At 28.5% G+C, this 115,343-nt stretch carries 107 protein-coding genes, 1 tRNA gene and 1 other annotated feature (1 of these 109 running past the window's edge); of the genes, 88 read left to right on the top strand and 20 right to left on the bottom strand.

Translation table 11 applies throughout. The features are described from left to right. The first annotated feature begins 1 nt into the window (after window position 1). Window positions 2–77: transfer RNA gene (locus QP548_RS11950), tRNA-Thr, on the top strand. A gap of 91 nt (window positions 78–168) precedes the next feature. Here QP548_RS11950 and QP548_RS11955 read toward each other — a convergent pair. Next, window positions 169–1,164 carry an ATP-binding protein gene (locus QP548_RS11955; protein ID WP_061429373.1) on the bottom strand — a complete coding sequence of 332 codons (996 nt, stop codon included), beginning with the start codon at window positions 1,162–1,164 and terminating at the stop codon, window positions 169–171. Next, the gene (locus tag QP548_RS11960) at window positions 1,161–2,162 is read right to left on the bottom strand and encodes a DnaD domain protein (RefSeq protein ID WP_003456897.1); all 1,002 of its coding nucleotides are present in this window, start codon (window positions 2,160–2,162) and stop codon (window positions 1,161–1,163) included. The genes QP548_RS11955 and QP548_RS11960 overlap by 4 nt, the downstream gene beginning before the upstream one ends. 230 nt (window positions 2,163–2,392) lie before the next feature. Between QP548_RS11960 and QP548_RS11965 the strand changes: the two genes are divergently transcribed. Next, window positions 2,393–3,445: a M23 family metallopeptidase gene (locus tag QP548_RS11965; RefSeq protein WP_061429372.1), complete on the top strand. Its 1,053-nt coding sequence runs from the start codon at window positions 2,393–2,395 to the stop codon at window positions 3,443–3,445. 2 nt (window positions 3,446–3,447) lie between these two features. Here the strand turns inward: QP548_RS11965 and QP548_RS11970 are convergent, their stop codons facing one another. From QP548_RS11970 to QP548_RS11985, 4 genes are all read right to left on the bottom strand, one after another. Further along, window positions 3,448–4,644 (bottom strand): S8 family serine peptidase, encoded by a 1,197-nt coding sequence (locus tag QP548_RS11970; RefSeq protein ID WP_061429371.1) that lies wholly within the window; start codon window positions 4,642–4,644, stop codon window positions 3,448–3,450. Window positions 4,645–4,710: 66 nt separating this feature from the next. Further along, window positions 4,711–5,142, bottom strand: coding sequence for a DMT family transporter (locus QP548_RS11975; protein WP_061429370.1), 432 nt, complete (start codon window positions 5,140–5,142; stop codon window positions 4,711–4,713). A 55-nt stretch (window positions 5,143–5,197) separates the two neighbouring features. Beyond that, window positions 5,198–5,677, bottom strand: coding sequence for a dUTP diphosphatase (locus QP548_RS11980; RefSeq protein ID WP_061429369.1), 480 nt, complete (start codon window positions 5,675–5,677; stop codon window positions 5,198–5,200). 196 nt (window positions 5,678–5,873) lie between these two features. Further along, a complete protein-coding gene (locus QP548_RS11985; RefSeq protein WP_061429368.1) occupies window positions 5,874–6,419 on the bottom strand; it encodes a 2'-5' RNA ligase family protein in 546 nt (181 codons plus the stop codon). 339 nt (window positions 6,420–6,758) lie between these two features. Here QP548_RS11985 and QP548_RS11990 point away from each other — a divergent pair, with 339 nt between their 5' ends. The 18 genes from QP548_RS11990 (at window position 6,759) to QP548_RS12075 (ending at window position 24,011) form a co-directional block, all read left to right on the top strand. Continuing rightward, window positions 6,759–8,012, top strand: a complete 1,254-nt coding sequence (locus QP548_RS11990; RefSeq protein ID WP_061429367.1) for a UDP-N-acetylglucosamine 1-carboxyvinyltransferase — start codon at window positions 6,759–6,761, stop codon at window positions 8,010–8,012. A 22-nt stretch (window positions 8,013–8,034) separates the two neighbouring features. Beyond that, window positions 8,035–8,826, top strand: coding sequence for an MBL fold metallo-hydrolase (locus QP548_RS11995; RefSeq protein WP_025649077.1), 792 nt, complete (start codon window positions 8,035–8,037; stop codon window positions 8,824–8,826). A gap of 15 nt (window positions 8,827–8,841) precedes the next feature. Continuing rightward, window positions 8,842–9,396: a GerMN domain-containing protein gene (locus tag QP548_RS12000; protein ID WP_061429366.1), complete on the top strand. Its 555-nt coding sequence runs from the start codon at window positions 8,842–8,844 to the stop codon at window positions 9,394–9,396. A gap of 143 nt (window positions 9,397–9,539) precedes the next feature. Beyond that, window positions 9,540–10,040, top strand: coding sequence for an SEC-C metal-binding domain-containing protein (locus QP548_RS12005; RefSeq protein ID WP_003456869.1), 501 nt, complete (start codon window positions 9,540–9,542; stop codon window positions 10,038–10,040). Window positions 10,041–10,146: 106 nt separating this feature from the next. Next, window positions 10,147–10,788, top strand: a complete 642-nt coding sequence (locus QP548_RS12010) for a lactate utilization protein (RefSeq protein WP_003479386.1) — start codon at window positions 10,147–10,149, stop codon at window positions 10,786–10,788. A gap of 228 nt (window positions 10,789–11,016) precedes the next feature. Further along, a complete protein-coding gene (locus QP548_RS12015; protein ID WP_003469883.1) occupies window positions 11,017–11,388 on the top strand; it encodes an HsmA family protein in 372 nt (123 codons plus the stop codon). 247 nt (window positions 11,389–11,635) lie between these two features. After that, window positions 11,636–12,115, top strand: coding sequence for a 23S rRNA (pseudouridine(1915)-N(3))-methyltransferase RlmH (rlmH, locus tag QP548_RS12020; protein ID WP_003456814.1), 480 nt, complete (start codon window positions 11,636–11,638; stop codon window positions 12,113–12,115). Window positions 12,116–12,850: 735 nt separating this feature from the next. Next, window positions 12,851–14,077 carry a tetracycline efflux MFS transporter TetA(P) gene (gene tetA(P), locus QP548_RS12025; RefSeq protein WP_004455690.1) on the top strand — a complete coding sequence of 409 codons (1,227 nt, stop codon included), beginning with the start codon at window positions 12,851–12,853 and terminating at the stop codon, window positions 14,075–14,077. A 229-nt stretch (window positions 14,078–14,306) separates the two neighbouring features. Then, complete coding sequence (locus QP548_RS12030) at window positions 14,307–14,636, top strand: hypothetical protein (protein ID WP_004455704.1); 330 nt, start codon at window positions 14,307–14,309, stop codon at window positions 14,634–14,636. 17 nt (window positions 14,637–14,653) lie between these two features. After that, window positions 14,654–14,956, top strand: coding sequence for a hypothetical protein (locus QP548_RS12035; protein WP_004455733.1), 303 nt, complete (start codon window positions 14,654–14,656; stop codon window positions 14,954–14,956). 57 nt (window positions 14,957–15,013) lie between these two features. Continuing rightward, the gene (locus QP548_RS12040) at window positions 15,014–15,319 is read left to right on the top strand and encodes a DUF960 family protein (protein ID WP_055227689.1); all 306 of its coding nucleotides are present in this window, start codon (window positions 15,014–15,016) and stop codon (window positions 15,317–15,319) included. An 11-nt stretch (window positions 15,320–15,330) separates the two neighbouring features. After that, the gene (locus QP548_RS12045; protein ID WP_061429365.1) at window positions 15,331–15,687 is read left to right on the top strand and encodes a hypothetical protein; all 357 of its coding nucleotides are present in this window, start codon (window positions 15,331–15,333) and stop codon (window positions 15,685–15,687) included. Between the two features lie 942 nt (window positions 15,688–16,629). Continuing rightward, window positions 16,630–16,914, top strand: a complete 285-nt coding sequence (locus tag QP548_RS12050; RefSeq protein WP_061416052.1) for a Mor transcription activator family protein — start codon at window positions 16,630–16,632, stop codon at window positions 16,912–16,914. Between the two features lie 3 nt (window positions 16,915–16,917). Beyond that, window positions 16,918–17,376, top strand: coding sequence for an NINE protein (locus tag QP548_RS12055; protein ID WP_003466824.1), 459 nt, complete (start codon window positions 16,918–16,920; stop codon window positions 17,374–17,376). 598 nt (window positions 17,377–17,974) lie between these two features. Continuing rightward, a complete protein-coding gene (locus QP548_RS12060) occupies window positions 17,975–20,455 on the top strand; it encodes a hypothetical protein (protein WP_139312305.1) in 2,481 nt (826 codons plus the stop codon). A 282-nt stretch (window positions 20,456–20,737) separates the two neighbouring features. Then, on the top strand, window positions 20,738–21,136 hold the full coding sequence (locus QP548_RS12065) for a hypothetical protein (protein WP_061429364.1): 399 nt from the start codon (window positions 20,738–20,740) through the stop codon (window positions 21,134–21,136). Window positions 21,137–21,289: 153 nt separating this feature from the next. Continuing rightward, window positions 21,290–22,987, top strand: coding sequence for a recombinase family protein (locus tag QP548_RS12070; protein WP_061429363.1), 1,698 nt, complete (start codon window positions 21,290–21,292; stop codon window positions 22,985–22,987). A gap of 79 nt (window positions 22,988–23,066) precedes the next feature. Continuing rightward, a complete protein-coding gene (locus tag QP548_RS12075; RefSeq protein ID WP_061416044.1) occupies window positions 23,067–24,011 on the top strand; it encodes a hypothetical protein in 945 nt (314 codons plus the stop codon). A gap of 120 nt (window positions 24,012–24,131) precedes the next feature. Here QP548_RS12075 and QP548_RS12080 read toward each other — a convergent pair whose 3' ends face one another. After that, window positions 24,132–25,553 carry a hypothetical protein gene (locus QP548_RS12080; protein ID WP_061429362.1) on the bottom strand — a complete coding sequence of 474 codons (1,422 nt, stop codon included), beginning with the start codon at window positions 25,551–25,553 and terminating at the stop codon, window positions 24,132–24,134. Window positions 25,554–25,744: 191 nt separating this feature from the next. Between QP548_RS12080 and QP548_RS12085 the strand changes: the two genes are divergently transcribed. The 17 genes from QP548_RS12085 (at window position 25,745) to QP548_RS12165 (ending at window position 41,932) form a co-directional block, all read left to right on the top strand. Continuing rightward, window positions 25,745–28,882 (top strand): Alw26I/Eco31I/Esp3I family type II restriction adenine-specific DNA-methyltransferase, encoded by a 3,138-nt coding sequence (locus QP548_RS12085; RefSeq protein WP_075807980.1) that lies wholly within the window; start codon window positions 25,745–25,747, stop codon window positions 28,880–28,882. Window positions 28,883–28,939: 57 nt separating this feature from the next. Next, window positions 28,940–29,254 carry a hypothetical protein gene (locus QP548_RS12090; protein ID WP_061429361.1) on the top strand — a complete coding sequence of 105 codons (315 nt, stop codon included), beginning with the start codon at window positions 28,940–28,942 and terminating at the stop codon, window positions 29,252–29,254. A 67-nt stretch (window positions 29,255–29,321) separates the two neighbouring features. Beyond that, window positions 29,322–29,660 (top strand): hypothetical protein, encoded by a 339-nt coding sequence (locus QP548_RS12095; protein ID WP_061429360.1) that lies wholly within the window; start codon window positions 29,322–29,324, stop codon window positions 29,658–29,660. A 12-nt stretch (window positions 29,661–29,672) separates the two neighbouring features. Beyond that, the gene (locus QP548_RS12100; RefSeq protein ID WP_061429359.1) at window positions 29,673–29,972 is read left to right on the top strand and encodes a hypothetical protein; all 300 of its coding nucleotides are present in this window, start codon (window positions 29,673–29,675) and stop codon (window positions 29,970–29,972) included. Window positions 29,973–30,028: 56 nt separating this feature from the next. Next, window positions 30,029–30,334: a DUF960 family protein gene (locus QP548_RS12105; RefSeq protein ID WP_284905422.1), complete on the top strand. Its 306-nt coding sequence runs from the start codon at window positions 30,029–30,031 to the stop codon at window positions 30,332–30,334. Window positions 30,335–30,345: 11 nt separating this feature from the next. Further along, the gene (locus tag QP548_RS12110; protein ID WP_061429358.1) at window positions 30,346–30,702 is read left to right on the top strand and encodes a hypothetical protein; all 357 of its coding nucleotides are present in this window, start codon (window positions 30,346–30,348) and stop codon (window positions 30,700–30,702) included. Window positions 30,703–31,388: 686 nt separating this feature from the next. Continuing rightward, window positions 31,389–31,652 (top strand): Mor transcription activator family protein, encoded by a 264-nt coding sequence (locus QP548_RS12115; protein ID WP_061429357.1) that lies wholly within the window; start codon window positions 31,389–31,391, stop codon window positions 31,650–31,652. 27 nt (window positions 31,653–31,679) lie between these two features. Then, entirely contained in the window at window positions 31,680–31,982 is a 303-nt protein-coding gene (locus QP548_RS12120; protein WP_061429356.1) for a hypothetical protein, read from the top strand. 25 nt (window positions 31,983–32,007) lie between these two features. Beyond that, complete coding sequence (locus QP548_RS12125) at window positions 32,008–32,868, top strand: hypothetical protein (protein ID WP_061429355.1); 861 nt, start codon at window positions 32,008–32,010, stop codon at window positions 32,866–32,868. 149 nt (window positions 32,869–33,017) lie between these two features. Then, window positions 33,018–34,145 (top strand): hypothetical protein, encoded by a 1,128-nt coding sequence (locus QP548_RS12130; RefSeq protein ID WP_061429354.1) that lies wholly within the window; start codon window positions 33,018–33,020, stop codon window positions 34,143–34,145. A 123-nt stretch (window positions 34,146–34,268) separates the two neighbouring features. After that, a complete protein-coding gene (locus QP548_RS12135) occupies window positions 34,269–36,755 on the top strand; it encodes a hypothetical protein (protein WP_061429353.1) in 2,487 nt (828 codons plus the stop codon). Window positions 36,756–36,982: 227 nt separating this feature from the next. Then, window positions 36,983–37,381, top strand: coding sequence for a hypothetical protein (locus QP548_RS12140; protein WP_061429352.1), 399 nt, complete (start codon window positions 36,983–36,985; stop codon window positions 37,379–37,381). Window positions 37,382–37,534: 153 nt separating this feature from the next. Then, window positions 37,535–39,238 (top strand): recombinase family protein, encoded by a 1,704-nt coding sequence (locus QP548_RS12145; protein ID WP_061429351.1) that lies wholly within the window; start codon window positions 37,535–37,537, stop codon window positions 39,236–39,238. A 128-nt stretch (window positions 39,239–39,366) separates the two neighbouring features. Continuing rightward, window positions 39,367–40,320 carry a hypothetical protein gene (locus QP548_RS12150; RefSeq protein ID WP_061429350.1) on the top strand — a complete coding sequence of 318 codons (954 nt, stop codon included), beginning with the start codon at window positions 39,367–39,369 and terminating at the stop codon, window positions 40,318–40,320. Beyond that, window positions 40,313–40,486, top strand: a complete 174-nt coding sequence (locus QP548_RS12155; protein ID WP_158024731.1) for a hypothetical protein — start codon at window positions 40,313–40,315, stop codon at window positions 40,484–40,486. The genes QP548_RS12150 and QP548_RS12155 overlap by 8 nt, the downstream gene beginning before the upstream one ends. Before the next feature lie 214 nt (window positions 40,487–40,700). Next, on the top strand, window positions 40,701–41,114 hold the full coding sequence (locus QP548_RS12160; protein WP_061429349.1) for a hypothetical protein: 414 nt from the start codon (window positions 40,701–40,703) through the stop codon (window positions 41,112–41,114). Between the two features lie 185 nt (window positions 41,115–41,299). Beyond that, window positions 41,300–41,932: a cysteine hydrolase gene (locus QP548_RS12165; RefSeq protein WP_061429348.1), complete on the top strand. Its 633-nt coding sequence runs from the start codon at window positions 41,300–41,302 to the stop codon at window positions 41,930–41,932. Between the two features lie 126 nt (window positions 41,933–42,058). On the opposite strand, the gene QP548_RS12170 is transcribed toward QP548_RS12165, so the two are convergent. Next, window positions 42,059–42,949: an SDR family oxidoreductase gene (locus QP548_RS12170; RefSeq protein WP_061429347.1), complete on the bottom strand. Its 891-nt coding sequence runs from the start codon at window positions 42,947–42,949 to the stop codon at window positions 42,059–42,061. A 265-nt stretch (window positions 42,950–43,214) separates the two neighbouring features. Here QP548_RS12170 and QP548_RS12175 point away from each other — a divergent pair, with 265 nt between their 5' ends. The 7 genes from QP548_RS12175 to QP548_RS12205 all read left to right on the top strand — a co-directional run bounded on the left by QP548_RS12175 (window position 43,215) and on the right by QP548_RS12205 (window position 52,544). Beyond that, window positions 43,215–43,583, top strand: coding sequence for a phage holin family protein (locus QP548_RS12175; RefSeq protein ID WP_061429346.1), 369 nt, complete (start codon window positions 43,215–43,217; stop codon window positions 43,581–43,583). Window positions 43,584–43,709: 126 nt separating this feature from the next. Continuing rightward, complete coding sequence (locus tag QP548_RS12180; protein ID WP_061429345.1) at window positions 43,710–44,741, top strand: TRM11 family SAM-dependent methyltransferase; 1,032 nt, start codon at window positions 43,710–43,712, stop codon at window positions 44,739–44,741. A gap of 136 nt (window positions 44,742–44,877) precedes the next feature. Then, complete coding sequence (locus QP548_RS12185) at window positions 44,878–45,684, top strand: hypothetical protein (RefSeq protein WP_061429344.1); 807 nt, start codon at window positions 44,878–44,880, stop codon at window positions 45,682–45,684. Window positions 45,685–45,897: 213 nt separating this feature from the next. Next, window positions 45,898–46,236, top strand: a complete 339-nt coding sequence (locus QP548_RS12190; RefSeq protein WP_003456718.1) for a zinc ribbon domain-containing protein YjdM — start codon at window positions 45,898–45,900, stop codon at window positions 46,234–46,236. Between the two features lie 351 nt (window positions 46,237–46,587). Beyond that, window positions 46,588–48,753: a YhgE/Pip domain-containing protein gene (locus QP548_RS12195; protein WP_061429343.1), complete on the top strand. Its 2,166-nt coding sequence runs from the start codon at window positions 46,588–46,590 to the stop codon at window positions 48,751–48,753. A 22-nt stretch (window positions 48,754–48,775) separates the two neighbouring features. Next, a complete protein-coding gene (locus tag QP548_RS12200) occupies window positions 48,776–50,932 on the top strand; it encodes a YhgE/Pip domain-containing protein (RefSeq protein WP_061429342.1) in 2,157 nt (718 codons plus the stop codon). A 127-nt stretch (window positions 50,933–51,059) separates the two neighbouring features. Next, window positions 51,060–52,544, top strand: coding sequence for an N-6 DNA methylase (locus QP548_RS12205; protein WP_061429341.1), 1,485 nt, complete (start codon window positions 51,060–51,062; stop codon window positions 52,542–52,544). A gap of 1 nt (window position 52,545) precedes the next feature. On the opposite strand, the gene msrA is transcribed toward QP548_RS12205, so the two are convergent. Both msrA and QP548_RS12215 read right to left on the bottom strand, forming a co-directional pair. After that, window positions 52,546–53,019 (bottom strand): peptide-methionine (S)-S-oxide reductase MsrA, encoded by a 474-nt coding sequence (gene msrA / locus QP548_RS12210; RefSeq protein WP_061429340.1) that lies wholly within the window; start codon window positions 53,017–53,019, stop codon window positions 52,546–52,548. Window positions 53,020–53,070: 51 nt separating this feature from the next. After that, window positions 53,071–53,658: a sugar O-acetyltransferase gene (locus tag QP548_RS12215; protein WP_081109971.1), complete on the bottom strand. Its 588-nt coding sequence runs from the start codon at window positions 53,656–53,658 to the stop codon at window positions 53,071–53,073. 133 nt (window positions 53,659–53,791) lie between these two features. On the opposite strand from QP548_RS12215, the gene QP548_RS12220 reads away from it, so the two are divergent. Further along, window positions 53,792–54,580 (top strand): staygreen family protein, encoded by a 789-nt coding sequence (locus tag QP548_RS12220; protein WP_061429339.1) that lies wholly within the window; start codon window positions 53,792–53,794, stop codon window positions 54,578–54,580. Between the two features lie 38 nt (window positions 54,581–54,618). Here the strand turns inward: QP548_RS12220 and QP548_RS12225 are convergent, their stop codons facing one another. Then, window positions 54,619–55,968, bottom strand: coding sequence for a YjiH family protein (locus QP548_RS12225; RefSeq protein ID WP_061429338.1), 1,350 nt, complete (start codon window positions 55,966–55,968; stop codon window positions 54,619–54,621). A gap of 304 nt (window positions 55,969–56,272) precedes the next feature. Between QP548_RS12225 and hcp the strand changes: the two genes are divergently transcribed. After that, complete coding sequence (gene hcp, locus QP548_RS12230) at window positions 56,273–57,922, top strand: hydroxylamine reductase (RefSeq protein WP_003456848.1); 1,650 nt, start codon at window positions 56,273–56,275, stop codon at window positions 57,920–57,922. Between the two features lie 89 nt (window positions 57,923–58,011). Here the strand turns inward: hcp and QP548_RS12235 are convergent, their stop codons facing one another. Both QP548_RS12235 and QP548_RS12240 read right to left on the bottom strand, forming a co-directional pair. Further along, window positions 58,012–58,203, bottom strand: coding sequence for a hypothetical protein (locus QP548_RS12235; protein WP_061429337.1), 192 nt, complete (start codon window positions 58,201–58,203; stop codon window positions 58,012–58,014). A gap of 92 nt (window positions 58,204–58,295) precedes the next feature. Then, a complete protein-coding gene (locus tag QP548_RS12240; RefSeq protein WP_061429336.1) occupies window positions 58,296–59,588 on the bottom strand; it encodes an NCS2 family permease in 1,293 nt (430 codons plus the stop codon). Window positions 59,589–59,771: 183 nt separating this feature from the next. Here QP548_RS12240 and QP548_RS12245 point away from each other — a divergent pair, with 183 nt between their 5' ends. From QP548_RS12245 to QP548_RS12275, 7 genes are all read left to right on the top strand, one after another. After that, window positions 59,772–60,545 (top strand): SDR family NAD(P)-dependent oxidoreductase, encoded by a 774-nt coding sequence (locus QP548_RS12245; protein WP_061429335.1) that lies wholly within the window; start codon window positions 59,772–59,774, stop codon window positions 60,543–60,545. A gap of 63 nt (window positions 60,546–60,608) precedes the next feature. Further along, entirely contained in the window at window positions 60,609–61,487 is an 879-nt protein-coding gene (locus tag QP548_RS12250; RefSeq protein ID WP_061429334.1) for an SDR family oxidoreductase, read from the top strand. An 85-nt stretch (window positions 61,488–61,572) separates the two neighbouring features. Then, the gene (gene proB / locus QP548_RS12255; RefSeq protein ID WP_003450599.1) at window positions 61,573–62,382 is read left to right on the top strand and encodes a glutamate 5-kinase; all 810 of its coding nucleotides are present in this window, start codon (window positions 61,573–61,575) and stop codon (window positions 62,380–62,382) included. Between the two features lie 2 nt (window positions 62,383–62,384). After that, entirely contained in the window at window positions 62,385–63,632 is a 1,248-nt protein-coding gene (locus tag QP548_RS12260) for a glutamate-5-semialdehyde dehydrogenase (RefSeq protein WP_061429333.1), read from the top strand. A gap of 99 nt (window positions 63,633–63,731) precedes the next feature. Further along, entirely contained in the window at window positions 63,732–64,043 is a 312-nt protein-coding gene (locus QP548_RS12265; RefSeq protein WP_003462970.1) for a PTS lactose/cellobiose transporter subunit IIA, read from the top strand. A 299-nt stretch (window positions 64,044–64,342) separates the two neighbouring features. Continuing rightward, on the top strand, window positions 64,343–64,960 hold the full coding sequence (locus QP548_RS12270) for a DNA-3-methyladenine glycosylase (RefSeq protein ID WP_061429332.1): 618 nt from the start codon (window positions 64,343–64,345) through the stop codon (window positions 64,958–64,960). Window positions 64,961–65,029: 69 nt separating this feature from the next. Next, a complete protein-coding gene (locus tag QP548_RS12275; RefSeq protein WP_061429331.1) occupies window positions 65,030–66,502 on the top strand; it encodes a 4Fe-4S dicluster domain-containing protein in 1,473 nt (490 codons plus the stop codon). Window positions 66,503–66,751: 249 nt separating this feature from the next. Here the strand turns inward: QP548_RS12275 and QP548_RS12280 are convergent, their stop codons facing one another. After that, window positions 66,752–67,408 (bottom strand): hypothetical protein, encoded by a 657-nt coding sequence (locus tag QP548_RS12280; protein WP_061429330.1) that lies wholly within the window; start codon window positions 67,406–67,408, stop codon window positions 66,752–66,754. 657 nt (window positions 67,409–68,065) lie between these two features. Between QP548_RS12280 and QP548_RS12285 the strand changes: the two genes are divergently transcribed. From QP548_RS12285 to QP548_RS12300, 4 genes are all read left to right on the top strand, one after another. Then, window positions 68,066–69,115, top strand: coding sequence for a carbamoyl phosphate synthase small subunit (locus tag QP548_RS12285; protein ID WP_061429329.1), 1,050 nt, complete (start codon window positions 68,066–68,068; stop codon window positions 69,113–69,115). A 12-nt stretch (window positions 69,116–69,127) separates the two neighbouring features. Then, complete coding sequence (gene carB, locus QP548_RS12290) at window positions 69,128–72,331, top strand: carbamoyl-phosphate synthase large subunit (protein WP_075808046.1); 3,204 nt, start codon at window positions 69,128–69,130, stop codon at window positions 72,329–72,331. A 613-nt stretch (window positions 72,332–72,944) separates the two neighbouring features. Then, the gene (locus tag QP548_RS12295; RefSeq protein ID WP_061429327.1) at window positions 72,945–73,586 is read left to right on the top strand and encodes a VanZ family protein; all 642 of its coding nucleotides are present in this window, start codon (window positions 72,945–72,947) and stop codon (window positions 73,584–73,586) included. 238 nt (window positions 73,587–73,824) lie between these two features. Continuing rightward, a complete protein-coding gene (locus QP548_RS12300; RefSeq protein WP_003450696.1) occupies window positions 73,825–74,109 on the top strand; it encodes a hypothetical protein in 285 nt (94 codons plus the stop codon). 88 nt (window positions 74,110–74,197) lie between these two features. On the opposite strand, the gene QP548_RS12305 is transcribed toward QP548_RS12300, so the two are convergent. After that, the gene (locus tag QP548_RS12305; protein ID WP_061429326.1) at window positions 74,198–76,099 is read right to left on the bottom strand and encodes a glutamine synthetase; all 1,902 of its coding nucleotides are present in this window, start codon (window positions 76,097–76,099) and stop codon (window positions 74,198–74,200) included. Between the two features lie 305 nt (window positions 76,100–76,404). Between QP548_RS12305 and murI the strand changes: the two genes are divergently transcribed. The 9 genes from murI to QP548_RS12350 all read left to right on the top strand — a co-directional run bounded on the left by murI (window position 76,405) and on the right by QP548_RS12350 (window position 86,293). Further along, window positions 76,405–77,187 carry a glutamate racemase gene (murI, locus tag QP548_RS12310; protein WP_061429325.1) on the top strand — a complete coding sequence of 261 codons (783 nt, stop codon included), beginning with the start codon at window positions 76,405–76,407 and terminating at the stop codon, window positions 77,185–77,187. A 235-nt stretch (window positions 77,188–77,422) separates the two neighbouring features. After that, window positions 77,423–77,692: an STAS-like domain-containing protein gene (locus QP548_RS12315; RefSeq protein WP_061429324.1), complete on the top strand. Its 270-nt coding sequence runs from the start codon at window positions 77,423–77,425 to the stop codon at window positions 77,690–77,692. Window positions 77,693–77,923: 231 nt separating this feature from the next. Next, complete coding sequence (locus QP548_RS12320) at window positions 77,924–78,436, top strand: peptidylprolyl isomerase (RefSeq protein WP_003467873.1); 513 nt, start codon at window positions 77,924–77,926, stop codon at window positions 78,434–78,436. A 28-nt stretch (window positions 78,437–78,464) separates the two neighbouring features. After that, a complete protein-coding gene (locus QP548_RS12325) occupies window positions 78,465–78,839 on the top strand; it encodes a DUF3783 domain-containing protein (protein WP_003450690.1) in 375 nt (124 codons plus the stop codon). A 1-nt stretch (window position 78,840) separates the two neighbouring features. Then, window positions 78,841–79,512, top strand: a complete 672-nt coding sequence (locus QP548_RS12330) for an XRE family transcriptional regulator (protein WP_061429323.1) — start codon at window positions 78,841–78,843, stop codon at window positions 79,510–79,512. Between the two features lie 143 nt (window positions 79,513–79,655). Beyond that, complete coding sequence (locus QP548_RS12335) at window positions 79,656–81,392, top strand: S8 family peptidase (RefSeq protein WP_061429322.1); 1,737 nt, start codon at window positions 79,656–79,658, stop codon at window positions 81,390–81,392. A 16-nt stretch (window positions 81,393–81,408) separates the two neighbouring features. Next, window positions 81,409–83,106: a S8 family peptidase gene (locus QP548_RS12340; RefSeq protein WP_061429321.1), complete on the top strand. Its 1,698-nt coding sequence runs from the start codon at window positions 81,409–81,411 to the stop codon at window positions 83,104–83,106. 2 nt (window positions 83,107–83,108) lie between these two features. Beyond that, window positions 83,109–84,857, top strand: coding sequence for a S8 family peptidase (locus tag QP548_RS12345; protein WP_061429320.1), 1,749 nt, complete (start codon window positions 83,109–83,111; stop codon window positions 84,855–84,857). Window positions 84,858–84,976: 119 nt separating this feature from the next. Continuing rightward, window positions 84,977–86,293: a peptidoglycan-binding domain-containing protein gene (locus tag QP548_RS12350; RefSeq protein ID WP_061429319.1), complete on the top strand. Its 1,317-nt coding sequence runs from the start codon at window positions 84,977–84,979 to the stop codon at window positions 86,291–86,293. A 52-nt stretch (window positions 86,294–86,345) separates the two neighbouring features. Here QP548_RS12350 and QP548_RS12355 read toward each other — a convergent pair whose 3' ends face one another. Further along, a complete protein-coding gene (locus QP548_RS12355) occupies window positions 86,346–87,404 on the bottom strand; it encodes a hypothetical protein (RefSeq protein WP_061429318.1) in 1,059 nt (352 codons plus the stop codon). Between the two features lie 158 nt (window positions 87,405–87,562). On the opposite strand from QP548_RS12355, the gene QP548_RS12360 reads away from it, so the two are divergent. From QP548_RS12360 to QP548_RS12405, 10 genes are all read left to right on the top strand, one after another. Next, on the top strand, window positions 87,563–88,648 hold the full coding sequence (locus QP548_RS12360) for a hypothetical protein (protein ID WP_061429317.1): 1,086 nt from the start codon (window positions 87,563–87,565) through the stop codon (window positions 88,646–88,648). 92 nt (window positions 88,649–88,740) lie between these two features. Continuing rightward, window positions 88,741–89,676 carry a TIGR01212 family radical SAM protein gene (locus QP548_RS12365; RefSeq protein WP_061429316.1) on the top strand — a complete coding sequence of 312 codons (936 nt, stop codon included), beginning with the start codon at window positions 88,741–88,743 and terminating at the stop codon, window positions 89,674–89,676. A 26-nt stretch (window positions 89,677–89,702) separates the two neighbouring features. Further along, window positions 89,703–90,446, top strand: coding sequence for a 2-phosphosulfolactate phosphatase family protein (locus QP548_RS12370; RefSeq protein WP_061429315.1), 744 nt, complete (start codon window positions 89,703–89,705; stop codon window positions 90,444–90,446). 258 nt (window positions 90,447–90,704) lie between these two features. Further along, window positions 90,705–91,148 carry a hypothetical protein gene (locus QP548_RS12375; RefSeq protein ID WP_061429314.1) on the top strand — a complete coding sequence of 148 codons (444 nt, stop codon included), beginning with the start codon at window positions 90,705–90,707 and terminating at the stop codon, window positions 91,146–91,148. 266 nt (window positions 91,149–91,414) lie between these two features. Further along, entirely contained in the window at window positions 91,415–92,122 is a 708-nt protein-coding gene (locus QP548_RS12380) for an MIP/aquaporin family protein (RefSeq protein ID WP_061429313.1), read from the top strand. Window positions 92,123–92,163: 41 nt separating this feature from the next. Beyond that, on the top strand, window positions 92,164–92,724 hold the full coding sequence (locus QP548_RS12385) for a glycerol-3-phosphate responsive antiterminator (protein WP_003456768.1): 561 nt from the start codon (window positions 92,164–92,166) through the stop codon (window positions 92,722–92,724). A gap of 19 nt (window positions 92,725–92,743) precedes the next feature. Continuing rightward, window positions 92,744–94,246, top strand: coding sequence for a glycerol kinase GlpK (gene glpK, locus QP548_RS12390; protein ID WP_061429312.1), 1,503 nt, complete (start codon window positions 92,744–92,746; stop codon window positions 94,244–94,246). A gap of 165 nt (window positions 94,247–94,411) precedes the next feature. Further along, window positions 94,412–95,842, top strand: coding sequence for an NAD(P)/FAD-dependent oxidoreductase (locus tag QP548_RS12395; RefSeq protein ID WP_081109970.1), 1,431 nt, complete (start codon window positions 94,412–94,414; stop codon window positions 95,840–95,842). Window positions 95,843–95,854: 12 nt separating this feature from the next. Further along, a complete protein-coding gene (locus QP548_RS12400; protein ID WP_061429311.1) occupies window positions 95,855–97,108 on the top strand; it encodes an FAD-dependent oxidoreductase in 1,254 nt (417 codons plus the stop codon). Between the two features lie 2 nt (window positions 97,109–97,110). Next, window positions 97,111–97,458, top strand: a complete 348-nt coding sequence (locus tag QP548_RS12405) for a DUF1667 domain-containing protein (protein ID WP_003450634.1) — start codon at window positions 97,111–97,113, stop codon at window positions 97,456–97,458. Between the two features lie 363 nt (window positions 97,459–97,821). On the opposite strand, the gene QP548_RS12410 is transcribed toward QP548_RS12405, so the two are convergent. Further along, entirely contained in the window at window positions 97,822–98,997 is a 1,176-nt protein-coding gene (locus tag QP548_RS12410) for a class I SAM-dependent rRNA methyltransferase (RefSeq protein ID WP_003450732.1), read from the bottom strand. Between the two features lie 161 nt (window positions 98,998–99,158). On the opposite strand from QP548_RS12410, the gene QP548_RS12415 reads away from it, so the two are divergent. The 3 genes from QP548_RS12415 (at window position 99,159) to QP548_RS12425 (ending at window position 102,385) form a co-directional block, all read left to right on the top strand. Beyond that, entirely contained in the window at window positions 99,159–99,473 is a 315-nt protein-coding gene (locus QP548_RS12415) for a hypothetical protein (protein WP_061429310.1), read from the top strand. A gap of 211 nt (window positions 99,474–99,684) precedes the next feature. After that, window positions 99,685–101,613, top strand: coding sequence for an ABC-F family ATP-binding cassette domain-containing protein (locus QP548_RS12420; RefSeq protein ID WP_061429309.1), 1,929 nt, complete (start codon window positions 99,685–99,687; stop codon window positions 101,611–101,613). A 163-nt stretch (window positions 101,614–101,776) separates the two neighbouring features. Continuing rightward, window positions 101,777–102,385, top strand: coding sequence for a DUF1643 domain-containing protein (locus QP548_RS12425; protein ID WP_003467949.1), 609 nt, complete (start codon window positions 101,777–101,779; stop codon window positions 102,383–102,385). 166 nt (window positions 102,386–102,551) lie between these two features. On the opposite strand, the gene QP548_RS12430 is transcribed toward QP548_RS12425, so the two are convergent. Continuing rightward, window positions 102,552–102,767, bottom strand: a complete 216-nt coding sequence (locus QP548_RS12430) for a (2Fe-2S)-binding protein (RefSeq protein WP_003456903.1) — start codon at window positions 102,765–102,767, stop codon at window positions 102,552–102,554. A 284-nt stretch (window positions 102,768–103,051) separates the two neighbouring features. Next, window positions 103,052–103,333 (top strand) — a binding site (T-box leader). Between the two features lie 100 nt (window positions 103,334–103,433). On the opposite strand from QP548_RS12430, the gene ileS reads away from it, so the two are divergent. Further along, window positions 103,434–106,553 carry an isoleucine--tRNA ligase gene (ileS, locus tag QP548_RS12435; RefSeq protein ID WP_061429308.1) on the top strand — a complete coding sequence of 1,040 codons (3,120 nt, stop codon included), beginning with the start codon at window positions 103,434–103,436 and terminating at the stop codon, window positions 106,551–106,553. Between the two features lie 44 nt (window positions 106,554–106,597). On the opposite strand, the gene QP548_RS12440 is transcribed toward ileS, so the two are convergent. Beyond that, window positions 106,598–106,927, bottom strand: coding sequence for a rhodanese-like domain-containing protein (locus QP548_RS12440; RefSeq protein ID WP_061429307.1), 330 nt, complete (start codon window positions 106,925–106,927; stop codon window positions 106,598–106,600). Window positions 106,928–107,258: 331 nt separating this feature from the next. Between QP548_RS12440 and QP548_RS12445 the strand changes: the two genes are divergently transcribed. The 5 genes from QP548_RS12445 to QP548_RS12465 all read left to right on the top strand — a co-directional run bounded on the left by QP548_RS12445 (window position 107,259) and on the right by QP548_RS12465 (window position 111,787). Continuing rightward, window positions 107,259–108,257 carry a LacI family DNA-binding transcriptional regulator gene (locus QP548_RS12445; RefSeq protein WP_061429306.1) on the top strand — a complete coding sequence of 333 codons (999 nt, stop codon included), beginning with the start codon at window positions 107,259–107,261 and terminating at the stop codon, window positions 108,255–108,257. A 104-nt stretch (window positions 108,258–108,361) separates the two neighbouring features. Further along, window positions 108,362–108,790: a thioredoxin family protein gene (locus QP548_RS12450; protein WP_003450575.1), complete on the top strand. Its 429-nt coding sequence runs from the start codon at window positions 108,362–108,364 to the stop codon at window positions 108,788–108,790. 3 nt (window positions 108,791–108,793) lie between these two features. Then, entirely contained in the window at window positions 108,794–109,486 is a 693-nt protein-coding gene (locus QP548_RS12455) for a cytochrome c biogenesis CcdA family protein (protein ID WP_061429305.1), read from the top strand. A 112-nt stretch (window positions 109,487–109,598) separates the two neighbouring features. Further along, on the top strand, window positions 109,599–110,231 hold the full coding sequence (locus tag QP548_RS12460; protein WP_061429304.1) for a hypothetical protein: 633 nt from the start codon (window positions 109,599–109,601) through the stop codon (window positions 110,229–110,231). Between the two features lie 188 nt (window positions 110,232–110,419). After that, window positions 110,420–111,787, top strand: coding sequence for an MATE family efflux transporter (locus QP548_RS12465; RefSeq protein ID WP_061429303.1), 1,368 nt, complete (start codon window positions 110,420–110,422; stop codon window positions 111,785–111,787). Between the two features lie 39 nt (window positions 111,788–111,826). On the opposite strand, the gene QP548_RS12470 is transcribed toward QP548_RS12465, so the two are convergent. Continuing rightward, window positions 111,827–112,006 (bottom strand): hypothetical protein, encoded by a 180-nt coding sequence (locus tag QP548_RS12470; RefSeq protein ID WP_003450573.1) that lies wholly within the window; start codon window positions 112,004–112,006, stop codon window positions 111,827–111,829. A gap of 114 nt (window positions 112,007–112,120) precedes the next feature. Between QP548_RS12470 and QP548_RS12475 the strand changes: the two genes are divergently transcribed. From QP548_RS12475 to adhE, 3 genes are all read left to right on the top strand, one after another. Continuing rightward, the gene (locus tag QP548_RS12475) at window positions 112,121–112,699 is read left to right on the top strand and encodes a nucleoside recognition domain-containing protein (protein ID WP_003479332.1); all 579 of its coding nucleotides are present in this window, start codon (window positions 112,121–112,123) and stop codon (window positions 112,697–112,699) included. Window positions 112,700–112,710: 11 nt separating this feature from the next. Beyond that, window positions 112,711–113,229: a spore maturation protein gene (locus QP548_RS12480; RefSeq protein ID WP_003479331.1), complete on the top strand. Its 519-nt coding sequence runs from the start codon at window positions 112,711–112,713 to the stop codon at window positions 113,227–113,229. A gap of 428 nt (window positions 113,230–113,657) precedes the next feature. Then, a protein-coding gene (adhE, locus tag QP548_RS12485) for a bifunctional acetaldehyde-CoA/alcohol dehydrogenase (protein WP_061429302.1) crosses the window boundary here: on the top strand, window positions 113,658–115,343 show its 5' portion. Its footprint extends 912 nt past the window's final position; the window shows 1,686 of its 2,598 coding nt (coding positions 1–1,686); the start codon lies at window positions 113,658–113,660; the stop codon falls past the right edge of the window.

Consider the following 115,343-nt stretch of genomic DNA (forward strand, 5'->3'; position numbering starts at 1 on the left):
TGCTGGTGTGGCTCAATTGGCAGAGCAGCTGACTTGTAATCAGCAGGTTATCGGTTCAAGTCCGATCATCAGCTCCAAAGAACTTCAGTTAAACTGAAGTTTTTTTTTATTCTTTTAGAGAGTAATTCGCCATTTAATTTATTTATGCAAAAAAGTACACCTTATCTTTTAAGTAAGATAAGGTGTATTTTTTCTTTTTTGAAGATTTTTCTTTATTCTTATGTCATCTCCGTAAGTTTTAAATAGAAGAAAGTTTCCTAGCAATCTAGAAGTTATTCTTTCTGCATAAGCTTGCTTCAATTCAGGAAGATTTAAATTTGTAGATATAATCATCTTTTTATTTAATAATATTTTTTTGTTTAGAAGGGTAAATAACTCAGTTGTAGAGAAATCAGTTATTTGTTCTGCGCCTAAGTCATCTATAACAAGTAAGTCACAATTTATAAGCAAATCTTCTAATTCATGATCATTATTAAATCTTATTTCTCTAAGATTTCTAATAAGTTCATCAGATGTTCTATAAACTACAAGAAATCCATTATCTAATAATTCTTTAGCTATGCAATAAGTTAAAAATGTTTTTCCAGTTCCAGGACTACCATAGAAAAGTATATTTTCATTATGCTTATTAAATTTAGGGATATATCCATTAACCATCTTATCAATGATTATTTGCATATTTTCTCTTGGAGAATACTTTTCATTACCATTGTTTAAAGGAGAAAAAACATTTATATCAAATTTTGAAAAATTATTTAGCTTTAAAGCATCAGCCATATGAGAATTCTCATAGTATATATCCACAAGTTTTTTCTTATAACAAATACATTTTTTAGTGCCTATATATCCTGTATCTTTACAAGATGGACAGGTATAATGCATATCCAAATAATCTTTTGGATATCCACTCATAGCAAGAAGTTGATCTTTCTCATCTCTAAGATTTTCAATTTCTTTTTTTAATTTTTCAAAACTTTCTTTTTCATGTTTTCTTAAAGCAAGCATTGAAAGTTTTAAAGAAAGCTTATTTATTTCTCTTTCATACTCAAAAACTTGAGGTAGCTTTTCTTTTAACTCTTTTTGTCTATTAGCTAGATTTGATTTTTCTTTTTGACGGATTTTTTCATACATATCCATCAATTGACTTTTATAACCTTTAATCATTCAATATCCCATCCTAACAATTGTTTTTCTAAGGAATCATAGTCATAATCTCTTTGGGTAAAGTTTGCTTCTCTAGCTGGTTTCTTTTGAATTGGAGCTGAATTATTTTTGTTAAATGGTTTTTTAATACTAGATGTCTTTTTAATATCTTTTTTTGCCACATCATCAAGAGTTTTTATACCATCTTTAAACCATTTGCCTAATATACCATCTATATATTTAAAATCAGCTCTGTTTAAACGTTCAAAGCATATATCGCAAGCCTTAAGTATTAACTCAACAGAGAAGTTATAAGTTAAAAGCCACTTTTCCATCATAGTTTCCTGTGGCTTCATTATTTCAGTATTTTGAATTCCTAAATACTTAAGAATTTTTCTTATTTTAACCCATTTATCTTCTGTTTTAGTTATATAAGCTTGAGCTTCCTCTATTGATTTTATTCCGGCATTATGCCATCCAAGAGCCACTGTCTCTATGTATCTAACATCTTTTTTACCCTTAGATACACAGTACTCTATTAGTATTAATATAAGCTCTGAGGAAAAATTAAGCTCTGTTTGCCAAGAAAGATAAGTTGTCATTTCTTTTGTGGATAAAGGACGACATATAAGCTTTTCTATATCTTTGAGCATATCCTTAGTGTTATTTTCATCAAGGGCTGATAATAAATCAACAGAGTTTTGACTTGATGAATGATTACCTTCTGATAAGTCTAAAAATTCTATTTTAAAGTTATTCATTTTATCTATAGGAACTAGTTTTATAACACCTTCGTCATGCCAATAATTAAGAGCATTCATTATATCTGATTCTAAAAGATTTAAGTTTGTTGCTAAAATTGAAGAGTTAACTCCAGGTTCTCCAGTGAAATTATATTTTAGCAATAATAAATAAACCTTAATAAATTCTCCACGAGCTTTAGGCATGTATTCTTCTAGGAATACATTACTAACAGGAGTAAACTTAGTGGCTGAGTTTTTTAACATAAAAGTACTCAAAAAATAACCACCTTTCTAGATTTATAAATAGTCTAAATTTTAAAATGTATATAAATAAAAAATAGACTATGTTTAATTATATCAAAGTGTCTTTTTTATAACAATAAAGGAGGCTTCTATAAATTGCAAAAAAATATTTTATTTACATGAATAATTTTTTGTTAAGTGGGAAAATTAATTTACGTGTTTAAATTTATACTAAAATTTTTATTAAAAGGAGAATTACCAATATGAGTATTTCAGAGGGTGAGGGGAGAAACTCTATTAAAGCTTTTCTAATTACCTTAATTATTTTATTTTTTACAGTTAAAACTAATGTTTTTGCTAACTCTTTATATCAAAGATGGGGAAGTGAAAAACTTATTTTTGTAAATATGCCTTGTATGGCTAATGTTTATGTGGAGGCTTATGAATTATCTCTAAATAACAAGGTTATAGGATATATAGGAAATCCTGATACAGTTGAAACTGTTTTAAATAAAATAAAACAAACATACATAGATAAGGCTTCTGAAAAGGGAGTTTTAGTTAAAGAAGTAAATTTTGATACAAAAATAGATTTAAAAAAGAATATGATTCAGTCTAAAGATTTAAGTTCAGTAGAGGATATAACTTCAAAAATAATGCTTGCTAATGATATTTTAGAAGAGCCATTACTAGATGTAACTATTGAAGCTGAAATTGATGAAGTGGCATCAATAGAGCCGGCAGTTGAAGTTATAAAATTAGAAGACAAGTATTTAGGAGAAAATACTATTGAAGAAGGAAAATGGGGAGAGAAAAAGGTTAAAAAGAAAGTAACCTTTGTAAATAGAAAAGAATCAGAAAGTGAAATAATATCTGAATCAGTTTTGAAAGAAGCTGAGAGTACAAAAATATATAAGGGAATAAAAAATCCAATTAACTCCAATATGGCATTTTTAGCTCATCCAACTAGAGGGGGAGTTATAACATCTGTCTTTGGAGAAAAGAGTAGAGGAGGTCATAGAGGGGTTGATATAGCTGTGCCTAGTGGAACGCCAATAGGAGCTGCTTGTGATGGTGTAGTAAGTTTTGTTGGATATGACGATATATATGGAAATATGGTTAAGATAAAGCACGATGATAATACAGAAACTCTCTACGCTCATGCTAGTTATATATTAACTGAGCTTGGAAAAGAAGTGAAAAAAGGTGAGACTATTGCCAAAGTTGGTAGTACTGGAAGAAGTACGGGGCCTCACCTACATTTAGAACTTATATATAAGGGTAATCCGATTAATCCTGTAGATTATATAAGTTAGTTTTAAATATTTTCAAGTAAAAAAGATAAATCTATGACTCCTTCTCCAACAGAATCAGAAGGTAGTTCATATTTATTATTAGAAGCTATTTTTAATAAAGAACATAAATCCTTGTAATTTAGTTCTGGCTTGGCCTCTAAAAGTAGTGCACATACTCCAGATATGTAGGCACAGGCTAAGGATGTTCCTTGAAAGACTGTGTAACTACTATCTAATTTATGAGGATATAGTTTTATTCCATTTCTTTCAGAAATATATTTTTTATCTGAGTTTAAGCACATTATATTAGCACAAGCTGCACAAAAATCTGGTTTTTTCACATTAGAATTTCCAGATGAAGAAAATTTAAAAGTTGTTGTTGGTGTCTTTGTAGAATCTATACCACCAACTGTTATACACCAAGGAGATAATGCTAAACCCTGAATAGTGTTATCTCCTTCTATGCTTCCAGAAGGGACAACAGGAATTATATTTTTACTAACTGCTAACTTAAAAAGTTCGTTAAAGTAATCTGATATTTTAATATTATGGCTAGTAAGTTCAAAAGGTAAACATAAAACTCTTATAGGATTATTCTCTTGATTTATAAGAGTTTCAATGGCGAAAAGTATATCCGAAACATAGCCCTTTCCATTAGCATCAAAGGCCTTTATACAAGATATTTTGGTGTTTTCTGCAATTCCTCTAAAAACAAGCTTTGATGAATATCCACTTCCACATATAATTCCACTTAAGGCAGTTCCATGTCCATTATCATCATAAGGATAAGAATAGTTGTTTAATAAATCTAAAAACATATCTATTTTGTTTGTAGGATTTGTTAGATCTTGATGAGGATAGACTCCACTATCAATTAATCCAATAGATACATTCTTGCCAGTAAAATTAAAAGATTTATTGGTGGCAATTCTATTAGCAGTACTTATACTAAGCCCGCAAAGTATAGCATGATCATCAAAAGAAATAAATTCTATCTCAGGATATTCAATTAATCTATTAATAGCTTTTGGTGTAAGAATAGCGCAAATCAAATTTAATGACTTAATTTCTCTTATAACAATACCTTTAAGTTTAGGTATTTTCTTTGTTATATCTTCCATAAATTTTTTGCATTTTATAAGAACTCTATAATTTGTATAATAAGAGCGATTTATATAAATTTTTAGATTGCTATCCAATTTTTGTTTTATTGAAAACATAATAAATACTCCCATATTATTTATTATTTTATAATATATGAATGGGAGTATGATTTTGACAATGTATTAACTTTTCCATTTAAAAATGATAATTCCAATTATCATTAATATGATTCCTAAATAATTGTGGGCAGCAAATCTGATTTTTTCACTATCAAAAAGGGCAAAAGCATCTATTATTCCTGCTGTTAAGAGTTGGGATATTAAGATTATTGATATACCAAAGGTTGGTCCTAAGGTTCCCACAGCAGCCATAACAGTATAGGTTATAACAACACCAATTGCTCCGCCTAGTAGATATATTTTGTTTACAGAACGAAGTTCAGAGTAATTACCGTTTCTTAGCATAAGCATAATAAGCAGTGCTAAAACAAAAGCAGAACCTTGAACTATAGTATTTGTTTCCCAAACACCTATCTTTTCTGAAACTCTTGTGTTAAAAACTCCTTGGATACTCATTGCTGCTCCAGAAATAATTGCTAAAATAATACCAAGCATAATAAATCACCTCAAGCTTAGTATTTCCACAAATAAAAAAATAACTCTCTAAATTTTAGAGAGCTATCTTACAACAATCATTTTTGAAAAAAATTTCTTCTATTTGATTTATTGAAAAACCTAAGCTTATTCCTAAACTTATAAAATCTTCAAATAATGTTTTATAGTGATCAATAGATGGAGATATTATTAAGTCATTTACATCTATAAGTAAAGTTAAAAATTGATCGCTTAAACAATAATCATTTGGTTTAACTATTAATTTCTTTAAGCAAGTATAATTTTTATTTAAGCCTATAGTAAGGATTTGTTTTAAACAATCGATATATTTTTCTAAAACTAATTGTTTTGAAACTTTAGATTTATTGCTATCGTTCCAATAAATAAAACATTTTGTTTCATCAGCTAATTCGCTTATTTTAACTTGAAGCGCTAAGTACATTCTAGTGGTAACTTTATAGTTATTTAAATTACTATCGATAACAAGTTCCTTGTTAAACTTATCTTGTTGAATAAAAAAATTATCTAACTCCATGAGTATATCCCCCTATCTTCTTAAGCAAAAAAATGCTTACTAGTTAATTTTACAGAATCTTTTCACAATTGAAAAGAAGAGAAAACGAATACAGACCTAAAAAGTTACGAAATGTTTAATTTACAATTATTTTAACCTAAGTTAATTGAATATATGTCATATAAATATTAATATAAATAGACACCATATAAATTGTTTAGTAATTTCTTAGATCGTATGATTTTACAGGGATTTCTCTTTTGTTATTTTGAAATCTCCAAAGTTCTATTTTAGAAATTTTTAATATGTTCTTTTGAGAAGATTCTCGTAAGTTAAAAACAGTAGGTTGTGTATTATTCTTTTTATGATTTTCTTTAAAGTTAGGGTTATTTATAGGTATGTATAGAGGAGAGTCAACACGCTCTCTAACATTAAAACCATGTAACTTTAGCATATCATTGAATAATCTATGAATTTTTTTAATATAACCTTTGTTTTCAATTTGTAAGTTTAGAGCTTTATTAGTGCTTTCATTAAACTCAGCACTACCAGTTAACTCTATCCTAAATTTCTTATAAGGTTTGATTAATTTAAGGACCACTTCATCTAGTTTATCTAGATTGGGGTTATCAATTGTTTCAAGAGGAATGTGTAAACTTATATGATTTCTTGGTAATTTGTATTTCCTTAATAAACCTCTTTGAAGTGATTCAAGGGATTTACAAGACTCCTCATCAAACAATGCTACTAAATAATATTTCATAACAAAACCTCTCTTGAATATTAGTTTGTTCCAAATAAATACAAACTTTGTTATAAATTATAACATATAGAATTTTTAAAAAAAATAATAAGAGAGAAATTTCAGAATAAAAAGTATTTTTAGACAATATAAATTGGGTAAATTTTAAAAGTAAACAATAAAAAAAATCTTTAAATATTAGCTTATTATGATATAATGAAAATTATGAGTAATACTTTAAATTTCACGGTTTAGCCAGTTTAAATATGGTTAATCGAAATAAAATTTTTAACTAAACAAGAATAAAAAAGAAGAAAATGGTAATTGTATACATATAAAAAATTAGCAAGGGTGAATTGTATGAATAGATTAATTATAAATGGCGGTAAAGCTTTAAAGGGATCTATAGAAATAAACGGAGCTAAAAATGCTGCCGTAGCTATATTACCGGCAGCTATACTAGCTAGCAAAGGTGAATGTATTATTGATAATGTACCAGATATAGCTGATGTACATTGCTTAGAGAGAATAATTAGATCATTAGGATGTAATGTTGAAAAATTAGATAATAACACATTAAAGATAAATGCTGAAGAAATAAAAACTGTAGAAGCTTGTGGAAATGACGTAAGAAAAATGAGAGCTTCTTATTATTTCATAGGAGCGCTTTTAGCACGTTTTAAAGAGGCTAAAGTTGAACTTCCAGGAGGTTGCCCAATAGGGGTTAGACCTATTGATCAACATATAAAAGGATTTGAAGCACTAGGAGCTAAGGTTTCAATAGAGCATGGTGCTGTAAATATAATGGCAGAAAAATTAATAGGAACAAATATATTCTTTGACGTAGTAAGTGTTGGAGCTACTATAAATCTTATGATTGCGGCAACTTTAGCAGAAGGAACTACAGTGCTAGAGAATGCAGCAAGAGAGCCACATGTAGTAGACGTAGCGAACTTTTTAAATGCTATGGGAGCTAATGTTAAAGGTGCAGGGACGGATGTCATAAGAATCAAAGGTGTTAAGGAATTAAAAGGCTGTAATTATAGTGTTGTACCTGATCAAATAGAAGCAGGGACATTTATGATAGCGGCGGCAGCTACAAGAGGAGACGTAACAATTCAAAATGTTATACCAAAGCACTTAGAGTCAATTTCAGCTAAGCTTTTAGAAATGGGAGCTAAAGTAGAAGAGGGAGACGATAGTGTTAGAGTTTATGTTGATGGAGATTTAAAAGGAGTAAATTTAAAAACTGCTCCATATCCAGGATTCCCTACAGACGTTCAACAACCAATGTGTACTCTACTATCTACAGCTAAAGGTAGAAGTATAATAGTTGAAACTATATGGGAAAATAGACATAAGCATGTAGATGAACTTAAAAAAATGGGAGCTACTATAAAAGTTGAAGGAAGATCAGCTATTATAGATGGTGTAGATAGACTTACAGGGGCTGTTGTTAAGGCTACTGATTTAAGAGCAGGAGCTGCAATGGTTATTGCAGGTTTAATTTCTGATGGAGTTACAGAGATAACAAGTATTGAACATATAGATAGGGGATACCCTCATATAGAAGAAAAATTCAGAATGCTTGGCGCTGATATAATCAGAAAATAAGAATAAAAAATGGGGGAAATATATGATTTTTTGCTCACTATATAGTGGAAGCAGTGGTAATAGCATATTAGTAGGTTCAGAAAAAACTAAAATACTAATTGATGCAGGATTATCAGGTAAGAAAATAATAGATGGCTTACAAGAAGTAGGTCAAAATCCAAATGAGATTGATGGTATTTTCATAACCCATGAGCATAGTGACCATATAAAAGGAGCAGGTATATTATCAAGAAAATTTAATATACCTATATATGCAAATGAGCTTACTTGGAAAGCCATGGAGAAATCCCTAGGAAAAATAAAAGAAGAAAATATAAAAATTATGCCTAAGAGAAGCACCATGAGTTTAAATGATTTAGATATAACATCATTTAATACTCCACATGATTCTGTGGCTTCAACAGGTTATACTATAAAGCACAAGGGAAAAAGTGCAAGTATTGCAACTGATATTGGAACATTTACAGAGGAAATATTAAGAAATATTAGAGAATCTGAAGTTATTTTATTAGAATCAAATCATGATGTACAGATGGTTAAGTTTGGACCATACCCTTATGAGTTAAAAAGAAGAGTGCTTAGTGAGGTTGGACATTTATCTAATGAAGATTGCGGAAAAGCTATCGTTGATATAATGAAGCATGATATGCATAGAAAAATAATATTAGGTCATTTAAGCAATACTAACAATGTGCCAGAATTAGCTGAACAAGCTGTTATTAATGTATTAAATGCACATAAAATTAACATAGGGAAAGATTTAGAGCTTAAGTTAGCAGATAGACATAAACCAAGTAGTTATATAAGTTTTTAAGTAAGGGGAATTTATATGAAAAAAGGGATGATTTTATTAATTCTATCATCTTTTTTGTTAGTTGGATGTGACAGCATAAAGATGGATAAGTTAGCAGCTAACAATAATGAGAGGGTAAAAACAATAGCTAATGATTTAATAGGAGATATTGATTTATCTTTATACTTTGATGGAACTAAGGATGAACAAAATCCTAAAATAGAGCAACAAGAAATACTTGTTGATGGTGATGAAATTTTAGGGCAGTATTTAATACAAGCTCTTATTCAAGGGCCATCTCAAAAGGGAAGTTTAGCTCCTATATTACCTAAGGATACTAAATTATTATCTTTTGATATAAAAGATGATATTGCAATCATAAATTTAAGCAAGGAAGCTATTGTAAATATGAGTGCATCTAAAGAACAGGCAACCTTAGAAGGTATAATAGCTACAATAACCCAAATACCAAGTATTAATAAGATTAATATACTTGTTGATAATCAAATGGTTGATTCATTAGGTGGTAATTTTGACATTAGTAAACCTTTCGGAAAAGAAGATATACCTAATTTAAAGATAAACAATTAGGGAATTTGTAAAAATGTAAACAAATAATTTCATATGTATTAAAAATATATATTTTATATGTTTATTAATTAGTAAAATATTGAAATATATTGTCTAAATTATTATAATTTTGATATAAAGTTGATTAAAAAGGAGAAGGAAGTATGAGTTTATATAAGCAATGGACAGACATGGTTGTAGAATATGTTAAGGTTAAGGGAGAAGCTGCATTCTGGAAAGAATATAGTGATGTAGAAACTAAAATATACAAAGATTTATTAGCTAATCACAAAGAAGTTAAGAAAGCTACAATTGCAGATTTAGCTAAAGAATACGGTACAACAGAAGAGTTTGTAATGGGATTCGTAGATGGAATAAACGATAGTTTAAAAACTCCATATGACTTAGAAAAAGTTGAAAGCAATACAGAATTATCATTTGATATAGACTTTGAAAATTTATACTACAATATGTTAGATGCGAAAGCAGATTACTTATTTAACTTACCTCAATGGGATGCTATATTCTCAGGAGAAAAGAGAAGAGAAATCCAATTCAGATACAGAGATTCAAAAACTGTAAGAAATGAAGAAGTTAAAGTTGGAAGAAATGAACCATGCCCATGTGGAAGTGGAAAGAAATATAAAAAGTGTTGTGGAAAATAATTAATTTTTTAAATAGGTAGACTTAGTCTACCTATTTTTTATGTGCTTTTTTAAGATTTTAATATGATATAATTTAAGTATTAATTATTTTGGGGGAGTTTATATTATGGATAAGAATGTTATGTGGTTAAGAGAATGTAGAATTAATAAAGTTATAAAGGCTTTAGAAGAAAATAATATGAATGGCTATTTAGTAAATTCAAAAGAAGAACTTATAAGTAAGATAGAAGAATTAACTAATAGTGGAGATATAGTAGCTTGCGGAGGCTCTATGTCCTTATTTGAAGCTGGAGTTATAGATCATCTTAGAAGTGGAAGATATGAATTTTTAGATAGATATAAAGAGGGGTTAAAACCTGAAGATATAAAAAAGATATACAGAGGTGCCTTTTCATCAGATGTATATTTCACAAGTACAAATGCAATTACTGAAGAAGGTGAAATATATAATGTTGATGGTAATGGAAACAGAGTAGCAGCAATGCTTTATGGACCAGATAAGGTCATAATTGTAGCAGGATATAATAAAATTGTTGAAAATTTAAGTGAGGCTATACAAAGAAATAGAAGGATTTCAGCTCCTGCTAATGCAAAAAGATTAAATAAGAAAACACCTTGTGCTAAGATAGGAAATTGCATGGATTGTAAGAGTCCAGAAAAGATATGTAGGGAGTATACTTTAATCAGAAGTCAAAGTAATTCAAATAGAATACATGTAATATTCTTAAATGAAGAATTAGGATATTAAAATTTACAAGTAAGGACATGTAAAAATGTTCTTACTTTTTTTATAAATCTGAATCTGATAAAGAATGATAATTTATAAATAATTATTATTAAATGTATTGCTTTGCAATTATTAAATTTTGAAAATTAATAAAGTCTTTTTATTAAGAAATTAATATTACTAAATTGTAAGTAGAATACAATGGTATTATAATATGAACATGGTTCAAATAAAAAGGAGATGAAAGTAATGTCAAAAGAATTAATTATAGCAATAATATTTATGAATTTAGCACTATTATTTTATAGTATAGGTGTTTGGTCTGAAAAGATTCAAAAAACTTTAAAACCATGGCACTTAGCATTTTTCTACTTAGGTCTAATTTGTGATACTACAGGAACTGGAGCTATGGAAAAAATAGCAGGTGGAATAAACTTTAGTTTCCACACAATAACAGGTGGAGCAGCATTAATATTAATGTTAGTACATGCTATCTGGGCAACTGTAGTTTTAGTAAAGAAAGATCAAAATATGATAGCTAAATTCCACAAGTTTAGTATAATTGTTTGGGTAATTTGGTTAATACCATTCTTTACAGGAGCTGCAATGCATATGCTATAAAAGTTTAAAAGACTATGTAAGAATTATATCTTGCATAGTCTTTTTTATATATAAAAATTAATATTTTAGTTTTAAAATATTATGGTATTTTAAAATGATTAAGACTATGTACTAAAAGTTAATAATTTATATTTATATATTTCATTAAATATGAATTATTAATAAGAGGTATAGGATGTTTTATAGTATTACTAAGAGCTTTACTTTATGGTAATATTATTGGTAGTTAAAACTAGGAGGGCGAAAGATGAATATAACAGTTATTTCAGTAGGGAAGCTAAAGGAAAAGTATTTAAAGCAAGCTATAGATGAGTATTCAAAAAGATTAAGTAGATATTGCAAATTAGAAATAATAGAACTTCCTGATGAGAAAACACCAGATAATGCTTCAGAAAAAGAGGAGCTACAAATAAAAGAAAAAGAAGGTAAGTTAATACTTTCAAAAATAAAGGATAATATGCATGTAATTGCTATGGATTTAAAAGGTAATGAAATAACTTCTGAGAAGTTTTCAAAGTATATAGAGAATTGTGGAGTTATGGGGAATTCAAATATTACTTTTGTAATTGGAGGAAGCCTTGGATTATCACAAGAAGTAATAAAAAGAGCTGATTATAAATTATGCTTTTCAAAAATGACATTTCCACATCAATTATTTAGAGTAATGTTATTAGAACAAGTTTATAGAGCATTTAGAATAATGAAGAATGAACCGTACCATAAATAAATGAGGTTTTGGATAGAATTGGATATATAAATGGACGATAGGTGTGCTTTAATTTTTGCAATGAAACTTACAAAAATCTAAAGTTTGAATTTTTGTTGGGTATTTTAATTTTATTTATAGATTCTTCATTTTTCACTACTTGAGAAAATTAGAATTTGTTTTTCAGAATCTGTAGCATTGAAAAAATTTTTAAAATTATATATACTATAATTATACTAAAATATAAGCATAAAAAATATAAATGTAAAGGTGTTGTAAATATGCGCAAAGAGGTAATTTTTAATTAAATTAACTGAATAAGGATTATTTTTAAAAGTATATGAAAAATCTTGAATAACTCAAGGTTTATTTGTGGTAGAATCAATTATTGATAATATTGATATTACCATGTTTATTTGTGTACTCTAAAAATAATTAGTATTATAATGAGCATGTTACATCTTTATTTGCAGGATAGGAAAACCGTGTTCTAAACACGGTATTTTTATGTCTATTTTTGCTATATATAGATATGGTATAAGATTTTAATTTGAATAGCTTAATCATAAGTTATATAATTAAAGTTCTATATTTTATGTTTATATTTAGGTTATATGATTATGAGGCTGTAAGTGAATTATGTTCATTTACAGCTTTTTTTGTTTAAGGAGATTATTTTGATGATTTATATATTTAAATATGAAGATTATGAAAAACAAACAAATTTTTTAAGAAATACTAGGATGGTGATGATTAATGGTTAATAAACTTTCAGCATATAAAACTTATTTATTATTTTCAGCTATTACAGCAATGTGTTTTTCGTTAGTAGCTACAGTTATGATAGTGTATCACATTGAAATAGTTCATTTAAATCCACTTCAGCTTATACTTGTTGGAACTACTTTGGAATTAGCATGCTTTATATTTGAAATTCCTACAGGTATAGTTGCAGATGTGTATAGTCGTAAACTATCTATTGTTATTGGGGGAGTTTTAACAGGAGTGGGATTTATTTTAGAAGGTTCTATTTCTAGTTTTGTTTTCGTACTTGTAGCACAGATTGTATGGGGATTAGGGTCTACTTTTATCAGTGGCTCGCTTGAAGCTTGGATTGCGGAAGAAGAGAAGAATAAAGATTTAGATGAAATTTATATAAAGGGAGCACAAGCAGGGCAGATAGGAGCATTTATTGGAATAGTACTAAGCACTGTAATAGCTAATTTCTCTGTAAGGCTTCCTATTATAGTTAGTGGAGTTTTATTTATAATTCTTGCATTATTTTTATGGTTATATATGCCAGAAAATAATTTTAAACCATCTGCTCCTGGGGATTTAAATACATTCAAAAAGATGGTATATACATTTAAATCTGGTCTTAAATTTGTAAAAAGTAAATCTATAATTATGATTTTACTTGCAGTAACTTTATTTTATGGATTATCAAGTGAAGGTTATGATAGACTTTCTAATGCGCATTTTTTACAAGATACTACACTTCCTAAACTTGGAAACCTTAGTTCAGTGACTTGGTTTGGAATTTTTGGAATTTTAGGAATGATATTGAGCTTCATAGTAATGCATTTTATGGCAAAGAATCTTAAGAATGAGGATAATAGGAAAAATGGAAAACTATTATTATGCATAAATATACTTTATATATCGTCTATGTTGATATTTGCTCTTACAAGAAACTTTAGTTTAATGTTAATAGCTTATTTGGCAACAAATACCTTTAGAATTATAAATGAACCTATATTCAGTGCGTGGTTAAATGGGCATATAGATGATAATTCTAGAGCTACTGTGCTTTCTATAAATGGACAAATGAATTCCTTAGGTCAAATTTTAGGTGGACCGATTATAGGAATCATAGCTACAAATATTTCAGTAAGTATTGGTATAGTATGTACTTCATTATTAGTAGCACCAGTATTAGTGTTATATATTATTTCTATGATAATGGATAAAAAAATATCATGAATATAAGGGATTAAAAATGAAGATAATTTGATTGAACAATACAAGAAGGTTCGTAAATTTTTTGTAGAAATCTTCAAAAACACTTTTAAATTACAATATTAGAATTAGGTTAATTACTGTATTAAAAGATAAATTAAATATATATTATTAACTTAGAAAAACAAACTTTTACTTGTATTTATGTATACAAGTAAAAGTTTTTTACTTTCTTAGAAGGGAGAAATTTATAATGAAAAAGGTTTATTTAAAAAATCAATTAAAAGGATATCCTATAGAAGTAATCAGTAATGTTTTAGACGTCATTAATGTATTAGGTGAAAATTATGGAGCTAATAGAGATATAGAGAAAGATTTAGGAGGATATATAGTTATAGCAGAAAATATCGTTGTTATCGAAATGTTAAAGAAAGATAAGTTACAAGGTTTAATACCAGAATATACTGATATTATTGAATGTAAGGAAGGAGTTAATTGGACTTCTTCCTTATTTTTGCTTTCAAGTGATTATGCAATTGTAGTAGTAACAACAGAAGAACTTTCTAAGTTCCTATTAGAATAAATGGAGGTTAATTTAATGTGAGTAAGAATATAAAAGAGGATAAGATAATCAAGGAAACTAAGTATTGTAAGATAATAAATCAAGGAAAAGTTGGAGATGATGAATATACATATACAATAGAAAAGATATATATCAAGGAACTAAAAAGGAATGAAATAAGATTCTGTGTATATAAATCTACTAGAAGAGGTGATGAGACTTATATTCCAAGAAGTCTTGATGTAACTGAATTAGAGTTAATGGAGTTAATAAAGAAGTCCATTAAAGAGAAAGTATTTTCAGATGAATTCATAGAAATGTTGAAGCAAGAATTAAAATAGCTACTTAATTACAAGAAAAGTAATTAGGTAGCTTTAATTATTTTTAGGAGGATTAAGATGTTTAAGAAAGAGAGCAGATATATAACAAGAGGAGCTAATGAAAAGTTAGATTTAAGATTACAACTTATACTTTGGAGTATGATTGATAAGTTGAATGAAGAGGGAAAGGAATTAGACTACTTACAAGTTTTCAAAGTAAGAAAATGTAAAGAAGGAATTGTAATTGAACATAGTCAAGAAGTTCCAGAGTATAAAGAAAAGTATGTTATAGATTTAGAAAATATAGAGGTTAATGGAAACATAAAAGTTTTCGTAATAGATGATAATGAATACTCAACTATGATGTTAGCAGAAGAATATTAGGAGGTAATAAGATGAAAGAACTAAGTAAAGAAAAGTCTTTTGAGTATAGTTCTAAGGAACTACTTGGAGTAATGAGATTTGATTTCTACGATGGAGGACTTGCTAATCAATGGAATCCTAGAGATTTAATAATTGAGTTAAATGATAAAAAGGAAATAGATTTAAAGAAGTTGCAGAAAGAATTAAACTACATTCAATTTGATTTAATAAAGAGTTTTGATACTGTAGTAAGTTTTTGTAATGGTAGAGGATATGATAATGAAACATTAGTCTATATAGATTTAGAAGTTGCTAAGTATGTAATCAAATTAGTTCCTGTAAGAGATAGTTACTCATATATTTATACATATTTAAAGGAGGTGAGATAGATGGATATTATAACGGTAATAAAAGTAGTTGGTACTATATTAACAGTTGTTGCTACTTCAATAGAAGCGGTAAATAATAAGTAATAATAGTATAGTTGTGATAAATTTTAAAGTATTTTAATAATTAATAATCTAAATAATAATAAGTTTAAATGTAGAAAAGAATAATGATTCAACAAGATAAGTTGAAAAAGCCTTGTGATGATAGAGAGAAATAGGGCAAAAAGCAACAAAAACACATCAGAAAACAGAGATTTTCTAAATTGTGAATAAATGTAGCCATTAGATTAAAAAAGCTCAAAAAAAAGCTAAATAAGTTGTTTTTAACTTGAATAATTAGATAAAAAAGTTGGAGGTCACAAGAAAAATTTTAGTAGATTTTACATTCTAGGAAATCAAGTAGGAAAAGAGCAATAAAAATTGAATGAGTAGAAACTCCTAGAGTGATTAATTCCACTTGAAAATAAGTGTAATTGAGAACATATAATATATGGTAGGTAAATAAATTTCACTTAAAAATAAAAAAATTAAAAAGATAAAACATATAAATAATGGAACTTGTAAAGAGGGAACTCGGAACTCGAAAGGAGTGACGGGGGGATAGGGGGGCTAAAGCCTTAATAAAATAAAAATATATAATCAGAATAGAGAAAAAAAGAATAAAGAATAAATATATACAATTAATAATAATTAAATCATATATATAATACCAATAAATAAAATTAAAAGAGTTAATGTTTCTATATTTCAGGAGCATTAACTCTTTTTATATTAATGATTCAGATAAGTAATATTAATACAATAAATTCAATGTCTATTTTTAGATATTGAATTTATATATATGATTTTACAATAGAAAATCACATATATAATCAACATTACAAAAAATGTAAGTGAGGTTATTATTTATATTATAAATGAAAAGGAGGAGTAAATATATGTATGAGTAAAAAGAGTGAAAATTATAGTGGTATTTATAAAGATATGGTGGAAGTATTGGGAGAGGAGATTACATTAAAGATATATGAGAATTACAGAGGTCAGCAAGTAACTTTTCCAATGAGATTATATTCTAAAAGTTACATATTAGAATACTTAAATAAAAACTATAATGGTAAAAACTTAAAAGAGTTGTCAAGAAAATTAGGATATACGTGTAATTGGCTACAACAAGTTATAAATAAAGAAATAATTAGAGAAAAAAATAAGGAAAAAGTGGAGGTATAAATTATGTATTGTAAAGAATGTGGAAATAAATTTAAGAATGAAAAAGCGGTTGTATGTGTTCATTGTGGAACAAATAAAGGACAAGGTAATAATTACTGTAGTGAATGTGGTACAGAAGTTAAGAATAAAGAAGGAGCAGAAGTATGTTTAAATTGTGGATGTAAATTAAAGAATTCAAAAATAAACATATCTAATAGTTTAAAAGGAAGTAATGGGACAGGTAAACCAATAGGAAATTCTAAAGTAGTAGCTGGTATTTCAGCAATATTGTTAGGAGCTATAGGAATTCATAATTTTTATTTAGGCTATAAAGAAAAAGGATTTATCCAAGTAGCAATATTTTTAATAGCAATAATATTCTTTGAGCCTTTAGTTTTAGTTAATAACGTATGGTCAATAGTAGATGCTGTAAATATTTTTAGAGGAAAAATGAAAACTGCAACAGGTGAGGAATTAGTCTAATTATAAATAAATTTTCACTAGATATTTATTAAATTTTTAATAGATATTTAGTGATTTTTTTTTGTAAAATATGATGTAAGGTGTTTTTTTAGGGGGAATATATCGTTGTTACCGTTATATATAATACGATAACAACGATATTTTTAAGTACAATTAGGAAAAACTAAAAAAATAAAAAAATATTTATGCAAAAAATGAAGTGATTTAAGTATAAATATGCAAATGGAAATAAAATACATAAGAGCAAAAATGGCTATAAACCAAGTGGAATCAATGGGTTGGTTGGAATTTGGTTAAGAGTAAGGAAATCTAGGCTTAAAAAGTTGATTAGGTTTTTATGCCAGGAAGTCTTGGGTTGGAATGCGATGAATGTAACTGAAAAATAGTGAATTAAAATACGTGGAAGCCTTGATATAGCAAAGGTTGAGGGTATTTACATATTAAAAAATATTGGTATAATACAGAATATAAAGTAAATAAAACAAGATAAGCTATGAATAAATATAAATAATAATTCGATTTATTTATAGGAAAAGATAGCAAATTGGTTTATACTATGTATTTTAGTAAACGTTTACAAAGGCTAGGAGGAAGAAGAATGAGTAATAACAACTTAAAATTAAGAGAAGAAGTAATGAAAGGGTTAAATGTTTTAGAAAAGATGGAAAATCCATTAGAGATTAGAATGCTTAAAACAAAAAAGGGAACTAGAAGTGGATACTACATTGATAAGAACAAGCTTTTAAGTGATATTCAGAAATACGATGGTGTAGATAATATTTTTTTCACACTTAATGTTTTTTCATATGATTTAATGGCAAGAGCAAAGGATAAGTTGCTAGATTATGCACAACATACTACATCAGATTCAGATATTATAAGAAGAAAATTACTACTTATTGATATTGACCCATGCAGAGCATCAGGAATTTCATCAACTGATGAAGAACTTGAATATGCTAATAAAATTGCTGATGAAGTTAAGTTGTTTTTAGATGATAATGAATTTCCACAACCAGTTAAAGCGTGTAGTGGAAATGGATATCACTTATTATATAAGTTAGATTTACCTAATACTAAGGAAGTAACTGAAAATATAAAAGTTTTTTTACAAGTGCTAGATAATAAATTCAGTACAGAGAAAGCAAAAGTCGATACTACTAATTATAATCCAGCTAGAATAACCAAGCTTTATGGAACTATTGCTTGTAAAGGCGATAGCATTGAAGGAAGACCACATAGAAGGTCAAGAATTGTAGATGTACCAGAAAAATTTGAAGTAGTAGAGGAAATTTTAATAAATAAGATAGCAGAGCTTATGCCTAAAAAGGGAAATAAAACTAAAGCTAAAAAGCAAAGTAATACTAGCAAAATTCAAAGTAAAATTGACGTTAAAGAATGGCTAGATACGTATGGAATAGATATAGATAGAATAAAAGAGGAGTCAGATAGAACTTGTTATGTATTGAAAAGGTGTCCTTGGAATGAAAATCATACAGATAAATCAGCTTCAATAACTCAATTTCATGAAGGTGGAATAAGTGCTAAGTGCCATCATGATAGCTGTTCACATGAGAGTTGGAAAACTCTTAGAGAACGCTATGAAGGTAAAAAAAGTAGAAATAAAAATCTAAAAGAGGAGAAAAAAAGCCAAGCAGATATAATGATTGAAATGGCAATGAATGAAGAAGATGAGTTTTTTCATGATGAATTAAATGAAAAGTATGTAGCCATAAAGAGAGAAGGAAATCCGTTAGTACTGAAAGTTAATGGACAGGACTATAAATCTTTTTTAGTTAAGCGATTTTTCAAAGAGACTAAAAAAGCTCCATCTAAGGATTCAATTAATCAAGCAGTAAGTGTATTAGAAGCTTTAGCTCAATATGATGGAGAAGAGATTAATGTAGCTAAAAGGTGCACGGAAAGAGACGGAGCTATTTATTATGACCTAGGTGATAAGGAATGGTCATTCATAAAAATTACTAAGGAAGGTTGGAAGCTTGATAATAGTGGACAAATATTATTTACAAGACGTAAGACAATGAAACCACAGGTTTTACCAGAAGAGTATGATGACATATCTATAATTAATAAACATTATAGATTTAAGACAGATGAAGATAAAATTTTACATACTGTTAGTACTGTTACCAAATTTTTAAGTATAGGAAATCCTATAATAGTTTATCATGGCGAAAAGGGAGCATCAAAGACAACTACTATGAGAATGGATAGAAGCATAGTTGACCCATCAGCAAGAGATGTAATATCAATGCCTAAGAGTTCAACAGATTTATCATTAGTTTTACATAATAATTACTTACCATGTTTTGATAACATAGATAGTATTTCAGCAGAAAAGAGTGACATATTATGCACAGCTGCTACAGGGGGAGGGTTTAGTAGAAGAAAGCTTTATACAGATGATGAGGAGAATATATATGAATATAAAGTGCCAGTAATTCTTAATGGAATAAATGTTGTAGCAACAAGACCAGATTTATTAGATAGAAGTTTACTTTTAGGACTTGAAAGAATATCCGAAGATGAAAGAAAGGAAGAAAGTGAAGTATGGGAAGAGTTCAACAGAGATAAACCTAAAATGTTAGGAGCTATATTTAGTACTATATCAAAAGCGTTAACTATTTATCCTAGTGTAAAGTTAAAGAAGCTAGGAAGAATGGCTGACTTTACTAGATGGGGATATGCTATAGCAGAAGCTTGTGGTATTGGTGGAGAAAAGTTTTTAAAAGCCTACCTTAATAACCAACATAAAGCTAATGATGAAGCAGTTAGCTCAAATCCAATTGCAATAGCAATTATTAGATTAATGGAAAATACACATTATTTTGAAGGGTCAGCATCTAAATTACTAGAAATTCTAAACTCCATTGCAGAAGATGAAAAGATTGATATTCAATCAAAACTATGGGCAAAAGAACCTAATGTACTTAGTAGAAGATTAAATGAATTAAAATCTAATCTTCTTATGGAGGGAATAACATTTTCTACAAGCAATACTAGTTTAGGGAGGAAAATTGAAATCCGTAAAAGTCCTAAAGAACTTATTGGTGGATAATCATCAATGGAAGTATCCGATATAGCTAATTTTATACAAGCAGAATCAGAAGTAATTGTTTTTTAATTTATTAATGACATTATCGTGGTTCAATACTTCGATAATGTCGATAATTTCAAGATAAAAGGAGTTAGTAAAATGAATAATATTAATAGTTGCCAAGAAATAATAGATTTAATTTCAGAAATAATAATTAATTATATTACTAGAGAGTGTGTAAAAGAAGAGAATAATTAAAAATATAATGTAAATTAATAAGCATATATGGAGGAGAGATTAGAAATGAATAATATTAAAGTAAAATTTGAATGTGACTCAAGTGAATACATGGAGTTAAGAAATAAAAGTGTATGGGTAGCTGTTCATAATAAGTTAGTTATTATGAAAAATAAAAGAAGTAGAAGAAAAGAAGGATGGATAGAAAAGTTAATTACAGAATTGTATTGTTCAACAGGTATCTACCATGTAAGTTTAAATAGGGAAGACAAAGATAAAATAGTAATTAATTTTTTTGATTTTAACTTAATAGGTTCATATGGGTTTAGTCAAGAGGAATGTTGTAATGACATTGGTAATGTAGGAGAAATGTTAAAAAAAGTAATGAAAAAATTTAGGTTGAAAGATTATATATTCATATATAAATTTGAACCATTAGGAGTTGAGACTGAATTTTTTAATTAGCTGATTTTATATAGATTAATTAACAATGGAAAATATCGAAGTATTGAAATATCGAAATGTAATTACTACGATATTTTCCATAATAAGTTTAGGGTAGTGAAATAGAAAGTTAAGTATATATTATAAGTTTGATTAGATATTAGGAGGAGTTCTATGGGATTTAAGAAATTGGTTAATGATACAAAAATTGAAAAAAGGAGGAAAATAATTGCCATATATTGCCGGGTGAGTACCGATGAACAGGCAGAATTTGGATATAGTATAGATGAACAAAAAAGACTTTTAGAAGAATGGTGTAAAGCTAATGATTACATAATCTATAAATGTTATTCTGATAGAGGAATAAGTGGAAAAAACATAAAAGATAGACCAGCATTAAAAGAACTTTTAAGTGATGCTAAAGCAGGAAAGTTCGATATGGTTATATCTTGGAAGATAAACCGTGTAAGTAGAAAGTTAGAAGATGTTTTAAAGATTGTAAATCTATTAGAGAAAAACAATATAACATTCAAATCTTATTCAGAACCTTTTGAAACAGATACACCAGCAGGAAGAATGCAATTTCAAATGATGGCTTTAATAGGAGAGTTTGAAAGGGGGACTATTGCACAGAATGTTAAGATGGGGATGATTGCAAAGGCAAAATCTGGAAATTGGTGCGGTGGACGAGTCTTAGGATATGACTTAGTACCAAATAACTCACCAGAAGAAGAAAAAAAGGGGAAAAACAAACTAGAAATCAATGAAAAAGAAGCCGAAATAGTAAGGTTTATATTTAATGAATATAGTAAAGGAAAGGGATATAAAGCAATAACTAATAAAATGAATAAATTAGGATATAAAACTAAAAAGGGAAATAACTTTTCAGTAGGAAGTATAAGAGATATACTAACTAATCCAGTATACATAGGAGAAATAAGATATAATGTAAGACAAAATTGGAGTGAGAAAAGAAGAAGGAATATAAATCCTAATCCAATAAGAGTTAAAGGAAAACATGAAGCTATTATAGATAGAGAGCTATGGGATAAAGTTCAATTAATTTTAGAAAGTAAGAAAGGAAAGCCCTCAAGAATATATGATGGAGAATATCCATTAACAGGAATACTAAGATGTCCTAAGTGTGGAGCTGGTATGGTGATTTCTAGGACAACCAATACATTAGCAGATGGTACTAAAAAGAGAATAGCTTATTACTGTTGTGGTAATTGGAAGAATAAAGGAACTTCAGTATGTAATAGTAATACAATAAGAGTAGATAAAGCTAATGAATATGTATTTAAAAAGATTGAAGAATTAGTATCTAATGAAGCAATGATTAAAGCAGTTGTTAAAAATATTAATAAGGAAAGAAAAGATAAAGTTAAACCAGCTAAAAGGTTGTTAAGTGACATAGATAAAGAGCTAGAAAAACTAGACAAAAGAAAACGAAAAATCTTTGAAGCATATGAGGATGACATCATAACTAAAGAAGAGTTTCAAATTAGAAAGGATGAACTAAATGAGAAAATCAGAAATTTAGAAGAAGAAAAGAAGCCTTTGCTAAAAACTATTTCTGAGGAGGTAAGCGAAGAAATACCTTATGAGTTCATTAAAGATATACTTATGAATTTCAGTAAGATATTAAATAGTAGTGTAAGTAGAGAGCAACAGAAAAAGTTACTACATATGATAATATCTGAAATAACAATGAATGAATCAAGAGAAATAGACTCAATAAAACTTAATATAAATGAAAAGCTAGTTGAATATCTAGTAAAAGAAGGAGGAGTACCTATTAAAGGTATTCCTTCTTCTTTTATGTTAATAAATGTTGGAGTAAGAATATTGAATTTAGATATTGTTATATAGAGAGTGATTAACAAGGTATTATATAATACAATTGATATGATATTTTAGAATTAGTTAGTGAGAGTGAGAGGGTAGATACATGGAAATTATTCATGAAAATCATGAAAAAATAGATATAATTAAGGATTTTTGGCTAATTCACCAAAGATTAAGGGAAGATTTTTATCTTTTAAATTCTATAAAGGATATTTTTGATGGATTTATAACTTTAGATTCTAAAGAAAATTGTAATAAGAATAATGTTGCAATGGATGAGTATGTTAAAGCCATAAATACATTAAATGAAAAATATATGAGTATAGAGTATAGATTATCAAATGAAACTACTAATGAATGTTATAGTGAGGTTGCTGTAACTTTAACTTCAAATAAAGATAATATTAAGTTTAACGAAGGTTTTATAGAATTATATGAAATAATAGTAGAAAGTATAAATTTAAGTAGTGAAATTCAAGAGTTAATAGTTGATACGCTTAGGTTTATAGTAATTAAAAGAAGAGAGTTTAATGAAAACTTAATTAAATCTAGCGAATTAAATGATTTTAATTATAGTATTATGATAGATAGAGATAATGTTAAAGAATTACTAAATAGAAGTGTAGATGAAGACAAGATAATAAATTATGAATTTATTAATACAAAAAAAGATTATATGAAAGATTTTAGAAAGCTTGTTAATAAATATGGTAATATAAATTTAGGAATGACTAAAAAAATAATGATAAAAAAAGTCGATAGAACTTATATAATTGATAGGTTAAGAAAACAAGTTCAAAATCAGTATAATTATACAATTCAAATAACAGAAGCTATTTCTTCTAATATAAAAGAAAAAAATTTAGATAGATTAAATAAAAATCTATTCGTTATTAATATTGTAGCTCCTATAATAGGGTTAATTAGCATTTTACCAATAATAAGTAGTATGTACCAAAAATATGGGGTAGAAGAGCTTAGTATTTTAATTATACTTTCTATTTTAATAATAGGACTTTTGTATTGGAAAACATTTAAGAAGAAATAAAAAAAACCGCACTTAATACTGATACGGAGAACCGTACCATAAATAACGGAGGTTTTTACTAAAATAGTATATTATAAAACCCTAGATAATATTTAATACATTGTCTAGGGTTATTTATTTTTAGTATTCGTATTGATAAATTCTATTTTCCACTTCAAATTCATAAGAAGCTTTAAATATATCAGCTTTTATATCAAAAGCTTTATTTAAAAGTATATAAGCATCATTAAATTTTGAAGCATGTATTTCATCAACAACTTTATTTAAGATTGGCATTACAGGGTCAAATATTTCATCATTTTTAATTTTACGATTCTTTTTATCAATATAATTTTCAAGGCTTTCAAATGCTACTCTAATATATCTAGTAACATTATTTTCTTGATTTTTTCCCTTTAATTCTTTAGAATACATATGATTATAATTTCCTGTATGGACATCAAATCCATCAAATGAATAGTCATAGAATGAAAAGTTTAAATTCTTAGATAAAATTTTATCAATTAAGAACTCATCACATCCATTTATGTGAAGATAAGCTAAGCTTGAAAGTATAAAATGTAAATTTTTTCTCATATAATCACTTGCTATCTTAGCTTCATAATCATCATTAATCATAGATTTAAGCTTGTCCCAAAGATGTTTGGAATGCCATGAAACTACTTCATCACCTTTTTCTTCATCTGATATTAACAATTTAACATCATTTAAAGACATTCTATTGTTTTTTATTGATTGCTCTTGAATTGTCATAGGTTGAAAACGTGGTCTATGACAAAAACCTAGTGAAATTGGACCAATGTGGTCTGCACTTACACCATGCTTATTAAATTCTTTCATTAATCTATTTGCAGCTTTCCAATTACCATCAGACCAATTTTCATAAGCTCGTCTATCATCGCCATAACGTTTAAGATTTTCTCTGTGTCTACCTTTATCTGAAGTTCCTCTACAACATCTATTGTAAGAGTGAAAACCATCAGCTCTGTCTGGAGGATTTCCCATAGCTCCTGGACCAAGAAGTTTCTTTTCTTTACCGATGCTTATAATATAGTCTATATAGTTTTCTATTGTAGTTGGAATAGAGTTAGGAACTTTAAAAAACTTAGATAAAACAGAATATCCATCTGTTCCTAAATATCTTACAATTTCAGAAACAACATCGTGTATAGATGAACAATTACTAAAAGCAACAGGAATATCTACTTCCTCATTAAGCTTGTTTGCTATACGTTCATTAATATAGATATAGTCAAGACTCATAATTTTCCCGCAAATTTGACAAGGTTTTTCTTTTAAAGGATGAATTTCATAACATACTTTAGTACGCCAACCTAAATCTTTTGGTATTCCTAATTCTTTGCGTTTATCATCAAGCCATTTAATACGTTGTTGCCCAATAGCACTTTTACCAGAAACAACCCAGCGTAAACTACCATCAGAGTTCCTAGTTAAAGGAAAACCTTTATAATTAGGATGGCTTGCTATAAATTCTTGATATTCAACAAATTCTTTTGACATTTCTTTCGATTCTCTACTCATGATATCCCCCTCTTATTTTGTAGACTATAGTATAGTTTGTCTACATGTTGTAAGAATAATATAACATATATAGTAAATAATAGTCAATAGTTTGTAGACTAAAAATTAGTCTGCAAAAAAATACGTCTCTAAAAAGTTGTCTCGTAACCAAAGCTATGTTATTATAATATAAGAAAATGAGGTGTTTTATTTTGAATATAAATGAATTTGAATTTATAAAAGATATTAATAATATAGATTCTAGAGAAGAAATGTGGAATAAGATTATAGAAATTAGTTCAATTTACGAAAATAAATTAGATAAGATATATAGACGTTCACAAGGTATTTATTATACTAATATTGAATTAGCTAAATATATAATTGATGAAATGTTTAAAATATCTAATAAAAGTAAAAAAGAAATCATAGATAAAGTTTTATTAGAACCATGTGTAGGTATAGGAAGTTTTATATATGCATACTTTAAAAAGATTTTTGAGTTAGGATATTCTAAAAATGAAGTAGAATCTATATTGCAAAATGTATATATTGCAGATATAGATAAAACAGCATTAAAATTATTTAAAGCTATATTTACAAGGTTTATATTTATATATTTTGATATAGAATTATTTGATAGTTATTTTGAGGGGAGGGTTGGGAGTACCTTAGTTTTTGATATAGAGAAGGGAAGCGAGTATATACCTATTGAAGATGTATTTCCAGATGTAATGAAAAATGGAGGGTTTGATGTTATTATAACTAACCCACCATATAAAAATTTGAAAGCAGAAAAAAATAAGTACTTAAAGGATGAGGAAGTAAAAAAAATACAAGAATCTTACAAGAAATTTTCGAAATTTGTAAAGCAACAATTTAATTACGCTAATGAAGGGGTTTTGAATTTATACAAGGTGTTTATAGAAGAAATAGTTTGTAATTACTCTAAAAATGATGCAGAAATAGTTCTGTTGGTTCCCTCTACAATATTAACAGATAAAACCTGTGAAAAACTAAGAACTATGATATTAGAAAATCACTCAATAAAAACAATAAACTTAATTCCTGAAAATAATAAATATTTGGATGCTAAACAGGCTTTATGTACATTATTAATTAAAAAAGGAGAAAAGACTGATAAAATTAAAATTATAAATGAGTTAAATTTAGATAAAAAGGTAATGCATAATATTATTAATTATGAGGATATAAAAAATCCATATACAGGGAACTCTATTTTTGCAGTAAGCCAATCGGAACAAGAAATATTAAGAAAGTTAAGAGAAAATCCAGTTATTAAAGAATTAAATTTTATAAAAAATCTTAGAGGAGAACTAGATGTTACTGCCAATAAAGAATTTATATTAAGTAATGTTACGGATTATAAGTTAATTAGAGGAAGGGATATTTCATATTATAAGTTAAACTCTAAAGAAATAATGGAATTTGTTTCTGATGAATTTATTAAAAATAGTACTAAAGCAAAGTATATAAATGAAGATAGAATAGTTTGTCAACAGGTTGTAAATATTCATAAAGAAAGAAGATTAACTTTTGCACTATGTAAAAAAGGTAACGTTGTAGCTAATTCATGCAATTTTCTATATGTAGAGCAAAATGAGTTTGAAATTGATATATATATATTAATGGGATTAATGAATTCATCTTTAATGAATTGGCTATTTAAGTTAACAAGTTCAAATAATCATGTAAATAACTATGAAATAGATGCATTGCCTATACCTGTAAAATCTCCTTATTTAAAAGAAATAGGCAAGACTGTGCTAAGAATGCTTAATAAAAAAGAGGATTTCTTAATAGAGAAGATTGATAAATTAGTATATAAAGCATTTGATATAAATATTGGAGAAGGTATAGAAAATGAAGATGAGAAAATAAATATAAAAGATGAAACTAAAGCAGTAGATATAAAAAATGTATTAGATGAAAATTTTATTATAAATAATTTATATAAGGATATTAGATATATAATAAAGAATAGTAATTTTACATTAAAGGAATGTAAAGATATTTTTTATAATAAATTAACAATAGAATCATATATACATTCTTCTGGTATTAAGTTGAATAAAGATGATGTAGACATAATAAATGGAATAATAAAAAAATATTCTTATATAGCATCAAATAAAATATTGAATCATACTACCTTCAAATTGAGTGATTTAGATTTAGAAATGATTAAGAATGTACCTCAAGGCGGTAATTGGAAAAACATACCTAGAGAGGTTGTTAATAAATCTCAAAGGTTAGTTAAAATTACTAAAAGTGGAGGAAGAACAACTCTATACGGAAGAATAGATTATTCAAAGCCTTGTTATACTATAACAACTTACTTTAATAGACCTGGTAATGGTACTTATGTACATCCAGAGCAAGAAAGAGTAATTTCAGTAAGAGAAGCTGCAAGAATACAGAGTTTTAGGGATGATTATATATTCGTAGGTAATAAAAGTGAGTTATTAAAGCAAGTTGGAAATGCAGTGCCACCTATATTAGCTTATGAAATAGCAAAGAGTATTCGTAAAAAAGTACGATGTGAAACTTCAGTTGATTTATTCGTTGGAGCAGGTGGAATGAGCGTTGGCTTTAAAGAAGCGGGTATAAAGGCTATAGTTGCAAATGACTTTGAAAAAAGTGCATGTAAAACATTTAAAATAAATAATCCAGAAGTAGAAGTTGTACATGGAGATATTACTGATTTAAGTATTAAAGAAAAAATATATGAGTACACAGTAGACAAAGATGTAGATTTAGTTTGTGGTGGACCACCGTGTCAAGGCTTTTCACATGCAGGAAAAAGATTTATAGATGACCCTAGAAATCAGTTGTTCAAAGACTTTATAGAAGTAGTGGAAAAAATTAAGCCTAAAGTTGTAGTGATGGAAAATGTAGAGGGAATGTTAACATTTATGAAAGGTGAAATATATAATCAAATAATAGAATTATATAACAAGATAGGATATAAAGCTTGTGGTAAAATTATGTTAGCTTCAGAATATGGAGTTCCACAGAAAAGGAAGAGGGTTATAATTATTTGCACTAGAAAAGATTTAAATGTATTTCCAGAAGAGTTATTTCCAAATAAAACCACGGAAAAAATTGAGCTACAAATAACTGCTAAAGATGCAATTTATGATTTAGCAAGTTCGGCTTGTTCAGAAGATGCTACCTATTGTAATACAGATTTAGATAATATAAGTGAATATGCTAAAAAAATGAGAGAATATAAAGTTAAGGATAATAATATAACATTATTAGAGGTTGCTACAACTTCTGAATCAGATGGGTCATTAGATATACCAATACAGTTAAGACTTTTTTAAATTATATTATAAGTATATATTATTATATTGAGATATTTAATAAAGAGGTAGAAAAGTATGAATAAGGAAAAAGAACGACTTTTAATAACTAAATTTCTTCAATGGAATGATAAAAATGGATATTACACAGATGAAAACTGTGATTTAGAAGAACAGCAAAGAATGACTTATGAAGAGGCAGTTAAATATTTCTTTGGTGTGTTAAATGATGATTTTTACTATAACATAGTAGATAATATTTTTGAGTTAACATATGAAGAAGCAATTAATTATGCTAAAGATAATGGATTTTACAATAATACATATGAAAAGTTAATGTTATTAGTAGAGAATGAAAATCCAACAGAAGAATTTTATAGAAGTTTAATTTAACAGGCTATTACCTATATTTTAGATATGGGTAATAGTCTTTTTTACTTTAGAAAGGAGAAAATATTTAATGAAGAAAATTTATTTAAAAAAGCAATTAGAAGAGTTAAGTGATTACCCTGTAGAAGTAATTAAAAGTATTTCTGAAACAATAGATATACTTAATGAAAACTACGGAGGAAACAGAAATGTAGATAAAGATTTAGGAGGATATGTTTTAGTAGTTGAAAGCATAGAAGATGTTAAAGAGCTTAGAAATGGAATGCTGAAAGAAATACTACCAGAATATACAGATGAGATTATATGTAGTGAAGGAGTTAATTATACTTCTTCACTATTTTTACTTTCTAGCGATTTTTCAGTAGTAGTCATAGCTGATGAAGAACTTTCTAAGATACTTTTAGAATAAAGAGGTGATAGTATGCCTAAAAAAGTTGAAGAGAAAATAATAAAAAGTACTAGATATTGTAATCTTCTAAGACAAGCTAGTCTAAAAGATGAAGATTACACATACTGCATAGAAAAGATTTTTGTTAAATCTATGAAAAGAAATGAGATAAGATTTTCAGTCTATAAAGATACTGTAAGAGGTGATGATATCTATGTTCCAAGAAGTTTAGATGTAACTGAACTAGAGTTAATGGAGTTAATAAAGAAGTCAATTAAAGAGAAAGTATTTTCAGATGACTTCATAGAAATGCTAAAGCAAGAATTAAAATAGCTACTTAATTACAAGAAAAGTAATTAGGTAGCTTTATTATTTTTAGGAGGATTAAGATGTTTAAGAAAGAGAGCAGATATATAACGAGAGGAGCTAATGAAAAGTTAGATTTAAGATTACAGCTTATAATTTGGAGTATGATTGATAAATTAAATGAAGAGGGAAATGAGTTAGATTACTTACAAGTTTTTAAGATAAGAAAATGTGAAGAAGGAATTGTAATTGAACATAGTCAAGAAGTTCCAGAGTATAAAGAAAAGTATGTTATAGATTTAGAAAATATAGAGGTTAATGGAAACATAAAAGTTTTCGTTATAGATGATAATGAATACTCAACTATGATGTTAGCAGAAGAATATTAGGAGGTAATAAGATGAAAGAACTAAGTAAAGAAAAGATTTTTGAGTATAGTTCTAAAGAGCTACTAGGAGTAATGCGTTTTGATTTCTACGATGGAGGATTAGCTAATCAATGGAATCCTAGAGATTTAATAATTAAGTTAAATGATAAAAAGGAAATAGATTTAAAGAAGTTGCAGAAAGAATTAAACTACATTCAGTTTGATTTAATAAAGAGTTTTGATACTGTAGTAAGGTTCTGTAATGGTAGAGGATATGATAATGAAACATTAGTATATATAGATTTAGAGATTGCTAAGTATGTAATCAAATTAGTTCCTGTTAGAGATAGTTACTCATATATATATGCATATTTAAAGGGGGTGAAATAGATGGATATTATAACGGTAATAAAAGTAGTTGGTACTATATTAACAGTTGTTGCTACTTCAATAGAAGCAGTAAATAATAAGTGAAAATATAAGATAAGTTAAAAAAGCTATATGATGATAGAGAGAAATGGGGCAAAAAGCAACAAAAACCCATCAGAAAACAGAGATTTTTTAGATAGTGAAGGAAAGTAGCCATTAGATTAAAAAAGCTCAAAAAAGAGCTAAATAAGTTGCTTTTAAATTGAATAAGTAGATAATAGAAAAGTTTTAGGTCACTAATTTTACTTAAAAATAAAAAAATGAAAAAGATAAAACATATAAATAATGGAACTTGGAAAGAGGGAACTCGGAACTCTAAAGGAGTGACGGGGGATAGGGGGGCTAAAGCCTTAATAAAAAAAATAAATAAAAATAAAAAAATATAATCAGAATAGAGAGAAAAAGAGAATAAAAAATAAAAAATAAATAATAAATATATACAATTAATAATAATAATTAAATTATATATAATACCAATAAATAAAATTAAAAGAGTTAATGTTTCTATATTTTAGGAGCATTAACTTTTTTTATATTAAATTTAAAATTAATTTTCAGTAAGTTTTTAATGATTTTTTCAATGAATTATTCGCATGAATAATCATTTTAAAGTAGCTATTATTTTTTATGGGAGGTGAAGTTAATATATGGATATTCAAAAAGAGCATTTTAATGGAGTGTATTCTACTATTTTTGAACATATGGGTGAAAAAGTTACAAGAGAAATACATAGTGTATTTGGAGGTCAACAATTTAATTTTCCTAAGAAATTATACTCTAAAGAATATGTAATTAAATATTTACAAGAAAATTATAATGGTAAAAATGTAAGAAAATTAGCTAAAGAATTAGATTATTCAGAGAGATGGGTTCAATCAATAATAAATAGAAATAATATTAAAATTAGATAAAAATATTGGAATTAGGGAGGTAATTTGATGAATATTTTTGATGCTGGAGGATTAACAGCGTTAATTGCACTTATATTTACATTGATATTAGGAACGGGATTTTTTATTCTAATTAACAATATTTTTGAGATATGGTATTTAGGATTTGGAGCAATGGTTGGTGAGTGGCTTCTATGTTGTGCTGTAGGTGCTTTCATAGTTAATTGGATGAGTGGATTAATTGGAGGGATATTTACAGTATTATGGATTTTGATAAAACTAGCTATAGTTATCGTAGTTTTATTTCTAATAGGTTCTTTTATTTATTCTAAAATTAAAGGTGAGAAATAATTTAATAAAGGGGGGAGCTAATTATATGAATAAGAAAAATAAGTCTATAATAATAGGATTAGTTGTTCTTATACTGTTATTTATAGGAGGAATTATAGGCAAAAGAATCAATGAAGAAAATGCAGTAATAAAGAAAGCCGAAGTAGCTATTAATAATGGTGACTATGATAATGCAAAAGATATATTATATACTGTTGTTGATGGAAATAATAAAAAAATAGATAAATTATGGAATATAGTTGTTAGTTACCAAAAGGCTCAAAGTTTGGGAGTAGACTCTGGATTAAAATATCTTAATGAAATTGATAACAGTTATAAAAAATATGATAGATTAAAAGAGGATGTAGACAATCTAAAAAAAGAATTGTTAAATATTAAAAAAATAAGAAAAGAATTTTTAGTAAAAATAGAAGAGGTTAAAAGCTTAATTGAAAAAGGAGAATATGAACAAGCAGAAGAATTAAGTAAAGAAACATCAGAATGGCAATATATAGAACAAGCAGATAAAAATACTATGTATGACTTACACGTAAAAGCTAGTGAATTGTTATCTAATCAAAGAAAAGATAATTATGCTAAAGAAGAGGCTGAAGGAAAAGAAAAAGAAGCCTTAGAAAAAGAGAAACAAAATAAGTTGAAGATTGAAACAGACGAGAATAACTTTTCAAAAACAGTAGCACAAGAAATGTTAGATAAAATGAATGCTGATAATGGAAATACACGTAATTTCTATGAGCTATCATCAGATTTAAATATAGATGAAACTGGTAAAAAGTATTTTAATGTTGTAGCTAAAGATAAGGATTGGATAAAGTTTGATGATAATACAATATTAGCGAAATATAGATTGTATTCTAATGGAGAGTTAGTAGAAATACAACAATAAAAAAAAGAGGTTCACCCCTCTTTTTTTTACATAAAATATCGTTACAATCGATATTACGGTAGTGATGATATTTTCAATTAAAAAGTTTGAAGAGTTAAGATGGAATGCTATAATCACAGAGTAATTAATTAGAAATGAGGATTTATAAGATGAGTAAAATAGGACATACTGATGATGAAAAAATAGAATGTGTAAATGAATATCTAAATGGTAAGGATAAACACTATCTGGCTGGTAAGTATTCTACATCAATTAGGAGTATTGATAGATGGATATCTAAAGTTAATACTGATGAGATTGAGTTAAGAAAGAGAAGAAGATGTGATTATATTGATTTAAATATACAAGATGAAATTCTTAAAATTTTAAATACTAACCCAATAATAAATGGATTTAAAATATCTCAATGGAATGAAGCAATTACAATTAAATATATAAAAGATAAGTATAATATCAATATTAATAGGCGAATGGCAAAAAATTTAATAGAAGATTCTAAAAAGATTAATGATATAAGCTATGAAGATAGGGTATATAATGAGATAGAAGAGATGGAGAGTTTAGGTTATAACATAGTTTTATTAGATTATATAAAGATAGGTAGAATAGCTTCAAGAGAAGTAGAATGTCTAGAACTTAGAAAATATACAGAAGAGAAGTTAGATGTTAATCTTGTAGTTATAAGAGCTAATAATAATATGTATTTAGATATAATTTTATCGGAAGCAAAAGTTTTAGATAAATCTCCTAGAGTTAACATAAGAGAGCTAAGTAATAAATTTAAAAATAATGATGAGTATGAAAGGATTGTAAATATACGAAAAAAACAGAGAAAAGATATTGTTAATGATAAATATAATATTTTAGATAAAGTATTTAAGGAAGAACGTAATAAGAAAATTGTATTTACAACTAAATGGGATAAAGATATCAAAAGGATATTGGGTAGGAAGAATAATTTTAAATTCTATGTAATTGAGGATGAAGTATATAATGATTTACGACAAAATATTTATAAGGGAGAATATGGAGAAAATATAATATATTATTTTTACAATGAAAATAATACGGGAAGAATTTATAAAAATATTAAAGAGATAAGTCAAACTGTAAAAGGCAAAATAAAAAGATATGTCTTAGATAGTACTGAGGATAATTATAAACTTGAAAATGGAGTTGAATTTGCATGTGAAAAAGATAGTATTATGCAGAAAAATAGAGATAAATTAAGAAAAAAGATTAAAATTTTAAAATCATATTTTATACATAACATTTAAGACAGAGGAGTTTCTCCGCTGTCTTTTATTTTGAAATTAATTCCATTGAGATGAGAAAAGGGAACTATCACTTTATAATAATTCTTGTAGCGAGGAGCAAAAAAAGATTAGGAGGATATGTGGATGAACAAGAATTATAAAGAATTTAAACAAGAATGTACTAAAGCAATAAAGGTTTTAGGAGCTGATAAGAGAGTAGTTGAAACAAGAATTATTAAGACTAAAAAAGGAACAGTAAGTGGTTACTACGATGATAGTGAAAAGCTTCTAAGAGATATTTTTAAATATGATGGAGTTAATAATATCTTCTTTACATTAAATAAATTCTCAGAGGATTTACTTGCAAGAGGAAAAGATAGGTTAATAGAGTATGCAAGTCATACAACATCAGATTCGGAAATTACAAGAAGAGAATTCTTATTAATAGATATAGACCCTGTAAGACCAGCAGGGGTATCTTCAACAGATGAAGAACTAAAATCATCAGAAGTAGTATTAAGAGAGGTAGTAAGCTACCTAAGAAGTGAAGGATTTCCTAAACCCGTAATCGCTTGTAGTGGTAATGGATATCATGCTTTATATAAATTAGATTTACCTAATACTAAAGAAGTAACTCAACTAATTAAGGATTTTCTTTATGCTTTAGATGAAAAGTTTAGTGATGATAAAGCACAAGTAGATAAAACAACATACAATCCAGCAAGAATAACTAAGATGTATGGAACAATAGCTTGTAAAGGAGATAGTACTGAAACTAGACCTCATAGGAGGTCAAAAATAGTACAATCTCCAGATAAACTTGAAGTAGTCAAGGAAGATTTATTAAAGAAAGTAGCAGACCTGTACATTAATAAAAAGAATATTGATAAGAATGTAAAAAATGTACATATTAAATCAAAAAGTAAAGGAGATATAAAGATTGAGGAGTGGTTAACAGATAATGGATTAGATGTTTTTAAGGTTAAAGAGGAGAGTGATAGAACTGTATATGTACTTGATACATGTCCATGGAACTCTAACCATACAGATAAATCAGCTTCAATAACACAATTTAATAATGGAGCTATTAGTGCTAAATGTCATCATGATAGTTGTTCACATGAAAATTGGAGTTCTCTAAAAAAGCTTTATGAGCCTAAGTTATCGAAAAATAAATCAGAATATTCTGATAATAATAAAGGAGAATCTAAAAAAAGTTATGCAGACATAGTAATTGAACAAGCATTAAATTATGGAGATGTATTTTTTCATAATTCCATAGATGAAACTTTTGTAGCAATAGATAAAAATAAATTTTATGAAATACATAGGATTGAGGATAATAAATATCAAATGCTTTTAAGAAAGAGGTTTTATGATGAAGTTGGTAAGTCTGTTTCTAAGGACAATATTAACCAAGCAATAGGAGTTTTAGAAGCTAAAGCTTTATATGAAGGAGATGAATTAGAGGTTTACAAGAGATGTGCAGAAGTGAATGGAACTATTTATTATTACTTATGCGACAAGAATTCTACAATAATAAGAATAGATGAAGAAGGTTGGAAAGTAGATGATTCAAAGAAAATATTATTCATAAGAAAGAATAATATGAGTGAGCAAGTAATGCCTGAACCTTATGAAGATTTAATGGGAATATTAAGTAAGCATTTTAGGTTTAAGTCAGAAGAAGATAAAATACTTCATGCTGTAAGTCTTGTTACTAGATTAATACCTAATATTCCTCATCCAATTGAAGTAATACATGGAGAAAAAGGTTCTTCTAAGACAACTACTATGAAAATGAATAGAAGCTTAATAGACCCGGCACCGAGAGATATAATTTCAATACCTAAAGCAACTCAGGATTTAGCAATAACAATCTCTAATAACTATATGCCATGCTTTGATAACTTAGATTATATTTCAGCAGAAAAAAGTGATTTATTATGTATTGCTTCAACTGGTGGAGGATATAGTAAAAGGAAACTTTATAGTAACGATGATGAAATAATAGTTAATTTTAAAAGTCGTATTACCTTGAATGGTATAAATGTTATTGCTACAAGAGCTGACCTTTTAGATAGATGTATAGTTCTGACATTAGAAAGAATACCGGAATATGAAAGAAAAGAAGAAAAGGAAGTATGGGAGAATTTTAATGAAGATAAACCCAAAATAGTAGGAGCTATGTTTAACACATTGGCAAAAGCTATACCAATTTATAGAAATATAGAGTTAGAGAAGTTGGGCAGAATGGCTGATTTCACTAAATTTGGATATGCGATAGCAGAAGCTTGTGGAATTGGAGGGGAAAGGTTTTTAGAAGCTTATTTAAATAATCAAAGAAAAGCTAATCAAGAAGCAGTTGATTCCAATCCAATAGCAAGTGCATTAATTAAGTATATGAATGAAAATATAAAGTTCACAGGAACAGTAAGTACATTATTAACCGTTTTAAATCAAGTAGCAGAGAAAGAGAAAATTGATACAACATCCAAACTATGGGCTAAAGAGCCTAATGTTCTAAGTAGAAGGTTAAATGAAATTAAGTCTAATTTAGAATTAGAAGGAATTTATTATGAAATAACTCAAAGAAATCATGGAAGGGTGATTGAAGTAATTAAACAGTAATTAGATTTTTATAATATAAGACATTATCGGAGTTGATACTTCGATAATGTCGATAATTTAAAGATAAAAGGAGTTAGTAAAATGAATAATATTAATAGTTGCCAAGAAATAATAGATTTAATTTCAGAAATAATAATGAATTATATTACTAGAGAGTGTGTAAAAGAAGAAAATAATTAAAAAATATAATGTAAATTAATAAGCATATTATGGAGGAGAGATTAGAAATGAATAATATTAAAGTAAAATTTGAATGTGAACCAAGTGAATACATGGAGTTAAGAAATAAAAGTGTATGGGTAGCTATTCATAATAAGTTAGTTATTATGAAAAATAAAAGAAGTAGAAGAAAAGAAGGATGGATAGAAAAGTTAATTACAGAATTGGATTGTTCAACAGGTATCTACCATATAAGTTTAAACAGGGAAGAAAAAGATAAAATAGTAATTAATTTTTTTGATTTTAACTTAATAGGTTCATATGGGTTTAGTCAAGAGGAATGTTGTAATGACATTGGTAATGTAGGAGAAATGTTAAAAAAAGTAATGAGAAAATTTAGGTTGAAAGATTATATATTCATATATAATTTTGAACCATTAGGAGTTGAGACAGAATTTTTTAATTAGCTGATTTTATATAGATTAATTAACAATGGAAAATATCGAAGTATTGAAATATCGAAATGTAATTACTACGATATTTTCCATAATAAGTTTAGGGTAGTGAAATAGAAAGTTAAGTATATATTATAAATTTGATTAGATATTAGGAGGAGTTCTATGGGATTTAAGAAATTGGTTAATGATATAAAAATTGAAAAAAGGAGGAAAATAATTGCCATATATTGCCGGGTGAGTACTGATGAACAGGCAGAATTTGGATATAGTATAGATGAACAAAAAAGACTTTTAGAAGAATGGTGTAAAGCTAATGATTACATAATATATAAATGCTATTCTGATAGAGGAATAAGTGGAAAAAACATAAAAGATAGACCCGCATTAAAAGAACTTTTAAGTGATGCTAAAGAAGGAAAGTTCGATATGGTTATATCTTGGAAGATAAACCGTGTAAGTAGAAAGTTAGAAGATGTTTTAAAGATTGTAAATATATTAGAGAAAAACAATATAACATTCAAATCTTATTCAGAACCTTTTGAAACAGATACACCAGCAGGAAGAATGCAATTTCAAATGATGGCTTTAATAGGAGAGTTTGAAAGGGGGACTATTGCACAGAACGTTAAGATGGGGATGATTGCAAAGGCAAAATCTGGAAATTGGTGTGGTGGACGAGTCTTAGGATATGACTTAGTACCTAATAACTCACCAGAAGAAGAAAAAAAGGGAAAAAATAAACTAGAAATCAATGAAAAAGAAGCCGAAATAGTAAGATTTATATTTAATGAATATAGTAAAGGAAAGGGATATAAAGCAATAACTAATAAAATGAATAAATTAGGATATAAAACTAAGAAAGGAAATAACTTTTCAGTAGGAAGTATAAGAGATATACTAACTAATCCAGTATACATAGGAGAAATAAGATATAATGTAAGACAAAATTGGAGTGAGAAAAGAAGAAGGAATATAAATCCTAATCCAATAAGGGTTAAAGGAAAGCATGAAGCTATCATAGATAGAGAGCTATGGGATAAAGTTCAATTAATTTTAGAAAGTAAGAAAGGAAAGCCCTCAAGAATATATGATGGAGAATATCCATTAACTGGAATACTAAGATGTCCTAAGTGTGGAGCTGGTATGGTGATTTCTAGGACAACCAATACATTAGCAGATGGTACTAAAAAGAGAATAGCTTATTACTGTTGTGGTAATTGGAAGAATAAAGGAACTTCAGTATGTAATAGTAATACAATAAGAGTAGATAAAGCTAATGAATATGTGTTTAAAAAGATTGAAGAATTAGTATCTAATGAAGCAATGATTAAAGCAGTTGTTGAAAACATTAATAAGGAAAGAAAAGATAAAGTTAAACCAGCTAAAAGATTGTTAGGTGACATAGATAAAGAGCTTGAAAAACTAGATAAAAGAAAACGAAAAATCTTTGAAGCATATGAGGATGACATCTTAACTAAAGAGGAGTTTCAAACTAGAAAGGATGAACTAAATGAGAAAATCAGAATTTTAGAAGAAGAAAAGAAGCCGTTACTAAACACAATTTCTGAGGATGTAAGTGAAGAGATACCATATGAATTCATTAAAGATATACTTATGAATTTCAGTAAAATATTAAATAGTAGTGTAAGTAGAGAGCAACAGAAAAAGTTACTACATATGATAATATCTGAAATAACAATGAATGAATCAAGAGAAATAGACTCAATAAAACTTAATATAAATGATAAGCTAGTTGAATATCTAGTAAAGGAAGGAGGGGTACCTATTAAGGGTATTCCTTCTTCTTTTATGTTAAGAAATATTGGATTGAAGGTATTGGATTTAGATATTGTTATTATAGGATAAATAAAAGTAATTAGGAAATAAAAATTTAAATACTTAATTATCATTATTTAGTACTTTATTAAAAATTATAATTAAATTTGATATAATAGAAAATATAGGAATAAAATACTATGAATATGGTGGGGGTTATGGAGAAAAAAATATTTAATGTAAAAAATAAAGAATTAAATCATATGGATAAAAAAGATATAGAGAAGATAAAAGATATATTTATTAAACCAATAGCTGATATAGTTAACGTTGTAGAAGAATATAATAAGGATGTTGAACCAATTTTAAAAGTTATTATTCCAGAAGAGTTTATAGAAGAGTTGAAAATTGGAAACCTAAAATTGATGGAAAGTAAGGCAGGAGAAATATTACCTAATATAGTAGATAGCAAAAATAAAATAATAAAACAAGTTAAATTAGAAGAAATAAAAGAAGGTTTAGATGACAAAAAATTAGATAAATTAGGGGAGTATGCAACAGCACAAAAACTAGATGCTATCAAAGAACAATTAGAATGTATTATGTGTGTAGTAGAAGATATTGAAAGAGGTCAAAGAAATGATAGGTATGGTAAGGTCGATGGAGCTATAAAAACGATAAAACAGTCTTTTTACGAAGTGGATTTAGATAGAAAAAATAGATTACAGGATGGAGCTCAGATAGAAATAAATGAAGCTATAGAGGTAATAAAGAAAGAAATTAAAGATGGGTTGAACTTTTTTAAGGAATGGGAAGAAAGGAATTTTTTACAAAAGAATATTGGCAGTGTTAAGTTTTCTACATGGAATATAAGTAGAAAGTTTAATAAACTTTGTGAAGATTATCTATATTTAAAGCGTGCAAAAATATCTTTGATAGAGTTAAAATTAAGTCAAGGTATGGATAAGTATAAGATTGATTTAATGATAGGGGATTTAAATGAAATAGATATTCAGCTAAAAGAAAGAAAGATATCAAATTGGCTAGCTCCAAGATGTAATAATAATGAGTGGCAGTATAGGTTGTTGGATAAGATTAAATATAATAATGAACTAATAATAGAATATAATATAAAAGATTTTATAGAGGTAGGTGAGAATAATTATGAATAATACTTGTAAGAAAAAAGGTTGTAATAATGAAGCATTAAATGGAAGTAAGTATTGTAATTATCATCAATCAAAAAGAGAAGATACTAAAAAAATGATTATAAATGGGGCTAGTGCTTTAGCAACCTTTGTAATAGCAATAGCATTAAAAAAACCAGGAAAGAAATAGATAAAAATTTCATTTGATAATGACACAAAAAAACTAACAATAAATGAGAGTGTGAGGAATGAGTATCTATAAATGATAATTCTTCTTCTTTTTCTATTGAGAAATGTTAGTGTTATTGTATTGAGTTTAGAGGTTAGAATATAAATACTATTATTAACCTGAAAAATAAAAAAATATATTTGTATAAGTACATTTTTTAGGAGGTAATTGATAAATGATAAGACATTTAACAAGTAAATCTAATTATGAAAGTATTATAAAAGATGGAGTCATAAAACCTAGAAAAAAAAAGGATAGAGATTTTGGAGTGGTATCATTTGAAAAATTAAATGAAAATAATATTTTAGTAAATATAATTAAGGAAGAAAAGAACTTAAAAAAAGAAGAACAAGTAGTAGCTATTTTAATTGATGATGAAGAGTTAATTAAAGAAGGGTTTAATGTATATTATACAGATTCAAGTTTAATTGCTAATAGACAAGGGTCTAGATATACTACTAAGTATGAAAATATAACTAGATTTGGAGGGAATGAATTAAATGATGACTATATTAATATAGGAGAATATGTTCATGTTGAAGGAGAAATACCTATAAGGTTTATAAAGGATGTTAAGTTTTACTATTAAAAACCTCACTTAATACTGATACGGAGAACCATACCATAAATAATAATTAAATATTAGAGATATTTAGTAACTTAATAGTTACTAGGTACAAAAAAGTGCCTAATTGTTGTTTTTTTATCTTAAAGTTATTATTTACTCATAGGAAAACAATAAAAAGTTTTAATAATGAAATAGGAGTGATTAATATGAATTTTAACAATAAGGAAACAGCATTAGTGCTAGTAGATCCACAAAATGAATTTTTACATGAAATGGGAGAAGGATATAAATTAGCTAAAGAGGTAATTGAGGAAAACAATACAATAAATAATATAATATCTTTACTAAAAGCATCAAATGATGGAGGATATAAAGTATTTGTATCACCACATTATTACTATCCACATGATTATACTTGGAAGTTTGGAACAAATGGAGAGCATATGATGCATCAAATGAGAATGTTTGAAAGAAAAGGACCATCAGATGCTGTTGAAAAAGATTCAAGAGCAGATATACTTAACGAATTTAAACCATATATAGAAGATGGTAAAACAATAATAGCTAGTCCTCATAAAATATTTGGACCACAAACAAATGATTTAGTATTACAACTAAGAAAACAAAAGATAGATACAGTTATACTTGCTGGAATGAATTCTAATATATGCATTGAATCACATATGAGAGATTTAGTTGAACAAGGATTTGAAGTTTATATTGCTAAGGATGCTACTGCAGCTCCAGGTATGGAAGCTTATAAAGCGGCTGAAGTTAATTTTGGTATGTTATCAAGTGGATCATTTACAACAGAAGAAATATTAGAAAGATTAAAATAAATATATATAGTTTATAATTATTAAAAGTTCAGTTTTTATAATTAATAAAATTTCAAATACTTTTTATAAAGTTAAAATAAGCCTGTTTTTATTTAAAACAGGCTTATTATTTTCATGTAAAAATTTTTAGCTATCTACCATAGTTCCACCATTTACATGAAGAACTTGTCCTGTTACGTAGGAGGAATCATCAGATGCTAAGTAGACATATGCTGGTGCAAGTTCAAAAGGTTGACCAGCACGTTTCATTGGAACATCAGATCCAAAGTTAGCTACTTCTTCCTCTGAAAAACTTGATACTATAAGAGGAGTCCAAATAGGACCTGGAGCTACTGCATTGACTCTTATTCCATTTTTAGCAAGTGATTGTGAAAGTGATCTTGTAAATGTAACTACGGCACCTTTTGTTGATGAGTAATCTATGAGATTTTCTTTACCTTGGTAAGCAGTAACAGAGGTAGTATTTACTATTGTACTTCCTCTTTTCATGTATTTTAAAGCTTCTTGTGTAAGATAGAACATAGGGAAAATATTTATTTTAAAGGTTAATTCAAGTTGCTCTTGTGAAATACAGTTTATATTATTTTGAGGGAATTGAACCCCAGCATTATTTATTAAAACATCTATTCCACCTAAAGTTTCTACTGTAAATAAAACTAATTTTTCACAGAAGTTTTTATTAGATATATCACCAGGAACTAAGTAGCATTTTCCACCATACTTTTCTACATATTTCTTTGTGGTTTCAGCGTCATCATTTTCATAAAGATAAGAGATTACAATATTTGCTCCTTCTTTTGCCAAGGCTATAGAAACTGCTCTACCAATTCCACTATCACCACCAGTAATAAGAACTGATTTTCCTTTTAATTTTCCACTACCCTTATAATCAGGATTATCAAATATAGGACTAGGAACCATTATTGATTCTATTCCAGGTTGAACTGATTGATGTTGAGGTGGGAATTTCTTTGGTAACTTTTCAAAGTTTATACTATTATCACAATATGGATTCATTATATACTCCTTAGATATTTATAATACTAGTTATTTTATGAAGATATAATTATATTTGTGATTTTAAAAAGAGAATTTCAACTTTTTCATAATTAAAATCAAGAAATTTATTATAAAGATTATTATAATTTGAGTTCTTGCAATTTAATTTAAATTTTATTAGGAATATTATTTCATATAGTGGTCAACATATAAGTGTAAAGAAAGCTAGTAAGTTTAAAAATGAGTAGCACTTTACAATCAAATTATTAAAGGAGGTAATCTTATGGGAAATGAAAGTTATAGAAAACAAAATAGTGATGGTAGCATATTAAAGTGGATAGGAAGATTTATTTTAGTTGCCATAGTATTAGTAATAACATCATTTGTAACTCCAGGATTTTCAATACATGGACTATGGTCATTTTTATTAGCTGCTGTCGTAATATCAGTGTTAGATTATTTAGTAGAATTATTTATGGGTGTTGATGCATCACCGTTTGGAAAAGGAATAAAAGGTTTTATAATAGCTGCAATAATAATATATTTAACTCAATTCTTAGTTCCAAACATGGGAGTTTCAATTATAGGAGCATTACTAGCTGCTGTAGTTATAGGAATAATAGATGCTGTAATTCCAAATAAAATTATGTAAAACTTTTAAAATAGAGTGCTTTTAATAAAAGTGCTCTATTTTTTTATTAATATTTAAAGTATGTGATGTTATAATATTATGGATAAAAAATAGAATTAAAAGATAAGAATAAGTGAGGATTTTTTTATGAGCAAATATGCGATACTTGCAAATCCAGGTCATAATCGTATTTATTTTGATACAGCTCTTAAGATTGCAGTTTCAGAATTACAAGCAATTGCAGATGCTTATGATATGGAGATAAATGAGATTGGAGAAGGAAATTTAGGTCTTCCAGCATCAATATGCTTTAGCACTAATAGAGAGCTTAAGGAAGAAGACTTTAAAGCATTAAGTTTTTCATCAATTTATTATGCCTTATTTGAAATAGTAGAAGGAAATCTTTTAAGACCTATTAGTGTCCCAGATTTTCATACATTCCCTGAAAGTATGGTTCAAATATTAAAATATAATGGAAAGACAAATGAGCAATTTACTAGACTTATGGTAAATTTAGCTTTAAGTGCTTGTAAAACAGGAAGTAAAAAGATAACTTTATTAGATCCTATGTGTGGTAAAGGTACAACTTTATATGAAGGATTCATAAGAGGGTTTGATGTTAAAGGAATAGAGATAAATGAGCAATGGGCTCAAGAGATTCAAACTTATGTTGTTAGATTTTTAAAAGAAGGAAAGTTTAAGCATAAAGTTGAAAAATCTAAGGTATCAGATTCTAAAAAGAAGAAGATCGCTAATGTGTTTAATTTAACTGCTGCAGCAGAGAAGAATGCTTTTAATTCAGGAGATGTTCAATTATTGCAGTTATTTAATTCAGATACTAGAAAAGCAGATCTTCTTATTAAGAAAAAATCTTGTGATATTATAATATCTGATTTACCTTATGGGGTTCAGCATGGAAGTAAGAATGATAGAAATTCCCTTATGGAAAGAAGTCCACTAGGGCTTTTAAAAGAAGCAATTCCAGCATGGCATAATGCATTAAAAACTAAAGGAAGTTTAGTACTTTCATACAATGAATTTACTATGAAATATGATGAGGTAGCTATTGTTTTAGAGGAAAATGGATTTAAAGTTCTTGATGAAACACCTTATCATAATTATTTACATAGAGTAGATCAATCAATAAACAGAAATTTAATAGTAGCTGTAAAGGCTTAAAAATAGAGGATTACTAATTAAGTAATCCTCTATTTTTTACAAATTCAACTTAATTTTTTTATAGTTTTTTTATATTGCTAATAGTATAATTTAAGGTAATAATTTGTAATATAAATAAGTTGGTTTAGGGGGAAAAATGAGGAAAAAGCTAATAATTACAGCTGTAATAGGTTTAATATTAATTGGAGGAACAACTACAGGAATAGTTTTAAATAATAACTATTTTAAGGAAAAACAAGAGAGTGTTGCTGAAAATGAAGAGCATATTAGTAGTGAAAAAGATCAAAATAATAAAGAGGAAAAAGAAGAAAATAATACAGGCGATTTAGAAGGAAGCAAAGAAAATAATGAAAAAGATAGTTCTAATAAAGAAGATAGTAATAAAGAGCCAGAAGAACAAGAACTAAATGATAAATATACAATATTCTATAAAGCTCGTGATGCTTATAATAGAGAAGATTTTGATGAAGCCATAAGATTATATGAAACCATAACAGATAAAGATGTTTTAGCCAAGGTTGAATATGAGAAAGATAGATTTTACTTTGCGAAAAAAATAAATGATGAGATAAATGAAGGACAAAAACTTTATGATTCAGGTAGATACTTTGAAGCAAAAGTATTTATGAGCAAGTTAATTAGAGGAAATTATATGTTACATAATCAAGAAGCTAGAGCTAATAAAATATATGAAGAAGCTAGTTCAAAAGTTACAAAGGAAGAAGTGGAAAAGGTAAATGGAGACTTTACTTTTGAGAAGGCTGTTGAACTTGTAAAAAAAGAAATAGGAGATAATCCTAATAATACATATGAAAATTTTCAAGAATATACAGATATAAATGGGGCAAAGGTTTATCAAGTAATTGTTAAAAAGAATGGGGATAGTAATAACTCAGAACTTTTTGTAGTTAGCTCAGATGGAAGTGTTTTATCAGGATCTTAAAATAAGAATAAAAACTTTAAAATTTAGCAAATTATAATATATTCTATTATTAGTCAATATTTTAAAAGATTATAGCAATTTATCTTTAAAAAGCTTAAAATTTGTCATTATTATTAGACTATGATATTATATAAGCCTATAAGTAAATCCCTATATGTATAAATAAATATTTATACTAAGGAGAATTTAGTTAATGAACGGAGGATATGTATAATGGATAAATTACCAAATTGCCCTAAATGTAATTCAGAATACACTTATGAAGATGGAAGTCTTTTAGTTTGCCCAGAATGTGCTTATGAGTGGACTCCAGGAAGCGAAAATGCAGATGAGGATGTATTAGTAGTTAAAGACTCAAACGGAAATATACTTCAAGATGGAGATACTGTAACTATAATAAAAGACCTTAAAGTAAAAGGTGCTTCATCAGCTTTAAAAAAGGGTACAAAAGTTAAGAACATACGTCTAGTTGAAGGAGATCACAACATAGATTGTAAAATAGATGGATTTGGAGCTATGAGCTTAAAATCAGAATTCGTTAAAAAAATTTAATTAAACACCAAAAAGGAGCATATTAGTATGTTCCTTTTTATTTTGAAATTTAACTAATATAATTAGGTTTAATCCTATTTAAGCTTAAACAATTAATATTTAAGAAAAGGAATCAATTAATTAAATTGATATATAATAAGAACATAATGATTTAATAAATTAATTAATACAATGTAATTTGAAAACGATAAATTAAGAAAAATCTATAAAATGCTATTAAAAAGGTTTATTTGTAAACTAATTTTTGATACTATAGTAATTAAGAGTTTTTAAGTCTTTTTAAATTTATAATTTTAAGATAGGACATAGGGGGATGTGTTTATTTTAGCTTTATTAAATGGAGGTGTTTAAATGAAGTGGAGTAACATTTTAAAAGTGTTTAAGAGAGATATGAAAGCAATAATAAAAAATCCGATAGCACTTTTAATAATAGGTGGAATATGCTTTATACCATCACTTTACGCATGGGTAAATATAGCGGCATGTTGGGATCCTTATGAAAATACTAGCAGCGTTCCCATTGCTGTAGTAAATAATGATAAAGGGGCTTCATTCAATGGGAAAGAAATGAACATAGGTAATGAAGTTATTGATGAATTAAAGAATAATCATGCCATTGGGTGGAAATTTGTTGATACGAAACAAGCAGATAGGGGATTAATAGATGGTACCTATTATGCAATGATAGAAATTCCAGAAGATTTTTCTGAAGATTTAACTAGTGTTTTATCTGAAAATCCTACAAAGCCTGAAATAATATATAAGGTTAACACAAAAGCTAACCCTGTTGCAGGTAAAATAACAGGAGTTGCGCAAAGTACTCTTGTAAATCAAATAACATCAAATTTTATAACTACTGTCAATGAAACAGCATTTTCTTCATTAAATGATTTAGGATATGATGTAGACAAAAATAAAGATAATATTATTAAGTTAAAAAATTCTATAATAGCTATAGATAAAAATATGAGTTCTATTAAAAATATGCTTAACAATATAAATAGTAACTCATCAAATTTAAGCACATATTTAAAAGAAGTTCAAAGTACCATGCCATCGATAACAAGTGGTTTAAATAATATATCTCAGAATGCTGAGAATACTGGTAGTTTAATAAATACTTCTAAAGAATCTTTAAATAGTACCTTTGATAATATAAGGTTAAACTTAAGTGAATCACAAACATCATTAGATAAGGTACAAAGTAATTTAGATGAATTATCTTCAATAGCTAGTGATGCAAGCTCTGCTAAGATTAACGCACTAATAAGTAAATCTATTAATGAAATAGATAAAGTTGATAATAGTGTTACAGCTGTAATTAACTTTTTAGATGCTATTAATAAAAAAATCGCTAATGAAAAGATATCTAATATGATAACTTCATTAAAAAATATTCAAAATTCCTTAGCAGAAGAGAAAACTAAGCTTAATGATTTACAAAGCAAAGTTAATAGTGGTCAAAATGTAGATAAAGGACTTCTTAGTTCAATAAGTGATTTAACTAAGAAAATAGATGGGCAAGTAGATAATTCTTTAAATAGATTTGATAATGATACAAGACCGGCTTTAAATACAATTGCTGATGGACTTGTTACTGCTACTAAAGGTGCATCAGACTTATTAGGAAAAGCAAATGGTTTAGTTGATCAAATAAATAATTTATTAAGTACAGCTAATCAAGGATCTCAGCTTGCAAATTCAACATCAGAAAAATTAAAAAATAGTTTAGAAGAATTTTCAGGTGTTATAAGTGAATTAAGTTCAAAACTACAAGATGTTAGTGATGATGATCTTGGAAAAATAGTTGGAATACTACAAAGTAATCCAGAATTTATGGGAGATTTTATTGCAAATCCATTTAATATAGAAGTAGATGCAATATACAAAGTAGCCAACTATGGATCAGGAATGGCGCCAATATATTCAGTATTAGCATTATGGGTTGGTTCATTAATATTAATATCATTATTAAAAACTGAATCAGCTGAATTTGAAGGTAGTGAGAATATAAATTTAAGAGAAAGACATTTTGGAAAGATGTTAACTTTCGTAAGTTTAGGAATACTACAAGGGTTCATAGTAGCCTTTGGGGATAAGTTCCTTTTAGGAGTTCAAACAGTAAATACAGCATTATTAATTTTTGTATCAATGTTTGCTTCAGCTGTGTTCACTATAATTGTATTTACGCTTATGTCTGTCTTTGGAAACCTAGGTAAAGCCTTAGCTATTATACTTATGGTTTTACAATTAGCAGGTAGTGGTGGATCATATCCTATACAAGTAGATCCATTATTCTTTAGAATAATTCAACCAACTTTCCCATTTACTTATGCCATATCAGGGTATAGGGAAGCTATAGCAGGACCTTTAGTAAGCACTGTGATTTTAGATTTTGCTATTTTAACCATAATGGGATTGGTATTTATACTTCTAGGATATTTATTAAAAGGACCTTTAAATCCTAGGGTTAGAAAATTTGAAGACATGTTTGAAGAATCTGGAATAGCAGAATAGGCTGTATTTTAAGAGGTGAATTATGAAGAAAATTTTTAAAGTCTTTCGAAGAGATTTAAGAAATATAAGGAAAAATCCAGCGGCTTTAGCAATAGTCATTGGTTTATGTATAATACCATCTCTTTATGCTTGGATTAACATTAAGGCATGTTGGGACCCTTATGTTAATACAGGAAATTTACCAGTTGCCGTTGTCAATAATGACAAGGGCGCTGAGGTAAATGGTAAAGAGATAAATGTAGGTAAGGAAGTAATTGATGAACTTAAAAAGAATGATGCTATAGGATGGCAGTTTGTAGATACATGGCAAGGAAATTATGGATTAAATGAAGGTAAGTATTATGCAATGATTGAAATACCTTCAGATTTCTCAGAAGGATTAACAAGTTTAACTACAGGAAGTCCTCAAAAGCCGGATATAATTTATAAAGTAAATGAAAAATCTAATGCTATAGCAAACAAAATAACAAATGTTGCAAAAAATAAAGTTACAGATGAAATAAAATCTAACTTTGTTGATACTGTAAATAAAGAAGCTTTTGATATTTTAAATCAATTAGGTGGAAAGTTAGAAACTAATAAACCAGAAATATTAAAGGTGAGAGATACATTACAAAGTGCTAATAGTAGTTTAAAGGAAATCCAAGATTTTGTTCAAAAAGCTAATGGAGATTCAAAAAATTTAAGTAGTTATCTTTCTAGTGTAAGAAATGATTTACCAAAGGTAACAGATCAAATAAATAATTTACAAACTACTGTTGAAGCAAGTAAAAGTTTAATAAATTCAACACAACAAACAGTTAATGCTGTATCAAATAGTTTTAGCAGTGATGTTGTAACAATGCAATCAACAAACCAGGAATTACAAAGTTTACTTTCAAAGCTTAAAGAATTAAATAATTCTATGGATACAACTAAGATGGGTGAAACTGTAGATAAGTTAATAAAATTAACAGATTCATTAAATAAGATTATAGATAATAATGTTAAAGCTTTAGAAAAAATAAATTCAGTAATACCAAATAATAAAATAGGCAATTTAATAAATAAGTTAAATACTGCAAAAGATTTAGTATCTAAAGAAAGAGAACAATTAGCTTCTTTAAAAACAGCATTATCAAACAATGAAAGTAAGGAAAATATAGCTAATGCTATAGAGTCTGTTTCTACAATAAGTACTGAAACAAGCTCAGCTTTAATAAATGTTTCAAATACTTTTTATAATGATGGTGCACCAGCTTTAAATACTATTGGAAATTCATTAAAAGGTGGATTAGATACAGCAAACTCAGTATTAGAAACAACAAAGGTAGTTGTTCCACAGTTAAATGCTTTAACTACATTTGGTATAGCTAGTAGTGACGTGGCTAGTCAGCAAGCTGATCAAGTAACAAGTAAACTTACTGAGTTCCAAGATGCAATTAGTCAATTAATAGAAAAAACTTCAGGATTAACTGAAGAGAATTTAAATAACCTAATAGATTTAATGAGTAAGAATCCAGAAGAAATAGCATCATTTATATCATCTCCTATAACAGTAAAAGAGGAACAAGTTTATGATGCAGGAATATTTGGAGTAGGACTTACACCATTTTATACAACTTTAGCAATTTGGGTTGGTTCATTATTACTTACATCATTATTAACAGCAGAGTGTGAGGATTTTGAAGATGGAACAAAATTAAATCTTCTTCAAAAGCACTTTGGTAAAATGTTATTATTCTTGACTATATCATTAATTCAAACAGTAATAGTAGTTTTAGGGGATATATATATATTAGGCGTAAACCCTGCAAATATGCCATTGATGTTTGGATTTGCAATAGTTAGTTCTATTGTATTTACAGTAATGATATTTACCTTAGTATCACTATTTGGAAACATAGGTAAAGCAATAGCCATTGTTATAATGGTATTCCAAGTAGCAGGTGCTGGAGGAATTTATCCAATACAAACAAATCCAAAAATATTTGAGGTTCTACAACCTTTATGGCCATTTACTTATTCTATAGATGGATTTAGAGAAGCTATAGCTGGGCCAATATGGGATTCTGTATCTAAGGATATGAAAGCCTTAGGAATATTCTTATTAATATTCCTATTACTATGTATTCTTAAAAAGCCATTCCATAGAATTACTGAGTTTGTAGAGCATAAATTTAGAGAATCAGGATTATAAAATAAGAAAAGAGTAAAGACTAAGTCTTTACTCTTTTTGTTTTATAGGAGCTTCTTAAAATTATAATTAATAGAAATATGTGGTAAAATATAATGGGGAAATATTTCTTGTTAATGTGGGGTGTTTTATGGGAAGAAAAGAGAAAAACTTATATAAAGCAGTTGATATAAAGCATAAGGAGATTATTGATGTTAGAGAGATAGGATATTATGCTACACCTCCATTTGTTGCAAGATATATAGGAAAAAGAATTATAGATATAAATAGTAAGGGGGAAACTTTATTTGATCCATGTTGTGGAAAAGAGGAACTAACTGATTACTTTAGTGATTTAGGAGTTAAAACCATAGGGATGGATTTAATAAAATATAAAAACAATTATAGATGTGAGTTCAAGAAAGGCAATTTTATAAATTATTATTGCTCTCAAAAAAATAAAAAAACATGGGACTATGATTATTATATTGCAAATCCACCATATAATTGTCATGAAGTTAATTTTATAAAGGATAATAAGGAGATGCTTAGAAAATATTTCAATGAGGTTGGATTGCATAATATGTACAGCATGTTCATGTTTGCCATAATAGATAAAGCAAAAAATGGAGCTGTTATTGGATTAATTACTAATGATTCATTTTTTACAGCGAAAAATCATAAGAGGCTTAGGGATAAAATTATTAGGGAGTGTTCTATACATGAAATAACCATGTGTCCTAGAGGCCTTTTTCATAATCAAGGAGCAGATGTTAGGACAAGCATACTTATTTTAAGAAAGGGAAAAGAGTATCAAGAAAAGATAGTTGTAAATAATAGACCAAAGTCCATAGAAGAATTTAAAGAGTTATTAAATAGGATAAAAGATAATGATAAGGAAAAACTTTATAATATGCAAGAGATTGTATTACAAAATAAAAAGGATAATTTAGAGTTTTTAATAGAATGTCCTGAGGATATAAGAATTTTATTTAATAATATTAGACTTGGAGAAAAGTTTAAATGTGTAACAGGCATATCAACAGGTAATGATAAAGAGTTTTTATCTAAGGAAAAAAGCAATGAATTTACTATTCCTTTTTACAAAAATCCAGGAAAAGATAAGTTTTATACAGATAGAGTAATTTACCTACATAAAGATTTTTTGGAAATAGAAAAGATTAATAAAAATTTTAATGTTAGAAATAAAAATGCCCTTTATAAAAGTGGTATAACATGTTCATCTATGGGGGTTTCCTTTAATGCATGTATATTGCCTAAAAACTCCACCTTTGGAGTTAACCCTAATATAATATGTGAATCAGAACAGGTTTGGTGGTTACTAGCTTATTTAAATTCATCCCTAGTAACTTACCTTGTTAGGGGAGCATTAATAAGAAGCAACATGATAACTTCAGGATATGTATCTAGAATCCCACTTTTAAGATTTACTAAAGATGAAAAAGCTAGACTTTCTCATTTAGCTAAAAGGGCTTATAAGTTAAGAAAACAAAATTCTAGTATAGAAACTGAGTTATGCCATATAGACAATATTGTTAATCATGTTGCTAAAATTTCAAATGAGTCTAAAAATCTAATTTTTAATTTTAAAAAGTACTTAGTTGAAGTTACTTAGTTTAATCTAACTTTATGTGACAGTACCCATTAGGATTCTTTTTAAGATATTTTTGATGATATTCTTCAGCTTTATAATAGTTTTCTAAGGGTTTAACCTCTGTCACTATTTTCTTTGAATAAGACTTTTGAAGTTCTTCTTTACTATGTAAAATCTCTTGTAAATCTGAAGGATCTACATAGTAAATGCCAGTTCTATATTGGCTACCAACATCATTGCCTTGTTTATTTAATGATGTTGGATCTATTATTGTCCAAAACTTAGCTAATAATTCTTTAAGAAATATTATGTTTTCATCATAATTTACAAGACAGACTTCAGCAAAGTAAGTATTTTTAGTGCATATATCTTCATAAGTAGGATTTTCAGTACGCCCATTAGCATATCCAACTTCAGTGCTTATTACACCATTGATTCTAGAAAGAAATTCTTCTACACCCCAAAAACAACCACCTGCTAATACAATTTTTTTCATAATGAACCCTCCTTATAAATTTTAGCTTTCCTATTTATAAAATAATTATGATTATTTAGCCTCAACTTTTTTTATTATCTTTGCTGGATTTCCACCTACCACTACATTATCAGGCACATCCTTAGTTACAACTGCTCCGGAGGCTACCACGACATTATTTCCTATAGTTACACCTGGGTTTATTGTAGCATGTCCTCCAATCCAAACATTATTACCTATAGTTACAGGTTTACCAAATTCATAGTTTAGCCTTTCAATAGGATCAATTGGATGAGTAGCAGTATAAATATGAACCCCAGGAGCGAAAAAACAGTTTTCTCCTATGGTAATTTTACAAACATCAAGCATTACACAATCAAAATTTGCGTAAAAGTTATTACCAACTGATATGTTATAACCATAATCACATTTGAAGTTAGGTTCCATATAGATGCTTTCACCTGTTGAGCCTAAAAGTTCTTTTAATATATTACTTCTTTCTTTAAAAGTCTTATCAGCTTCCTCTTCATTATCAGGTAAGTTTAAGTTATTGAATTTTTGAAATAAAATTCTAGCTCTAATTCTACCTTTAGTTAATTCTGGATCAGCAGGGTTATAAGGCAGACCTGCTAACATTTTTTCTTTTTCTGTCATAGCCATAAAAAATCCTCCAATATTTATTCTCACACTTATTTTATCAGTAACATATATATATTTCATCAGATTAGTTATAGAAATAGTTAAAATTTCATATAATGAATAGCTAATATTTATATTTTTGAGGTGTTAAGTTATGTTTGATCCTAAAATGTTAAGCGTTGAATTTAGAAATGGAATTACAGATGAAAGACCAATAGAGGGAAGAAAGTACACATTAACTCATAATGATGATACTGGAGAGTTATTTCTTACAGTAGCTTTAGCATATGCTTATGACAAAATAAATTCATCAGCAAGAGATGAAGTATTTGGAGTTTGGAAAAGAGTAAACAATAGATTTATCTTAAAAATATACTTATATGTTGATGGAAATCAAGGAAGAGAAGAAGCAATAAAGAGAGACAGCATATTTAAAAAAGAGTTACCTTTAGCCCTAGCTGCCATAGCATATGGAGATAGAAAGTTTTTAGATAACAATGATGATTTGTTAAGCAGCAATATAATAGTTAGATTTATATCTGCTTACGAAGAGCTTAATAAGATTGAAAATTATGGAACACTTAAGGATTATAGTAATAATCGTATGGAAAATGTACAAAATAATAATAACAATATTTACATGGAAGAGAGTATTTTAAATGATAATGACCCTTTAGTAAATAACTTCATAACAACTTTATTAAATCCATATATTAAAGCTGAAGTAACAAAGTTATATAACAATGATATGTATTATTGTTTAAAAGATGTGGAAGTATTAGAGGTATTTAAGGCTAAGCAAGATAATGAATGTGAATTTAACTATAAGATTTATGTTGGAGTTAAGGTAGGAACTATGCAACCTGCATATAATAACCTTATAATTGAGTTTTTAGTAACTCCAAATGCGGTAAGCACTTTAAGTGTAAAAAATCCAAGATAAATAAAAAAGAGATTGTTTTAAACAATCTCTTTTACTTTTTAGAACAATAAGTGTGCTATAAGTGCTATAACTGGTAGAGTAACTAATGTTCTCATTAAGAATATCATAAATAATTCTTTTAAGTTTAGTGGTATTTTTGATCCTAAAATAACACTTCCAACTTCTGATAAGTATATAAGTTGAGTTACTGATACACAAGCAACTACAAATTTAGTCATATCACTAAGAATAGTTTTTGATGCTATAACTGATGGAAGGAACATATCTGCAAATCCAACTATAACAGTTTGAGAAGCAGCAGAAGCTTCAGGAATTCCTAAAATCTTAAATAAAGGAATGAAAGGAACGCCAAGCCATTGGAATACAGGAGTATATTCAGCTATCATAAGAGCTAATGTACCCATTGCCATAACTACAGGTAAAACTCCTATCCACATTTCAAGTACGTTTTTAATTCCATCAGCGAAGAATTTTTTTAAGCTACTTTCATTTTGGGCTTTTTCAACTGCCTTAAAAACTCCAAAAGTGAAAGGAGTAAATCCTTCAGGAACATCTTCTACATTTTTAGGTTCTGCATTGTTGAAATAAGAATCAGGTTTTTTGCTAAGAGGCCAAACTCTTGGAAGAATTATAGCGGCAACTATTCCAGCAAAAGTAACAGTTAAATAGAATGGAATAAACATATTCTCTAATCCAACCTGTGATAAAACAACAAAGCTAAAAGTTATTGAAACAACTGAGAACATTGTACTAACTATACAAGCTTCTCTCTCAGTATAAAATCCTTCTTCATATTGTTTTGAAGTAAGTAATACCCCAATAGTTCCATCACCTAGCCAAGAAGTCATACAGTCTATTGATGAACGTCCAGGTAGTTTAAATAATGGTCTCATTATCTTAGTTAGTAAGGCACCACAGAATTCTAATAAACCAAAGTTTAAAAGAAGTGGTAAGAATAATCCTGCAAAGAAGAATACTACTATAAGTGTTGGCAGTAGATCATTTAATATGAATGCCCCAGTTAAATCAGATTTTATTATTTCAGGTCCAAATCCAGTAAATGCTGATAGTATAAATAATCCACCTAAGATTCTTCCGATTGTCCAAATCCAATTAACATTTAATAATGAATTTAAAAAGTTATTTTCTATTATAAATTTTGGCTTAAATGCTTTAGTTATTATTGTTAATGAAGCAGCTATTACAACAACTATCATTGATAAAGTAGGTAAATAATCACCTATTAAATCCTTAAGTCTAGTTGTGAAAAAGGCTACTGGTATTGTTATATTTCCACCATCATTTATAGGAACCATAAATAAAATTACTCCTAATAAAGATGGAATTATAAACTTTAATAAATCAGACGATTTATATTTAGTTTTCAATTTTAGTCCCCCTTTTTAATAAACAAATCAATTAGTACAAAGCCTATTATACACAATAAAATGTATAAAATCAATGAAAAATTGCATAAAAATAATGAATAATGTATAAATATTCAATAAATTAAGTTTTATATACATAATTTTATAAAGTGAAATAAATTTATTAAATAGGTAACTTTAGTTACCGAGTTAATTAAAAACCATGTGTATAATCGTAGATGTAAGGTGACCGAGAGAGTTGCTAATAAAAAAGAATCTTAAAAGAATTTTACATATAAAAATAAAGAGCATGGAGGAATTTAAAATGAGTATGTTTTGTTTTCAATGTCAAGAAACAGCAGGATGCAAAGGCTGTACTGTAAGAGGAGTTTGTGGAAAAACTGAAGATGTAGCAAAAATACAAGACCTTTTAATTTTTGTTACTAAAGGATTAGCTACAGTAGCTAATGAAGGAAGAAAAGTAGGAATAATAGACAAAAAAGTAAACAGAATGATAATAGATAACTTATTTATTACTATTACTAATGCAAACTTTGACTTTAAAGCAATAGAAAAAAGAGTTAAAGATACTTTAGTAGCAAGAGAAGAACTAAAAGAAAGAGTACAAGCTAAGGGTGGAAATCCAATTGGATCAGATTTTAAAGGATGCGCAACTTGGACAGCTACAACTAGTGAGGAAATGATGGAAAAAGCTTCACAAGTAGGAGTTTTAGCTACAGAAAATGAGGATATAAGAAGCTTAAGAGAGCTTATTATGTATGGATTAAAAGGATTAGCAGCATACATGGAGCATGCTATGAATTTAGGACATGATAAAGAAGAAGTTCATGCATTTATGGCAGAAACTTTAGTTAAAATATTAGATGATTCATTAAGTGCAGATGAATTAACAGCTTTAGCATTAGAAACAGGAAAGTTCGGTGTTGATGGAATGGCATTATTAGATGAAGCTAATACTTCAACTTATGGTCATCCAGAAATAACAAAAGTTAATATAGGAGTTAGAAATAACCCAGGAATATTAATATCAGGACACGATTTAAAAGACTTAGAAATGTTATTAGAGCAAACAGAAGGAACTGGGGTAGATGTTTATACTCATGGTGAAATGTTACCAGGACACTACTATCCAAAATTCAAGAAATATACTCACTTTGCAGGAAACTATGGTAATGCATGGTGGTTACAAAATAAAGAATTTGCATCATTTAATGGACCAATATTAATGACAACAAACTGTATAACACCAGTTCAAGATTCATATAGAGGAAGAATATTTACAACAGGTGCTGTAGGATATGAAGGATGTACTCATATAACAGCTGATGAAAATGGACACAAAGATTTTTCACAAATAATAGAGTTAGCTAAGACTTGCCAAGCTCCAACAGAAATTGAAACAGGGGAGATCGTAGGTGGATTTGCTCATAATCAAGTACTTGCTTTAGCTGACCAAGTAGTTGATGCTGTTAAATCAGGTGCAATAAGAAGATTCTTCGTAATGGCTGGATGTGACGGAAGAGCTAAATCAAGAGATTACTATAGAGAATTTGCTGAAAAATTACCAAAGGACACTGTTATATTAACAGCTGGATGTGCTAAATATAAATATAATAAATTACCACTTGGAGATATTAATGGAATTCCAAGAGTTTTAGATGCAGGACAATGTAATGATTCATACTCATTAGTTGTAATAGCTTTAAAACTTGCTGAAGTATTTGGAACAGATAGTGTAAATGAATTACCAATAAGCTACAACATAGCATGGTATGAACAAAAAGCTGTAATAGTACTATTATCATTATTACACTTAGGAGTTAAAAACATTCACTTAGGACCAACATTACCAGCATTCTTATCACCAAACGTAGCTAAAGTTTTAGTTGAAAACTTTGGAATTGGTGGAATTACAAATGTAGAAGATGATATGAAAATGTTCTTAGGAGAATAATTCGATTTATAATTAAAAAATTATATTTAATACAATTTTAACTAACCATAACAATTAAAAAACCTAACATATTAATATGTTAGGTTTTTTTAATTTTCATTATTATTTCGGGACTGAAAATAAGCAAAGCTAGCAGCGTAAATATCTATGTTAGATCCTACAGCAATAAAGAAATCAGCTAAAATACTAAGTTGATCAACATTATATTTAAGAGAATAATCTTTTGCTATTATTACGCCAAGAATATTAAGCTGGTCAGGAGATAAATCAAAAAGTTCCATGGAATTAGCTCCTAAATTAATATATATATAACCAGTATATAAAAAAACTCTCTTATTGATATCAATAAGAGAGTTTAATTTATAGTTTAAAGCTATATTTGTGTAGCATGAAGTACAAAATATACTAAAAAGATTGCTGATATAACGTACATAGGGATAGACACATCTTTATACTTCTTTGTTGCTAACTTACAAATAGGATAAGCTATAAATCCAAAAGCAATACCATCAACTATACTAAATGTTAAAGGTATTATAGTTAAAGTAAGAAACGCTGGGAATGATTCAGTAAAGTCTTCAAAGTTTATTGAAACTATATTTTGAATCATTAATCCTCCGATTATTATTAAGACTGGAGCTATTGCTGAGTTTGGAATAAGTGATATAACTGGTATAAAGAAGATTGATATTAAAAATAAAAATCCTGCAAATATAGAAGTTAATCCTGTTTTACCACCAGCTGCTATTCCAGCACTACCTTCTACAGTTGAAACTGAAGGACTAGTACCACAAATACCACAAATTATAGTAGTAAAGGCAACAGCGTTAAGGGCTCTTTGTCTTTTACTTGGTTGTTTTAGCATACCATCAATTTGTCCATGAAGTAAACCAATGTTTTCAAATACTAGGACTAAAGTTAGAGAGAATGTTGCAATCCAAAATGAAATTGAAGCTATTCCACTAAAGTTAGCTGATAAGAAAACTTGTTTATATTCACTGAAATTAGGTAATGAGAATTGAAAACTTGATAAATCAACAATTCCAAATAACATTGATATAACTGTTCCAGATAAAATTCCTATTAAGAATGAACCAGGTACATCTTTTATAAATAAAACTAGCATTAGTATCATAGTGATAAAGAATACTATAACTTCCTTAGATGAAATATCACCTAATTTAACAAGCGTTGAAGCATCTCCTACTATTAATCCAGCTTTTTGTAATCCTAAGAAAGTAATAAAAATACCAATTCCAACTGTTATTGCTTCTTTTAATGAAGTTGGTATTGAGCTAGTTAACATATCTGCTAAAGGTGTAACCGCTACCACAATAAACAAAATACCAGCTACTATAACAGCTGCTAAGGCTTGTTGGAATGTAAGTCCCATAGTATTTACTATGGTGTAAGTAAATAGTGCATTAATACCCATACCAGGCATTATAATAAGAGGAGCATTACTCAAAAGTGCAACGAGTACACATCCAATTAATGATGCCAATACTGTAGCGATTATAAGTGGTTCCATAGGCATACCACCATCACTAAGTATGCTAGCATTTACTACAATTATATAAACTGCAGCAAAAAATGAGGTAAGACCAGCAAGTAATTCTGTTCTTATATTTGTTTCATGTTCTTTAAGTTTAAAAAAGTTTTTCATCCTTTCTCCTTTTCAAAAATATCTCCCTCACCCTCCCACATCAAGCGATGCAAATGTTATTATATCACATGTTAAACGTTTAATAAAGGCTTTTTAAATAAAGGTTTACAGAAAAAACTTGACATATTAGAAGAAAACATAATAAATGTTTTATTAAGGATTTATTTTAAGAGAGGAATTTTTATGAAAAAAACAGTTTTAATAACAGGGGCTACTAGTGGAATTGGATATGAATTTTCAAAAATATTTATGGAAAACAATTATGATGTAATATTAGTAGGAAGAAATTTAGAAAAGTTAATGGAATTAGAAGGTTTTTCAAAGAAAAAAAGTGTAAGGGCTTACATATATAAATTTGATTTAAGTTTAAGTGAAAACATAGATATATTATATAAAAAAATTAAAACTGAAGTAGGAAAAGTAGATATATTAATAAATAATGCTGGTATAGGATTTAATGGAGAATTTAATGAAATAGATTGGCAAAAACAATTAGATATAATAAATGTAAATATTATAAGTTTAACAAAATTAACTAAGCTTATTTTAAAAGATATGATAGATCAAAAGGAAGGGAAGATTTTAAATGTTGCTTCTACTGGAGCATATCAACCAGGTCCATTAATTTCAGTTTATTACGCTAGTAAAGCATATGTTTTATCATTTTCTGAGGCATTAAGAGAAGAAGTTAAGGGTAAAGGAATTAATGTGATTACTCTTTGTCCAGGCGCTACTAAGACGAACTTTTCTAAGAGAGCTGGAAAGGGAGATTTAGATGTGGCAATGAGTGCAAAAGAAGTAGCAGAGTATGGTTATAAAGCTTTAATTAAGAATAAGGCAATATGTATTCCTGGATTTATGAATAAGGTATTAGTATTTTTATCTAAATTGTCTCCCACAACTTTAAATGCAAAGATAGTAAAGAAAATACAAAATAAAGCTATAAGTAAAAAATAATTGAGAATAATAAGCTTATGAATAATTAAATTTAAAATAGAGTTTTTAAGGAGGAAATTATTTATGAGCAATGAAAAATTATTCCCAACAACATTTCCAGTTCAAAATCAAAGTATTCATCCTGGAGTAGAGGATGAAATGAATCCACTACCAATATATGATTTACCACAGTATATAAATGATGGAAAAAGACTTAAGAATAAGGTAGCAATAATAACTGGTGGAGACAGTGGAATAGGAAGGGCTGTAGCCTTAGCTTATGCAAGAGAAGGGGCTAAAGTTTGTATAATATATCTATCAGATGAAGAGGATAAGGATGCTAATAAGACTAAGGAACTTATAGAAAGTACTGGTTCTGAGGCTTTAGTTATAAAAGGAGATATTTCTAATATTGATTTCTGCACTTCAAGTGTAAAGAAGGTCATTGAAAAGTGGGGAAAACTTGATATATTAGTTAACAATGCGGCAGTTCAACATGATTCTAAAACTTTAGATGATATTGGACCAGAGCAAATAGAAAATACTTTTAAAATAAATGTTTTTGGAACTTTCTATATGACAAAGGCAGCAGTTAAATACATGGAATGCGGAAGCTCAATAATAAATACTACTTCTATTACTGCTTATAGAGGAAATGAGATACTTTTTGATTATTCATGTACTAAGGGTGCCTTAACAACAATGACAAGAACATTAGCAACAATGTTAGTTAAGAATGGAATTAGGGTTAATGCTGTGGCACCAGGACCTATATGGACACCTCTTATACCATCTTCCATGAATAAAAAGAAAGTTTCTGAATTTGGAGTTAATTCACCTATGGGAAGAGCAGGTCAACCAGTAGAGCTAGCTGGAGCTTATGTTTTCTTAGCGTGCAATGAAGCTTCTTATATATCAGGTATAACAATACACGTAAATGGTGGAGAAATTATAAATGGGTAGTTTCATGATTTAACGTATTAGAATATAATATACTTATGATTTAATGGAAAATAATTTTTATAAATAAAAAGGGGGAAACCTACAAATGAGAAAAGCTTTAAAGGATAGTAAAAGAATAGTTGTTAAGGTTGGAACTTCTACATTAACTTATGAAAATGGAAGTGTAAACTTAATGAGAATAGAAAAACTATCTAGGGTAATTTCAGATATATGTAATATGGGAAAAGAAGTTGTTCTTGTTTCATCAGGAGCAATTGGAGTTGGAGTTGGAAAACTTAGACTTGAGAAAAAACCAGAGACTATAAGAGAAAAGCAAGCTGTAGCTGCTGTTGGACAATGTGCTTTAATGCATATATATAATAAATTTTTTGGAGAATATAGCCATGTTGTGGCACAGGTTCTTTTAACTAGAGATGTACTAGAAAATGAAAGAATGAAAAATAACGTATGTAATACATTCGATACTTTATTAGAAAAAGGAATTATACCTATAGTCAATGAGAATGATGCTATATCAATAGATGAGATACAAAACATATTAAATTTTGGAGATAATGATAATCTTTCAGCTATAGTTTCTACTTTAGTAAATGCAGATACTTTAATAATATTATCTGATATAGATGGTTTCTATGATTCAGATCCAAGAACTAATGAGGATAGTAAGATGCTTAAAGAAGTTTATGAAATAACTCCTGAAATAGAAGAATGTGCAGGGGGAGCTGGAAGTAATAGAGGAACAGGCGGAATGGTAACTAAGCTTTCAGCAGCTAAGGTAGCAACAAGTAATGGAATAGATATGATTTTAGCTAATGGAGAAAATCCAGAGATATTAATTGACATATTAAATGGTGAAGATATAGGAACTATGTTTGTAGCTAAGAAGGGGGAATAAAAATGAATAATGAACTTATTATAAAAGGTAAAAAAGCAAAAGAAGCTTCTTACACACTTTCATTTGCATCTACTAATGAAAAAAATAATGGGTTATTAAAAATAAGTGAATCCTTAATAAAAAGATGTAATGAGATATTAGAAGAAAATAAAAAGGATCTTGAAAAAGCTATTGAAAAGGGAACATCCAATGCAATGCTTGATAGATTAAAATTAGATGAGGAAAGAGTAAAATCTATAGCAAATGCCGTAGCAGACGTTGTTAAATTAGATGATCCAATAGGAGAAGTTACATCTATGTTTAAGAGACCTAATGGTCTTAGAATAGGTGTACAAAGAGTACCCTTAGGAGTAGTTGGAATAATATATGAAGCAAGACCTAATGTAACTGCTGATGCTGCTGCCTTATGTTTAAAAACAGGAAACGCTGTTATTTTAAGAGGAGGCAGTGAGGCTATAAATTCTAACTTAAAAATAGTTGAAATTATTAGTGATTCCTTAAAGGAAGCAGGGCTTCCAGAGGGATCAGTTCAAATACTAGAGGATACTTCAAGAGAAACTGCTACAGATTTCATGAGATTAAATGATTATTTAGATGTTTTAATTCCAAGAGGTGGAGCAGGGCTTATAAAAGCTGTAGTAAATAATGCTACAGTTCCAGTAATAGAGACTGGAGTTGGAAATTGTCATATATACATAGATGATGAAGCTGATATAAATATGGGTATAGATATAATAGTAAATGCTAAAACATCAAGACCTGCTGTATGTAATGCTGCTGAAAAGTTATTAGTTAATGAGAAAATAGCAGAGGAATTCTTACCAGTAGCAATAAAGGCTTTAAAAGAAAAAGGCGTTGAAATAAGAGGTTGTGAAAAAACTAAGGCAATTGTGAATGATATAAACTTAGCAACTGAAGAGGATTGGGGAAAAGAATATTTAGACTATATCCTTGGAGTTAAGATTGTTAAAGATTTAGATGAGGCTATCTCTCATATAAATAAATATGGAACAAAACATTCAGAATCAATAGTGACTAAAAATTATTTTAATTCAGAGAAATTCCTTCAAAGAGTTGATGCAGCTGCTGTATATGTAAATGCTTCAACAAGATTTACTGATGGTGGAGAATTTGGATTTGGTGCTGAAATTGGAATAAGTACACAAAAGTTACATGCTAGAGGACCAATGGGACTTAAGGAATTAACAACAAATAAGTATATAATTTATGGAAATGGTCAAGTTAGATAAATTATATAATCTTATAAAATTAAATTTCATATATTAAAGAAATATTTTAGGTATTTAATGGTAAGAGATTTTAATTTATGAAAAAGGAAGTATGGGAAAATGAAAGAAATAATTATGGATTTAATAATTCATAGTGGAGAAGCTAGAAGTTATGCTATGGAAGCTATTCAGCTTGCTAAAGCAGGAGATGTAGAAGGGGCTAGAAGCTTAATAGAAAAAGCATCAATACAATTAGGTAAAGCTCATAAATCACAAACAGCTTTGATTCAAGATGAGGCTAGTGATAATAAAATAGAAATATCTATGCTATTAATTCATGCACAGGATCAATTAATGACTACTATGACATTAAAAGATTTAGCAAATGAGATAATAGATTTATATGAAAAATTAAATCAAAAAAATTTTTAGTAATAGTATAAATTTTATATTTTATTATGTAAAATCAAATAAAAAAGATATTATATAAGAAAAAGCACTTAAACTATTGTTATGGTGCTTTTTATTTTTGTTATTAAGAATTTTATGATAATTAGATGTTTTTTAGATTTAATATTTAATTTATTAGCAGTAAAATGATATATTTTTTAATATTAAATTTAAAAAATTTATAAAACTGAGAAGTTATTGTATAGAATTCTAATTAGTAAGTAAAGATAAAATTGTAGATCCAATAGTTTTATAAAAAAGAATTATGGAAGAGGTGTTTTATGAGATTAGAAAGGGATTTTTATAATAGAGATACATTAACTGTAGCTAAAGAACTTTTAGGTAAAGTTTTAGTTAGAAAGATTAATGGAGTTACTTTAAAAGGAAAGATTGTTGAGACGGAAGCTTATATAGGAGCTATAGATAAAGCTTCTCATGCTTACGGTGGTAAGAGAACTAATAGAACGGAAACTCTTTATGCAGATCCAGGAACTGTATATGTTTATATAATTTATGGGATGTATCATTGCTTAAATTTAATAAGTGAAGAAAAAGATGTAGCAGGAGGAGTACTCATAAGAGGAATTGAGCCTTTAGAGGGAATAGAAGAAATGAGTAAATTAAGATACAAGAAGAGTTATGAAGAGTTATCAAACTATGAAAAGAAAAATTTTTCTAATGGTCCATCAAAATTATGTATGGCTTTAGGAATAGATAAGGGGGAGAATGGCATAAATACTATTAGTAGCGAAGAGATTTATGTTGAAGATGACTCCTTAATTAAAAAGGATTTTTCTATTGTTGAAGCAAAGAGAATAGGCATAGATTATGCTGAGGAAGCTAGGGATTTTTTATGGAGATTCTATATTAAGGATAATAAATTTGTCTCTAAAAAATAATAAATAGCATTTTCTTTAAATCTTAATATATATCTGCGCTACAATAGTTATTTTGTGGGGGAGTTTTTTATGGCTATAAAGGATGCTAACAAGCAATATATAAGGTTTGACACTGCTGTTCAAGTTCTTAAATATGAGGTTTTAAAAAGGATAGCAGAGAAAGAATTTGATGGCACTTTAGACAAAGAAAAGCTTAATATAGCAAAAGAAATTGTAGATGATTTAAAACCTAATGTAAGATGTTGCATATATAAGGAAAGAGCTATAGTTGAAGAAAGAATGAAACTAGCTTTAGGTGGACATGAAAATAGAGAAAATATGATTGAAGTAATAGATATAGCCTGTGATGAATGTCCTGTTAATAGATTTATAGTTACTGATGCATGTAGAGGATGCCTAGCTAAGAAATGTAGAGATAGCTGTAATTTTGGAGCTATAAGTTTTGATAATAGAAAATGCAAAATTGATTATGAAAAGTGTAAGGAATGTGGAAAGTGTAAAGAAGTTTGTCCTTATAATGCAATAGCTGAGGTTAAAAGACCTTGTATGAGAGCTTGTATTCCAAAAGCATTATCTTATGATGTTGATAGTAAAAAAGCTGTCATAGATGATTCAAAATGTATTCAATGTGGAGCCTGTGTAGTTGATTGTCCTTTTGGAGCTATAATGGACAAATCTTATTTAGTAGATGTTATAAGATTACTTAAAGATGAGAAGAAAGTTTATGCTATTGTGGCACCAGCTATATCATCTCAATTTAATCATAGTAAGATTGGTAAGGTGATTACTGCTATAAAAAAATTAGGCTTTGAAGATGTATTTGAAGCAGCTTTAGGGGCAGATTTGGTGGCTGTTCATGAATGTAAGGAATTTAAAGAAAAAGGTGGATTAGATTTCATGACAACAAGTTGTTGCCCTGCCTTTGTTTCTTATATAGAAAAAAATTATCCAGAACTTAAGGAATGTATATCTAATACTGTATCTCCTATGGTAGCTATGGCAAGATTAATAAAATCTCAAAATAAAGATGTTAAAACTGTATTTATAGGACCTTGTATTGCAAAGAAGACTGAATCTAAGAGAAGTGAAGTTAGTGGAGATGTTGATTATGTATTAACCTTTGAGGAACTTTTAGCTTTACTTGATTCTAGGAATATTAAAATAGATGAATGTGAAGAAAGTGATACTAAGCATGGTTCATTTTATGGAAGACTTTTTGCTAGAAGTGGAGGAGTTACTGAATCAGTTAAACATCTTATAGATAGCGAAGGGATAAAAGTAGATTTTAGACCTATACTTGGAGATGGTATTAAGGATTGTGACATAAAACTTAGATTAGCAAAACTAAAAAGAGCACAGGGAAACTTTTTAGAAGGAATGGCTTGTAAAGGAGGATGTATAAATGGGCCAGGATCATTAAATCATGACATTAAAAATAGCAAAGAAGTTGATAAATATGGTGAATTATCTTCTTCTGAGAAGATAAAAGACACTTTAGCTGATATTAAATTTGACGATTTAAACCTATCTAAAAATGAGTAATATAAAAATAATTCTGACTTAAAATATAAAAGATTAAAAAATATAGTATGGAAGTTTAGTTATATAAAATTAGAACCATACTAAAAAATAAAATTAAGCCTTTAACTAATTAACTGTAAAAATGTTCTTATAGTGGAAAGAACATTTATCTAACTAAAGTTAATTAGTAAAGGCTTTTAATTTAGAAAAATAATAAATTTAATATATTTTATAAGGGATAAAAGTTTGAAATAAATAATATTTTATTTATTAATAACAAATAAAGGAATCAATTCTTCTTAAATCAACTCCGAAGTAAACCCATCTAAAGCCAGCCCAACGCCATCCAGAAACTGATCTTCTATCAACTCTAGTTAAGTAAGCCCAATAGCTTCTGCCATTAGTTTGCCAAATATAAGTGAATCTATATAGACAAAATCTTATAGAGCCAGAACTAACATTTTTTGCATTTGGATTTCCACTTCCTTGACCAAAATTTTGAACACCTGCATCTTTTTTTGATGGTATATAAGATGGAGGTGGTCCCATTGGTGAAGGTGATTGAGGACTTTGCCAATTAGTTGGTGTAGGAAGCATATTAGCCATATATCCAACAGGTGCGCTATGCATTAAGTCATGTCCCATATCCTTTATTGCATAAGGTAGGTCTTGTATAACAGCAGGTACATTTGCAATATTATCAGGAATATTTTTAATAACTGGTGGTATTACTGAGAATTTAGAATCTGAATCAGAATTTCTATAATTCATAGGATAGTCATCATTAAATGTATCTTCATTACCAGTGTAGTATCTTTCAAAGGAGTTCTCTGTATCCTCAGGTAAGACTTCAAACTCACCAACTTCATCTACTTCTTCATCTTCATTGAAAAATCTAACAAAATCATTTGGATAAATTATTTCCATAAGTATCTCCTATAAAATTTTTATTCAGTATTAAACTATGCTTTTTATTATCTAAAGGTGAATTTTATAAGGGCTTTAATAAAATTTAATAATCATAAAAATTGTAGAGAATTGACGAAATAATTATAGAATTTCAATGAATTCCATTGACAAAATGCTCTATATGTATAATAATTATAATTGCTTCAATAGGACAATGAAGTAGGTATAGGTTTGAAATTAAGTTAAGGTGCTAGGTGTTTTACATCTAGCACCTTAACTTTTTGTGGGAAAAATAAATTTTGCTGTTAAAACTTGCTAAATTTATAAAATGGACTTGACTATATAAATTTAATAAACTAAAATTGATAATAAGAATTTATCAATAAGATAAAAATACACTTTAAATTGGTCCCGTGAGGCCAGAAAGAGGTATAATTATGTTAAATAGAATTTTTTGTTGTACAAAAAAACAGATGAAATTAAAAAATGAAATAGCTTTGTATTTTAATACAATTCCATATAAAAGAGAAAAAGAGGTATTAGAGTGATTGATTTTTTACGCAATCGCTCTAGTACCTCTTTCTTTTAATTAAATAACATTTAGAATGATGGCAATGGAATTAAGACCTTTTAAAGTGTGTTTTTTAAATATGATTTTAAATAGGAGGTCTAGAAATGAAAGCAAAGCTTATATTAGAAAATGGCGTAGTATTTGAAGGTAAAGCCTTTGGATATTTAAAGGAGTGTGTTGGAGAGGTAGTTTTCAACACAGGAATGACAGGATATCAGGAGGTTTTAACTGACCCTTCTTATTATGGACAAATAGTAACTATGACTTATCCCTTAATAGGTAACTATGGAATTAACTTAGAGGATTTAGAATCTAAGGAACCTAAAGTAAGAGGATTCATAGTGAGAGAAAAATGTCAGTATCCAAACAATTTTAGATGTGAATTAGAGCTTGAAACTTACTTAGCTCAAAATAAAATTTTAGGCTTAGATGGTATAGACACAAGAGCCTTAACAAAAATATTAAGAAATAATGGAACAATGAAGGGAATTATAGTTTTAGATAATTCAAACTTAGAAGATGTTAAAGATAAGTTAGAAGCTTTCTCAAATAGAGATGCAGTTTCAATAGTTTCAACTAATGAAAAATATGAGATCTCAGGAGAAGGAAAGAATGTAGCTATAATCGACTTTGGAATAAAGCAAAACATTATTAGAAACTTTGTAAAAAGAGGATGTAATGTTACAGTATTCCCTTATGACTTTAAGGCAGAAGAAGTTTTAGACATAAATCCAGACTTAGTATTTTTATCAAATGGACCTGGAGACCCAGAGGATATGGGAGAAGCAGTAAATGAGATAAAGAAAATAGTTGGGAAGAAACCAATAGTAGGAATTTGTTTAGGACATCAATTATTAGCTTTAACCTTAGGTGGAGAAACTAAGAAGCTTAAGTTTGGTCATAGAGGATGTAACCATCCAGTTAAAGATTTAATAAATAACAGAGTTCATATAACATCACAAAATCATGGATACTATGTTGCTACTTTACCAGAAAATATGGAAATAACTCATGTAAGTATGAATGATGGAACAGTTGAGGGAATGAAACATAAAGAATTACCAATATTCTCAGTTCAATTTCACCCAGAAGCATGTCCAGGACCAAAGGATAGCGAATACATTTTTGATGAGTTTATGAAGTATGCACTATAAGGAGGAAGTAAGATGCCATTAAATAAAGATATAAAAAAAGTTTTAGTAATAGGTTCAGGTCCAATAATAATAGGACAAGCAGCGGAGTTTGATTACTCAGGTACTCAAGCTTGTCAAGCTCTTAAAGAAGAAGGGATTGAAGTTGTACTTGTAAACTCAAACCCAGCTACAATAATGACTGATAAGGAAATAGCAGATAAGGTTTATCTTGAGCCTTTAACAGTTGAATTCGTAGAAAAAGTAATAGATAAAGAAAGACCAGATTCCCTTTTAGCAGGAATGGGTGGACAAACAGGGTTAAACCTTGCTGTTGAGCTTTATGAAAAGGGAATTTTAGATAAATATAATGTAAAAGTAATAGGTACTTCCATAGAATCTATTAAAGAAGGGGAAGATAGAGAACTATTCAGAGATATGATGAATAGAATCAATCAACCTGTTATTCAAAGTGAAATAATAACTGATTTAGATTCTGGTATTGCCTTTGCTAGAAAGATTGGATATCCAGTAATAGTTAGACCAGCATATACTCTTGGAGGAACTGGTGGAGGAATAGCTAATAATGAAGAAGAATTAATAGAAACATTAACATCAGGATTACAATTAAGTACAATTGGACAGGTTCTTTTAGAGAAGAGTGTTAAGGGATGGAAAGAAATCGAGTATGAAGTAATGAGAGATTCCTTTGGTAATTGCATAACAGTTTGTAACATGGAAAACATTGACCCTGTAGGAATACACACTGGGGATTCAATAGTTGTAGCTCCTAGCCAAACATTATCAGATAAAGAGTATCAAATGCTTAGAAGTGCATCAATAGATATAATAAATGCTGTAGGAATTGAAGGAGGATGTAATGTTCAGTTTGCTTTAAATCCACATTCCTTTGAATATGCAGTAATAGAAATCAATCCAAGGGTTTCAAGATCTTCAGCTTTAGCTTCAAAGGCAACTGGCTATCCAATAGCAAAGGTGGCAGCTAAAATAGCTTTAGGATATGGATTAGATGAAATAAAAAATGCAGTAACAGGAATGACATATGCTTGCTTTGAGCCTTCATTAGACTATGTAGTTGTAAAAATTCCTAAATGGCCTTTTGATAAATTCCAAGGAGCTGATAGAGCTTTAGGAACTAAGATGATGGCTACTGGGGAAATAATGGCCATAGGAAGTAATTTTGAGGCAGCATTTTTAAAGGGTATAAGATCATTAGAAATAGGTAAGTATTCATTAGAACATAAAAAGTTTAAAGATCTTTCAATGTATGAGTTAAGAGAAAGGGTAGTTTCTCCAGATGATGAGAGAATATTTGCTTTAGCTGAAATGCTAAGAAGAGGATACAGAATAGATATGGTTTCAAAAATAACTGGAATAGATATATTCTTCTTAGAAAAATTCAGATGGTTAGTTGAAGAAGAACAAAAGCTTAAGCAAAGCACAATAGATAATTTAAATAGAGAGTGGTTATTAAAATTAAAGAGAAGAGGTTTCTCAGATAAGGCAATAGCTGATATGCTAAAGGTTTCACCAGATGAAATCTACAGATTAAGAGATATATGGCATATAAAGCCTGCTTATAAAATGGTTGATACTTGTGGTGGAGAGTTTGAAGCTTTATCACCGTACTATTATTCAACATATGAACAATATGACGAAGTAGTCGTTTCTGATAATAAGAAAGTTGTAGTTATAGGGTCAGGCCCTATAAGAATAGGTCAAGGAATAGAGTTTGACTATGCTTCAGTTCACTGTGTAATGGCACTTAGAAAGCAAGGAATTGAAACAATAGTTATAAATAATAACCCAGAGACAGTAAGTACAGACTTCAGTATTTCAGATAAGCTTTACTTTGAGCCATTAACTGAAGAGGATGTTTTAAACATAATAGATAAAGAAAATCCAGATGGAGTTATACTTCAATTTGGAGGTCAAACAGCTATTAAGCTTGCTAAGTTCTTAAAAGAAAAGAATATTCCAACCTTAGGAACTACTTCAGATCAAATAGACCTAGCTGAGGATAGAGAACAGTTTGATGATTTATTAGAAAGACTTAATATAGCTAGACCAAAGGGAAAAGGAGTTTGGAGCTTAGAAGAAGGCTTAGAGGAAGCAAGAAGATTAGGTTTCCCAATCTTAGTTAGACCTTCCTTCGTTTTAGGTGGTCAAGGTATGGAAATAACTCATGATGAAGAAGAGTTAACATACTATTTAACAAATGCCTTTGAGAAAGATTCCAAGAATCCAATACTTATAGACAAATACTTAATGGGTAGGGAAATAGAAGTTGATGCCATATCTGATGGTGAAGATGTTCTAGTTCCAGGAATTATGGAGCATTTAGAAAGAGCAGGAGTTCACTCAGGAGATAGTATTACTATGTACCCAGCTCAAAATATTTCAGATAAGATAAAGGAAGATGTTCTAGATTACACTAAGAAATTAGCCTTAAGCATAGGAATAAAGGGAATGATAAATATTCAGTTTATTGAATTTGAAGGAAAGCTTTATGTAATAGAGGTTAATCCAAGAGCTTCAAGAACAGTGCCGTATATATCAAAGGTAAGTGGAGTTCCAATAGTAGATATAGCTACTAGAATAATGCTTGGAGAAAAATTAAAAGATTTAGGATATGGAACAGGAGTTTATAAGGAGCCTGATTTAGTATCAGTTAAGGTCCCGGTATTCTCAACTCAAAAACTTCCTAATGTTGAAGTAAGTTTAGGACCAGAAATGAGATCCACAGGAGAAGTTTTAGGAGTAGGAAGAAATGTTTTTGAAGCATTATACAAAGGCTTTGTTGGGGCTTCAATGTACACTGGAGATAAGGGAAAAACAATCTTAGCTACTATTAAGAAACACGATAAAAAAGAATTTATGGAACTTGCTAAGGATTTAGATAAATTAGGATATAATTTCATAGCAACAACAGGAACAGCTAAGGAATTAAGAGAGGCTGGAATAGATGCTAAGGAAGTTAGAAGAATAGGAGAAGAATCTCCAAACATCATGGATTTAATAAAGAATAAAGAAATAGATTTAGTTGTAAATACTCCAACTAAAGCTAATGATTCTAAGAGAGATGGATTCCATATAAGAAGAGCGGCAATAGAAAGAAATATAGGAGTTATGACTTCATTAGATACTCTTAAAGCTCTAGTAGAGTTACAAAAAGAAGGAGCACATAATAGAGAGTTAGAAGTATTTAACTTAATATAAAGTATTAATAATATAAAATAAGTTCTATTTAGTTTTGGTTAACTGAAGCTAAATAGGACTTTTATTTTTTTATTATACCTAAAGATTTAAAGTAAAAATTATATTTTTCATATAATAAACCTACTTTTTAGTTATGTGTTGTTTAAAATTTACCTTTTAGTTAGGGCTCAGTTAGTTTTTAAATTATGTTAAGAAAAAATAATTTCTTTGTGGATAAATTTTAATAAAAGTTATTGATTTATTCTAACTGAGCCCTTTGACGCTAAAAATTTCATAATACCTTTTTAAAATAAGAAAATCTTATGATAAATCCAATATAAATTTAAATGGTAATATAATTGTAGTATTTTTGTGGATAAAGTGTATTAAAATTTGTTTTGAAAGAAAAATACTGTGAAGAAATATAAATTATTTATTTTGTGGATAAAAAATATTTTGAATTGTTGTGGATAATTTTCAAAAAATAATTCTGTGGATAAATTTTTGATTTTAGAAATGTGATTAAATTAAAGTATAATAATATAAGAGGCTTGTTTTAAAAAGCACTTAGTTATTATACTATAAAAATATTAATATTCAATATAAAATTTATAAATTATTGGGGGTGATTTTTATGGAAACAGCTAAGAGGGTATTAAAAAATTTTTTTATAAAAAGTATTTTGCTTATAATTTCAGTACTTTTAGCAATGGCATTTTATAAGTTAATAGTAAAGGAATGCATAGATGTTTTTATAAAAATAGATTTGAGTGGTAAAAAAGGTTTTGTAATATATAACTTTTTTAAGTTAACAAGTGTAATGCTTATATATCAAGTTTTCTTAACAACAACTAGAATGAAAACTTCAAAACTATTTAAATTATTCTTATTTGGCTTATATCTAGGAACAATGTTTATATTATTATTTGCTAGACCTAAAATGGCCAGAGGATTCCAGTTAGATCCTTTTGCGGTTTTACATGGTCTACGAGGGGATAGGACAGGACAATTATATTTAATAGGTAATATAATATTCTTTATGCCTATAGGATATGTGTTAAGAAAATATAACTTTGTATTAGCCTTTATATTATCTGCATCTATAGAGTTTAATATAGAACTTGCTCAATATGTATTTAAAAGAGGATTCTTTGATTTAGGGGATATATTTATAAATTTAGTTGGTATATTTATTGCTTATTTTATTTGTAAAATAGCTTACTTTATTAAAGATAGGGTTTCAAAAAGAGATGATGATATAGAAGAGGTTGCATAGATAAGAATCATTATAAGTAAAAAAATAGAGAAATATACATATAAATAAAGAATTTTATAGAAAAAAGGGATGTAATATGAATGATTACATCTCTTTTTTTCTTGACAAGCGAACATATGTTTTATAAAATTAAACAAGATGAGGGAACATAAGTTCTTATTTTTTTAGACAGCTTAGGAATATATAGGACATTAACATAATATAATAGCATATAACAAATTTTAGGGGGTTAATTTATATGACTAAGAGCAGCGGTATGTTTGTAAAAATAAATTATAAAATTAATGGAGATAATAGATTCCAAGGTGAGCATAAAGCTAAAATGTATAAAGATACAGCTGTAAGCAAGTATGTATTATGTGGTGGGTCATATTTCAGAAATAGAGGAACTATAATATTCCATGCTAATAATTTTAAAGAAGCAGAAGAAATTATAAATAATAATCCATTTATTTTTTATGAGGATTATTCCTTTGAAATATTAAGTAAAAATTCAATAAGTTTAGGAAATACATATCATTAATATAAAAAATAAAATGATCTTTGAAAGTAACAAAGATCATTTATTTAAAGTATGAGAAATCAATTTAAAGCATTGGTTTCTTTTTTTATTATATATCTAATAAATTTTTCTTGTAAGTTGAGTAAAGTTCATTTAACTCACTCATGTTCTTATCAAGTTTTATTTGTAAATCAGAAGCTTTTTCAAAATCAGATTCATTTATAGCATTCTTTATTTGAGTAAATAAACTTCTTCTATGGTAAGAATCTTTCATTGTTATATGTCTTAATTCATTTATTGTCATCCAAGTTGATACGTCAAGATCTAAGGCTTTATCACAACAATGAAGTTGTTTAGCTGATCTTATATCTTTTGTGTAAGAAGGAATTATTCTTGAAGTTATTTCTGTAGTCCATCTCTTAGTAGTAGCCATTTTGAAACTATTTATAAGCTTGTCTGTAAATACTGAATTTACTTTTAATACCTCTACCTTTTCAGGGTATTTATCAAAAGCACTTAAGTTTTCAAAAACAGTAGCAGGAGCTACACCAAAGTATTCATTTCTTTGTGAATCTGTGAAATCTTCAAATACATCCTCTTCACTTCTATATGCTCTAGATTTTTCTAGGTAATCTGCTTCTTCACCTGGTTTTTTAGATAATTCAGCTAAAAGATCATCTTCTGTTTTATCATTTTCTAAAGCATACTTAATACCATCTAACATAGCCATATAGCTTGATGCTATGCAAAGATAAGTATTGGTAAATGGATTTGGTGATCTAAGCTCAAATCTAGTTGCTAGAGGGTTATGAGGATCTCTTATTAAGCCTGCTAATATAGTTCTATTTCTAGATGGAACTTCAGGGCTTTGACCTAGAGATGTAACTATACAAACAGGAGCTTCAAATCCTGGTTTTAATCTTTTTAATGAGTCTGTTGTAGCTGAGATAAATGGATTCATTACCTCGTAGTTCTTTAATATACCCATTATAGAACCATATCCTATTTTACTTAAGAAATGATTTTTAGTTGGATTAAATAGGTTTATAATTCTTCCATTTTTTAGTTTTAAGCTTAAGCTTAAATGAGTGTGTTCTCCGCTACCAGCAACTCCTGATATTGGTTTAGCAAGGAAGGTTACTTCTAATCCGTTTCTTCTAAATGTTTCTTTAACTAATGTTCTTATAAATAATTCATTATCTGCAGCTTGCATAGCATCTGAGAATTTCCAGTCTACTTCTAATTGTTCCATTATATGATCAAATTGACCTGAAGAAGTAAGCTTAGCTTTAACTCCACCAACCTCTTTATGTCCCATTTCAGGTTCAAATCCATACTCATCCATATATAATAAACTTTGTTCTAAGGCTGTTCTAACATTACCTTTAGTTCTTGTCCAATATTGTTCTTGTAAAACTTCAGAAGTCGAAAGTTCTTCAATTAAAGCTTTATCGTTTGGTGTTTTAACCCAAAATTCTAATTCTGTTGCAGATGTTAATAAAAGGTCATCTATATCATCGAATTTTATATTTAAATCATTTAGTGTTTCAGGATATTTTTTTAATAATGAGAATATGTTTGATTTGAATGTGTCAATTGAATTTTTTAAGATATGTCTAGAGTCAACTGCTTTATCTTCGTGGATTAAGAAACAAGGAATTCTAAGTGTTCCTACTGGTCTATTAGTTAAAGGGTCTATGAAGTCATAATTGTAATCTACGAACCACTTACAATCTAAATCGGCGATCATATCCACTTTTGCGTTATTTAAAGTTGCTATTCCTGGAAGGACAACTGATGAACCGTCTGTTTGTACGGCAGTTCCATGAAGGAAAGAATCTATATCTTTTAAGAATAACTTGGAAGGAATTTTTTCGTCAGTATCATTACCTGCTAAGTCAACCCCAACTAAAGATACAAATTTTATTTCTGGGTGGTCCTCAAAAATAGAAATTAAACTTTCTTTATTATGATATTTCTTAGGAATTGTAAATAATAAATCTTTATTCATAATTATTTAGAAGCAATACAATTATAATAAATTAACATAATTGCAATAATCTCCTGTTCACATCCTTTCATTTTTATGACTAATAGTTATTTTATTTGTTTGCAAACGTACAATAATATGATTATTAGATGAAAATATTCGTTATGAAAATATTCTTAAAAAGATTTTATTACAATAGAATATTACTGTCAATATATTTTATATTTTAGTATAAGTGTAAAATATGAATTTTAATAGATTTATTTAATAGAAAGTTATAAAATTATCTTAAGATTAAATCAAGTACTTAGAAGTGAGGGATAGCGATGCAAGATGATTTAAAGAATGCACCTATAGGTTTTTTTGATTCTGGCTTAGGAGGCTTAAGCGTTTTAAGAAAAGCCTTAGAAATGATGCCAAATGAAAATTATATATATTATGGGGATTCTAAGCATGCACCTTATGGAGAGAAGACTCCACAAGAGATAACAGAACTTTCATTTAATGCTATTGAGTTTTTAATAAAAAGGGGAGCTAAGGCAATTGTAATAGCATGTAATACTGCAACTTCAGCAGCAGCTCATGATCTTAGAGCGTATTATAAAGATATACCTATAATAGGAATAGAACCTGCTTTAAAGCCTGCCATAAGGTTACATGAAACTGGATCAGTAATAGTTATGGCAACAAAGGCGACCTTAACTCAAGAGAAATTTAAAAAGCTTATGGATAAATATGGAGAACATAGAGAAGTAATACCTCTTCCATGTCCAGGTTTAGTTGAATTTATAGAGTCAGGAGATTTAGAAGGAGAAAATGTAAAAAACTTCTTGAGAGAAAAATTAAATCCTTATATGGATAGGGAAATCTCAAGTATAGTTTTAGGGTGTACTCATTATCCTTTTGTAAAAGATGTAATACAAGATATTGTTGGAGAAAGAGTAGACATAATAGATGGAAGTGAAGGCACAGTAAGAGAGTTAAAAAGAAGATTAGAAGAAAATAATATTGAATCAGAATCAAAGAAAAAAGGTAATTTATATATATTTAATTCCTTAGAAGACAAGAAAATATTAGAGCTAAGTAAAAAGCTTATAGAAATTAAATAATAAATTAATAATCTACAGTAATATGAAATAATATATAACTTTATTTATGATGATTTAGTATATATTATTTTAGTATTTCTGTAGATTTTTATTTTAAAAAAATTTTTTACAAAAAAAAGTTTGTTAAAATGTTGACAAATTAATAGGTGGTTGATATTATAATAAATGTAAAGAGAATTTTCAGAAAATTTGAACAAAGATTAATGGGAGTTACTTAAAGAGGGAGGATTTCACAATGAAAATAAATGTAAGAGAATTTTTAGGAGATAAGATACACGTTGAAGATGCTATAATCTTAAGAGATTATATTGAAAATAATTTAAATGAAAATGTAGAATTAGATTTTGATGGTATAGATAGAGTTTCAACAACTTTTTTAACTTGTTTATTTACTAACATGATAAATAAAAAGGGAAGAGAGAATATTATTTCAAAAATTAATGTTAAGAATTTATCAAACTATACTGATTATTCAAGAGTTGTAGCTGGAACTACTTTTGCTTAAAAATGAAAATATGAATTATATAAAATATTATATTAAGTTGAACTCTAAGTGGGCAACATAATAGAATCTGTGTTATTAGGATTCTTTATGTTGTCTTATTTTTATTTTTAAATATTTTCCCAATATTCCATTGTTAAGAGAAATAATATATAATTTTATACAAAGAAGGATTAACATTTTAGTTTAAGTAAATAATACTAAATAGTTAAATTTGAAAGGAGAATTACTAATATGAATCCAATAGTTACAATAGAAATGGCAACTGGAGAAAAAATCAAAATAGAATTATATCCAGAAATTGCTCCAAACACAGTTAGAAACTTTGTTAGTTTAGTTAAAAAAGGTTTTTATGATGGATTAACATTCCACAGAATTATACCAGGATTTATGATACAAGGAGGATGCCCAGAAGGTACAGGAATGGGTAACCCAGGATATAGAATAAAAGGTGAATTTACAAGAAACCAATTCCCAAATAACTTAAAGCACTCAAGAGGAGTTATATCAATGGCTAGAGCTATGAATTTTGATTCAGCAGGAAGTCAATTCTTCATAATGCACGAAAATTCACCACATTTAGATGGCCAATATGCTTCATTTGGTAAGGTTATAGAAGGTATGGACGTTGTTGATAAAATAGCAAATGTAAAAACTGATTACAATGATATGCCAGATGAGCCACAAGTTATGGCAAAAGTAACTGTAGAAAATGCAGAGGGTATAGAAGAACCAGAAATACTTTAATTTATGAATGTATGGGAGGAAGATTAGCATGAGTATGCTTAATAATAGCAAAGCTATTCTAACTTATGGTTTAAATGAAAAGGAAACAAAAGACTTTCAAGCAACAGGGCACAAGGTTATTAATATAAGTAATGAAATGGCTTCTATGAAAGTTAAAGATATATTAGAAGGCTTAAAATTTGAAGTTGTTTCAAAGAAAAACTTTGATGAAAAAGTTGTTATATTCAGTAATTTCCCTGATGAAGAATTACAAATGATGGTTTCAATAGCAAAAGTTATTACAGAAAATCCTATAATGGCTGTAGTTACAGAAACCTCTAAAGAATGGCAATTTAACTACCTTGTTGAACATTTAATTGAAGAAAGAGAATGGTATAGAAGTATGCAAGGAGGAAAAGCTTAAAATGAGTAGAGTTGGGGAAAGAATAAAAGAGGCTAGAGAAAAAAGTGGAATTACACAAAAAGCTTTAGCTAAAAAGCTAGGTGTAGCTGAGAAGTTTGTAAATGAAGTTGAAACAGGAAGAAAAATTATAAATGAATCACTTATATCAAAGGTATCAAAGGTTTTAAATACTGATTTAAATGATATAAATATGGTTGTTACTGATGAGGAACTTCAAAAAGAACTTAAAGCTGAAAAGCAAGTAAGACAAACAAAACCAGCAGAGGTTAATGAAGTTTGGAATCAAGCCTTTGGATCAGTTTTAAAAAATGTTCCAATATATGATTATTCATTAGCTCAGGTTAAAGGATATAAACAACTTGCCACTGCTTCAAATAAAATAGATGGTCATACAGCAAACAAAGTTTTTTATTTAAAGATAGAAAATAATGATATGACTGGCTATAGAATTCAAGAGAATGATTTAGCTTTATGTTATTCAATAAAAGAGATAGAAAATAATTCTATTTGTTTAGTTGAATTCAATGGAAAAAGAGTTATTAGACAAATTAAAAAGATAGATAACGTTAAGGCTTTACTAATAAGTAACAATGGTAGTATGAGAACAGAAACTGCTAACATAAAAGAAGTTAAAGCTATAGCTAAGCTTTATAGAATAGAGTTTGATTTATAAACTACTAAACATAAAAAGGGACAGTTCGAATTTAGAACTGTCCCTTTTGTATTTAAATACTTCTTATTATGGTTATCAAAAAGGATAATTTTTGAATAAAATAGCTATAAGAAAATATAGTAGATAAGAAGGAAGTGGATTTAGTGGAGTCAACTAAGAATAAGAATTTTTTTAATAATGAAAATTATATAAATTTTGTTGTTGCCTATGATGGTAACATTCAAGAAGAAATTGATAATATAAATGATGCTAGTATTTTTTTTATTGATGATAGTTTTGCGATTATATCTGTAAAATCACAAAACTATAAAGAAATAATAGAAAGTATAAAAAGTATAGTTTATATAGAATTAAATGGAATATACACCTTAAGTGAAAGTCCTGTAGAGGATTCAAAGGCTCCAATATTTCATAGAAATCCATCCTTGAATCTTAGAGGAAGTGGGGTTGTTGTTGCCATAGTTGATACTGGTATAGATTATTTAAATAAGGAATTTATGAAAGAAGATGAAACTACTAGAATATTAAGGATTTGGGATCAGACAATAGATAGTGGCAACACGCCTGACGGATTTATTAGTGGAAGTGAGTATACAGAAGAAGATATAAATAAAGCTATATTGGCTCAAAAACAAGGGCAGAACCCATATGATATTGTTCCTTCAAGAGATAATTATGGACATGGAACTAAGATAGCAGGAATAGTTGGAGCTAGAGGAATAAATAGGGAAATAGTAGGCGTAGCTCCAGATTGTGAATTTGTAATTATAAAATTACAGGAAGCATCTAAAGAATATGTAGATTTTTATTATGCAAAAGGAGATAAGCCTAAATATAGAAATACAGATATAATAATGGCTCTTAAATATTTATATGAATTATCATTTACATTAGATAAACCAATGATAATATACTTACCTTTAGGAAGTAATTTAGGTGATCATGCAGGTGCAAGTATATTGGAACGTTATGTTGATAATAGAATATCAAGTAAAAATTCTTTGGCTGTGGTTACATCAACAGGGAATGAGGGTAATACAGATACTCATACATCTGGAAAAATAAAAAGTAATAATGAAAGTCAAATAATTGAACTTAATTGTGGTAAGAATCAACAGGGTCTAATTTTACAAATATATGCACAAAGACCAAGCAAGATAAAGTTAGGTATAATCTCTCCTTCAGGAGAGATATTTACAAATACTAATCCTAGAAAAACTAAACATATATTAATAGATGATTCACCACTTTGGAAGTTTATTTATGAAGGAACTAGTGTACAAGTTACTTATGATTCACCAGATGAATTTACTGGAGATGAAAAGTTTATTATAAGAATGGATGGTGTTACGGAGGGGGTTTGGAGGTTTATATTAACTGGTAACAATATAGTTGATGGTAAATATTATGCTTGGATTCTTCAAAGAGAATTATTAGATCAAGATACAAAATTTTTGAAGCCTTCACCTTATACAACATTAACTATACCAGGAACCGCAAAGACTATTATTAATACTTCATACTACAATCAAAATAATGGTGCTATAGTATCAGAATCTGGAAGAGGGTATACTACAAAAGATTATATACAGCCTATAATAACAGCTGGTGGTATAAATGCCATGACGACTAAGGTGGGTGGAGGAATTACAACTATGTCTGGAGCAAGTGTTGCTGGAGCAATTTTAGCAGGATGCTGTGCTTTGATATTTCAATGGGCTGTTGTAGACGAAAATGATCCTCAAATGTATTCAGTCAAATTACAGTCTTATATTATTAGAGGGGCTAGAAAAAGAGATGGTGATACTTATCCAAATAGACAGTGGGGATATGGAATCTTGGATATGCAAGAAATCTTTAATAGTTTAATGAATAAGTAAATAAGGAGTATTCGGTATGGAGAATAAAGCTAAGGTTGGCATAGATTTCATAAATACAATACCAAAGCAAATATTAAATAGTTTGATAGAACAATATTCGCCTGATAATGGAGAGATAGAGTTAGTTGTTTTATATGGAGATAATTTCTTAAGATTTAAAAATTCAGTGGATGCCATAGGTGCTAAAGTTGAAGATTTAGGATATGGATTTGGAATACTTATAATAAAGGTTAATGATTTAAATAGGATAATTGAGCTTGAAGGGCTTCAATATATAGAGCTACCTAAAATTCTATATACATCAGCCTATGATAGTAATAGAGCATCATGCATTCCATCAGTTTGGAATAATTATAATTTAACTGGAGAAGGAATATTAGTTGGATTTTTAGATACTGGAATTGATTATACTCATAATGCTTTTAAAGATGCTGATGGTAATACCAGAATAGAATATATATATGATCTTGAAAATAGAGTTGTATATGATAGAAATAAAATAAATGAAGCTTTAAAATCTGAAGATCCATTTAGTGTTGTACCTGAAATTGATTTATCAGGTCATGGAACCCATGTTGCAGGAATTGCATGTGCTGGAGGAAATATAAACTTTGATAATTATGGAGTTGCATATAAAAGTAGCATAGCAATGGTAAAGATAACTGGTGAAAATAGTTTAAGGGCAGCATTAAGTACCCAGCTTATGAGAGGTTTAAAATTTTTAATGGATAAAAGTAATGAGATTAACAAACCTTTAGTTGTAAATATAAGTTTAAGTACAAATGACGGTTCTCATAATGGAAGTAGTTTATTAGAAAAGTATATTCAAACTTTTACTCAATTACAAAAGGCAGTTATTGTAGTAGCTGCTGGGAATGAAGGTAATAGTGCTCATCATGTAGGAGGCAAGATGAAAAAAGAAGAAGATTTAGACTTAAATATAGGAGATGGAGAAAAAGGTATTATATTAGATTTTTTCAAGCCTGTATTAGTTGATGTATCAGTTGAAGTAATTTCACCAACTGGAGTAAGTACAGGACCAATGGAATTATCTGAATCTTATAAAGAAAGATTTGTTGGAAGAGAAAAAATAGTTGTATATAGTACTGGTCCCAAACCTTTTGATATACAAGGACAAACTACAATAAGCATTTTACCTTTAGGAGATACAATAACATCTGGAGGATGGAGAATTATAGTTAGAAAATTAAATAATTATGAGGGATATTTTGATATTTGGTTGCCTATAGCAGAAGGACTAAATGAAAGAACAAGATTTTTACAACCAGATGTTTATAATACATTAGGAATACCAGCAACTGTAGAAGGAGTTATCTCAGTTGGAAGTTATAATTTTTTAAATAATAATTTATCAGCTTTTTCTGGAAGAGGTGTTGTTAGACCTGAGTGGCTAATAAAACCAGATTTAGTAGCACCAGGTGAAAATATATTATCAACTGTTGAGGAACAGGGATTTGATACTAAGAGTGGTACATCAATGGCTGCGCCACAAGTTGCTGGAATATGTGCATTGCTTTTTGAATGGGGGATTATAAGAAATAATGATCCCTTTTTATATGGGGAAAGAATTAAATATTATTTGATTAAAGGAGCAAAGAGAACAATCTTTGGTGAGGCTTATCCAAATCCAGACTTAGGATATGGATTTGTATGTTTAGATAGAACAATGGAATTATTAATTAATAGGAGATAGTTATGGAAACTGTATCTAATAAAGCGAATCTATTAGTTGACCCTGAAAGCATGAATTTTCTTGTTGAATATAGAGGGGATATAGAGAATGAAGTGAAAAATATTGAAAATGTTGAAGTCTATATAATTGATGATATCTATGCTGTCTTGTCTATGAAAAATGTTGACTATGATAGTATTATTCAAAGGATAAATTCCTTAGTTTTTATAGAATTAGGAGGAATTTATACTTTAAGCAGTACAACGCCTATAGAAGCTTCTAAGGCGGAAAACTTTCATAATAGTCCATACTTGAAATTAACAGGGAAAGATGTGATTGTTGGTATTATTGATACGGGTATAGATTATTTAAATCCTGAATTTACTGATAGTAATGGAAAGACTAGAATATTAAAAATATGGGATCAATCATTAAAAACAGATAAGTATCCTAAAGATATGTTTTATGGAACTGAGTATAGTCAAGAAGAAATCAATCAAGCAATAGAACTTAATAATAATGGTGGAGATCCATATACCATAGTCCAATCTAAGGATGATGTGGGGCATGGTACAGAGATGGCTTGTATAATAGCAGGTAGTGGAAAGGATGAGAGTTTAACAGGAGTAGTTCCAGAATGTGATATTGCAATAGTAAAGTTAGATAGAGCCTTTAAAAAATACACAGATTATTTCTTTGCAAAGGGTGATGCTGTTAAGTATAGAAATGTAGATATACTTTTAGCAATGAAATATTTATATAATTTATCATTTCAATATAATAAACCAATGGTTATATATGTTCCTATGGGAAGTAATTTTGGAGCCCATGATGGATCTAGTATTTTAGAAAGATATATAAATAATATTTCAAACAAAAGAGGAATTGCTGTAGTTGCTTCATCTGGAAATCAAGGAAATACTAACACACATGCTGATGGAATAATAACAGAAGTAGGTGAGAGTAAAACAATCGAACTTGATGTTGGAGAAAATCAAGAGGGTATTATGATGATTATTTTAGGATATAAGCCTGATAAATTTAAGCTTTCAATAATTTCTCCATCAGGGGAACTTATCGAAAATGCTAATCCCTTATCTAACTATGGTGGAAAGAAGAATTTAGCTGTTGAAAATGGATATAAAATAAATTTTATATATGAAGGGACAACCATGGATATTTTTTATGATTCTCCAGATGAACTTACTGGGGGAGAAAGAATTGTAATAAGAGCACAAAATTTAAAGTCTGGTATATGGAGATTTAGATTAACTGGACAGCATATAACCTTTGGAAATTTTGATGCCTATATATTGCAAAAGGAATTATTAGCAGAGGGAACAAAATTTTTAATATCATCACCATACACAACATTGACTATTCCAGGAGCCGCAGAAAAGATGATAACTGTAGCCTCATATAATCAAGAAAATAATACTATATTACCTTCATCAGGAAGAGGGTATGCAAGAAATGATATTATTCAACCTATTATTGCAGCAGGTGGAGTAAATGCCTTAACTATCAATAATAAAGGAGAAAAAGTATCAGTTAGTGGAGGAAGTGTAGCTGCGGCTATAGTTGCTGGGTGCTGTGCAATGTTATTTCAATGGGGAATTATTTATAATAACGATCCAACACTATATGTAGCTAAACTTCAAACCTACCTAATAAGAGGTGTGAATACTAGGGAAGGTGACATGTACCCAAATCAAGAGTGGGGATATGGAACTGTAGATATGATTAATGTTTTTAATAGCTTGAGAACTTAGAGTTTTAAATATTAAAGAGCAAAAATAGGTTTAAATAGAGTTAATTAAAATACTTATTAACAAAATAGATATTAATCTCATAAACTATAGGGTATTAATTTATTATTAGGAGAAAGTATATGGCAGTAGGTGGATTAAAAGTTCAATGTTTTAGCGAACAAAGGAGATATATACCTATTGATAAATGTAAGGTTAAAATAACACCAACAGGGGAAGATGGTGTAGCTGTAGGAGATACTATAGAATTATTTACAGATGATACTGGAAGTACTGACACTATAGAGTTAGATGCACCACCAATAGAAAATTCTAGTCAACCAGGTACAGTGCCTTATAGTTTTGCAGAGATTATTGTTGAAAGAGAAGGTTTTTTACCTGTAGAAGTAAATGGAGTACAAATCTATCCTTCAAGAGTTGCTCTTCAAAATGTAAACTTACCTGAGACTAGAGGATATTATAGACAAGAAAAAATTATTGATATACAACCTAATAGATTAGTTGGAAATTTTCCACCAAAGATACCTGAAGCGGAGGAAAAGGAACTTCCACCACCAAAGGGAACAGTGGTTTTACCAGAGCCTGTAGTTCCAGAGTATATAGTTGTTCACAATGGTAGACCAAATGATAATTCAGTAGCTAATTATAAAGTTAATTACAAGGACTATATAAAAAATGTTGCCTGCTGTGAAATTTTTTCAACATGGTCTGAAAATACTATAAGAGCTAATGTTTATGCCATAATATCATTTACTTTAAATAGAATATATACTGAATGGTATAGAGGAAAAGGTAAGAATTTTGATATAACTAATTCAACAGCTTTTGACCATGCTTTTAGTTATGGAAGAAACTTTTATGATAACATAAGTAGAATTGTAGATGAAATATTCTCAACATATATGAAAAGATTCAATTCTAAGCAGCCTCTTTTAGCGCAATATTGTGATGGAATAAATGTACAATGTCCAGGTTGGATGACTCAATGGGGAAGTAAATACTTAGGAGACGAAGGAAAGGTTCCTTATGATATTTTAACATCTTTTTATGGAGATGATTTAGAATTAAAGTCTGCTAAAAAGGTTAAGGGAAGTCCAAGATCATATCCAGGTTATACTCTAACTTCTGGAGCTTCAGGAGAACCTGTAAGAGTTATACAAGAACAATTAAATGCTATTTCAAGGGCATATCCTTTAATACCTAAGATTGCTGTTGATGGAAAATATGGTCCTAGAACTAGAGAGTCAGTAAAGACATTCCAAAAGGTGTTTAACCTTCCTCAAACAGGAGAAGTAAACTATGCAACGTGGTATAAAATATCAGATGTATATGTTGCAGTAACAAAAATAGCAGAGCTTAGATCAAGTGTTGAGAAGAAGATATTTTATCCACCAACAATAATGGATAGACATGAAAATGTACCAAAAATAATTTATTAAATATTAAAGCTGAGCAATTTATATAAAATTACTCAGCTTTTACTTTTTATATTTATCTTTGTTTTTTTAATTTAAAGAAGTAGAAGTAAATACATTGAACTATAAATACCAAGCTTAAAACTCCAAACATTGGGTATAATGTGGAGATTAAGTTTGAAAATCCTATTAATGAAATCGGAAGTGCTACGATTAAAACTGCAAATATAGCATGTTTATACTTTACTTTGAAACTTTTTGTAAGTGTTTTACTTATGGAATATACATCAGAAACCTCTGTAGAAAACATTTCAGCTAATATTATTATTAAAAGCATTATTTGAATAGGCTTTCCAAACCTATCAGCAATATAAATTAGAGGAATTTCATATTGGAATATTTGTGGTTGATTAACCATAAGCATTGAATTTATAAAAATACATATTATAGTTAGAAGAACGGAACCTAATATAATTCCCCAGGTCATGATTTTCTTACTTTTAACTTCGTTACTTAAAGGAACAATAACCCCGCAGCAGCAAAGAATGTTATAACCACAATAAAGTATTCCAGAAGTAAAAACTCCCTTAGAAAGTTTTGGAGTAGAAGAAACAAGAGAATCTATAGTAATTGGGTCATTAGCAAATGCAACATAAAGAATCATAAGTGTAGTTGTTACTATTATTAAGGATGGAACAATAATAGAATTTATCTCTACTAACCCATCAGTTTCTCTCATAAGAATCAGTGAAGCAATAATAGCCATAAATATTGAACCTATAATCTTAGGAATTCCAAAGTATTGATTCAATAAGGCTCCGCTACCAGCTAGTATTATGGACGCACTAGATATTAAGTAAAAGGTTGTTATGATTCCAGTGAGTTTTCCTAAAATATTAGGACTAACTGTATTTATGACTTCGCTATAGGAATTTAAACTATGTTTAATACTTATTCTTGAAATTATGTTGCAGAGAAAAATATAAAATAAGCCAGTCATTATAATAGTAAAAAAGCTTTTATATCCATACACTGTAAAGAAATTTGTTATTTCCTTTCCAGAGGCAAGTCCAGCTCCTACTATAGTTCCTATAAAAACAAAAGCTACTTGAAAAACTTTTATAATACTTTTCATTAAATCACCTCCCTAACTAAATATATAAGTTGTAAAGGAAGTTTATTCTTAAAATAAAAAGTAAAAATTAAGTTTAGGATATTTATTATTTTATTAATACTTTTAAGCTATTTGGAAAACCTAAAATAGGACTTATTCTAAGGGAGGAATGATTATAAATGATTAAAAAGATTATGGCATCCTTAATTATTGGATCTTTATTTCTTTTCATGGGCTGTAATAGAATAAGTAATACGGTCAATGATAATAAGGAGCTAAAGGAAAGTGTTGAAAGTATATATTTTAATAATAAGATAGCAATATCAATAGCAGAAGAATATATGGAGGCTCTTAAAAGTAATGATTTAGAAAAGATAAAAAGGTTATCTGATAAAGAGGTTGACAAAAATATAATAATTAGTCCTAGTAAAGAGCTTGAAATAACAGGGATTAAGCAAGTTGGGTCAGCGCAATTAGGAAATAAAACTATGTTTAAATTCTATGTAACTAGAACTAAAGAAGGAGAGCCTAAGGCTGATTTAGAGCAATATTATTTAGAAGTTAGAAAAACAGAAGAGGGAGAATATAAGGTATCAGAACTTAAATCAACTGAGCTTTATAGTGTTTTTTTAGATAAGGATAAATTAAAGATTAGAAAAGATGATGATGTTGAGATTAACACATTAATAGATTTAAAAAGCATACCAGATAAAATTTATCCAAAGGTTAATGTTATAGATGTAGCCAAGGTTGATGTACCTAAAGAAGCTTTTTCAGCTGTAGAAATTTCATTTTCAGGAGATAAAGTAGCAATTTCAACATATAAGGGTGAAGATTCTTATATAGGAGTGGTTGATGTTGAGGATGCGCAGGAGACCGCAGCTAAAGAAGGGGAAGATGAAGGGGGAAAAGAAGATGAAAAGAATGATGATAAAACTTTAGGGAAAAAGATAACATCATTAGATGTATTAAATGGATGTAAAATTTCTAGCTTAAATTTTTCAGATGATGATGGATATGTTGTTGTAAATTATGTTAAAGGTAATGGCACTAGGTTTAAGGTTTATCAAAGTAGTGGAAGTATAGTTTCATTAGAATTAGATGATATATTTGCAGAAGAGGAATATAATCTTATTTATGAAAGAATACAGGATAACAATATAATTATGAATGTTACTCCAATAATAAAATCAAATAATACTGAAAGTGGCTTAATTGGAAGATATAAAATATCTCTAAAAGATTTTAAACTTGAAAAACTATAGTATAATATAAAATAAGTTAATCATAACCCTTAAATTTATGATTAACTTTTTTATTTTAAAGAAATTTTGATTTTAATGAAAAGGTGATATAAATGGAAAAAAGAAAAACATGGGGAGACAAGAGATATAATACTTTAAATAGATTCTTAAGAGAAAAGTTTGGAGAAAAAGTATTTAAAATAAGTTTAGATGGTGGTTTTACATGTCCTAATAGAGACGGTAAGGTTGCTAAGGGAGGATGTACTTTTTGTAGTTCAAAGGGGTCAGGAGATTATGCTGGACAAAGAACTTTAAGTATTGGTACTCAGTTTGATAATGTTAAAGAGATGATGAATAAGAAGTGGAAAGAGGGAAAATACATAGCATATTTTCAAGCTTACACTAATACATATGCTCCTGTTGAAGAACTAAGAAGAAAATATGAGGAAGCAATTAATAAAGAAGGTGTGGTTGCCCTTGCTATAGGTACAAGACCAGATTGTATAAATGAAGAAGTTTTAGATTTATTAGAGGAAATGAATAAAAAGGTATATACTTGGGTTGAGTTAGGACTTCAAACAATTCATGATGATACTGCTAGAAGTTTTAATAGAGGATATGACTTAGAAGTATTTGATAAGGCTATGGAAGGATTAAAAAGAAGAGGAATAGATACTGTAGTTCACTGCATATTTGGACTTCCTGGAGAAAGTAAAGAGCAAATGTTAGAAACTGTTGATTATGTTTCTAGATGTGGAGCACAAGGAATAAAATTACACTTACTTCATCTAATGGAAGGAACAAGAATGGTTAAGGACTATGAAGAAGGTAGATTAAAATTCTTAACTCAAGAAGAATACGTTGATTTAATTTGCACGGCCATAAGTAGAATACCTCAAAATATGGTTATACATAGACTAACAGGAGATGCTCCTAGACAACTTCTTATAGGACCTATGTGGAGTTTAAAAAAATGGGAAGTTTTAAATGCTATTGATAAGGCTCTTGAAGATAATGATATTTATCAAGGAAAGAATTTTGAAGAATAATTTTAAAAATAAGGTGGGGAATTTTTATGAAAATTGATGTTATAATTTCTGCAGATTACATAGATAGTGAAGCACTTAAAGGAAAAATAGCTGTGGTTATAGATATGTTAAGAGCTACATCTGTAATTACTACAGCACTTTATAATGGAGCTAAAAAGGTTATACCAGTAGTTAGTGTTGAAGAGGCTTTTGAAAAAGCAAATGAATTAAAATCTTTAGGTGAAGAAGTTTTACTTGGAGGAGAGAGAAAGGCTTTAAAAATAGATGGGTTTGATTTCTCTAATTCTCCATTAGAATACAAAAGAGAAATAGTAGAAGGAAAAAATGTAATAATGTCTACTACAAATGGAACTAGAGCTTTAAATTTATGCAGCAAAGCAGATAAAGTTATAGTTGCCTCTGTGTTAAATGGACAAGCGGTAGCTAAATATTTAGAAAATGAAGAAAAAGAAATAGTCTTTGTTAATTCTGGAACAAACGGTGAGTTTTCAAGTGATGATTTTATGTGTGCAGGTTATATAATAAGTGAATTATGTAAAAATAAAGAGGCTGAACTTACTGATATAGCCAAAACAGCTAAATATGTTTATGAAAGCAGTAAAGGAATAGAAGAATTTATAAAAGATGCTAAACACTATAATATTCTTAAAAATTTAGGGTTAGAAGAGGATTTAAAGTATTGTTCTACAAAGAATTTAATAGATTTAGTTTTTGAATTTAAGAATGGTGAAATAAAAACTGTGGAATCAGAGGTTAAAGTGACAATATAATAAAGTCATGTGAATTATTTTTATAAAAAGTGAATAAATTTTAAAAATAAAATGACTGAGATAAAAACTACTTTTAATATAATGTTTTTAAAACAAAAAGAAATATCTTGAAAAAATACATTAAAACATTTATTAAATTTTCAATATTAATATTTTATATTTGATTTCTTGGTAAATAGTTAAAAGAAGTAATTTGTTAATATGTATTGAGGAATATATGATGTTTATAGAGTGAGATATTAAAAGGAGATGTTTTTAATGAAGAAAAAGTTATTAGTAGTTATTATTTCTGCCATAATGGGATTACAATTAGTTGGATGCGGAAGCTCTAATGATTCATCAAATAAAACCACTTCTGATAATAAGCCTGCTGCAACTACAGAGAATAAAAGTAAAGTTGTAGATGATGATAGCTTAGTTAATGAAGTATCTGAGGTTTATCTTGATATTAGAGAAGAATATCTAGAAGTACTTCAAAATAAACAAATGAATGAATGGAATGATGAGAAAGCAGATGCTTTAAAAGATTTAAAAGAAATTAAAGCAATGACTCCAAAAAGTGATAAGAATATAAATCAAGCTATAGCAGATATAGAACAGTTAATAGATAAATATCAAAATAGTTTAGATGGTAAAGGTGCAGATCCAACAGGAATACAAAATTTAGAAGCTCAAATTAAACAATTATTATTTGATAAATAATTAGAAAAAGAGGGGATTAAGGGCAATATCCCTCTTTTTTTATTTTATGGAAAGATTGTTAAATTTTTAATTTATTGAAAACAGTTTCAAGAGGTGTTAAAATAAATATTGTAAAAAAACAACAAAAATATATACGTATATATTCAACTTGTGTAAGAGTATTTGGAGTTAAACACGAGAAAAAAATTTAGTTTTTTTTGTTTAGCTCTTTTTTATTTTAAGCTTTTTTAAAATTAAATATATTAATTACTAGGTGGTGGATAGTCATGGTAAATCAATTCTTGGCTGAGCTTTTTGGAACTGCACTTTTGATATTATTAGGGGATGGAGTAGTTGCAAATATAGCTCTTAAAAAAACTAAGGGTAATGGCGCTGATCTTATTGTAGTCACTGTAGGATGGGCAATAGCTGTTGCTATTCCTGTTTATATATTTTCTAGGGTAAGTGGAGCTGTATTTAATCCAGCAGTAACTATTGCATTAGGTATAACTGGAGGATTAACATGGAGTCAGGTTATAATGTTTTGTATAGCGCAATTTATAGGAGCTTTCATAGGTGCTGTACTAGTTTATTTAACTTATTATACTCATTTTGAGTCTACTGAAGATCATGATGCAAAGCTTGGTACATTTTGTACTATACCAGCTATTAGAAATTATAAATGGAATTTTTTTACTGAATTTATAGGTACTTTTGTTTTAATGTTTGGAATTCTAGGACTTGGTGATGCGAAAATGGCAGATGGAATTATGCCAATAGCCGTTGGATTATTAATTTTAGTTATAGGAGTATCTTTAGGAGGACCAACTGGATATGCAATTAATCCAGCTAGAGATTTCTCACCTAGACTTGCACATTTCTTGCTTCCTATGAAAAATAAAGGAGGCTCAGATTGGGCTTACGCTTGGATTCCAATTGTAGGACCAATACTTGGAGCTATAGCAGGAGCAATGGTATATACAAGTATATTTTAAGGAGATATTAATTTTGGACAATTTTAAGGAGGCTATATAAAATGATTAATTTTAAAAGAATACTTGAGGACAACCCTATTGTGGCAGCTGTAAAGGATATGGACCAATTAAATAAGGCATTAGAAGCTGATGTTGATGTGATTTTTGTTTTATTTGGTAATATTTTAGATATTATAGAAATTTCACATAAAATATCAGAAAAAAATAAGATTGGAATATTGCACATAGATTTAGTTGATGGACTTACAAATAGAGAAATTGTTTTAGAATATTTGAAAGAGAAAACTAAGTTTGATGGAATAATAAGCACTAAGGCTCAAACAGTAAAAAGTGCAAAAAAATTAGGGTTAGTAGCTATTCAGAGAGTTTTCATTTTAGATAGTCTTTCTTTTCAAAGCACAAAAAATCACTTAGTGGATGAATGTGATGCAGTAGAAATGTTACCAGGATTATTATTTAAAGTTATTAAAGAATTATCAAAAACAATACATAAGCCATTAATAGTAGGTGGTTTAATTTCAGATAAAGAGGATGTCATGGAAGCTTTAAGATCAGGAGCAACATGTATATCAACAACAAAAGAGGATATATGGAAGATATAAAATTAAGAGGTGAGTTTTTATGAAAAAATATATAGTAGCATTAGATCAAGGAACAACAAGCTCTAGAGCAATAATTTTTGATAGAGAACAAAATATTATTGGGGTAAGTCAAAAGGAATTTAATCAAATTTATCCTAGAGAAGGATGGGTTGAGCATGATCCAATGGAAATATGGGCAACTCAATATAGTGTACTTCAAGAAGTTATGGCTAAGTGTAACATAACTCAAGAAAATATAGCAGCTATTGGAATAACTAACCAAAGAGAAACTACAATAGTTTGGGACAAAAATACAGGGGTTCCAATATACAATGCAATTGTTTGGCAATGTAGAAGAACTGCTGATATATGTGATGAGTTAAAAGAAAGAGATGGACTTGTAGACTATATTAGAGAAAATACAGGACTTGTACTTGATGCATATTTCTCAGGAACAAAAATAAAATGGATATTAGATAATGTTGAAGGTGCAAGAGAAAAAGCTGAAAAGGGTGAGCTTTTATTTGGTACAGTAGACAGTTGGCTTGTTTGGAAGCTTACAAATGGAAAAGTTCATGTAACTGATTATACTAATGCATCTAGAACTATGATATTTAACATAAAGAACCTTGAATGGGATGAAAGAATGTTAAAGGAACTAGACATTCCTAGAAGTATGTTACCAGAAGTAAAAAATTCATCTGAAATTTACGGATATGCAAACCTTGGAGCAAAAGGTGGAATAAGAGTTCCTATAGCTGGAATAGCTGGGGACCAACAAGCTGCTTTATTTGGACAAGCTGCCTTTAATAAAGGTGACGTAAAAAATACTTATGGAACAGGATGTTTCTTATTAATGAACACAGGAGAAGAACTTGTTAAAAGTAAATCAGGACTTTTAACAACAATAGCTATTGGATTACACGGAAAAGTTCAATATGCTTTAGAAGGATCAGTGTTTGTTGGAGGAGCTGTTATTCAATGGCTTAGAGATGAATTAAGAATTATAAGTGATTCTAGTGATACTGAATACTTTGCTACAAAGGTAGAAGATAATGGAGGAGTATATGTTGTTCCTGCCTTCGTTGGATTAGGAGCTCCTTATTGGGATATGTATGCTCGTGGAACAATAGTAGGGTTAACACGTGGAACTAATAGAAATCATATAATAAGAGCAGCACTTGAATCAATTGCATATCAAACAAGAGATGTGCTTGAAGCTATGATAAACGATGTTGGATATGATATAAATTGTATAAAGGTAGATGGAGGAGCTAGTAGAAATAATTTCTTAATGCAATTCCAATCAGATCTAGTTGGTAAAAAGGTAATTAAGCCTATAATTACAGAAACAACAGCTTTAGGAGCTGCTTACCTTGCAGGACTAGCAGTTGGTTATTGGAGTGATAAAGAAGAAATAGCTAAGTTATGGTTTGCAAGTGAAGAATTTGAGCCAACTATTTCTGAAGAGAGAAGAAATAAATATCATAAGAAATGGAAAAAGGCTGTTGAAAGATCAAAGGGATGGGCACTTGAAGATTAAAAAAGGTCTGGAAACATTTACAGAAATATGATATAATTAAATAAAAGTTAATAAATAATTTTAATTTTGTGTGTAAGAGAGAAGAGAGCTAGACACAAAAAGGATATTCTTATGTCTTTTTTGAGTTTGGTTCTTTTTTATTTTTAAAAAAGGGAGCGATATTTAATGATTTATGATGTAGCAATTATAGGATCTGGAGTAATAGGTGGAGCAATATTTAGAGAATTAACAAAGTATAATTTAAAGGTTGTAGAATTAGAAAAAGAAAATGACGTTGCTATGGGAGCATCTAAGGCAAATTCAGCAATTGTCCATTCAGGATATGATCCTGAACCAGGAACATTAATGGCAAAATACAATGTTGAAGGAAATAAGATGTTTGATAAGCTTTGTAAAGACTTATCAGTTCCTTTTAAGAGAAATGGATCATTAATTATAGGTTTTGATGAAGATGACCAAAAAGAATTAGAGGTTTTATATAATAGAGGAATTCAAAACGGAGTAGAAGGAGTAAAACTTTTATCAGCAGAAGAAGTTTTAGAAATGGAACCAAACTTAAATAAAGATGTAAAGGGAGCTTTATTCTGCCCAACAGGAGGAATTGTTGGAGCATATGAATTTACTATAGCTCTTTCAGAAAATGCTATAGATAATGGAGGAGAATTAAGACTAAACTCTAAAGTTGTTAGTATTGAAAAAGATGAAAACTTTAAAATAAAGCTTGAAAATGGGGATGTAGTAGAAGCTAGATTTGTAGTAAACGCAGCAGGTATTTATGCTGATAAGATTCACAATATGGTTTGTGAGGAAGACTTTAAGATAACTCCTAGAAAAGGTGAATACTATGTTTTAGATAAGAGCCAAGGAAGATTATTTGAAAAGACAATATTCCAATGTCCAACTAAACTTGGAAAAGGGGTTTTAGTTACTCCAACAGTTCATGGAAACTTATTAGTTGGTCCAGATGCTATTGATACTTGTGATAAAGATTCAGTTTCTACAGAGTATGATGGATTAGCTAAGGTTAGAGAAGTTTCTTTAAAAACAACTAACAAAGTTAATTTTAGAGAAAATATTAGAAACTTTGCAGGACTTCGTGCTATAGCTGATAAGCCTGATTTCATAATCGGAGAAGCTAAAGATGTAAAAGGATTCTTTGATGTAGCAGGAATAAAATCACCAGGTTTAAGTTCAGCACCAGCTATTGCAGTGGATGTAGTTAAAATGCTTGGTGAAAGTGGACTAGCTTTAGAGAAAAAAGATAATTTCAATGAAAAAAGAGAACAAGTACACTTTATAGAACTTTCTCCAGAAGAAAAAGCAAATTTAATTAAAAAAGATAGTAGATATGGAAGAATAATTTGTAGATGTGAAAATATAACTGAAGGAGAAATTGTTGATAGTATAAATAGAACTTTAGGAGCTAGAACTATTGATGGAGTTAAGAGAAGATGTCGTCCTGGTTGTGGAAGATGTCAAGGTGGTTTCTGTGGACCTAGAGTTCAAGAAATAATATCTCGTGAAACTGGTATGAATATAGAAGAAGTGCTTTTAGATAAAAATGGTTCATATATAATAAGTGGAAAAACAAAGTAGGAGGATTTAGTTATGAAATATGATTTAGTAGTTGTAGGTGGAGGCCCAGCAGGATTAGCAGCAGCTTATGAAGCTCATGAAAATGGAGTAGAAAAAATATTAATTATAGAAAGAGATAAAGAACTAGGTGGAATCTTAAATCAATGTATTCATAACGGATTTGGTCTTCATACCTTTAAAGAAGAACTTACAGGACCTGAATATGCTGGAAGATTTATTGATATGGTAGAAGGAACTAACATAGAAGCTATGTTAGATACAATGGTTTTAGAAATAGAAGGAAAAATAATACATGCTATAAATACTGAAAAAGGATATTTAACAATAGAAGCAGAAGCTATAGTACTTGCTATGGGATGCCGTGAAAGAACAAGAGGAGCTATAAGTATTCCGGGAGATAGACCATCAGGAATATTCACTGCAGGGGCTGCTCAAAGATTTATCAATATGGAAGGCTACATGGTAGGTAAAAAAGTAGTTATCTTAGGATCAGGGGATATTGGGCTTATAATGGCTAGAAGAATGACTCTTGAGGGAGCTAAGGTAGAGGCTGTTGTTGAACTTATGCCTTATTCAAATGGATTAACTAGAAATATTGTTCAATGTTTAGAGGATTATGGAATTCCACTATACTTATCTCATACAGTTATTGATGTTAAGGGTGATGGAAGATTAGAAAAGGTTATTATAGCTAAGGTTGATGAAAATAGACAACCTATAAAAGGTACTGAAATAGAATTTGATGCTGATACATTATTATTATCAGTTGGATTAATACCAGAAAATGAGCTTTCAAAAAATGCAGGGGTTGAATTAGACCTTAGAACTAATGGACTTGTAGTTTCTGAAAGTATGGAAACAAATAGAGAGGGTATATTTGCCTGTGGTAATGTTGTCCATGTTCATGACTTAGTTGACTTTGTAACTGAGGAAGCTAAAAATGCAGGAAAGAATGCTGCTAAATATATTAAAGGTAAAAAGAGATTAAATCATTTCACTGAAATAAAAAATGGAGAAAATATAAGTTATACAGTTCCTCAAAAATTTGAAATTGAATCTTTAGATGGAAATTTAAATGTATTTATGAGAGTTAGAAATGTATTTAAAAATAAACAAATAGTAGTTAGAGATGAAGAAGGAAATGCTATTCAAAGCTTTAAGAAACCTCATGTTGTTCCTGCAGAAATGGAGAGAATTACAATTCTTAAAGATAAGCTAAAAAATGCTAAAGGAGCAATAACAATTTCATTAGAGGATGGTGAATAATAATGGTAAAAGAATTAATATGCATAGTATGTCCTAGAGGATGTCATTTAACAGTAGACACAGAGTTAGAAAAGGTTACAGGAAACACATGTAAAAGAGGAGAAATTTATGGATTAAACGAGGTTAAAAATCCAACTAGAATAGTAACTTCAACTGTTAAAATAGATGGTTGTGACAACATAGTTGTCCCAGTTAAAACAGAGGAACCTATTCCAAAGGGAATGATATTTGATGTAATGAAGGAAATTAACAAGGCTTCTGTTAAACTTCCAATTAAAGTTGGAGATGTAATTATAGAAGATGTTTTAGGAACAGGTGTTAGCATAGTTTCTGCCAAAACAGTTTCATAAATAAATTAAGAAAGGTATCTGAGTTTTCAGATACCTTTCTCTTTTAATACATCTAATATTATATGTACATTAATTAGGATAGAATAAACAGTCCTAACTAGTGAGTAGCTAAAAATAGATATTTAAATATTTAAATTGATTATGACCATTTAACGAGTGTATGCCATTTATGTAAAGCACCTCATAGTAATAATATATTTAATATTTAAATTAATGATTAACCCTTAAATACAAATTTTAGAGTGTATGCCGATTTTGTAAGGCACCTCTTATTTATAAGTTAAGATATTAACTTTATATATTTTTGCTACATTAGTATATTAACCAATATATTTTTTTTTATACTTAAGATTTAAAATTTTTTTAGAATACTTGGAATATGAAGAATTTTAAATAATATGATTCGTCAGAGTTCCAAAGTATAGGGTGGTCTGCGCTTTGAGTTCTAACTTCTATTTGTCTTAAAGTTCTTCTAGCATCATGAGCAGCCTCAGCTACAGTTTTCTTTAATTGTTCTTCATCCATATAATGTGAACAAGAGCATGTAGCGAAGTAACCACCTTCTTTAACCATTTTTATTCCTCTAAGATTTATTTCTTTATATCCTCTTATTGCTTGCTTAACAGTATTTCTTGATTTTGTGAAAGCTGGCGGATCTAAAATAACAACATCAAATTGTTTTCCTTCTCTTGACCAATCTCCTAATACATCAAAGGCATTATGCTTTTCAAATTTAACCCTATCTTGAAGGTTATTAAGCTCAGCATTTCTAGTAGCACAGTCTACAGCATGTTGAGATACATCTATTCCTAAAACTGATTTAGCTCCTGCTATACCTGCATTTAAAGCAAAAGAGCCAGTATGAGTAAAGCAATCTAAAACATCCATACCTTTACATATTCTATGCATTGCAGCTCTGTTTTCTTTTTGATCTAAGAAGAAACCAGTTTTTTGACCATTTTCTAAGTCAACTATGTATTTAACTCCATTTTCAACTATTTGTATATCTGTATCAAATGGTTCAGTTAAGAAGCCTTTTCTTTGCTCTAAACCTTCTATTTCTCTAGTTTTTATATCACTTCTTTCATAGACACCTTTAGCACCGTATTCATCAACTAGAATTTTAACTATTAGGTCTCTATATTTATCCATTCCAAGAGTTGATATTTGAATTACATAATAATCTTCAAATTTATCAACTGTTAAACCAGGAAGGAAATCAGCCTCTCCAAAGATGAATCTACATGAAGATGTATCTATAACTTTCTTTCTATATTCCCATGCAGTTTTAAATCTTCTCTTGAAGAAATCCTCATCTATTTCTTCATCTATATCTTTAGTCATTATTCTTATAGTTATCTTACTTCTGTCATTTATATAGCCTTTTCCTAAGAAATAACCTTTATGATTGTAAACTTCAACTATATCTCCGTTTTCATAATCTCCATCATATTCGTTTATTTCATCAATATATATCCAAGGTCTGCCTTGTTCAGCTTTTTTGTTTTTACCTTTGTGTAAATAAAACTTACTCGCCATTTAAATAGCTCCTTCCAAAATAATTCTTATAAGATTATAACATATTCTAGGCTTTCCAATAGGTTTAAAATGCATTTAAGAAAAATAAATTGGTACTTTAGAATAATAAGATAATATTTAATATATATTTCTAATAAGAGTAATTTTAAGGATTGAAAAAAATGATAAAAGCTATAGTTATTCCTACACCTAAAAGATTAAAGAAATACATAAGAGATACTGACTTTAAAAAGAAGGCGAAATCTTTTGTTACTCCAGAGAGAGCTATTATATATGGAACCATAGGCACAGGTGTAACCATAATGTCTCTAAGTGATGTACCAGCTAAACCTTTTGTTATAGGAAGTTTATTATATCATGGTGTTGCCTATGAAATTTTAGAAAAGTGGTATGATGAATATGGTAATGACGAAGAGCTTAGAAAGGTGATGATGCAAAATAGAGATTATTGGAATAATTTTTATATGAGGCTTTAAAGTATATATTATTTTATTTAGGCTTTGATTTTTGAATATATCATATGAAGAATAATAGTAAGTTTAATTGTTAGATTTATTTTAAATAGATAGGGTTGTATCAAGACTTAACTTAAAGTGATTTTGATACAACCCTTATTTTAGTTTTGGAAGAAACTTGAGTTTATATTATAATGAAAATAAGATTTGTTTTGAAAAGGATGGATAATCGATGAATTTAATAACTCTTGAAAATATAAGTAAGAGCTATTCAGAAAAAATTTTAGCTAATAATATATCTTTAGGAATAAATGAAGGAGAGAAGATTGGGCTTATAGGAGTTAACGGAACAGGAAAATCTTCTTTCTTAAAAATAGTTGCTGGAGTTGAAGAACCAGATGAAGGAACAGTAACAAAGGGAAATAGAGTAAGAATAGAGTATCTTGCTCAAACACCAGATTATGATGATAATGCTACTGTTTTAGAGCAAGTTTTTAAGGGTAACTCAGAGGAAATGAGAATATTAAGAGAATACGAAGAGTTACTTGAAAAAATAGATAAGGGTGAAGTTAAAGAGAATGATTCTGAAAGATTAATAAAGCTTCAAGGAAAAATAGATGCTTTAAATCTTTGGGATATGGAAAGTGAAGCAAAGAATGTTTTAACTAAGCTTGGAATAACTAATTTTGAAGAAAAAGTAGGAAATCTTTCTGGAGGACAAAAGAAGAGAATAATGCTTGCAGCTGCCTTAATAACTCCTTGTGAATTATTAATACTAGATGAGCCTACTAACCATTTAGATAATGAAACTATAAGTTGGTTAGAAGAATATTTAAATAGTAGAAAAGGTGCTCTTTTAATGATTACTCATGATAGATACTTCCTAGATAGAGTAACAAACAGAATATTAGAATTAGATAGAGGTAGATTATTTAGCTATGATGGAAACTATTCTGTTTTCTTAGAAAAGAAGATGGAGAGAATAGCCATAGAAAAAGCCAGTGAGGAAAAAAGACAAAATCTTATGAGAAAAGAACTAGCTTGGGTAAGAAGAGGTGCAAAGGCTAGAACTACTAAGCAAAAAGCTAGACTTCAAAGATTTGATGAATTAGTAAATCAAGAAGGATTTATTGAAAATGAAAATATAGAAATCTCTGTTATGGGAACGAGATTAGGAAAGAAAATAATAGAGATAGAACACCTAAATAAAAGCTTTGGTGATAAAAAGATTGTTGATGATTTTAACTATATAGTACTAAGAAGTGATAGAATAGGTATTGTAGGACCTAATGGAATTGGTAAATCAACACTTATGGGAATGATTGAAGGAAAAGTAGCACCAGATAGTGGAGAAATAATAAAAGGTGAGACTGTAAAAATAGCTTGCTTCTCACAGGAAGATACACATATGCATCCAGAGATGAGAGCTATAGATTACATAAAAGAAGCTGGAGAGTATTTACAAACTGCCACAGGTGAAAGAATAACTGCATCACAAATGTGTGAAAAGTTTTTATTTGATGGAACACTTCAGTGGACAATGATAGGTATGTTATCTGGAGGAGAAAGAAGAAGACTTCATCTTTTAAGAGTTCTAATGGAAGTCCCTAATGTGCTTTTACTAGATGAGCCTACAAATGATTTAGATATTGAAACTTTAAATAGATTAGAAGATTATTTAGACGATTTTGGTGGAGTTGTCATAACTGTATCCCATGATAGATATTTCCTAGATAGAATTTGTAATAAGATATTTTCTTATAAGGGAAATGGAAAAATAGATATTTATACTGGAAACTATGGGGATTATCTTCTAAGCAAAGAAGAAGAGGCTGTTAACAATAAAGAAAAAGAAGTGGCTGTGGATAAAAATAAAAAAGAGCCATCTGTGGATAAAAATAAAAACAAGGGTAAAGTATTAAAATTCTCATTTAAAGAACAAAGAGAATTTGAAACTATAGATGAGGAAATAATGACTCTTGAAGAAAAAATAGAAGAATTAGATTCTTTAATGGCGAAACATGCATCAGAGTATGGTAGACTTCAAGAGCTAATGGAAGAGAAGTCAAAAGTTGAAGAAGAATTAGCCTTTAAATATGAGAGATGGGAATATCTTAATGAGTTAGCAGCACAAATAGAGGAAAACAAAAAGAATAAATAAAATTTATTTTCTTAGATAAGATATTAATTAGGTGAATAAATTAAATTTATATAAATTTGTAGAATTTCTAAAGATTCGATTATATACTAAACTAAAGTTAGAATATACTTAATACTAATATATTGAGTCTAAGGAACGAGAGTTGGTAAAAAGGGGAGCGCTTATGCAAAAGTATTGTAAAAATCAAAATAATATAAATATTTTATTAGATCATGAAAGTGGAAGAGGCTTTAAGGTTACTTTTACTATTAATGAAGAAGGAGAAAGTAATATATTAGTTATTACTAGAGCTCCAAAATCACATAATGCTGAAGATTTAAAAAAAGAGTTAAATAAGGCTATAAAATATTTAATGAATAATGAGGATGAACTTGGAATAATAAAAGAAATAAGTTTTGTATTCCTATTTCCTGTTATTGAATATAGCAAGGATGTGCTAGAAGAAGTTTATAATACCAAAGGCGAGCTATTCCTATGTGGAAATGATGGATTTATTGAGAATGGAGAATACTTAAAAAATGACTTAATAATATTTGAAAGTCTAATAAATAGTTCTCACATAATATTTGCTTGGGGAGAGCCAACGTCTAAAGATATTAGAAAGGTATATGAAAGTAGATTGCATTACCTTTTAAAAGGATTTAAAGTTGTTAAAAATAACTGCTTTGATTTAAAGAAGTTTTATTATGTAGGAACACTTACAAATCAAGGATATCCTAGAAACTATAGCAGTTGGTCTAAAAATTTACAATTAAATGAATTTGAAATTTAAATAAAAAGAGCCTGTATCAAAATAATTTTAAATTTGATACAGGCTTTTTTAGTTTTGTAATTTTTAATAAGAAATAAATATTATGTAAAAGTAAAAAAGAGTACCCGAGGGTACTCTTTTAGGGAGATACAAAATTAAAACAGTAAATAAGTTTTGCTTAAAAGAATTATTGGTTGTCTTCAATTAATTCTTCAATTTTGTCTCTACATCTGCAACCTTTGCAAGAACCTTTAGTTGCACCAGTTTTTTCAGCTACTGCTTCCACTGTGTGTGCACCATTTTTGATAGCTTCCTTTATCTTTGCTCTTGAGATTGCTCTGCAGATACAAACTTTAGTCATTTTATCAATTACTTGTTGATTTAAATTATTGTTATCATTCATACTATTTTCCTCCTAATTACATCAAAGTAAAACAGCACGATTAACAAAAGGGAATGGAATGTATTTGATGATTTAATTATAAGTTAGTTGATAAGAAAAGTCAACATTAAATAATAAAAATTATTCATTAATTTTTATTATTTAATATATAAGTGTTAACTTATAATATTAGGTTGTACAAAAATAGATTTTTTATTATAAAAGCAAATTAAATAATTAATGAAAGCTTTCAAATATATGGATTTGTTGCGTTGACTTTTTAAAAGTGCTATTATATAATTTCTTTAAAGACTGTGAACAGGGCAAGTACTTATATAGAACCTTATTCAGAGAATAGTTGGTTGGTGTGAAACTATAGGTATATTTAAGGAAAATCACCTGGGAGTTGGAGACTGAAAGGAATATATTCTTATTAAGTTATCCCGTATATCCACGTTACAGGATGCGAGCATTATAGGTGCTTTTAATTACCTATCATAAAAACGTAAAATTTTAATATTTATAATTGAATTATATAGATAGGTTTGAACTTTAGGTGGTATAGCGAATATAACTTCGTCCTTTTAGGATGGAGTTTTTTTTATTTTACTTAAAGAAGTCTGGCTAAATAATCAATTATAAGTAAATAATTAAAATATTAAACAAGAGAAGGAAAGGAGTTTCAATATGTATAAAAAAGTTGAATTACCTAAGGGTTTTGTAGGCGTAGAAAAAGAAGTTGCAAACCTTTGGAAAGAAAAAAACATAATAAAAAAGAACTTTGACATGAATCAAGATGGTGAATACTTTACTTTCTATGATGGACCTCCAACAGCTAATGGTAAACCACACGTAGGTCACGTATTAACAAGAGTTATGAAAGATATAATCCCAAGATACAAAGTTATGAAGGGATATAAAGTTATAAGAAAAGCTGGATGGGATACTCATGGACTTCCAGTTGAGCTTGAAATAGAGAAGAAGTTAGGAATTTCAGGTAAACCTCAAATAGAGGATTACGGTGTTGAGAAATTCGTAACTGAGTGTAAAGATAGTGTATTCACATATGTTAGCATGTGGGAAAAAATGACTGAGCAAATAGGTTATTGGGTAGATATGGAGAATCCATATGTTACTTACCACAATCCATACATAGAATCAGTATGGTGGGCTTTAAAACAAATGTGGGATAAAAAACTTTTATACAAAGGTTATAAAACAATGCCTTACTGCCCAAGATGTGGAACAAGTTTATCATCACACGAGGTTTCACAAGGATACAAGGATGTTAAGGACTTAACTGCTGTAGCTAAGTTTAAAGTTAAAGGAGAAGATAATAAGTACTTCTTAGCTTGGACAACAACTCCTTGGACTTTACCTTCAAACGTTGCTTTATGTATAAATAAAGCTTATGACTATGTAGAAGCTAAGCAAGCTGAAGGTGATGAAATCTTCATCTTAGCTAAAGAATTAGCACCTAAGGTTTTAGGAGAAGGATTTGAAATAGTTAGAGAGTTCAAAGGTGAAGAGTTATTAGGAATGGAATATGAACAATTATTACCATTTGTAACTCCGACTGAAGGAAAAGCTTTCGTAGTTGTTCATGGTGACTATGTAACTTTATCAGATGGTACTGGTATAGTTCATATAGCTCCTGCTTATGGTGAGGACGATAACTTAATAGGAAAGCAAAATGGATTAGCATTCTTAAACTTAGTTGATTTAAGTGGTAACTTTGTAGAAGAAGTAACTCCATGGGCTGGAAAATTCGTTAAGAAATGTGACCAACAAATAGTTGATTACTTAAAAGAACAAAATAAATTATTTAAAGCTGAAAAGCATACTCACTCATATCCACATTGTTGGAGATGTGACACACCACTTCTTTACTATCCAAAAGAAAGCTGGTTTGTTGCAATGACAACTTTAAGAGACAAACTTTTAGCTAACAATGAGAAAATAAATTGGTACCCAGATAACATCAAGAACGGTAGATTTGGTAAGTTCTTAGAGAATGTTATAGATTGGGGTATCTCAAGAGATAGATACTGGGGAACTCCACTTCCAATATGGGAATGTGAATGCGGACACAGAGAATGTATAGGAAGCATTGAAGAGTTAAAAACTAAAGGAATAAATGTTCCAGAAGATATAGAACTTCATAAACCATACATCGATAAAGTTCATTTAAATTGTCCTCATTGTAATAAAGAGATGAAGAGAACAGCTGAGGTTATAGACTGTTGGTTTGATTCAGGATCAATGCCATTTGCTCAACATCACTATCCATTTGAGAACAAAGAATTATTTGAAGCTAACTACCCAGCTCAATTCATATCAGAAGCTGTTGACCAAACAAGAGGATGGTTCTATACATTATTAGCAATATCAACTGCTATATTTGATAGAAATCCATTTGAAAACTGTATAGTTTTAGGTCACGTTCTTGATAAGAAGGGCTTAAAGATGTCAAAATCTAAGGGTAACGTAGTTGATCCATTTGAAGTACTTGATTCACAAGGTGCTGATGCTACAAGATGGCATTTCTATACTGCAAGTGCTCCATGGTTACCAACTAGATTCTCAATAGAAGATGTTGCTGAAACTCAAAGAAAATTCTTAAGCACATTATGGAATGTTTACTCATTCTATGTTTTATATGCAGAGTTAGACAACTTCAATCCATTAGACTACAAGGATTTCGTATCAGATAACGTAATGGATAAATGGATAATGTCAAAACTTAATACTTTAGTTAAGGACGTAGATGATCATTTAAATAACTATAGAATAACTCAAGCTGCTTTAGAAATAGAAGAGTTTACTGATGAGTTATCAAACTGGTATGTAAGAAGAAATAGAGCTAGATACTGGTCAGAAGAATTAACTGATGACAAGATAGGTGCATACACTACTTTATACAGAGTTTTAGTAACTTTATGTAAAGTTGCAGCTCCATTTGTACCATTTATAACAGAAGAAATCTATCAAAACTTAGTAGTTAACTTAGATGAAAATGCTTTAGAAAGTATTCACTTAGGAGCATGGCCAGAAGTTGATGAAAAGGCTATAGATAAAAAATTAGAAGAAAAAATGGATTTAGCTTATAAGATAGTTAAACTTGGAAGAAGTGCTAGAAATGGTGCTAACATCAAGAATAGACAGCCACTTTCAAAAATGCTTCTTTCAACTTCAGAGCTTCCAGACTATTATGGAGACATAATTAAAGATGAGTTAAACATCAAGGAAGTAGAATTAGGAGCTGACCTTTCTAAATATGTTAACTTCGAAATTAAGCCTAACCTACCTGTTTTAGGAAGAGCTTATGGTAAGTTAATACCAGCTATAAGAAAAGAAATAGCTTCAAGAAACCAAATTGAATTAGCTCAAAAAATCCAAAATGGTGGAGTAGAAGTTATCATTGTAGATGGAAATGAAATAGAATTAAATGCTGAAAACTTACTTGTAACAATGCAAGGATTAGAAGGATTTGCATTTGCTGGAGAGGGATCAGTTGGTGTTGTTTTAGATACTACTATAACTGATGAATTAAGAGAAGAAGGTCATGTAAGAGAAATCATATCAAAAATCCAAAACATGAGAAAAGAAAGTGGATTTGAGGTTGCTGATAAGATAACTCTTTACGTAGCTGAAAATGATATGCTTTTAGATGTAATCAAGAAATTTGAAGATGTTATAAAGAAAGAAACTTTAACTGAAGAAGTTGTTTATAACGGAGATGCTGATTACTCAGAAGCTAAAGTAAATGGTGAAATATTAAAAATGGCTGTTTCAAAAAGAGCTTAATTAAAATAAAAGAGAGCAAGTAATTGCTCTCTTTTTTATGTAATTTATTTAGTCCAAAGTTCTTTAGGCCCTTCATTAACTAATTTTGAAAAGCCGCCCATCATATTATAAAGTTCTGTAAAGCCATTATCCTCTAAAATTTCACAGGCTTGCATGCTTCTAGAACCTCTTCTACAGTAAACGAGTATTGGTGAGTCTTCATATCCATCAAGCTCATCTAAAGAGAATAATAATCTTCCTAAGGGAATTAATTTGGCATTCTTAATATATCCATCTTCCTTATACTCTTCTTCAGTTCTTACATCTAAAATTAGTAAATCTTTATTTTCATCTATTAATTTTATAGATTCTGTTATATCTATATCTTTATACATTAAAGTTTCCTCCTAGAAAATCTCTTTTATTTATTATAAATTTTAAAAAGTATGGTTAATATATCAATAAGTAATAATATATTTGATTATACAACATAATTCAAATATTTTATAAAAATTATAAAATCTAATAATTTTTACATTGAATTAATATTTGAATTTTATTACAATTATTAATAAGAAAACGTTTTTTGATTAAAAAAGGTAAAAGGAATTTGACCAAATTGCAGAAATATACACAAATTCCTTGTATAAATGTAAAGTTATCATTATAATATTGAAGTATTAATAAATAGATAGGTAATAAGTTAGAGTATAGGAGTTGAGTTAGATGGCTGCTTCAATTAAAGATGTTGCTAGAGAAGCTGGAGTATCAATAGCAACAGTTTCAAGAGTATTAAATGACATAGACGTTGTAAACGAAGAAACTAAGAAAAAAGTTTTAGAAGCTATAAAAAAATTAGGATATAGACCTAATATAGTTGCAAGAAGTTTAAAAACACATAGAACAAGAACTGTAGGTATATTAGTACCTGATATATCAAACCAAATATATCCTGAAATAGTTAGAGGGGCTGAGGACGTAGCTAACATATATAAATATAATGTAATGTTATGTAATTCAGACTTAGATTTAGAAAAAGAAAAAGAATACTTAAGAGTTCTTAAGGAAAAAATGGTTGATGGTGTTCTTTACATGAGTTCATCACTAGGAGAAGAAACTTTAAATTTAATAAATGAATTAGATTTAAAAACAGTTTTAGTTGAAAATGATGAGCAAAATGGTAAGTTCCCAAGTGTAACTATAGATAATGAAAAAGCTACATATGAAGCTACTAATCATTTAATTAATAAAGGTATGAAAAACATAGCTTTCATAGGTGTAGAAGGTGACCTAAATAATGCTTGGGGTAAAAGATACAAAGGATACCAAGCTGCATTAAAAGATGCTGGAATAGAAATGAAAGAAGAATTAACTTACTTTAAAAACTTAAAGGTTAAGACTGGATATGATGCTATTTTAGCAATGCTTGAAAATGGTCAAAAAATAGAAGGAATAATTTGTGCTTCAGATGAAATAGCTATGGGCGCTATAAATGCTTTAAGAGATAAAGGAATAAATGTTCCTGAAGAAGTTAGTGTTATAGGATTTAATGATATAGATTTAGCACATGTATTCTATCCAAAATTAACTACTGTATCACAACCAATGTATGATATGGGATCAATAGCTATGAGAATGTTAATTAAAATAATAAATAATAAACCTTTAGATCAAGATCATTTTGTATTAGATCATGATTTAATAGAAAGAGATAGCTGTAAGTAATTAATGCATAAAAAATGCATAATCATTAGGTAACATAAGATTAAATTATGTTACCTTTTTTTATTTATGGAAAAATTTAAATTTTAGTAAGGGAGGAGTTGGAGGTGAAAAATAAGAGAAAATTAATAATATTAGGTTTAATTCTTTTTGCGTTAATAGGTATATATATTGGAAAAAACTATATTGAGGGAAGAAAGCAAATAAATTTTCAGTCAATTAATGTGGTTGAAAATTTAGAAGAAGCAAAAGAGGGCATACCAACAATAATAATGTTTAAAACAGATACTTGTCCTTATTGTGTTGAAATGCAAAAAGAGTTAAGTTATGTTTCAAAAGAAAGAGAAGGAAAATTTAATATTTACTATGCTAGATTAGAAGAGGAGAAAAATATAGATTTAGCATATAAATATGATGCTAATGTTGTTCCAACTACTGTGTTTTTAGATAAAGAAGGTAATAAATTCTATGTTCATCAAGGGCTTATGAGAAAGAATAATATAGAAACCATTTTAAATTCTTTGGGGGTTAAATAGAATATGGAATTTTTAGCTTATTTTAATATTAGCATATCTAATAATATATTTTTAGCCATAATACTATCATTTTTTGCAGGAGTAGTAGCATCTTTTAGTCCATGTACCCTTTCATCTATTCCATTATTAATAGGCTATGTTCAAGGTAGTGAGGTTAAGGATAATAAGAAAGCATTTAAGTATTCACTGATATTTTCAATTGGACTTGGAATAACATTTACTGTAATAGGCTTACTTACAGCCTTAATAGGAAAAGCTTTTTTAGGTGCAGGGAAGTTTTGGTATATAATATTGGCTTTTATTATGATAGGATCAGGGCTACAAGTTCTTGATGTAATAAATTTATTTGGAGATAAAAAAGATGCTTGTAAAATTACTAAAAGAAGAGAGGGAATTTTAGATGCCTTCTTTTTAGGAATATTAAGTGGAATATTAGCATCTCCTTGTGCAACACCTATAATGGCAGCAATAATAGCCTTTATAGCTGCTAGTGGTAACTTAGTAATAGGGATGATAATGCTTTTAATGTATTCATTAGGTCATAGTGTTTTAATAATTTTAGCTGGAACATCCTTTGGTTTAGTTGAGAAAATAGCCTACTCTGAAAAGGGTAAAAAGATAGGAAGAGTATTAAAAAATATATTAGGAACAATTATAATATTAGTTGGATTATACTTATTTTATCTTGGAGTATAGAAAATATGTAAACCAAATATACAAAAAGTGTTAAATTAAAATGAACTCAAGCAAAACTTATACTAATTTTGATATGATAATTATTAATATAAATTTTGATTGGAGGATTTTTATGGATCAAAATATCAATAAAAAATTATCAGTTGGACAATTTTTAAAATCTGTATTTAACATATTTATTAAAAATTTAGGCGATATAGCAATAATATCAGTGCTTTTTGCACTTCCTACTATTATAGGTCGAGGAAATGCTATATTTTCGGTAATTGGTATATTCAGCTTAGGATTCTCATCAATATCTATAATAAAGTTAGCTAATAATTTTATTAGAGGTGAAAAGGTATCTTGGATTGAAACTATAAAATCAGCCTTTAAAAACCCTTTATTTCCTCTAGGAGTATTCCTTATACAAAACTTTGCTGTTTCTTTAGGCTCAAGCATATTTGCACCTTTAGGAATAGTAATATCAATATTTTTTGTAATAGCTATGCAATGTTCTATATTTGAAAACATAAATGTAATAGAAAGTATAAGAAAAAGTTTTTTATTAGTAAAAAATAATTTTTTAGATATACTTTTAAAGCAGTTTGCTTTAGTTTTTATAATTAACTTTTTTACAATGACCTTTGCAATGTTTTTAAATCAAAGTGTCCTATCAATAATAATATTTTCACTAGTTTTAAATATTATTACAGCTCTTACCCTAATAGGCGGAAATTTAATATATAAAGAAGTAACGGTTTAAGATTTTTAAAGACTATATAAGAGTCAAATTTATTTATCTATAGATAGTTAAATTTATGGAGAAAAAAAGTTTGATTTCCTATATAGTTTTTTATTTTTAAAATTTCACTGACTAAAAAATTAAAATTAATGTATAATAGAAAAGTTAGTATATATTTAAGAAATATAGATTTAAAGGAGGAGAGGCTTATGAAGGATCAAAAATTATTAGGGGAAGAATCAGAATTAAAGCTTTTGATCAAGTATTCGGTGCCAGCTATTATAGGTATGCTTGTAAATGCACTTTATAATATTGTTGATAGAATATTTATTGGACATATTCCAGGCGTTGGGCCAATGGCCATTACTGGAGTTGGTATAACTATGCCAATTATGTCTATATTACTTGGTTTTGGAATGCTTATAGGGATTGGTGCTACTGCAAACATCTCTATAAAATTTGGGCAAAATAAAAGAAAAGATGCAGAGAAGATATTAGGAAACTCTGTGGTCTTAATAACTATAATATCTTTAGTTTTAACTATTATTGGAATTGTCTTTGCAAACAGTATTTTACACTTATTTGGAGCAAGTGAGGCTACAATTTTTTATGCAAAGGAATATATAAATGTAATACTTTTAGGAACTATATTTAATTTAATGTCATTTTCTTTATATAGTACAATTAGAGCAGATGGAAATCCAAAGATGTCAGCTGCAGTAATGGTACTTGGATGTATTATAAATGTAATATTAGATGCAGTATTTATATTTGTATTTAACTTAGGGATAAAAGGGGCAGCTTTAGCTACAGTAATTTCTCAAATAGTTACTACATTAATAATGCTTTATTACTATACATTTGGAGGATCAAACTTAAAATTAAAATTTGAAACTCTTAAGTTAGATTGGGGATTAGTTAAGATAGTTTTAGCTATAGGTGTAGCTCCATTTTCAATGCAGATGGCTGCAAGTGTAGTTCAGGTAATAGCTAACAATGCACTAAGAATGTATGGAGGAGACTTAGCTATAGGGGCTATGGCGGCAATTTCTTCAATAGCAATGATATTTTTAATGCCCATATTTGGTATAAACCAAGGTTCGCAGCCTATAATTGGATATAACTATGGAGCTAAGAAGTATGAAAGAGCTCAAAAAACAGTTAAGTTAGCTATGATAGCAGCTACAACAATACTTGTTTTAGGAGGAATATTAATTCAAGCATTCCCAGCTTTAGTAATAAGTATGTTTAACTCAGATCCTAAACTTTTAGAAATAGGAGTTCCAGGGTTAAGAATATATTTATTCATGATGCCTATAATAGGTATATCAATAATAGGATCTAACTATTTCCAATCAATAGGTAAAGCTAAGTTAGCAACTTTCTTAAGTTTATTAAGACAGGTTATACTTTTAATTCCTCTAACATTAGTTTTACCTAAGATTGCAGGATTAGGTTTAACAGGGGTTTGGTTAGCTGGTACACTTTCAGACTTCTTATCTACAATAATAACTGGATTATTCATAATTAAAGAGTTCAAAAAAGAAGATAGTATAGAAGATAAAAAAGCAATTTAAAAAAAGCTGAGTTTAGAAATTTCTAAACTCAGCTTTCTTTTATATAATACCTTCGTCTTTTAATAAATCTTCAAGTTTTCTTACTTTCTCTGTTAGAGTAACGAATTTTTGCTTTAAATCATCTTTACTTAAATCATCTATTTGAACTTCAAGTTCTTCTACAGTTTTTAAAACTTCATCTATATCTTGTTGAGCTAATTTTAAATTTTTTTCGTTCATATAAAAAATTCTCCTTTTAAGTAAATTCGTTCTTTGTAGTTTTATGGTAACACTACTATTCTAACTATGCAAGGCATATATTATACAGAAATTACTTATGATTTAGGAGGAGAGATGATTAATTATATATGGTTTGCAATTATAGCCTTAGGATTGATTTTTAGCATAATGACAGGCCAGGGAGAGTTGATTACAACTGGCTTAACAGAATCTTCTGAAGGTGCTGTGAAATTTATAATTTCCTTAGTAGGTATTATGTGTTTTTGGTGTGGAGTAATGAAGATAGCAGAAAATAGTGGGTTAACATCTAAGGTTGCAAAATTATTAAATCCTATATTAAAAAAGATATTTAAGGAGAGTTCTCATAGTGATGAAGCTATGGGAGCCATAGTTATGAACTTAACTGCTAATATGTTTGGACTATCTAATGCAGCTACTCCCCTTGGAATTAAGGCTATGAGTGAATTAAATAAGATAAATAAAGAAAAGGATGGAAGGGCATCAAATGATATGGCATTATTTTTAGTCATAAATGCAGCCTGTATTCAATTAATTCCATCTACAGTTATATCAATTAGGGCAGCGGCTGGCTCAAGTGAACCTGCAAGTATAATAATTCCTGCTATTATATGCACTTTTACTGCCTGCTGTGTAGGAATTATATGCTGTAAAATCTTGCAGAGATACTTTTAGGAGGGATACTTTTGATTGCAAATAACATAATTCCAATAATATTTCTTTTAATAATAGTCTATGGAATGTTTAAGGGAAGAAAAGTTTACGAATGGTTTTTAGAAGGGGCAAAAGAAGGACTAATGGTATGCGTTAAAATTTTTCCTGCTTTATTAGCTATGATGATTGCCATAAGAATATTTAAAGATGCTAATTTACTTAATTATTTAAATAATCTTTTAGAACCAATAGTTTCTTTAATAGGATTACCGAAGGATATTGTTCCACTAGTACTAATTAAACCTCTATCTGGAAGTGGAGCCTTAGGAGTATATACAGAATTAATAAATACCTTAGGGCCAGATACAAGAGAAGGATTAATTTCTTCTGTAATAATGGGAGGAACAGAAACAATATTTTACACCATAACTGTTTACTTTGGTGCTGTTGGAATAAAGAAAATAAGACATACATTTTGGGCGGCTTTAATGGCTGATATAACTGCTATTATAATGGCAGTATTAGTAGTAAGTATGTTTTTTGGACTATAAATGAATAAAATAATTAAAAAATAGCAACATAATATTGAGAAAAAAAGGAGAACAAAAGATGATTTAATTTAAATATGAAAGTACTTCAGAAATAATCCAAAATATTACAGAAATCGTTTAACTAAAATGTAAATATTTAAAGTTGATAAAAAAATCACAAAATAGTTAAAAAAATAACGAATTTTTGTCGATAAAATGTAAGAAATGTAAAAAAAAGTCTGGATTTTGATTTTGAAAGATGGTATTATAATCTCGTAAGGTTGGTAAAAAACTTTACGGAGTAGATAAATAGCTTAAAAACAAAAAAAGATATGAAAAAAAGTTCTTAAATGGAATTTTATTAAAGTTAAAAACTTAACTAAATGCTTTTAATTAATTTTTACATATATTATGAAAATAAGAAACTAATCTATAATGAGGTGGGTATCATGAAAGTAACAAATGTAGATGAATTAATGCTTAGATTAGAGAAAGTTAGAGCAGCTCAAAAAGAGTTCTCAAAATTTTCTCAAGAGCAAGTAGATGAAATATTTAGACAAGCAGCAGTAGCAGCTAATAATGAAAGAATAAGATTAGCAAAAATGGCAGTTGAAGAATCAGGAATGGGTATTGTTGAAGATAAAGTTATAAAAAACCATTTTGCTGCAGAATATATATATAATAAATATAAAGATGAAAAAACTTGTGGAGTTATAGAAAAAGATGAATCATTTGGTATCACTAAAATAGCTGAGCCAATAGGAGTTGTAGCAGCAATCGTTCCTACTACAAACCCAACATCAACAGCTATATTCAAAGCTTTAATATCATTAAAGACTAGAAACGCTGTATTCTTTTCACCACATCCAAGAGCTAAAAACTCAACAATAGAGGCAGCTAGAGTTGTTTTAGAAGCAGCTGTTAAAGCAGGAGCTCCAAAAGATATAATCGGATGGATAGATGAGCCATCAGTTGAAATGTCACAAGTATTAATGGCAGAAGCTGATATCATACTAGCTACTGGTGGTCCAGGAATGGTTAAAGCAGCTTACTCATCAGGAAAACCAGCTATCGGGGTTGGAGCAGGTAATACACCAGCAATCATAGATGAAACAGCTCACTTAAAAATGGCAGTAAACTCAATATTATTATCAAAAACTTTCGATAACGGTGTTATCTGTGCATCAGAGCAAACTGTATTAGTTGTTGATAAAGTTTATGATGAAGTAAGAAAAGAGTTCGCTGATAGAGGAGCCTACTTCTTAAAAGATAAAGAAATAGATAAAGTAAGAAAAACAATTTTAATAAATGGTAACTTAAATGCTAACATAGTTGGTCAATCAGCATGGAAAATAGCTGACATGGCAGGTGTTAAGGTTCCAAAAGATACTAAAGTTTTAATTGGTGAAGTTGAGTCAGTTGAATTAGAAGAACCATTCTCACATGAAAAATTATCACCAGTATTAGGAATGTACAGAGTAGCTAACTTCGAAGAAGCTTTAGTTAAAGCTGAAAGATTAGTTGAACTTGGTGGATTCGGACATACTTCAGTTTTATACACTGATACAATGAAATCACAAGATAGAGTTCAAAAATTCGGTGCAACTATGAAAACTGGTAGAACAATAATAAACATGCCATCAACTCAAGGAGCTATCGGAGACATATATAACTTCAAGCTAGCACCATCATTAACATTAGGTTGTGGATCATGGGGTGGAAACTCAGTTTCAGAAAACGTTGGTCCTAAACACTTAATGAATGTTAAGAGTGTAGCTGAGAGGAGAGAAAATATGCTTTGGTTCAGAGTTCCAGAAAAAGTTTACTTCAAATATGGTGCTTTAGGAGTTGCTCTTAGAGAATTAAAAGATTTAAACAAGAAAAAAGTATTTATAGTAACAGACAACGTATTAGCTAGTCTAGGATATGTTGATAAAATAACAAGTGTTTTAGAAGAAATAGGTGTAGATTTCAGAGTATTCTCAGAAGTTACTCCAGACCCAACTTTAGCATGTGCTAAAAAAGGTGCTGAAGCAATGAGAAGCTATCAACCAGATGCAATCATAGCTCTTGGTGGAGGTTCACCAATGGACGCAGCTAAGATTATGTGGGTAATGTATGAGCATCCAGAAGTT

It is taken from the genome of Clostridium sp. UMB9555A, from assembly GCF_030222355.1.
Classification (GTDB): Bacteria; Bacillota; Clostridia; order Clostridiales; family Clostridiaceae; genus Sarcina; species Sarcina perfringens.

Coding starts and splice junctions, on each gene's coding strand:
- QP548_RS12355 (WP_061429318.1), bottom strand. CDS start 87,404: ATGAAAAGTATTATAAAAGTTTTTCAAGTAGCTTTTGTTTTTATAGGA.
- QP548_RS12350 (WP_061429319.1), top strand. CDS start 84,977: ATGGCAGTAGGTGGATTAAAAGTTCAATGTTTTAGCGAACAAAGGAGA.
- QP548_RS12440 (WP_061429307.1), bottom strand. CDS start 106,927: ATGTATAAAGATATAGATATAACAGAATCTATAAAATTAATAGATGAA.
- QP548_RS12095 (WP_061429360.1), top strand. CDS start 29,322: ATGAAGAAAATTTATTTAAAAAAGCAATTAGAAGAGTTAAGTGATTAC.
- QP548_RS12070 (WP_061429363.1), top strand. CDS start 21,290: ATGGGATTTAAGAAATTGGTTAATGATACAAAAATTGAAAAAAGGAGG.
- proB (WP_003450599.1), top strand. CDS start 61,573: ATGAGAAAAGCTTTAAAGGATAGTAAAAGAATAGTTGTTAAGGTTGGA.
- QP548_RS12395 (WP_081109970.1), top strand. CDS start 94,412: ATGATTTATGATGTAGCAATTATAGGATCTGGAGTAATAGGTGGAGCA.
- QP548_RS12190 (WP_003456718.1), top strand. CDS start 45,898: ATGGATAAATTACCAAATTGCCCTAAATGTAATTCAGAATACACTTAT.
- QP548_RS12345 (WP_061429320.1), top strand. CDS start 83,109: ATGGAAACTGTATCTAATAAAGCGAATCTATTAGTTGACCCTGAAAGC.
- QP548_RS12385 (WP_003456768.1), top strand. CDS start 92,164: ATGATTAATTTTAAAAGAATACTTGAGGACAACCCTATTGTGGCAGCT.
- QP548_RS12075 (WP_061416044.1), top strand. CDS start 23,067: ATGGAAATTATTCATGAAAATCATGAAAAAATAGATATAATTAAGGAT.
- QP548_RS12055 (WP_003466824.1), top strand. CDS start 16,918: ATGTATTGTAAAGAATGTGGAAATAAATTTAAGAATGAAAAAGCGGTT.
- QP548_RS12240 (WP_061429336.1), bottom strand. CDS start 59,588: ATGAAAAACTTTTTTAAACTTAAAGAACATGAAACAAATATAAGAACA.
- QP548_RS12400 (WP_061429311.1), top strand. CDS start 95,855: ATGAAATATGATTTAGTAGTTGTAGGTGGAGGCCCAGCAGGATTAGCA.
- QP548_RS11975 (WP_061429370.1), bottom strand. CDS start 5,142: ATGCTTGGTATTATTTTAGCAATTATTTCTGGAGCAGCAATGAGTATC.
- QP548_RS12200 (WP_061429342.1), top strand. CDS start 48,776: ATGAAGAAAATTTTTAAAGTCTTTCGAAGAGATTTAAGAAATATAAGG.
- QP548_RS12080 (WP_061429362.1), bottom strand. CDS start 25,553: ATGAGTAGAGAATCGAAAGAAATGTCAAAAGAATTTGTTGAATATCAA.
- QP548_RS11965 (WP_061429372.1), top strand. CDS start 2,393: ATGAGTATTTCAGAGGGTGAGGGGAGAAACTCTATTAAAGCTTTTCTA.
- QP548_RS11970 (WP_061429371.1), bottom strand. CDS start 4,644: ATGTTTTCAATAAAACAAAAATTGGATAGCAATCTAAAAATTTATATA.
- QP548_RS12010 (WP_003479386.1), top strand. CDS start 10,147: ATGGATAAGAATGTTATGTGGTTAAGAGAATGTAGAATTAATAAAGTT.
- QP548_RS12175 (WP_061429346.1), top strand. CDS start 43,215: ATGGGAAATGAAAGTTATAGAAAACAAAATAGTGATGGTAGCATATTA.
- QP548_RS12445 (WP_061429306.1), top strand. CDS start 107,259: ATGGCTGCTTCAATTAAAGATGTTGCTAGAGAAGCTGGAGTATCAATA.
- QP548_RS12365 (WP_061429316.1), top strand. CDS start 88,741: ATGGAAAAAAGAAAAACATGGGGAGACAAGAGATATAATACTTTAAAT.
- murI (WP_061429325.1), top strand. CDS start 76,405: ATGCAAGATGATTTAAAGAATGCACCTATAGGTTTTTTTGATTCTGGC.
- QP548_RS12320 (WP_003467873.1), top strand. CDS start 77,924: ATGAATCCAATAGTTACAATAGAAATGGCAACTGGAGAAAAAATCAAA.
- QP548_RS12380 (WP_061429313.1), top strand. CDS start 91,415: ATGGTAAATCAATTCTTGGCTGAGCTTTTTGGAACTGCACTTTTGATA.
- QP548_RS12370 (WP_061429315.1), top strand. CDS start 89,703: ATGAAAATTGATGTTATAATTTCTGCAGATTACATAGATAGTGAAGCA.
- QP548_RS12065 (WP_061429364.1), top strand. CDS start 20,738: ATGAATAATATTAAAGTAAAATTTGAATGTGACTCAAGTGAATACATG.
- QP548_RS12425 (WP_003467949.1), top strand. CDS start 101,777: ATGCAAAAGTATTGTAAAAATCAAAATAATATAAATATTTTATTAGAT.
- QP548_RS12465 (WP_061429303.1), top strand. CDS start 110,420: ATGAAGGATCAAAAATTATTAGGGGAAGAATCAGAATTAAAGCTTTTG.
- QP548_RS12275 (WP_061429331.1), top strand. CDS start 65,030: ATGGCTATAAAGGATGCTAACAAGCAATATATAAGGTTTGACACTGCT.
- QP548_RS12205 (WP_061429341.1), top strand. CDS start 51,060: ATGGGAAGAAAAGAGAAAAACTTATATAAAGCAGTTGATATAAAGCAT.
- QP548_RS11955 (WP_061429373.1), bottom strand. CDS start 1,164: ATGATTAAAGGTTATAAAAGTCAATTGATGGATATGTATGAAAAAATC.
- QP548_RS12325 (WP_003450690.1), top strand. CDS start 78,465: ATGAGTATGCTTAATAATAGCAAAGCTATTCTAACTTATGGTTTAAAT.
- QP548_RS12235 (WP_061429337.1), bottom strand. CDS start 58,203: ATGGAACTTTTTGATTTATCTCCTGACCAGCTTAATATTCTTGGCGTA.
- QP548_RS12340 (WP_061429321.1), top strand. CDS start 81,409: ATGGAGAATAAAGCTAAGGTTGGCATAGATTTCATAAATACAATACCA.
- QP548_RS12050 (WP_061416052.1), top strand. CDS start 16,630: ATGAGTAAAAAGAGTGAAAATTATAGTGGTATTTATAAAGATATGGTG.
- QP548_RS12455 (WP_061429305.1), top strand. CDS start 108,794: ATGGAATTTTTAGCTTATTTTAATATTAGCATATCTAATAATATATTT.
- QP548_RS12475 (WP_003479332.1), top strand. CDS start 112,121: ATGATTAATTATATATGGTTTGCAATTATAGCCTTAGGATTGATTTTT.
- QP548_RS12060 (WP_139312305.1), top strand. CDS start 17,975: ATGAGTAATAACAACTTAAAATTAAGAGAAGAAGTAATGAAAGGGTTA.
- QP548_RS12015 (WP_003469883.1), top strand. CDS start 11,017: ATGTCAAAAGAATTAATTATAGCAATAATATTTATGAATTTAGCACTA.
- hcp (WP_003456848.1), top strand. CDS start 56,273: ATGAGTATGTTTTGTTTTCAATGTCAAGAAACAGCAGGATGCAAAGGC.
- msrA (WP_061429340.1), bottom strand. CDS start 53,019: ATGAAAAAAATTGTATTAGCAGGTGGTTGTTTTTGGGGTGTAGAAGAA.
- QP548_RS12045 (WP_061429365.1), top strand. CDS start 15,331: ATGAAAGAACTAAGTAAAGAAAAGTCTTTTGAGTATAGTTCTAAGGAA.
- QP548_RS12265 (WP_003462970.1), top strand. CDS start 63,732: ATGAAAGAAATAATTATGGATTTAATAATTCATAGTGGAGAAGCTAGA.
- QP548_RS12125 (WP_061429355.1), top strand. CDS start 32,008: ATGAATAAGAAAAATAAGTCTATAATAATAGGATTAGTTGTTCTTATA.
- QP548_RS12005 (WP_003456869.1), top strand. CDS start 9,540: ATGAGTTTATATAAGCAATGGACAGACATGGTTGTAGAATATGTTAAG.
- QP548_RS12250 (WP_061429334.1), top strand. CDS start 60,609: ATGAGCAATGAAAAATTATTCCCAACAACATTTCCAGTTCAAAATCAA.
- QP548_RS12150 (WP_061429350.1), top strand. CDS start 39,367: ATGGAGAAAAAAATATTTAATGTAAAAAATAAAGAATTAAATCATATG.
- glpK (WP_061429312.1), top strand. CDS start 92,744: ATGAAAAAATATATAGTAGCATTAGATCAAGGAACAACAAGCTCTAGA.
- QP548_RS12135 (WP_061429353.1), top strand. CDS start 34,269: ATGAACAAGAATTATAAAGAATTTAAACAAGAATGTACTAAAGCAATA.
- QP548_RS12130 (WP_061429354.1), top strand. CDS start 33,018: ATGAGTAAAATAGGACATACTGATGATGAAAAAATAGAATGTGTAAAT.
- QP548_RS12100 (WP_061429359.1), top strand. CDS start 29,673: ATGCCTAAAAAAGTTGAAGAGAAAATAATAAAAAGTACTAGATATTGT.
- QP548_RS11980 (WP_061429369.1), bottom strand. CDS start 5,677: ATGGAGTTAGATAATTTTTTTATTCAACAAGATAAGTTTAACAAGGAA.
- QP548_RS12185 (WP_061429344.1), top strand. CDS start 44,878: ATGAGGAAAAAGCTAATAATTACAGCTGTAATAGGTTTAATATTAATT.
- QP548_RS12330 (WP_061429323.1), top strand. CDS start 78,841: ATGAGTAGAGTTGGGGAAAGAATAAAAGAGGCTAGAGAAAAAAGTGGA.
- QP548_RS12430 (WP_003456903.1), bottom strand. CDS start 102,767: ATGAATGATAACAATAATTTAAATCAACAAGTAATTGATAAAATGACT.
- QP548_RS12090 (WP_061429361.1), top strand. CDS start 28,940: ATGAATAAGGAAAAAGAACGACTTTTAATAACTAAATTTCTTCAATGG.
- QP548_RS12405 (WP_003450634.1), top strand. CDS start 97,111: ATGGTAAAAGAATTAATATGCATAGTATGTCCTAGAGGATGTCATTTA.
- QP548_RS12360 (WP_061429317.1), top strand. CDS start 87,563: ATGATTAAAAAGATTATGGCATCCTTAATTATTGGATCTTTATTTCTT.
- QP548_RS12105 (WP_284905422.1), top strand. CDS start 30,029: ATGTTTAAGAAAGAGAGCAGATATATAACGAGAGGAGCTAATGAAAAG.
- QP548_RS12245 (WP_061429335.1), top strand. CDS start 59,772: ATGAAAAAAACAGTTTTAATAACAGGGGCTACTAGTGGAATTGGATAT.
- QP548_RS12145 (WP_061429351.1), top strand. CDS start 37,535: ATGGGATTTAAGAAATTGGTTAATGATATAAAAATTGAAAAAAGGAGG.
- QP548_RS12285 (WP_061429329.1), top strand. CDS start 68,066: ATGAAAGCAAAGCTTATATTAGAAAATGGCGTAGTATTTGAAGGTAAA.
- QP548_RS12165 (WP_061429348.1), top strand. CDS start 41,300: ATGAATTTTAACAATAAGGAAACAGCATTAGTGCTAGTAGATCCACAA.
- QP548_RS12215 (WP_081109971.1), bottom strand. CDS start 53,658: ATGGCTATGACAGAAAAAGAAAAAATGTTAGCAGGTCTGCCTTATAAC.
- QP548_RS11995 (WP_025649077.1), top strand. CDS start 8,035: ATGATTTTTTGCTCACTATATAGTGGAAGCAGTGGTAATAGCATATTA.
- QP548_RS12120 (WP_061429356.1), top strand. CDS start 31,680: ATGAATATTTTTGATGCTGGAGGATTAACAGCGTTAATTGCACTTATA.
- carB (WP_075808046.1), top strand. CDS start 69,128: ATGCCATTAAATAAAGATATAAAAAAAGTTTTAGTAATAGGTTCAGGT.
- QP548_RS11985 (WP_061429368.1), bottom strand. CDS start 6,419: ATGAAATATTATTTAGTAGCATTGTTTGATGAGGAGTCTTGTAAATCC.
- QP548_RS12000 (WP_061429366.1), top strand. CDS start 8,842: ATGAAAAAAGGGATGATTTTATTAATTCTATCATCTTTTTTGTTAGTT.
- ileS (WP_061429308.1), top strand. CDS start 103,434: ATGTATAAAAAAGTTGAATTACCTAAGGGTTTTGTAGGCGTAGAAAAA.
- QP548_RS12260 (WP_061429333.1), top strand. CDS start 62,385: ATGAATAATGAACTTATTATAAAAGGTAAAAAAGCAAAAGAAGCTTCT.
- QP548_RS12155 (WP_158024731.1), top strand. CDS start 40,313: ATGAATAATACTTGTAAGAAAAAAGGTTGTAATAATGAAGCATTAAAT.
- QP548_RS12160 (WP_061429349.1), top strand. CDS start 40,701: ATGATAAGACATTTAACAAGTAAATCTAATTATGAAAGTATTATAAAA.
- QP548_RS12115 (WP_061429357.1), top strand. CDS start 31,389: ATGGATATTCAAAAAGAGCATTTTAATGGAGTGTATTCTACTATTTTT.
- QP548_RS12420 (WP_061429309.1), top strand. CDS start 99,685: ATGAATTTAATAACTCTTGAAAATATAAGTAAGAGCTATTCAGAAAAA.
- QP548_RS12030 (WP_004455704.1), top strand. CDS start 14,307: ATGAAAAAGGTTTATTTAAAAAATCAATTAAAAGGATATCCTATAGAA.
- QP548_RS12170 (WP_061429347.1), bottom strand. CDS start 42,949: ATGAATCCATATTGTGATAATAGTATAAACTTTGAAAAGTTACCAAAG.
- QP548_RS12410 (WP_003450732.1), bottom strand. CDS start 98,997: ATGGCGAGTAAGTTTTATTTACACAAAGGTAAAAACAAAAAAGCTGAA.
- QP548_RS12375 (WP_061429314.1), top strand. CDS start 90,705: ATGAAGAAAAAGTTATTAGTAGTTATTATTTCTGCCATAATGGGATTA.
- QP548_RS12040 (WP_055227689.1), top strand. CDS start 15,014: ATGTTTAAGAAAGAGAGCAGATATATAACAAGAGGAGCTAATGAAAAG.
- QP548_RS12460 (WP_061429304.1), top strand. CDS start 109,599: ATGGATCAAAATATCAATAAAAAATTATCAGTTGGACAATTTTTAAAA.
- QP548_RS12180 (WP_061429345.1), top strand. CDS start 43,710: ATGAGCAAATATGCGATACTTGCAAATCCAGGTCATAATCGTATTTAT.
- QP548_RS12280 (WP_061429330.1), bottom strand. CDS start 67,408: ATGGAAATAATTTATCCAAATGATTTTGTTAGATTTTTCAATGAAGAT.
- QP548_RS12220 (WP_061429339.1), top strand. CDS start 53,792: ATGTTTGATCCTAAAATGTTAAGCGTTGAATTTAGAAATGGAATTACA.
- QP548_RS12270 (WP_061429332.1), top strand. CDS start 64,343: ATGAGATTAGAAAGGGATTTTTATAATAGAGATACATTAACTGTAGCT.
- QP548_RS11990 (WP_061429367.1), top strand. CDS start 6,759: ATGAATAGATTAATTATAAATGGCGGTAAAGCTTTAAAGGGATCTATA.
- QP548_RS12315 (WP_061429324.1), top strand. CDS start 77,423: ATGAAAATAAATGTAAGAGAATTTTTAGGAGATAAGATACACGTTGAA.
- QP548_RS12470 (WP_003450573.1), bottom strand. CDS start 112,006: ATGAACGAAAAAAATTTAAAATTAGCTCAACAAGATATAGATGAAGTT.
- QP548_RS12415 (WP_061429310.1), top strand. CDS start 99,159: ATGATAAAAGCTATAGTTATTCCTACACCTAAAAGATTAAAGAAATAC.
- QP548_RS12295 (WP_061429327.1), top strand. CDS start 72,945: ATGGAAACAGCTAAGAGGGTATTAAAAAATTTTTTTATAAAAAGTATT.
- QP548_RS12305 (WP_061429326.1), bottom strand. CDS start 76,099: ATGAATAAAGATTTATTATTTACAATTCCTAAGAAATATCATAATAAA.
- QP548_RS12140 (WP_061429352.1), top strand. CDS start 36,983: ATGAATAATATTAAAGTAAAATTTGAATGTGAACCAAGTGAATACATG.
- QP548_RS12195 (WP_061429343.1), top strand. CDS start 46,588: ATGAAGTGGAGTAACATTTTAAAAGTGTTTAAGAGAGATATGAAAGCA.
- QP548_RS12110 (WP_061429358.1), top strand. CDS start 30,346: ATGAAAGAACTAAGTAAAGAAAAGATTTTTGAGTATAGTTCTAAAGAG.
- rlmH (WP_003456814.1), top strand. CDS start 11,636: ATGAATATAACAGTTATTTCAGTAGGGAAGCTAAAGGAAAAGTATTTA.
- QP548_RS12300 (WP_003450696.1), top strand. CDS start 73,825: ATGACTAAGAGCAGCGGTATGTTTGTAAAAATAAATTATAAAATTAAT.